The organism is Streptomyces sp. NPDC048106, assembly GCF_040706415.1.
Taxonomy (GTDB): Bacteria; Actinomycetota; Actinomycetes; order Streptomycetales; family Streptomycetaceae; genus Streptomyces.
On sequence record NZ_JBEZND010000021.1, the window covers coordinates 1 to 112,690 of the forward strand.

Below are 112,690 nucleotides of genomic sequence, written 5' to 3' on the forward strand. Positions count from 1 at the left end.
GTGCTGCCCGCGCGCCCCCCCCCCGGGGGGGGGGCCCCCCCCCCCGGGGGCGCCGCCCCCCCCCCACCGGGATCCTGAGGGCGGTCTCCCGCCCGTCCTCACACGGCCACGGGGCCGGTGCCGCCGAGCAGCGCGGCCGCGGTGTGGAGGAGAGAGGGCCCACCCGCGCCCTCGGGCGCGCCCTCGGGGCGGTCGTGGCAGGTGAAGCCGAGGCGTGTCATGGCCCGCACGACCTCGCCGGCGGTGAAGTCACGGGGGTCCTGGCGCGTGATGACCTGGCCCACCTGCTTGACGGGGTAGCGGCGGCGGCCGATGGTCACGGACGCCCCCGTGACGAGCTCGGGCCTGATGCCCTTCATCGAGGCCAGAACCCCGGTCCTGGTCAGGTCGAACGGGTACCGGGCGATGACACAGCGCATGATGCCTCACAGGGGAGAAGACGCGGGGAGAAATCGCGGGAGAAGGAGAACGGGCCGCCCGGGACGAGACGGATCAGGACGCGAGGGCGGGTATGCCCGGAATCCGGCCGTACTCACCGGCGCCGCCCGAGCGGCCGCCGGGTGAGGGCAGTGGCGCGTCGAGGATGTCCCGCAGACGGATCCGGTCCGTGTACGCGGAACTGTCGCGGAGAACCGCGAGCCGGAGCCGGGTGACCAAGCCTGTGCTCTCGTCGTCCCCGTCGCACACGGTCAGGTACTCGACCCGGGCACTCGCCATGACGGCCAGAGCCACCTCGACGGTCATGTCGTCACATACCCGAGGTCCGTGCCCTTCGCTGTAGTTGATCACGGACACGGGGGCGGGGTCCGGCCTGCGGTACTGCGTCCGCGCTGGCGTCAAAGGTGTCTCCTTCGGTGAGGGCTGGTCGGCTTGGCGGCCTTCGGCCCCGGGAGACCACGGCGGCCTCCGGGAGACCACGGCGGCCTCCGGGAGGCCGACGGGGCTCCGGGAGGTCGACGGGGCTCCGGGGACTGCGCCGGCCTAAGCGGCCGAGTCGTTGCCGGGCCGCCGCTGTGCCCTGCGACGCACCCCCGCGCCGGCGGGTCGGCCCTGGCCGGTGCGGCCCCGGCGGTTCCCGGACGGCGAAGACGCGCGGCGGGTGCGTTCCACGACAGGCGGGGTGATGACCACAGGGACCCCGGAGGGCGCCTGGGCACCCGTGATGCGGCTCAGCTCCGCCTCGCCCGAGCGGACCGGGGTGATGCGCGGGGTGATGCCGGCCGAAGCCATCAGCCGGGTCATGCCGCGGCGCTGGCCGGGGGTCACCAGGGTGACGACGCTGCCGGACTCCCCGGCGCGGGCCGTACGGCCGCCACGGTGCAGGTAGTCCTTGTGGTCGGTGGGCGGATCCACGTTGACGACCAGGTCGAGGCTGTCGACGTGGATGCCGCGGGCCGCGACGTTGGTGGCCACCAGGACGGTGACGTGACCGTCCTTGAACTGCGCCAGGGTCCGGGTGCGCTGCGGCTGGGACCGGCCACCGTGCAGGGCCGCGGCGCGCACACCGCTGTCCAGCAGGTGCTTGGTCAGCCGGTCCACGGCGTGCTTGGTGTCCAGGAACATGATGACCCGGCCGTCCCGGGCCGCGATCTCGGTGGTCGTGCGGTGCTTGTCCGCGTCGTGCACGTGGAGTACGTGGTGCTCCATCGTGGTGACGGCACCGGCCGACGGGTCGACGGAGTGGACCACCGGGTCGGTCAGGTAGCCGCGGACCAGCCGGTCGACGTTGCGGTCCAGGGTGGCCGAGAACAGCATCCGCTGGCCCTCGGGGCGCACCTGGTCGAGCAGGGCGGTGACCTGGGGCATGAAGCCCATGTCGGTCATCTGGTCGGCCTCGTCGAGCACCGTGATGCCGACGTCGGCGAGCCGGCAGTCGCCCCGGTCGATGAGGTCCTTGAGCCGACCGGGCGTCGCGACGACCACCTCCGCGCCGGCACGCAGCGCACCGGCCTGCCTGCCGATGGACATTCCGCCGACGACGGTGGCGAGCCGCAGCCGCACGGAGCGGGCGTAGGGAGCGAGCGCGTCGGTGACCTGCTGGGCCAGCTCACGCGTCGGGACGAGAATCAGGGCCAGCGGCCGACCCGGCTCGGCACGTCGGCCCGCCGTACGGGCCAGTACCGCGAGGCCGAAGGCGAGGGTCTTGCCCGAGCCGGTGCGGCCGCGGCCGAGTACGTCGCGGCCGGCCAGGGAGTTCGGCAGGGTCGCCGCCTGGATCGGGAACGGTACGGTCACGCCTTCACGGCCGAGCGTGGCCAGCAACGGTGCCGGCATGGCGAGACCTGCGAACGACTCGACAGCGGGCAACGCGGGCCTGACCGTCTTCGGCAGCGCGAAATCGCCCCCCGCGGGCTGTCGGTTTCCGTGACCACTGGAGCGGTGCGCAACGCCGGAGCGGCCTGCGGCGGCGCTTCCTCCGAAGCGGTCGTATGTGCGATTGGTGCGTGTGCGAGTGGTGCGTGTGCGGTTCATGCGGAACCTTCCTCGATGTGGGCACGTATCAAGGAATTTCCGCAGCAGAATGAGCGGCGCAGAATCGCGAGAACGAGCCGAAAAGACAGGGCCGAATCGCCCTGGGAATAAAGCGAGCTGGGGCCCGCACCCCAAGGTGCGGGCCCCAGCTGCGAAGTATGCGTCAGAGCCGGTGTGTCAGGCGGTGACGATGTTCTCGGCCGTCGGGCCCTTCTGGCCCTGCGCGATGTCGAACGAGACCTTCTGGCCCTCCAGCAGCTCGCGGAAACCCTGAGCGGCGATGTTCGAGTAGTGGGCGAAGACGTCGGGGCCGCCGCCGTCCTGCTCGATGAAGCCGAAGCCCTTTTCCGCGTTGAACCACTTCACAGTGCCAGTAGCCATGTTGTTTCTCCTTCGGAGGCGGTGTACAGGAATACACACTGTGCGCATTCCGTGTCGCCGTGATGATCAGCCGTCGGAAAAACCTTCTGGCAACCACACCTGCAACTGAGTTCGACAGTAGCACGGTGCGGTCGGCCTTGCCTGGTTGATAATTCCGCTCCGCCGGGCGGTCGAAAAATACTCGCCGTACCTCGCACCTATTTCTCATTTCGTGGGCACAGATATTACTCTCCGTGGACGCGGCTTTCCTGTCGTGCGCTTCCGTCCACAGCCCTGTGACCTCCCTCGACGGCAGATGTGCCGCTGCCACCGTCGTCAGCGGATGGCACGACGGCGAACACGCCTGAGACTCCTGTACTGCAACAAAGGTCACATCCCCTTGGGCGACGTCCAGACGACGGTGATTCGTCGGTCAGGTGGATCCCGGAGACTCGCCCTCCTCCGGCGGCGTGCAACCGGCAGGCACGGGAGCGGCAGGGGCAACGGAGTCCTGTGCGAGCCGCGTCCTCGCGGTCCCCGTCTCGGTCGGCGCCCGCCTGCCGGCTGCCGCGATTCCGCTCGGCCGGGTCCTGCCGGCGCCCCCTCGACCGTCAAATGTTTCGGTGACTCGGCTACGGGCTAGGGTGCCGGTCATGCCTAGCGAGCACCAGAGCGTTTCCGGTGATGAGCTCTCTTCGATACCCGAGACGCCGACCACCCCGGACGCCCCCTCCCCTCCCGCTGACGTTCCGTCCGCCGACCGGGCGGCACGACGTGCCGTCGTCCTCTTCCCCCTTCTGGTGGTCGCGGCCGGTGTGATCGGGCTGCTCTGGCCGGCGCACTTCACGGGCTGGGCGCCCGCCGTGCCGTGGATGCTGGGCGTGGTGATGTTCCTCATGGGCCTGACCCTGACGCCGCCGGACTTCACCGCGATCGCCAGACGCCCCTGGCCTGTGGGGCTGGGCCTGGTCGCCCACTACGTCATCATGCCCGGCCTGGGCTGGCTGGTCGCGACGCTGCTGGATCTGCCCCCTCAGCTGGCGGCCGGTGTCATCCTCGTCGGTTGCGCCCCGAGCGGTACGGCGTCGAACGTGATCACCTACCTGGCCCGGGGAGACGTCGCGCTGTCCGTCTCGGTAGCGACCGTCTCCACGGTGGTCGCACCGCTGGTGACGCCGCCCCTCACGCTACTGCTCGCCGGGAAGTTCCTCTCGGTCGACGCTGGTTCCATGGTGGTGGACATCCTCAAGACGGTGCTGGTCCCGGTCCTCGCCGGCTTGGCCGTACGGCTGGCCGTCGGCCGTTACGTGGACCGGGTCCTGCGGCTGCTTCCCTGGCTCTCCGCGGCCGCCGTTGCCGTCATCGTGCTCGTCGTCATCTCGGGCAGCGCCGCTCGCATCAAGGACGCGGCCGCCCTGGTGTTCCTCGCAGTGGTGCTGCACAACGGCCTCGGCCTGCTGCTCGGTTACGCCGCCGGGAAGCTGGCGCGCCTCAGCCGGCCGGGGAGCCGGGCCATGGCGTTCGAGGTCGGCATGCAGAACTCCGGCCTCGCGGCCTCGCTCGCCACCGCCCACTTCAGTCCGGCGGCGGCTCTGCCCGCAGCCATCTTCTCCGTGTGGCACAACGTCTCGGGCGCGGCGGTCGCGGCCTGGATGTCCCGCGCGGCACGCCGCAGTTGAGCGGACGGGGCCGGGCCGCCGGTCTTCAGTACCTCATCCTCGGTACGGCGCCGAGGAGCTGCTTCGTGTACGGGTGCCGTGGTGCCTCCCACACCGACTCCACCGTGCCGCTCTCGACCAGCCTGCCGTCCCGCAGCACCAGCACCGTGTCGCACAGATAGCGGATGACACCGAGGTCGTGCGAGATGACACACAGTGCCATTTCTCGCTCGGTCGTGGCCGTGCGCAGCAAGTCGAGGACTTCGGCGCGTACCGAGACGTCCAGCGCGCTGACGGGTTCGTCGGCGAGCAGGACGGCGGGCTCCGGAGCCAGTGCCCGCGCGATGGCGATGCGCTGGCGCTGGCCGCCGGAGAGCTGATGCGGATAGCGCTCGCCGGCCTCTTCGGGAAGTCCGACGGCCATCAGCAGTTCGGACACCCGCTCCCGCGCGGCCGCGGAGCGGCGGGCGGGCAGGGGCTCGGCGATGATTTCCCGCACTCGAAGCCGGGGATCGAGCGAGCCCATGGGGTCCTGGAAGACCACCTGCAGTCTGGAACCGGCCCCGCCGCTGGGCCCGTCGGCGCGCCCGAAGTAGCGCACGCCGCCGTTGCTCGGGCGGTCCAGACCGGCCAGCAGCCGCAGCAGAGTCGACTTTCCGGCCCCCGACTCACCGACCACCCCGACCCGCTGCCCCGCGCGCAGGTCGAGATCGATCGGTTCGAGGGCGCTGAAGGTCGGGCGCTTGCCGAAGAGGCCCGTACGGCGCCCCTGGTAGCGCCGGGTGAGGCCTTGCGTGGAGAGCAGCAGTTCGCTGTCCGCGGCCTTCCCGCAGTGGGCCGGCTCCGTACGGTCCCGGTCCGGGGACTCGGCGGCGGACGGCCAGGAGGGCAGTGCGTCGTGGTGCCAGCAGGCGACCGTGTCGTCCGGTTTCTCGCCGGTCGGCTCAGGCGGAGCGGCACACTGCTCATCAGCGTACGCGCAGCGGTTGCTGAAACCGCAGCCGGCCGGCAGGTCCTTCGGTGCGGGGACGACGCCCGGGATGGCGCGGGCGCGGGAACCGGGCGTCAGATCACAGGCGGCGAGCAGGGCCCGGGTGTAGGGGTGCTTCGGTGCCGACAGCACCCGGTCGGCAGGCCCGCTCTCCACGATCCGGCCGCCGTACATGACCAGGACGCGGTGGCACACGGACGACACGAGTGCGAGGTCGTGGCTGATGAACAGCACCGCGGTGCCCCGCTCCTCGCAATCGCCGACGATCAGGTCGGTGATCTCCTTCTGCACGGTCACATCGAGGGCGGTGGTCGGCTCGTCGCAGATCAGCAGGTCGGGGTCGTTGGAGAGGGCTATACCGAGGACGCCGCGCTGGCGCTGGCCGCCGGAGAGCTGGTGGGGGAAGGAGCGGGCCACCTGCCGGGGGGCGGGCAGCCGCAGCCGGTCGAGGAGTTCCACGGCCGCTTCGTCGGCGACCCGGCGGGTGGGCCGGGTGCCGTGCAGGCGCATCCCCTCGGTGATCTGTGAGCCGACCTTCTGCACGGGGTTGAGGGCGGTCATCGGCTCCTGGAAGACCATGCCGATGCGCTTGCCGCGGATCGCGGACAGCCGACGGTCGGAGGCGCCCAGCAGGTCGAACTCCACGCCCGCGAGGCGCACGCTCCCGCCCGGCCGCAACCCGTCGTCGAGCAACCCCACGCAGGCCAGTGCGGTGAGGGACTTGCCCGAACCGGATTCGCCGATGACACCGACCCGTTCGCCGCGCGCCACAGTGAAGCCGATACCGCGCACCAACTGCGCCGAACCCGAGTCGACCGTCAGGTTCGTCACTTCGAGCAGGGGCTCGCCGGGGCTCATCGCACTCCTTCGAGAGCAGGGTCCACGCGGTCACGCAGACCGTCGCCGAGGAGGTTGAGCCCCAGCACGGTGGCCGCGACAGCGAGCCCAGGCCACAGGGAGAGCTGGGGCGTGGAGAAGAGCAGAGCCTGTGACTCCTGGAGCATCCGTCCCCAGGAGGGGGTCGGAGGCGTCGTGCCGAGCCCGAGGTAGGACAGGGCCGCCTCGGCCAGGATCGCGGTGGAGAACGACACGGACGCCTGCACGATGACGATGTCCGCGATGTTCGGCAGCACGTGCCGCAGGGCGATCGCCACGCGGCCGCGCTTGGCCAGCCGTGCCGCGTCGATGTACTCCGCGGTCATGACGCGCAGCGTCGCGGCCCTGCTGACCCGGGCGAAACCCGGGGCCGAGGCGATCCCGATCGCCACCATCGCGGTCAGCGTGCCGGAGCCGTAGACGGCCGCCAGCATGATGGCCAGCAGCAGGGCGGGGAAGGCCAGGAGGAAGTCGCTCACGCGCATGATGACGGTGCTGAGCCAGCCGCCTGTCATCCCGGCGACCACGCCCATGGGTACCCCGGCCAGCAGCGCGATGCCCACGGCGACGACACCGGCGAAGACGGTGATGCGGGCACCCACCATCAGGCGGCTGGCCACGTCACGGCCGAACTGGTCCGTCCCCAACAGGTGTTCACCGCCCGCGCCGGCGAGTTGCCGGGCGGCGTCCACGTGGTTGGGATCGTACGGAGTCCACACCATGGAGACGGCGGCCACGGCGAGCACGAGAGCGACGATCAGGCAGCCGGTCACCAGAGTTGCCCGGGATCTCATCAGCGGCTCCGCAGACGGGGGTCGAGCACGCGATAGAGCAGGTCGGTCACCAGATTCACCACAAGCACCGCGACAACGAGAACGACCACCACGCCCTGCACGAGCAGCAGGTCGCGGTCTTGCACACCGCGCAACAGCAGATCGCCGAGGCCGGGGATGACGAAGACATGCTCGACGACGATCGCCCCGACCAAGAGATTCGACAGTTGCAGGCCCAGGACGGTGACCACGGGGATGGCGGCGTTGGGCAGTCCGTGCCGGCACAGCGCGGCCCACCGGCGCACCCCCTTGGCGCGTGCGGTGCGCATGAAGTCCTGACGCTGCACGGACAGCAGGGCGGAGCGTACGTAGCGGGTGAGCACCGCGCCCTGGACCAAGCCGAGCGACAACCAGGGCAGCACCAGATGCCGGGCCCAGTCCTGGGGATCCTCGGCGAGCGGTGTGTACCCTCCGGCCGGCAGGGCGCCGGCGCGTACCGCGAAGGCGTAGACGAGCAGGATGCCCGCGAGGAAGGCGGGGACGGCGATACCGACCTGGCTGAGGCCTGACAGCAGGGACCCGCGTCCGGTGCGGTGCCAGGCGGCCGCGAGCGCACCCGCGGGCAGCGCGAGCAGCAGGGCCACCAGCATGCCGCCCGCTACGAGCCAGGCCGTCACCGCGAAGCGATCCGCGATCCGCGGGCCGATCGCCTCGTGCGTCACGTACGAGGTGCCGAAGTCACCGTGCAGGAGGCCCTGGGCCCAGTCGGCGTACTGCACCAGCAACGGCCGGTCCGTGCCGAACTCCCGGCTCAGCCTGGCCACGGCCGCGGGAGTGGCGTTGGTGCCCAGCGCGACCTCCGCCGCGTTGCCTGGCAGTACGGCGAGGAAGGCGAAGACCACGAAGCTGGCCACCACCACGCTGACGAGCAGGGTCGCGGTCCTGCGCACGACGTGGCTCATACGGCACCGCAACCGTCGGCGCTGCGGACGCGGTGGCTCACTTCCCGGACCACCGCACGCCCGCGAACTCCAGTCCCTCGCCGACCTGGTTGACCGGCAGGCCCCGCAGGCTCTTGTCCGCCACCATCAGGTTCGGCATGAGGTAGAGCCAGTCGGCGGCCGCGTCCTGGGACAGCAGCTTCAGCGCCTGACGGTAGTCCGCGGAAGCCTCCTGCGGCGAGCCGGCGTCGGCCTCCTGGAGCAGCCGGGCGTAGGCGGGGTTGTCGTAGCGGAAGTAGTAGTGCGGGTCGGCGAAGATCCACTGGTCGCGGGGTTCGGCATGGGCGATGATCGACATGTCGTAGTCGGCCTTGTCGAAGACCTCCGACAGCCAGCGGGCCGGGAACTCCAGGGGTTCGATCCGCACCTTGAGACCTACCTGAGCCAGCTGGTCCTGGACGACCTGGGCCGCGCTGACGGCGTAGGGCAGGTTGGGAATCCGCATCCGGATGCTGGTGCCCTCCGCCCCGGCCTCCTTCAGCAGCCGCTTGGCCTTCGCCGGGTCGTACGGGTAGCGGTTGGACGCGCCCGCGTACCAGGGGTCGCTCGGGGACTCCTGGGAGCCGATCAGCGTGCCGCGGCCGGCGCGGGTGGTCTTCAGCAGCGCCTCGTGGTCGATGGCGTACCGCACGGCCTGGCGGACCCGCTTGTCCTGGAAGGGCTTGCGGGAGTTGTTCATCGACAGTACGACTTCCGCGGTCGAGGATCCGTCGATGACCTGGAATCGGCTCTTGTCCTTGAACAGCGACAGCGTCTCGGGGGCCTGCACGGCGCCCAGGACGTTGATGTCCCCGGCGAGCATCGCGTTGTTCAGGGCCCCGGAGTCCTTGAAGTACTTCAGGGTCACCGTGTCCAGCGCGGGCCTGGCGCCCCAGTAACCGGCGTTGCGCTTGAGGACCAGGCTGTCGCCGCGCTGCCAGCTCTTTACCTCGAAGGGCCCGGTACCCACCGGGTGTTCCTTCAGGTCCGACACCCCGTCTCGGCTGTACATCGCGCCGATGCGCGTGGTCATCGAGTACAGCCAGTTGTTGCTGGGGCGCTTCAGCGTGACCTTGACGGTGTCGGCGTCCACCTTCGTCGCGCTGCGCACGTCGTCCATCTGCTGGGCGATCTTCAGCTTCCAGACCGTCCGGACGCGATTGATGGAGAAGACGGCGTCGTCCGCCGTGAAGGCCTTCCCGTTGGTGAACTTCACGTTGTTGCGCAGGTGGAAGGTGTAGGTGCGACCGTCGGCGCTGCGGTCGTAGCTCTTCGCCAGCCCAGGCTGTATCCGGCCCTGCTGATCGATCCGGACCAGGCCCTCGTACACGTTGCCCAGCAGCGCCTGCGGGATCGCCGCGCCATCCGTGGTGGAGAAGTCCAGCGTCGCGGGCTCGGCCACCAGCCCGACGGTGAGAGCGTCGGTGGAGTGCCGGTCGGCACCCGATCCGCAGCCCGCCAGCGTGACCGTGACCAGGGCGGCGCTGAGGGTGAGGGCAGGAATCCGTCGGGGGGGCATGATCACTGTCTCTCCGTGATGGGCCGGTGCCGACCCGCGGCAGGGCCAGGGCGAGTTCACGCATCGCGTCTTCGTGGTGAAACCAAGATTGTGAGACAACGTCGCTACAGCTCGGGAATTGCTGGTCGGGGGGCCGGTCTGTACACGCCTGAGGTAGGACATCGGCACCCTACCCGCTGCCCTGATGGAGCATCAACACCCTTCTGTAGCTTTGACGTTCGGGCCGGTTACCACCATCATCGACCTGCGTTCAAACCGTACGGTCGCGCGGGAAGTTGCGCAGTCGGCGTGAACCGCCGCATTACGAGATCGGAGAGATCTTTTGCCCCCGCATTCCAACCACTTCATACGCACCGAACCGGTCACCGGACCTGGAGTCTGGCAGGCGAGCGACTTTACCGATTCGAGCTCCTGGACGGAGGTCCTCGGTGAGCGGGAAATCGCTGAACTGGAGAGCGCCTTGGGTACCGCGAAGGAGTGCGGAGAGCCGCTCGCGAAACTCTCCGCGGACGACTTTCCACTGCCCACTTTCAGCAGGCGGCTCGAATCGATCGTGGACGAACTGGAGTTCGGCCGCGGATTCAGTGTGGTGCGCGGTCTTCCGGTCGACAAGTGGTCGGTGGAGGATGCCAAGGTGATCTACTGGGGCATCGGGCTTCACCTCGGCGTACCGGTGTCACAGAATGCGGCCGGCGATCTGATGGCCCATGTCAAGGACCACTCGGAGGGCGACCTCGACGACCCGAACACCGTGACCCGCGCCTACCGGACCCGTTCCGCGCTGCCTTTCCACACCGACAGCGCCGACATCGTGGGCCTGCTGTGCCTGCGCAACGCGGGACACGGCGGGGTCAGCACGCTGGCCAGCTCCATGACGATCTACAACTACCTGCTCGCCCACCATCGTGAGCTACTCGGCATCTACTACCGCGGCTTCGTCTACGACCGACGGGCCGAAGAGGCGACCGACGAGGTGCCGTACTACCGCAACGCCGTGTACGGCTACTTCAACGAGCAGCTCAGCTGCCGCTTCTACATGGCGCAGTACATCGAGTCGGCCACCGCGCGGTCCGGGATTCCGCTCAGTGACATCGAGCGGTACGCCCTCCGGCTCTTCCAGGAGATCGGTGCCATGGACGAGCACCAGATCTCGATGAAGCTCCAGCCGGGCGACATCCAGTTGCTGAACAACAACCTTGTGGTGCACGGCCGTACGGCGTTCGAGGACCAGCCGGGCCGCCGCCGTGATCTGCTGCGCCTGTGGCTCAACACCCGCAAGGCGCGCGAGTACCCGGACGACTTCGCGGCATTCCGCTTCGGCATGCCGAAGACGCACTGACGTGAATGAGCCTCCTGATACAGGACGGGGGCCGCCCTGCGCGCCCTCGCCCTGTATCAGACCCCGGCCACGGCGAGGCGGGGCCGTGCGGCATTCCGCGTAAGAAAGCGCCATGCCGGAGAGGATCGGGTCCCCTGGGCCATATCCGAGGGGATCCCGTTCACGGCGGAGAATTCGTCCTGGCCCTCGCCCGTGAAGGCTTGCGAGGCTGCCTCGCCGGAACCGGCGAGAAAATTGACCACGCCCCCGCGGACATCAGCGCCGGCAGGGTGCGATCCGGGCGACTCGCGGGCCCGCGGGGTCGCTGCCGTACAGCTTGGCGTCGGCTCAGGGCACGCGGAGGGCGCGTCGCCCCAAATTGGTCTAGACAACAAACAAACCCCAGGCCGCCGACCTGGGGTTTCTCTTTGGAGCGGGTGACGAGAATCGAACTCGCGCTCTCAGCTTGGGAAGCTGATGTTCTACCATTAAACTACACCCGCGTAAGTACGGACGACGCTCCCCGGAGGGTCCGTGCCCGACGCTCGATCACTGTACCGCATCGCGGACCCCCGGTGTTCACCGCCCGGGGGCCTGAGTGGGTTTCAACGCCGGGATCCGGCTGCGGGGCGCGGGAGTTGGGGCGTACGGTGGGGGTGTGGGAGAGGGGCCGGGTGGGGCCGGAGTGCCGCCTGGAGAGTCGTCTCTTTGATCCCGTAATGTGGCTTTTGTCGTCGGGTTGGTCAGCCCGACGAGGCTCTTGGGGAAGGGACTTAAGGGACTTGATGGAACGCACCGTCGTCCGCTGTGCCGATGGGCACGTCTTCAGCACCGCTTCGTTCCCGATGCAGCAGGCCGAGCGGCTCGGCCCTGGTCGGCTCATGCGGTGCCCTCGATGCGCCCGGCTCCGCAGCGTCGTACCGGTCGCCCTGGAGAAGCAGGGGTAGCGGCCGGAGGAGAAGCAGGGGAACGCGACGCCTGGTAGTCGCGTTGTCGCACTCGGCGCGCGGAGTCGTCACGATTGTCATGGCTCCGCGCGCCTTGCGTATCCTCGCTACGTGCTTCTCTCAGACAAGGACATCCGGGCCGAGATCGACGCCGGGCGGGTACGGATCGATCCCTTTGACGAATCCATGGTGCAGCCCTCGAGCGTCGATGTTCGGCTGGACCGCTACTTCCGGGTGTTCGAGAACCACCGGTACCCGCACATCGACCCCTCCGTCGAGCAGACCGACCTGACGCGGCTCGTGGAGCCGGACGGGGACGAGCCGTTCATCCTGCACCCCGGCGAGTTCGTCCTCGCGTCGACGTACGAGGTCATCTCGCTGCCCGACGACCTCGCCTCGCGGCTCGAAGGCAAGAGCTCGCTCGGCAGGCTCGGCCTGGTCACCCACTCCACCGCCGGGTTCATCGACCCCGGGTTCAGTGGGCATGTCACCCTTGAGCTGTCCAATCTCGCCACCCTGCCCATCAAGCTCTGGCCGGGGATGAAGATCGGCCAGTTGTGCCTGTTCCGGCTGTCCTCGCCGGCGGAGTTCCCGTACGGCAGCGAGCGCTACGGCTCGCGGTACCAGGGCCAGCGTGGGCCGACCGCCTCGCGGTCCTATCTCAATTTCCATCGGACCCAGGTGTGAGGGCATCCAGAACATGAGTGACGTGCGGGAGAACCTGAGCTACGAGGCGTTCGGCGGCGCCGTCCGCGAGCTGGCGCAGACCATCGCGGACGACGGGTACGAGCCGGACATAGTGCTCAGCATCGCCCGGGGCGGCGTGTTCGTCGCCGGCGGTCTCGCCTACGCCCTCGACTGCAAGAACATCCACCTGGTGAACGTGGAGTTCTACACGGGCGTGGGGACGACCCTGGAGATGCCGGTCATGCTCGCGCCCGTCCCCAACGCGATCGACTTCTCCGACAAGAAGGTCCTGATCACCGACGACGTCGCCGACACCGGCAAGACGCTGAAGCTGGTCCGCGACTTCTGCCTCGACACCGTCGCCGAGGTGCGCTCCGCGGTGATCTATGAGAAGTCCCACTCCCTGGTCAAGTGCGAGTACGTCTGGAAGCGCACCGACGACTGGATCAACTTCCCGTGGAGCGTGCTGCCGCCCGTCGTGAAGCGGGACGACCAGGTGCTCGACGCCTGACAGCAACCGTCTGACGACAGCGGACATGCGAAGGGCCCCCGGCGCGATACCGCCGGGGGCCCTTCCCGTTGTCGTACGTCCCGCGTCAGAACGTGCCGAGCTTCACGATCGACAGCAGTGCGATCAGCTGGATCGCCGACGCGCCCAGCGCCCTCGGCCACGGCAGGTCGTGGGAGCGGGACACCATCATGGTGAGCAGGGCGCCCGCGGCGAGCCAGGTGGCCCAGCCGAGTATCTGGACGAAGCCGGCGTCGCCGCCGAAGAACATGGCGAAGACCAGGCGGGGCGCGTCCGTGAGGGCCGTGATCAGCATGGAAAGGCCCACCGTGGGCTGCCAGGCGCCGTCGCCGCCGAGCTGGCGGGCCAGGGTGTGGGTGACGACGCCGAGCACGAACAGGCCGAGCACCATCACGACCGCGGTGATCAGCACGATCGGCACCGCGTTGGCCAGCGTGGCGCCGATGACGTCCTGGCGGGCGTTGTCGAAGCCGAAGACGGCGAGCAGGCCGTAGAGGAAGGTCACGATCAGGGCCGGGGCCCACATCGTGTAGTCCCGCATGCGCAGGAAGGTCTCGCCGGGGGAGAGGACGATCCCCCGCAGCAGCTCCTTCCAGTGCAGCGGCGGGCCCACCGGCGGGGCGGGCGCGGCGGCGGAGCCGGCCTGGTACGTCGCGCCCTGGGTGTAGCCGGTGGCCTCGTCGATGGAGAAGGCCTGGGTGTGACCCGGGTTGTTCGCCGCGTACGGGTCCGGCGCGCCGTGCGCGTGGCCCGCGTAGCCGTCGTCGAAGTACTCCGGGCCGTCGTCCACCGGGCCCTGGTGGCCGTACGGCCGGCCCTGCTGCGGGTAGGGCGGCTGCGGGTACGACTGCTGCGGGTACGGCGGCTGCGGCGTCGACGGGTAGCCGTACGACGGGCGTCCCGCGCCCTGTCCGGGCGCCTGGGGCGCCTGCCGCCCGTACGGCGACGGGCCGCGCCGCCCGCCCGACGGTCCGGGGCGGGCGCCCGACGGCCCCTGCGGTACCTGCTGTCCCTGGGGGGTGCGGTCGTCCCGGCCCCCGTGTCCGATCCTGAATCCAGCCACGTCATCGAACGTACCCGGTCCCGGAGGGCGACGTGCCGGGCCCGGCGCTCCGGACCCGGCATTGCTGCCGACCTGTGACATCCCCTAAGGGCCCGTCAGCCGTTTCACCAGGGGCGCGTCGGGGTTTGAGCCCGCTCAGTCCGCGAAGACCGAGCCGAACTGCGGGATGCCGATCGGGAGCACCCAGACCGACCCGGCCGACACCACGCGGGAGCCGGTCGTGGTGATCCGCGTGCCGTCGGAGGGCAGGTAGGTGACCGCGCCGGCGCCGTTGTTCTCGAACGAGCCCACCATCAGGTCGGCCTTGCCGTCGCCGGTGACGTCGTCCAGCTTGACGTCGGTGCCGAACAGGTCGCTCTTCTCGTCGTCGCCCGGGACGTCCGCGGTGCTCTGGGCGAAGGACTGGATGCCGGAGGCGGTGTTCACGCCGGAGGCGGAGCCGTACAGGACGGTGACCATGCCGGCGTCGGTGACGCCGCCGAGGTCCTCCATCGGGGCGCTGACGACGAGGTCCTGGTAGCCGTCGCCGTTGACGTCGCCGAGGTCCAGCTCCCAGCCGAAGTTGTCGCCCTTCTCGGAGGCACCGGGGACGCTGCCGGTGTCCTGGGTGATGTCGGTGGTGGCGGCGGGCCCGGAGGCGGACCCGTAGGTGACGCTCACCCTGCCGCCGTCGTGCGCGTCCGGGACGGTGGTGCCGTCGCTGTCCTTCGCGTCCCAGTCGGCGCCGCTGACGATGTCGCCGTAGCCGTCGCCGTTGATGTCGCCGATGCCGGTGACGACGCCCGACTTGAGGGCCCTGGCGGCGGAGGCGTCCAGGCCGCTCGGGGTGCCGGGCAGCCAGTAGTTGGTGTTCCAGCCGTAGTCGGTGTTCGTCTCGTAGCCGTCGACCACCAGGTCGGTGCGGCCGTCGCCGTTGACGTCGCCGGCGGTCAGGTGCAGCGGCCCGTAGGCGTAGCCGCCGGTGCCCGACTGGATCGGCGGTTTCACGGTCGTACGGCTGCCGGGGGTGCCGGCGGTGGTGAAGCCGCCCCGGTAGAGGTAGATGGTGCTGCTGCTGTTGCCGACGGCCAGGTCGGCCTTGCCGTCGCCGTCGAAGTCGCCGGCGGCCACGTTCTCGCCCCAGAAGTCGTGGGAGGCGGGGGCCGGGTCGGGGATGTCGACGCCCTTGCCGGTCAGGCCGTTCTTGGAGCCCCACAGGATGGCGAGGGCGCCGCCGTCGACATCGTTGCCGACCTTCTCCTGGGGCGAGCCGACCGCGAGGTCGTCGTAGCCGTCGTGGTTGAAGTCGGCGTACGCCAGGATGCCGCCGAACTCGTCGCCGTCCTCGGCGGTGCCGGGGACGCCGGGGGTGTTCTGGGTGAGCACGGTGCGCTTGGCGGCGGAGACACCGGTCTTCGAGCCGTACAGGACGACGACCGTGCCGGCGTTCTTGTGGCCGCTGACGTAGGCGGTGGCGGCGGAGGTGGCGAGGTCGCCGATGCCGTCGCCGTTGAAGTCGGCGTGGGCGACCCGGGTGGAGTCGGCGGCCGTGGCGGGGGCGGCGGTGAAGGTGAGCAGACCGCCCGTCAGCGCGGCCGCGGTGGCCGTCGCGAGAGCGAGTCTTCGGTGCAGGTGCATGGCTTCTCCTGCGGCACGCGGCGGATGCCGGGGCGGCATCCGCGGTCGAGTCGATGGGTGCGGACCGTCCGGGTCCGTCCGGGGTTCGGTGTGCGTTGCCCCGGGGTTCACCGGGCGGTCGGCGATCAGGAGACGCACGCGGGGGCGCGAGGGTTGTACGGGAGTTCGGTGAATTCCGGTAAGTGTGTGATGTCCCCGGCGAGTTACCGGGGTGCCCCTGCGGCGGGAGCCGGGCGGGTGGCGCAGGATGGAGCCATGAGCGTAGTGAAGATCAATGTGCTGACCGTGCCCGCCGAGCAGCGGGAGGTCCTGGAGAAGCGGTTCGCCTCGCGGGCCCACGCGGTGGAGAACTCCGACGGCTTCGAGTGGTTCGAGCTGCTGCGCCCGGTCGAGGGCACCGACCAGTACCTCGTCTACACCCGCTGGCGTGACGATGCCTCCTTCCAGGCGTGGATGGAGGGCCCGATGAAGTCGGCCCACCAGGGCGGCGGCGCCGAGGGCGAGCGCCCCCGGCCGGCCGCCTCCGGCTCCACCCTGTGGTCCTTCGACGTGGTGCAGCAGGCGGGCCCGAAGGGCGCGTGACGCCGGGCGCCGGGCCGCGGGGGTCCCCCAGGGGCCCGCGAGGTCCGTCGCTGCCCGGGGACGCCGTACGGCCGCCCCCGCGGCGCGGACGCGACGACGCCCCCTGCCTGTGCGAAGCAGGGGGCGTCGTGGGACTCGCGCGGACCGGGGCCGGCGTTACTTGACCGGTTCCGGCTCCGGCTCGCTCTCGGCGGCGGACTCGCCCGCCGGGTCCACCGGGGTCTTCACCGAGTCCAGCAGGAGCTGGGCGACGTCGACGACCTGGATGGACTCCTTGGCCTTGCCGTCGTTCTTCTTGCCGTTGACCGAGTCGGTCAGCATGACGAGGCAGAAGGGGCAGGCGGTGGAGACGATGTCCGGGTTGAGGGAGAGGGCCTCGTCCACGCGCTCGTTGTTGATGCGCTTGCCGATGCGCTCTTCCATCCACATCCGGGCGCCGCCGGCGCCGCAGCAGAAGCCGCGCTCCTTGTGGCGGTGCATCTCCTCGTTGCGCAGGCCCGGGACCTTGCCGATGATCTCGCGCGGGGGCGTGTAGATCTTGTTGTGGCGGCCCAGGTAGCACGGGTCGTGGTAGGTGATGATGCCCTCGACCGGCGTGACCGGGACCAGCTTGCCCTCGTCCACCAGGTGCTGGAGGAGCTGGGTGTGGTGGATGACCTCGTAGTCGCCGCCGAGCTGCGGGTACTCGTTGCCGATCGTGTTGAGGCAGTGCGGGCAGGTGGCGACGATCTTCTTCGCCGACTTCGGCTTCCTCGACTCCGCGGTGACCTTGCCGTCGTCGTCCAGCTCCTCGCCGAACGCCGAGTTCAGGGCCATCACGTTCTCCATGCCGAGCTCCTGGAACAGGGGCTCGTTGCCCAGGCGGCGGGCGGAGTCACCGGTGCACTTCTCGTCGCCGCCCATGATCGCGAACTTGACGCCCGCGATGTGGAGGAGTTCGGCGAAGGCCTTCGTCGTCTTCTTGGCGCGGTCTTCCAGCGCGCCCGCGCAGCCGACCCAGTACAGGTACTCGACCTCGGTGAGGTCCTCGATGTCCTTGCCGACGACCGGGACCTCGAAGTCGACCTCCTTGGTCCACTCCAGGCGCTGCTTCTTGGCCAGGCCCCAGGGGTTGCCCTTCTTCTCCAGGTTCTTGAGCATCGTGCCCGCCTCGGACGGGAAGGCCGACTCGATCATGACCTGGTAGCGGCGCATGTCCACGATGTGGTCGACGTGCTCGATGTCCACCGGGCACTGCTCGACACAGGCGCCGCAGGTGGTGCAGGACCACAGCACGTCCGGGTCGATGACGCCGTTCTCCTCGGCGGTGCCGATCAGCGGGCGCTCGGCCTCGGCCAGCGCGGCGGCCGGCACCCCGGCGAGCTGCTCCTCGGAGGCCTTCTCCTCGCCCTCCATCGTCTTGCCGCCACCGGCCAGCAGATACGGCGCCTTGGCGTGCGCGTTGTCCCGCAGCGACATGATCAGCAGCTTCGGGGACAGCGGCTTGCCGGTGTTCCACGCGGGGCACTGCGACTGGCAGCGGCCGCACTCGGTGCAGGTGGAGAAGTCCAGCAGGCCCTTCCAGGAGAACTGCTCGACCTGGGAGACGCCGAAGACGTCGTCCTCGCCGGGGTCGGTGAAGTCGATCGGCTCGCCGCCGGACGTCATCGGCAGCAGCGCGCCGAGCGAGGTCCCGCCGTCGGCGTTGCGCTTGAACCAGATGTTCGGGAAGGCGAGGAAGCGGTGCCAGGCCACGCCCATGTCGGTCTTCAGGGCGACCGTGATCATCCAGATGAAGGAGGTCGCGATCTTCAGGCCGGCGAAGAAGTAGGTGAGGTTCTGGAGCGTGCCGACGCTGAGGCCCTTCAGCCCGGCGACGACCGGGTACGAGACGAAGAAGGAGGCCTCGTAGCCGTCGACGTGGTGCTGGGCGCCCTCCAGGGCGTGCAGCATGAAGATGCAGACGCCGACGATGAGGATGACGGCCTCGACGAAGTACGCCTGGCCGAAGTTGGAGCCGGCGAAGCGGGACTTGCGACCCGGCTTGTTCGGCTTGCTGAGCTGGCGGATCACGATCAGCACCAGGATGCCGATCGTGGTCATGGTGCCGAGGAACTCGACGAAGACGTTGTACGGCGCCCAGTCGCCGATGACCGGCAGGATCCAGTCCGCCTTGAAGAGCTGTCCGATCGCGTTGACGATCGTCAGCAGCAGGGAGAAGAAGCCCACCGCCACGAACCAGTGCGCCACACCGACGATGCCCCAGCGGTTCATCCGGGTGTGGCCGAGGAACTCCTTGGCCACGGTGACGGTGCGCTGTGCGGGGTCGTTGGTCCTGGTCCCGGCCGGAACGGGCTGGCCGAGGCGCATGAAGTTGTAGATCTGGAGGAGGGCGCGGCCGAACAGTGCCACGCCGACCACGATCAGGACCAGCGACACGATGATCGCGGCGAGTTGCATTGGGGCTCCTGAGGGCGGCCTCGAATTGACCGAGCGACATTACTAAGCGGTAACTTATGCAGTCCTCTGAGACTACCCCTATCTTCCGCCGCGTTGCAGGGGAGCGCGGGGTGATATGGGTCGCTGAGGGGTCGCCCATGGTGGCGTGCTGATCACCTCCAGGGCAATCCGATCGTGTTATTCATCCCGAATTGCTACTTTCACCCCTACCTTAGAGCCGTGCTCTACGGGATCGCCGCGGCCTCCGCCGCCCTGCTGCTCACCGCCGTCCTCGCGGCGGTGCTCCGGCTGCCCGCCCTGCGGGCCGGAGTCGTCGACCGGCGCCGACAGCGTCCCCTTCCGCTGCTCGGCGGTCTGGCCGTCGTCACCGTCACCTCGTTGGTCGCCTGGACGGGTGAATGGACCCGGGTCGCCCCACTCGGGGACGGGGTCGGCGGACTGCTCCTGGCCGCCGTCGGGGTCGCTGTGCTCGGCCTGGTCGCCGACGTCTGGCGGCTGCGCGGCCGCGTGATCGCCACCGGTACGGCGGTGGCGGCGGCCTGTGTGGTGCCGTACGACGAGACGGGCGTGGCCGGGGGCGTGCTCGCCGTGGCCGGCATCGTCGTCGTCTCGCTCGCCTTCAGGGGGCTCGACCACGCGGACGGGCTGGCCGGGACCGTCGGGGTGGTCACCGCCTTCGGTGCCGGCGTCTGTGCCGCCGTCGAGGTGATGGACGGGCTCGCCGTCCTGCTCAGCGTCTTCGCCGCCGCCCTCACCGGCTTCCTGATGCACAACTGGCATCCCGCGCGGGTCGGGCTCGGCGCCTGCGGCTCGCTCTTCACCGGATTCCTGCTGTCCTCCTCGGTCGTCTTCACGCGTGCGGGGTACGCGATCGGACCGAGCGCGGCGGTGCTGTGCTGCCTCGGCGCCGTCGCCCTCGCGGACGCCGCCCTGGTGGTCCTCGTGCGGCTGCTCGGGCGCCGCCCGCTGCTGCGCCGCGGCCCGGACCACCTGGTGCACCGGCTGCGGCGGTTCGGGCTCACCCAGCCGGGGGCCGTGGTGCTGCTCGGGGTGGGCACCTTCGCCGCGGTGCTCGCCGGGGTGCTCGTGCACACCGGGTGGGCGGGGGAGGAAACCGTGCTGTGGGTGGGGGGAGGAGCGGCGGTCGTGGTGCTCATGTTGCTGAGAGCGCCGGTCCGGATCCCGGTGCAACGGCCTCGGCGCCTGGCGTCTTCGCAGGTCAGCGAGCGGTTGCGTGTAAGGAACGGATAAGTCTTGAGTCTGTCTGACTCAGGTCTGTTGACCCCAGCGGCCCAGTCGTGCACACTTGAGTCCGTTCCACTCAAGTCAGCTGGAGGAATCAACCATGGCACGTGCGGTCGGCATCGACCTGGGCACGACTAACTCCGTCGTCAGCGTTCTGGAGGGCGGCGAGCCCACCGTCATCACCAACGCCGAGGGTGCCCGGACCACGCCGTCCGTCGTCGCCTTCGCGAAGAACGGTGAGGTGCTCGTCGGTGAGGTAGCCAAGCGGCAGGCCGTCACCAACGTGGACCGGACCATCCGGTCCGTGAAGCGCCACATGGGCACCGACTGGAAGATCCAGCTGGACGGGAAGGACTTCAACCCCCAGCAGATCTCCGCCTTCATCCTGCAGAAGCTGAAGCGGGACGCCGAGGCCTACCTGGGCGAGAAGGTGACCGACGCGGTCATCACCGTCCCGGCGTACTTCAACGACTCCGAGCGCCAGGCCACCAAGGAGGCCGGCGAGATCGCGGGCCTGAACGTCCTGCGCATCGTCAACGAGCCGACGGCCGCCGCGCTGGCCTACGGCCTCGACAAGGACGACCAGACGATCCTCGTCTTCGACCTCGGTGGCGGCACCTTCGACGTGTCCCTGCTGGAGATCGGCGACGGCGTCGTCGAGGTGAAGGCCACCAACGGTGACAACCACCTCGGTGGCGACGACTGGGACCAGCGCGTCGTCGACTACCTGGTCAAGCAGTTCCAGTCGGGTCACGGCGTGGACCTGTCCAAGGACAAGATGGCCCTCCAGCGCCTCCGCGAGGCCGCCGAGAAGGCCAAGATCGAGCTGTCCTCCTCCACCGAGACCTCGATCAACCTGCCCTACATCACGGCGTCCGCCGAGGGCCCGCTGCACCTGGACGAGAAGCTCACCCGCGCCCAGTTCCAGCAGCTGACGGCCGACCTGCTGGAGCGCTGCAAGACGCCGTTCCACAACGTCATCAAGGACGCCGGCATCTCCATCAACGAGATCGACCACGTCGTCCTCGTCGGTGGCTCCACCCGTATGCCCGCCGTGGCCGAGCTCGTCAAGGGCCTGACCGGCGGCAAGGAGGCCAACAAGGGCGTCAACCCGGACGAGGTCGTCGCCATCGGCGCCTCGCTCCAGGCCGGTGTCCTCAAGGGCGAGGTCAAGGACGTCCTGCTGCTCGACGTCACCCCGCTGTCCCTCGGTATCGAGACCAAGGGCGGCATCATGACCAAGCTGATCGAGCGCAACACCACGATCCCGACCAAGCGCTCCGAGATCTTCACCACGGCCGAGGACAACCAGCCGTCCGTGCAGATCCAGGTCTACCAGGGCGAGCGCGAGATCGCGGCCTACAACAAGAAGCTCGGCATGTTCGAGCTGACCGGTCTGCCCCCGGCGCCCCGCGGCGTCCCGCAGATCGAGGTCTCCTTCGACATCGACGCCAACGGCATCATGCACGTCACGGCGAAGGACCTCGGCACCGGCAAGGAGCAGAAGATGACCGTCACCGGCGGCTCTTCCCTCCCGAAGGACGAGGTCGACCGCATGCGCGAGGAGGCCGAGCGCTACGCGGAGGAGGACCACAAGCGCCGCGAGGCCGCCGAGACCCGCAACCAGGGCGAGCAGCTCGTCTACCAGACCGAGAAGTTCCTCAAGGACAACGAGGACAAGGTCCCGGGCGAGGTCAAGACCGAGGTGGAGTCCGCCATCGCCGAGCTGAAGGAGAAGCTCAAGGGCGAGGACACCGCCGAGATCCGCACCGCCACCGAGAAGGTCGCGGCCGTCTCGCAGAAGCTCGGCCAGGCCATGTACGCCGACGCGCAGGCCGCGGGTGCCGGTGACGCCGGTGCCGGCCAGGCCAAGGCCGACGACGACGTCGTGGACGCCGAGATCGTGGACGACGAGCGCAAGGACGGTGCCGCGTGACGGAGGAGACCCCGGGCTTTGACGAGAAGCCCGACGTCCCCTCCGGCGCCACCCCTGACGACGCCGAGCCGAAGGCCGCCCCCAAGGAGGGGGCGGCCCCGGCCGGGGACGCGAACGCGGACGCCGGTCTGGTCGCCCAGCTGGACCAGGTACGCACGGCGCTGAACGAGCGCACGGCGGACCTCCAGCGGCTCCAGGCCGAGTACCAGAACTACCGCCGCCGGGTCGAGCGGGACCGGGTCACGGTCAAGGAGATCGCCGTCGCGAACCTCCTGACCGAGCTGCTGCCCGTGCTCGACGACATCGGCCGCGCGCGGGAGCACGGCGAACTGGTCGGCGGCTTCAAGTCGGTGGCCGAGTCGACGGAGACCGTCGCGGCCAAGCTGGGCCTCCAGCAGTTCGGCAAGGAGGGCGAGCCCTTCGACCCGACCATCCACGAGGCCCTGATGCACAGCTACGCGCCGGACGTCACCGAGACGACCTGCGTGGCGATCCTGCAGCCCGGGTATCGCATCGGCGAGCGCACCATCCGCCCCGCGCGGGTGGCCGTGGCCGAGCCGCAGCCGGGCGCGCAGGCCGCGAAGGCTGACAAGGCGGGCAAGGCCGAGGGTGCCGAGGAGAAGTCCGAGGCGGCCGACGACAAGGAGAGCGGTGGCCCGGACGAGGGCTGACGTCATCACAGCGGACGGAAAGGAGGGACGTCGGGGATGAGCACCAAGGACTTCATCGAGAAGGACTTCTACAAGGTCCTCGGCGTCCCCAAGGACGCCACCGAGGCCGAGATCAAGAAGGCGTACCGCAAGCTCGCGCGCGAGTTCCACCCGGACGCCAACAAGGGCAACGCCAAGGCCGAGGAGCGCTTCAAGGAGATCTCCGAGGCGAACGACATCCTCGGCGACCCCAAGAAGCGCAAGGAGTACGACGAGGCGCGCGCCCTGTTCGGCAACGGCGGCTTCCGCCCCGGGCCGGGCGCCGGCGGCGGCAACTTCAACTTCGACCTGGGCGACCTCTTCGGAGGCGGCGGCAATGCCCAGGGCGGGGGCTTCGGCGGCGGACTCGGAGACGTCTTCGGCGGTCTGTTCAACCGGGGCGGCGCGGGCGGGGCGACCCGTACCCAGCCGCGCCGGGGCCAGGACGTCGACACCGAGGTCACCCTCAGCTTCACCGAGGCGATCGAGGGGGCCACGGTGCCGCTGCGGATGACCTCCCAGCAGCCCTGCAAGGCATGTTCCGGCACCGGCGACAAGAACGGCACGCCCAGGGTGTGCCCGACCTGCGTCGGCACCGGCCAGATCGCCCGGGGCTCGGGCGGCGGCTTCTCGCTCACCGACCCCTGCCCCGACTGCAAGGGCCGCGGCCTGATCGCGGAGAACCCCTGCCCGGACTGCAAGGGCAGCGGGCGCGCCAAGTCCTCGCGCACCATGCAGGTCCGCATCCCGGCGGGCGTCACCGACGGCCAGCGGATCCGGCTGCGCGGCAAGGGCGCCCCCGGCGAGCGGGGCGGTCCGGCGGGCGATCTGTACGTCACCGTGCACGTGGGCGAGCACCCGGTGTTCGGCCGCAAGGGCGACAACCTCACGGTGACCGTCCCGGTCACCTTCGCCGAGGCCGCTCTCGGCGGCGAGGTGCGGGTGCCGACCCTCGGCGGCCCGCCGGTCACCCTGAAGCTGCCCCCGGGCACTCCGAACGGCAGGACCATGCGGGCCCGCGGCAAGGGCGCGGTCCGCAAGGACGGCACCCGCGGCGACCTTCTGGTCACCGTCGAGGTGAGTGTTCCGGAGGACCTGTCGGGGAAGGCTCGTGACGCACTGGAGGCGTATCGCGAGGCGACCGCGGGCGAGGACCCGCGGGCGGAGCTGTTCGAGGCCGCGAAGGGAGCTTGAGAGTGATGGAAGGCCGCCGGCGCAACCCGTACGAACTGACCGAGGAGACCCCGGTCTACGTCATCTCGGTGGCGGCCCAGCTCTCCGGACTCCACCCGCAGACGCTGCGCCAGTACGACCGCCTTGGCCTGGTCTCCCCGGACCGCACCGCGGGCCGGGGCCGGCGCTACTCGGCCCGGGACATCGAACTGCTCCGCCAGGTGCAGCAGTTGTCGCAGGACGAGGGCATCAACCTGGCCGGCATCAAGCGCATCATCGAACTGGAGAACCAGGTCGCCGCGCTCCAGTCCCGCGTCGCGGAGCTGGAGGCGGCCCTGGACGGCGCCGCGGCCGCCATGCGCCAGCGCGAGGCCGCCGTGCACGCCTCCTACCGGCGGGACCTGGTCCCCTATCAGGAGGTCCAGCAGACCAGCGCGCTGGTCGTCTGGCGGCCCAAGCGCTCTCCGCAGCAGGGCGACTGACCGCCCGTACCACCCCGCGCGGCGAGGGCCCCCGGACGCGTCCCGTCCGGGGGCCCTCCGCCGTGCCCGGCCCGGCGGCGGCCCGGCCGGTTCGCCGCGTCGCGTGAACTCCCCCTGGGTGGACGGCTCGTAAAGGGAGGCCGGAGAGGTTCCCGCACCGCTTTCACAGGTTCGACGGCGCGTAGTGTTGCGCACTCGTTAAGCAAGCGTTCTTGACGTCGGCTGTCCGCTGCGCGTTGGCTTTCAGACACCTGGGTCCTATTAGCAGTGCCCACGTCCGAAACACACGTGAAGTGAGCCCTCGTATGCGTCGTATCGCCCTGTCCGTGGCCGCGTCCGCGGTGACCCTCTCGCTGGCCGGTTGCGGCGTACTCGACGCGACAGGGGACAGCACGAGCGCGAGCCCGGCCAAGGGCAACGACATCACGGTGGGCCTGCTGCTCCCGGAGAACGCCGCCAGCATCGCCCGCTACGACAAGTTCGACTACCCCATCATCAAGAGCAAGGTCGCCGAGCTGACCGCGAAGCAGGGCAAGGTCACCTACGCCAACGCGGACGCGGACGCCGCCAAGCAGTCCCGCCAGATGCAGAAGATGATCGACGACAAGGTCGACGCGATCCTGCTCGACGCCGTCGACTCGCACGCCATCGCGGGCGAGGTGAAGAAGGCCAAGGACGCGGGCATCCCGGTCATCGCCTACGACCGCCTGGCCGAGGGCCCGATCACCGCCTACGTCTCCTTCGACAACGAACTCGTCGGCGAGGTGCAGGCCCGCACGCTGCTGGAGGGGCTGGGCCCGAACGCCGGCTCCACGACGAAGATCGTCATGATCAACGGCTCGCCCACCGACCCGAACGCCAAGCAGTTCAAGGAGGGCGCGCTCTCCGAGCTGACCGGCAAGGTGACCATCGCGGCCAGCTACGACACCACGGACTGGAAGCCGGAGAACGCCCAGGCCAACATGGCGAAGGCGATCAGCCGGGTCGGCGCGGGCAACATAGCGGGCGTCTACTCCGCGAACGACGGCATGGCGGGCGGCATCATCAAGGCCCTGAAGGCCGCGGGCGTCACCAGCCTGCCCCCGGTCACCGGCCAGGACGCCGACCTGGACGCCGTGCAGCGGGTGGTGGCGGGCGACCAGTACATGACCGTCTACAAGCCCTACCCGGACGAGGCCGAGGCCGCGGCACAGATGGCCGTCGCCAGGCTTCAGGGCAAGGACATCCAGTTCGACGCCCTCACCGAGGACAAGGTGGACAGCCCCACCACCAAGAACATCCCGGCCCACCTGGTCCAGGTGACCGCCCTGACCCGCAAGACCATCAAGGACACGGTCATCGTGGACGGCATCTACACCGTCGGCGACATCTGCACCCCCAAGTTCAAGGCGGAGTGCAACGCGATCGGCCTGAAGTAACTCTCCTGATCCGGAAGGAAGGCCCTGCGCGCGGCGGCCGATGCCCCCGACATGTGCCCGGTGCCGCGCCGTCATCTTGCTGCAATGCGAGGGGCGGAGCCTGGGAGATACCGCCGCAAGGCGGTGGTTACCGGCTGCCGGGGCGTGGGGAGCCGTGTTGCGGACCAGGTCGGGGCCACGCATAGTTGCGCTGCGGAAGTGGCAGCACACCGGGGGTGGAATGCGCGATGGCCGGGCGGAGGGCGGAGCAGCATCCTCACGGTGCCGACCGGCTGTGCGAGGCCGGGGACCGCGTGTACTCGCGGGCGGTGCGCGGGGGCCGGGTGCCGCGCACCGACGCCGAGGCGGTGCCCTGTCTGCTGGAACTGGCGCTGCTGCACCCGGACCCGGACGACATGGACTGGCTGGTGCCCACCTCCCCGCAGGAGGTCATGACCCGGCTGCTGCGCGGGGTCCACGACGAGGTCAGTGAGAGCCAGCGCCGGGTGGGCTCGGCGGTGGCCGCCTTCGAGTGGTACGCCGGGCTCGGCCAGTTGCAGGCGCTCGCGGCGCCGGCCGGGGGCAGCGCGGTGCGGGTGCTGGACGGACTGTCCCGGATCCAGGCCGCGATGGACGAGGCGACCGAGGCGTGCACCACCGAGGTGCTCACCGTGCAGCCGGGCGGCATCCGGCGGGAGGCCGAGCTGACCGAGGGCCTGCACCGGGCGCTGGCCCTGCGCGGGCGGGGCGTGCGCATGCGGGACCTGTACACGCATGTGGCCCGGCACGGGCAGGGGCTGCTCAACTACCTGGAGCTGATGGGCGACACGGTGGAGGCCCGCACGCTGGACGAGGTCATCGACCGGCTCATCCTCTTCGACCGCACCGTGGCCTTCATCCCCGCGAACGCGGACCGCACCATGGCCCTTGAGCTGCGCCACCCGGCGCTGGTGGAGTACCTGGTGACCGTCTTCGAGCGGCTGTGGCGGCTCGCCATCCCGCTCACCGCGCCGCTGCCGGACACCGGCATCGAGGGCATCTCGCACCGCGAGCAGTCCATCGCGGCGCTGCTGGCCGAGGGCCACCAGGACGCGGTGATCGCCGAGCGGCTCGGCATCAGCGTGCGCACCTGCCGCGCGCACATCGCCCGCCTCTCGGAGACCCTGGGCGCGGCGAGCCGTACCCAGCTCGGGGTGCGCATCGCCCAGGCGGGCCTGGACGGCAGCGAACGGGGTCTGCCGGCCGCCCGGGACGGCTCGCGGTGACGGGCCCTCAGCGGGCCGCGCAGGGGCCTTCTCGGGGCCGGTGCGGCCGGCTCACTGGTCGCGCTCCAGCATGCCGGACTGGGCGATGAGGTAGCCGAGCTGGGCGCGGCTGCCGCTGCCCAGCGCCTGGGCCAGCTTGGCGATGTGGGCGCGGCAGGTGCGCACGTTCATGCCGAGCCGGCGCGCGATGGCCTCGTCCACGTGCCCCTCCACCAGGAGTTTGGCGATGGAGTGCTGGATCTCGGTGATGCCGTCGGGCGCGGTCTCGTAGGGGGCGCCGGCGGTCAGCGGGACGGCGCGGTTCCACATGAACTCGAACACCTTGATGAGATAGCGGATGAGCCCCGGGTTGCGCAGTTCGAGGGCCACCTGCTGGTCGTCGCGGGTGGGGATGAAGGCGACGGACTCGTCGCAGATGATGAGCCGTTCGACCAGTTCGTCGATGGTGCGGTACTCCACCTTGCCGCTGGCCAGCTGGGCGACGTAGCCGAGTTGCTTGAGGTTGTAGCGGACCGTGTGCTGGTAGAGGGTGCGGATGTGCACGCCCCGGTCCACCAGGGCGGTGTCCCGCTCCAGGCCCTGGCGCACGTTGCGTTCGGTGAAGCGGTTGCTCGGCTGCACGGTGAGCATCGCGGTCTGGCACTGGGCGGTGGCCAGGTCGAGGGCGGCGTTGATGCGGTCGCTGCCCTCCAGGACCGTGATCGAGTGGGTCGCGGACCCGGTCTGGGTACTCATCGCGAGGAACGGCTCGAATACGTCGGAGAGTTGGACCGCCCAGCGCCTGCGGTCGGCTATCTCGTGTTCGATGGGCGACAGCCGCTGGGCCAGCGCCACCGCGGGCGGCACCGGGCGCAGCCAGTCGGGGTCGTCCGGGTCGGGGTGGAGCAGGGCGAACTCCATCAGGCAGGGAGCCGATGCCACGTCAGCGCGGGAGACACGCCCGGTACGCAGGGCGTTGGCGTAAAGTCGGCCCCCTTCCTCGCAGAGTTCGGTGACCGCATGGGGATGTGCCGTGTTGTTCCGATTTGAAGTCAAATCTCCACCCCCCAGGGTCCTGAACATGCAGGAACATGATGCACTGATTGTGTGGTCATGATGTGCCTGAATGAGCCATCGTCTTATCTGACGGGGGAAGAAGGGGACCTTCAAGTGAGGACGAAGTCGACCATGGGCAAGAAGATGATTCGCTCGGTGCTGGTCGCCACCTTCTCCGCCGTTGTGGCCCTTGGAGTGCTGAGTGGCCCCTTCGGTGCGAAGAGTGACACTCAGGCGGACAGCAAGTGGCCGTCGGTGGCCACGCTCGACGTGAAGACCGAGGTGCGCGCGGACAGCAAGTGGCCTTCGGACAGCAAGTGGCCCACGGCGGCCGAGTCCACGGCTGCGACGTCCACGACGGCGGTGGACACGGCAGACGGCTCAGGGAGCTGATGTGACCACGCCACCCGACGACCGCTCCTTCCGCCGTGAGATGGCCACCGCCTACCGCTCCGGCTGGCACTTCATCGACCTGGTGACCGCGATCCCCCACCCGGGAGACTCGCTGATGGTGACCGTCTTCGGTGAGCCGGTCGTCGTCACGCGCGACGACGAGGAGGACGTCCGGGCCTACCGGTGCCTGCGCAAGCCGCGTGGGGCGCCTCAGCCGGTGCGGTGTGCCATACGGTACGGAATGATCTTTGTGAACCTGGACCAGCGGGACCACCGGCTCACCGAGCCGGTGGAGTCCGACCTGAGAACAATCTCGGCCACCCCCCGCAGTGCCTGACGCGATTCCCCCGTCGTAAAAGATCGCCTCAGGTGCTTCCCCCCGCAGCGGCGTCACCGTGACCTGAACACGGTGACGCCGCTGTTGTTCGTGGCGACATATCGGAATATGCGCCATCTCCCGCAGTGGCCGAAACGAATCGAACAAGGCCCTCAGGGAGTCGTTCGCGTTCAGCACTCCCTTCACCCCCGTCCCAGCGCTCTCTCCAGCGAGATCTCGATCACCACGCGGGACGGGTTCGGCGCGGGCTCGCGCGTGTAGCGCTCGGCGTAGCGGCGTTCCGCCTCCCTGATCCGGGCCGGGTCCGTGAAGACGCGCGCCCGGCCCTCCAGGGTGGCCCAGCGGCGGCCGTCCACCTGGCAGACGGCGGTGAGCGCGCCGTCCGGGCCGGCGGCGCGGACATGGGCGGCCTTCGCGCTGGAGCCGTTGCAGATCACCCGGGCGAGGCGCGCCTCGGGGTCGTACGTCACCCCGACCGGCACCACGTGCGGACTGCCGTCCGGACGGATGGTCGTCAGGGTGCACAGATGCCGCTCGCGCCAGAAGCCGAGGTACGCGTCGTCCGGGGAACCCGGATCCACGGAATAGGTCGCCATGCCCGGAAACCTAGCCCGAGGGCGGTGCGCGGGCTGCCTTGAGTGGAATAGACTCAACTTTATGTACGCTGGTTAAGTCAGCCGAGGGATGCGCAGGCACAGCCGTGGACGCACGCCCGGCTGTAGAGGCACGTCGAGGAGGAGAACGCGAAGGTGGACGCCGAGCTGACCAACAAGAGCCGGGACGCGATCAACGCGGCCAGCAACCGGGCCGTGACCGAGGGACACCCGGACCTGACCCCCGCGCACCTGCTGCTCGCGCTGCTCCAGGGTCAGGAGAACGAGAACATCACCGACCTGCTCGCCGCCGTCGACGCGGACCAGGCCGCCGTGCGCGCGGGCACCGAGAAGCTCCTCGCCTCGCTGCCCAGCGTGACCGGATCCACCGTCGCGCCCCCGCAGCCCAACCGCGACCTGCTGGCCGCGATCGCGGACGCGGGCGAGCGCGCGAAGGACCTCGGCGACGAGTACCTGTCGACCGAACACCTGCTCATCGGCATCGCCGCCAAGGGCGGGGCCGCCGCCGAGTTGCTCAGGCGCCAGGGCGCCGAGGCGAAGAAGCTGCTGGAGGCCTTCAAGAAGGCCAGGGGAGGACGCCGCGTGACCACCGCCGATCCGGAGGGCCAGTACAAGGCCCTGGAGAAGTTCGGCACCGACTTCACCGCCGCCGCCCGCGAGGGCCGGCTCGACCCGGTCATCGGGCGGGACCAGGAGATCCGGCGGGTCGTGCAGGTGCTGAGCCGCCGTACGAAGAACAACCCCGTCCTCATCGGCGAGCCGGGCGTCGGCAAGACCGCCGTCGTGGAGGGGCTCGCCCAGCGGATCGTCAAGGGCGACGTGCCCGAGTCGCTGAAGGACAAGCGGCTGGTCGCGCTGGACCTCGGTGCGATGGTCGCCGGCGCCAAGTACCGCGGCGAGTTCGAGGAACGCCTCAAGGCCGTCCTCGCCGAGATCAAGGACTCCGACGGGCAGATCATCACCTTCATCGACGAGCTGCACACGGTCGTCGGCACGGGCGCCGGCGGCGACTCCGCCATGGACGCGGGCAACATGCTCAAGCCCATGCTCGCCCGCGGCGAGCTGCGCATGGTCGGCGCCACCACCCTGGACGAGTACCGGGAGCGGATCGAGAAGGACCCCGCCCTGGAGCGCCGCTTCCAGCAGGTGCTGGTCGCCGAGCCGACCGTCGAGGACACCATCGCGATCCTGCGCGGCCTCAAGGGCCGGTACGAGGCCCACCACAAGGTGCAGATCGCGGACAGCGCCCTCGTCGCCGCGGCCACCCTCTCCGACCGCTACATCACCTCCCGCTTCCTGCCGGACAAGGCCATCGACCTGGTGGACGAGGCGGCCTCCCGGCTGCGCATGGAGATCGACTCCTCGCCCGTGGAGATCGACGAACTCCAGCGCTCCGTCGACCGGCTGAAGATGGAGGAGCTGGCGATCGGCAAGGAGACCGACCCCGCCTCGCTCGCCCGTCTGGAGAAGCTGCGCCGTGATCTCGCCGACCGCGAGGAGGAGTTGCGGGGCCTGACCGCCCGCTGGGAGAAGGAGAAGCAGTCCCTCAACCGGGTCGGCGAGCTGAAGGAACGGCTGGACGACCTGCGCGGGCAGGCCGAACGCGCCCAGCGCGACGGCGACTTCGACAAGGCCGCCAAGCTGCTCTACGGCGAGATCCCGCAGCTTGAGAAGGAGCTGGAGGCCGCCTCCGAGGCCGAGGAGGAGGCCGCCAGGGACACCATGGTCAAGGAGGAGGTCGGCGCCGACGACATCGCCGACGTCGTCGGGGCCTGGACCGGCATCCCGGCCGGCCGGCTGCTGGAGGGCGAGACCCAGAAGCTGCTGCGCATGGAGGAGGAGCTGGGCAAGCGGCTCATCGGCCAGGGCGAGGCCGTGCGCGCGGTCAGCGACGCGGTACGGCGCTCCCGGGCCGGCATCGCCGACCCCGACCGGCCCACCGGTTCGTTCCTCTTCCTCGGCCCGACCGGCGTCGGCAAGACCGAACTCGCCAAGGCGCTCGCCGACTTCCTCTTCGACGACGAGCGGGCCATGGTCCGCATCGACATGTCGGAGTACGGCGAGAAGCACAGCGTGGCCCGGCTGGTCGGCGCGCCCCCCGGATACGTGGGCTACGAGGAGGGCGGCCAGCTGACCGAAGCGGTGCGCAGGCGCCCGTACAGCGTGGTGCTCCTGGACGAGGTGGAGAAGGCCCACCCGGAGGTCTTCGACGTCCTGCTCCAGGTGCTGGACGACGGCCGCCTGACGGACGGCCAGGGCCGCACGGTCGACTTCCGCAACACCATCCTGGTGCTCACCTCCAACCTGGGCAGCCAGTACCTGGTCGACCCGGTCGCGAGCGAGGAGGAGAAGAAGGAGCAGGTGCTGGAGGTCGTACGGGCGTCCTTCAAGCCGGAGTTCCTCAACCGCCTGGACGACCTGGTGGTCTTCTCCGCGCTGACCAAGCCGGAGCTGGAGCGGATCGCGGGCCTGCAGATCGCGCGGCTCGGCAAGCGGCTCGCCGAGCGCCGGCTCAGCCTGGACGTCACCCCCGAGGCGCTGGCCTGGCTCGCGGAGGAGGGCCTGGACCCGGCGTACGGCGCCCGGCCGCTGCGCCGCCTGGTGCAGACCGCGATCGGCGACCGGCTCGCCAAGGAGATCCTCTCCGGCGAGATCAAGGACGGCGACACGGTCCGCGTGGACCGCTTCGGCGAGGGGCTGCTGGTCGGCCCGGCGACCGGAAAGACGCTGTGACGCTCACACGGTGAACGCGTCGAACCGTACGAGGGCCCGGTCCGGGCCCTCGTACGTCACGTCCACCGTCACCGCGTCGGCGCCGCCCCGGGTGGCGGCGGTGCCGCGGCCGAGTCCATGTTCAGGCAGAGGTGGGCGGCCTCGTCGCACAGGTCGGTACCGGGCTGGGGGCCGTACGGATAGGTGTCCGACAGCCACGCGCGCACCCGCGCGCGGGGCATCCGGAACTCGGCGTGGTACGAGGTGTCCAGCCAGGTCTGCACGGTGCACCGGGTGTCGTACGCGCCCTTCGGCAGCTTCCCGCCGCCGAAGTCCAGCGCCTCCGCGCACGGCACCTTCTCCGGCGCCCCGCCCAGCGGGTAGTCCGACGTCGCGAATCCGACGACCGCGACCACCACCCAGACCAGCACCAGCGCGGGGACCACCAGGATCGCCGCCGGCAGTCCCCACCGGGTCCGTCCCCGCCCCGCCACACCGACCCCCCGGTCGTTCACCGGCCCGCCGTCCGGGCACTGGATCATGTCAGCCAAAGACTGACAGGCCCCGTCAGGGGTTGCCACCCCCCTCCCCGCATGGGGGAGGATGGCGGGATCCGTACGAAGGGAAAAACACGGTGAGCATCGACCCGTCCTCGATTCCGAACTTCGGGGGCCAGCCCGAGCCGCAGCCCCAGGGACCGGCCGGCCCCGTCCTCCCGGATCAGGACCTCGTGAAGCAGCTCCTGGAGCAGATGGAGCTGAAGTACGTCATCGACGAGGAGGGCGACCTCGCGGCGCCGTGGGAGCAGTTCCGCACCTACTTCATGTTCCGCGGGGAGGCCGAGCACGCGGTCTTCTCGGTGCGGACCTTCTACGACCGCCCGCACCAGATCGAGGACAAGGCCCAGCTCCTCGAGTCGGTGGACGACTGGAACCGCCGCACCCTGTGGCCCAAGGTCTACACCCACACGCACGACGACGGCACGGTCCGCCTCATCGGCGAGGCCCAGATGCTGATCGGCACCGGCGTCGACATCAACCACTTCGTCTCCTCCACGGTGAGCTGGGTGCGCGCCGCGATCGAGTTCGACAAGTGGCTGGTCGAGCAGCTGGGCCTGGAGCAGGAGGTCGACGGGGCGGAGAAGCCGGAGGACGGCGAGGCCGACTCCGGCTCCGGCTCCGCGGAGTAGTCCCCACCACCGATCGCTACAGCGGCGCGCGCCCCAGCACCAGCAGGTACGCGCCGTAGAGGTACGACAGCCCGGCCAGGGCCGCGACCACCACGGCCGCGTGCCACGGCCGGGCTTTCGCCGTGCGGACCAGCGCGCGGGCCGGCGGCAGCAGCAGCGGGAAGGCCGGCAGCAGGAAGCGCGGCTTGGACTCGAAGATGCCCGACCCGCCGAGCACGACCAGCAGCAGCACCCCGCTGTAGACCAGCAGCGGCAGCGGCGGCCGGTCGAGGACCAGCAGCACGAACAGCAGCACACCCACGGCCACCAGCAGCAACGCGACCGGGAAGACCACCCGGCCGCCGTGCAGCAGCAGGGTGTGCACGAAGCGCAGCGAGCCGCGCCCGAGGTCGAACCGCGAGCCCCAGCGCGCCTGGACGGCGAAGTAGCCGCCCAGCGGATCGCCCCGGCGGTGCCCGGCCCACAGCACGAAGCCGGTCCAGCCCAGCGGGGCGAGCGCCGCGCCCGTCCACAGCCTGTGGGAAACCCGGCCGCGCCGCCGCCACACCTCCCGGGCGGCCGCGGCGAGCACGGCGGCGGCCACCGCGAACCCGTTCGGCCGCGCGAGCCCCGCCAGCGCCGCCAGCGCGCCCGCCCACAGCCAGCGCCCCGTCAGCACCGCGTACAGCGACCAGGCCGCGCACGCGGCGAGCACCGGCTCGGTGTACGCCATCGACAGCACCACGGAGTGCGGCAGCAGCCCCCACAGCAGCACCAGCGCGATCCCGACGGACCGCCCGTACAGCAGCGTCCCCACCGCGTACAGGCCCGCCGCGGCCACCAGCGCGGCCGTCCAGGACACCAGCAGCCCGGCCGCGCCCCCGCCGAGCGCGCCGACCTCGGTCACCGCCCGCACCAGCGCCGGGTACAGCGGGAAGAACGCCAGGTCGCTGTAGCCGTGCGGGCCCAGGGCACGGCCGTACCCGTGCGCCGCGATGCCCAGGTACCAGACCGAGTCCCAGGAGCGGCCCAGCAGGGCCAGGACCGGCCGGCCCGCGGCGCCGGCGAGCAGGGCGAGGACGAGGGCACCGGCGAGCCGCGCGCCGAGGAACAGTCCTACGGCGACGCCGCCCGCCCTCAGCGGGGAGGCGCGGGCGCGCTCCCCGGGCGCGGGTCCGGGTGCGGTGACGGGCGGAGCGAGAACGGTTCCGGCTTGGGTCACACTTCCGCACTGTGCAAGGGTCCGGCCCCGGATGCGAGCAGGGCACGGCCAACCGGCGGTGAACCGTCCCTCACATGGCCCGCAAGCGCTCCGCCGCCTCGCGCAGCACGTCCACGCGCTTGCAGAAGGCGAAGCGCACGAACGGGGCGCCCGCCTCGCGGTCGTCGTAGAAGACCGCGTTGGGGATGGCCACCACGCCGGCGCGTTCGGGCAGGGCGCGGCAGAAGGCGAAGCCGTCCTTCTCGCCGAGGGGGCGGATGTCGGTGGTGATGAAGTAGGTGCCGGCCGGGCGGAAGACCTCGAATCCCGCCTCCGCGAGCCCGGCCGCCAGGATGTCCCGGCGCTCCCGCATGGAGCGGCGGAAGTCGTCGTAGTAGGAGTCCGGCAGCGCGAGCGCCTCGGCCACGGCGTACTGGAAGGGGCCCGAGGAGACGTAGGTGAGGAACTGCTTGGCCGAGCGGACCGCGCTGACCAGGGCGGGCGCGGCGGTCACCCAGCCGACCTTCCAGCCGGTGAAGGAGTAGGTCTTGCCGGCCGAGCCGATGGTCACCGTGCGCTCGCGCATCCCCGGGAAGCCGGCGAGGGGGAGGTGCTCGGCGTCGTCGAACACCAGGTGCTCGTACACCTCGTCGGTCACCACCAGCAGGTCCCGCTCCACCGCGAGGTCGGCGATCGCGGCCAGTTCGGCGCGGGTGAGGACCGTACCGGTCGGGTTGTGCGGGGTGTTGACGAGCAGGAGGCGGGTCCGGTCGGTGACGGCGGCGCGCAGCTCGTCCAGGTCGAGCCGGAAACTCCCCTCGTGCGGGCGCAGGGTCACCGGCACCCGGCGGCCACCGGCCAGCGCGATGCTCGCCGCGTAGGAGTCGTAGTACGGCTCCAGGGCCACCACCTCGTCACCCGGCTCCAGCAGCGCGAGCAGCGCCGCCGCGATGGCCTCGGTGGCGCCCGCGGTCACCAGCACCTCGGTGTCGGGGTCGTACGACAGCCCGTACCGGCGCTGCTGGTGCGCGGCGATCGCGGTGCGCAGCTCGGGGACGCCGGGGCCCGGCGGGTACTGGTTGCCGCGCCCGTCGCGCAGCGCCCGCACGGCCGCCTCCCTGACCTCCTCGGGACCGTCGGTGTCGGGGAAGCCCTGGCCCAGGTTGATCGCCCCGGTGGCCAGGGCGAGAGCGGACATCTCCGCGAAGATCGTCGTACCGAACTCGGCGAGCCTGCGGTTGAGGAGGGGACGCGCGGTGGAGGTCATGGCGGCCATCCTGCGCCCAAGGTCCGGAGTTCCTCAACCGGCCCGGTCATCTATGGGGCGGGGATCTCCCTGACGAGGCGCGAGGACCAGTCGCACCAGACCAGGCCGGGAAGGAAGGCGCCGCCCGCTTCGTCGAGGTGGTCCTCGACGTACGGGATGCTCGCGTCGCAGACCTCGATGGCGAAGTCGAAGAACTGGGTGGTGTCCGGGTTGGCGTGGAAGCTCCAGCGCGGGTTGTAGCCGGCCGTCCGCTTGACGATCCGCGTGAGCACGTGGGGCCGGTCGGTGGTCTCGCCGCTGACGAGCTCCCGGGCGTGCTCGATGTCCTCGGGCTTCGTGAGCTTGACGACGAACTCCTCCCGCGTGATGTCGGTCATCACGAAGTACGCGGGGGTCTCGGCGGCGGCGCGGAGCCGCTGGTGGGCGGGGGTGCTGGCCTGGGAGGGCTGCGCCGTGGCCAAGGCCAGCACGCCGACGGCGGCCATGCCGGCCGCCTTGGTGAACATGCGTCGCATGGGGTTCTCTCCTCGTTTCGGGGCGGCGGTCGTGCGTTTCCGACCGCCTACCGCACGCATTGAAGCAGTTACGAAGAGTAGTCACGCTGAGGTTGTGCGCGCGTCGCTGTCCAGGTCCCTCAGAAGTTCCTCAACTCCGCTTTCGCGGTCGTCCCGGGTGGGCATTCCAGGGGCACCGCGCGTGGCGCGGGATGGGACGAGGCGTCCGACGGGGGATCGCTTCGGGGGACCGGGAGGGGTGACGTCATGTTCTTCGTCGTGCTGGCGGGTGTGGTCGTTCTGCTGGTGGTCGTCAGGGCGGTGACCGGCAGGAGCGGGAGCAGGAAGAGGACGGGGGGCAGGGGGAGGCGCGGGGCGGCCGGGGCTGCCGGTGGGAGCTGGTGGGCCGGGGACTCCGGGTCGTCGTCCTCGTCGTCCTCGTCGTCGGACGGTGGGCACCACGGGAGCCATGGCGGGCACGGCGGGCACTCCTGTGGGGGCGGCCACTCGTGCGGGGGGAGCTCCTCGTGCGGTGGGGGTTCGTCGTGTGGCGGGGGTTCGTCGTGCGGGGGCGGCGGGGGGTGCGGGAGCAGCTGAGGGAGGGGTGAGCGGGGGCGGCCGAGGGGGTCGCCGGGGTGAGGGGAGGGGGCTGGGGAGGGCGTCGGGGCGAGGGTTGCGGGCCTCCGTGGCCGCGCCCGGCGTGCGCCGTGGTGGAACAGTTGAGCTGTGAGCCCCCCCAGGGATGGAATGCCCCCGAAGTTGGGTAAAAACGCTGTGGCGGCGCCTGTGTTCATGATTCCCTCTAAAACGCCAACGCAGCCAACGCAGCCCCCAGGACGTCTCGCAGACGCCTCGTACCGGCCGGGCCGGCCGGGCTGACACGGCCATCTCCCCTCATTTGCGTGTTAGCGGAGCCGATCCATGCTCACGACCCTGAACACCAGTTACAGCGATACGCGCGCTGCCGACCTCGCCTGGGCCCTCGGGCGCGAACCGCTTCCCGCCCTGGCCACCCTCGACCTCGAACTCACCGGCACGAAACTCCAGTTGAGACTGCTCGGCGCTTCCCACCAGGTCCTCCTGGAGGAGGAGCGCGGCCTGTGCTCCGAGACGGTGGCCTGTATCCCCGGCTCCAGCACCCCACTGCCGCTCGGCGTCGCCAAGCGCGTCGGGGACTGGGAGTACGAGTTCGCGGCGCGCGTCGAGATGCTCACCCCCGGCTCCTTCGCGGGCCGCGCCCAGGAACTGCTCGCCCTCGTATCGGAGCACCCGCACGGCCTCGCCGGCGTCTTCCCCGGCAGCCCGCACGCGTTCACCGCGATGCTGGCCCAGCGGCACGACGACCATGTGCACTGGCGCACCTGGCACGCCTACCCCCAGGACCGCCAACTCGTCGCCACCCGCACCCGCGTGGGCGCACGAGCGTGCGGCGGGCGGCACGCCCAGGACGCCCACGCCGCATAGCCCAGACAGGCCCGACAGCCCCGGAAGGCATCCACCGGCATAAACCCGAACGAGGTCAACCGCTCGCGAAACCACTCGTGCGGGTGACGAAGCGTGCCCGCGATGTGACGTAACGTCGCCATATGATCGAAACGCAGACCCTCGCACCCCCGGGCGCCCCGCCCTCCCGGACCGGCCCCGCACGGCCGCCCGTCCGGCCCCGCACGGGGCGGTTACCGGTCCTCGTGTGCGGCTTCGTCTGCGCGGCCTGCGGACTCGTGTACGAGCTCGAACTCGTCGCGTTCGCCTCGTACTTGATCGGCGACACCGTCACCCAGGCCTCCGTCGTACTGTCCGTGATGGTGTTCGCGATGGGCATCGGCTCCCTCGGCGCCAAGCGGCTGCACCGGCACACGGCCGTCGGCTTCGGCGCGGTCGAGACTCTGCTCGCCCTGGTCGGCGGGTGCAGCGCGATGGCCCTGTACGCCGTGTACGCCTGGACCGGCGACCGGGGCGGCCTGTGGGCCGAGGGCCCGCGCTGTCTCCTGGTCGCCTTCTCGCTCGCCATCGGCCTGCTCATCGGCGCCGAGGTCCCGCTGCTGATGGAGCTGATACAGCGCATCCGCCGACAGGACGCGCCCGCCGCCGTGGCCGACCTGTTCGCCGCGGACTACGTCGGCGCCCTCGTCGGCGGCCTCGCCTTCCCCTTCGTACTCCTGCCGTTCTTCGGCCAGTTGACCGGCGCGCTGCTCACCGGAACGGTCAACCTCGTGGCGGGCGGCGCCCTCGTCCTCGGCCTCTTCCGGCGCGACCTGACCCGCCGCGCCCGCTGGACCCTGCTCCTCGCCGGCCTCACCGTCCTCGGCGTCCTCGCCTCGGCCGCGGCGCTCTCCGCCGAATTCGAACGCGCCGCGCGCCGGGCGGTGTACGGCACGGACGTCCGGGTCGCCGAGCGCACCGGGGTGCAGGAGATCGTCCTCGCGGGCGGCACCGACGGCCGCCCCCTCGACCTCTACCTCGACGGCCGGCTGGGCGTCGGCGGCCGGGACGCCCGCCGCTACCACGAGGCCCTGGTGCGCCCCGCCCTCGCCGGAACGCACGCACGCGTCCTGATCCTCGGCGGCGGCGACGGCCTCGCCGCCCGCGAGGTGCTGCGCCACCCCGGAGTGCGCCGCGTCGACATCGTCGAACTGGACCCCGCGCTCGCCGAGTTGGCTCGCCACGACCCCGGCCTGACCGCCGCCAACGGCCACGCCTACGCCGACCCTCGCGTCCACCTCGTCACCGCCGACGCCCTCGGCTGGCTGCGCACCGCGCCCGCCGCGTCGTACGACACCGTGATCGCCGACCTCCCCGACCCCGGCATCACCGCCGGCACCAAGCTGTACTCCGAGGAGTTCTACGGCCTCACCCGCCGCGTGCTCGCCCCCGGCGGGCGTCTCGTCGTCCACGCGGGCCCCGTCGCCGCCCGCCCCCGCGTCTTCTGGACGGTCGCCGCGACCCTGCGCTCGGCCGGTCTCGCCGCCACCCCCTACCGGGTCCCGGGCCACGACCCCGGCGTCCCGGCGGGCCCCGACCACGCGGCGGCCGCGCCCACGGCCCCGCACGACTGGGGCTTCCTGCTCGCCGCCCCCGGCCGCACCGCCCCGCCGCTGCGCCTGGACCCGGCGGCCCCAGCCGGCACCCTCACCCCGGCCGCCCTCGCGGCGGACCGGCGGGCGGCCGAGCGGACCCGGATCAGGGGGCTGCCCCCCTCCACGCTGATCCATCCGCGCTACTGACCGGGCGCCCTCACACGTGCCCGTTCCGGGGAGGGTACGACCCGGCCATGGCTGGGTAGGCTGAGCCGACATGGAGCACCAGGTCTTCGTCCCGGTCCCGGCCGGGCGTCTCGCCACGGCACTCGCCGACCCCGCGCGCGTCGCCCGGGCCGTCCCCGGGCTCCAGCAGGACGCCGGCGCCCCACCCGTCGCCGGACGCCTCAAGCTGCGCGTCGGCGGACACTCCGTCACCTACCGGGGCACGGCCCGGGTACTCCCCCAGGGCGACGGCAGCTACACCGTCGAGGGGGACGCCACCGAGGCGCGTGGCTCCGGCGTGGTCAAGCTCGCCCTCACCCTGCGCCTCGCGGACGCCGAGGGCGGTACGGCGGTCACGGCCGAGGGCGGCGCGGAGGCGTCCGGCCGTATCGCGGAGCTTCCCGCCGACGCGGTCTCCTCGGCGGCGGCCCGGCTGCTGACCCGGTTCCTGGAGGGACTCGGGGAGGACGTGGGGGAGCGGGAGGAAGCGGCGGAGGTGGCCGAAACGGCGCCGGAGGACGGGCACACGTCCGTTTTCGACACCGAGATTCCGCCATCCTCGCTCGGCCCCGACGCGGACGACGCGGACGACGCGGAGGAGTCCGGCGAGGGCGCGGAGGGCCCCGCGGACGACTTCACCGACACCGGCGTCCCGCCCGCCGAGGCCGCCCACGCGCGCCGCACGATGATCGGCCGCAGCGCGGAGGAGGTCGACCACGCCCCGCCGCGCGGTCGCTATGCCCCGGTACCGGCCCCCCAGACCGTTTCGGCCAACCAGGCGCTGAAGTGGGCGGCCCCGGCGGCCGCGTTGGCGGTGGCTTCGGCGATCGTGGTCGGGCGGGCCCTGCGCCGACGGCGCTGAACACGGCGCCTCCCGGGGGCGCGACCGGCCATCCACGGCCCGAAGCGGTACGCCCGGCGCGGCCACCCCAAGTACTGTCGTGTCGTGAGTAACGAAGACATCACGCTGACCGCGGGCGACGCGGAGGTGATCGTGCGGCCCGGGAACGGCGGCCGCATCGGCGGACTGAGTATCGGCGGCACGCAACTGCTGCGCCAGGGCGAGCGCTTCGGCTGCTTCCCGATGGTGCCCTGGGCCGGCCGCATCCGTGACGGCCGTTTCCTCGACGGCGGCATCGTCCGGCAGATGCCCCTCAACTCCCCGCCGCACGCCATCCACGGCACCGCACGCGACGGCGCCTGGCGCACCGCGCGCGTCACGGAGCACGAGGCGGTGATCACGCACGAGCTGACCGACCCCTGGCCGCACTCCGGCCGCGTCACCCAGATCGTCACGCTCGCCGAGGACAGCCTGACGCTGACGATGGCCGTGGAGACGTACGACGACTCGTTCCCGGCGCAGATCGGCTGGCACCCCTGGTTCTGCCGGACCCTCGACGGCGTGGACGTGGACCTGGACTTCAAGCCCGCCTGGCAGGAGGAACGCGGCGCCGACCACCTGCCCACCGGCCACCGCGTCGACCCGAAGCCGGGCCCGTGGGACGACTGCTTCGGCATGCCCGGGGGCGTCGACGTCACGCTCACCTGGCCGGGGCGGCTGGAGCTGAAGGTGGCCAGCCGCGAGGAGTGGGTGGTGGTCTACGACGAGCAGGCCGAGGCGGTCTGCGTGGAGCCGCAGACCGGTCCGCCCAACGGGCTGAACACCCAGCCGCGCCTGGTCACACCCCTGGAGCCGCTGGAGGCGACCACGACCTGGAGCTGGCGGCGCCTTTAGGGCCTCCACGCAGGCCCTAAGCTGGCCGCATGACGGACGTACGTGCTGAGCTGCTTCAGCAGATCAAGGACAAGGCCGTGGTGCACGGCAAGGTGACCCTTTCCTCGGGCAAGGAAGCCGACTACTACATCGACCTTCGCCGGATCACGCTGGACGGCACGGCCGCGCCGCTGGTCGGTCAGGTCATGCTCGACCTGACCGCCGACCTGGACTTCGAGGCGGTCGGCGGCCTCACCCTGGGCGCCGACCCGGTGGCCACCGCGATGCTGCACGCCTCCGCCGCGCGCGGGAAGGTCCTGGACGCCTTCGTGGTGCGCAAGGCGGGCAAGGCGCACGGCCTCCAGCGTCGTATCGAGGGCGCCGAGGTCAAGGGCCGCCGCGTCCTGGCCGTCGAGGACACCTCCACCACCGGCGGCTCCGTGCTGACCGCGGTGGAGGCGCTGCGCGAGGCCGGCGCGGAGGTCGTCGCCGTCGCCACGATCGTGGACCGGGCCACGGGCGCCGCCGAGGCCATCGCCGAGCAGGCGGACGTGCCGTACCTCTTCGCCTTCTCGAAGGATGAACTGGGTCTGGACTGACACGCCCCTTTGACCTGGACTTGGGGGCGCCGTCCGTTGCCCCCTGTCTGGAAGGCTGTCTGGAAAGATGGGGGCCGACGATGACGTCACCCACCAAGGTCTAGGTCAGGGCCGTACGCAGAACCCGAACCACAAGGAGCGGACAGATGCCCATCGCAACCCCCGAGGTCTACACCGAGATGCTCGACCGGGCGAAGGCAGGCAAGTTCGCCTACCCGGCCATCAACGTGACCTCAAGCCAGACCCTCCACGCGGCGCTGCGCGGCTTCGCCGAGGCGGAGAGCGACGGCATCGTCCAGATCTCGACCGGTGGCGCCGAGTTCCTCGGCGGCCAGTACAGCAAGGACATGGTGACCGGCGCGGTCGCGCTCGCCGAGTTCGCGCACATCGTCGCCGAGAAGTACCCGGTCAACATCGCGCTGCACACCGACCACTGCCCGAAGGACAAGCTCGACGGGTACGTGCGTCCGCTGATCGCGGTCTCCGAGGAGCGCGTGAAGGCGGGCCGCAACCCGCTGTTCCAGTCGCACATGTGGGACGGCTCCGCCGAGACCCTCGCGGACAACCTCGCCATCGCCCAGGAGCTGCTGGAGCGCACCCGCGCCGCCAAGATCATCCTGGAGGTGGAGATCACCCCGACCGGCGGTGAGGAGGACGGCGTCTCGCACGAGATCAACGACTCGCTGTACACCACGGTCGACGACGCGATCCGTACGGCGGAGGCGCTGGGCCTCGGCGAGAAGGGCCGCTACCTGCTGGCCGCCTCGTTCGGCAACGTGCACGGCGTGTACAAGCCGGGCAACGTCGTGCTCCGTCCCGAGCTGCTCAAGGAGCTCAGCGAGGGTGTCGCCGCGCGGTTCGGCAAGGAGTCCCCGTTCGACTTCGTCTTCCACGGCGGCTCCGGCTCCACCGAGCAGGAGATCCAGACCGCGCTGGAGAACGGCGTGGTGAAGATGAACCTGGACACCGACACCCAGTACGCGTTCACGCGCCCGGTCGCCGGTCACATGTTCGCGAACTACGACGGCGTCCTGAAGGTCGACGGCGAGGTCGGCGACAAGAAGGCCTACGACCCGCGCACCTGGGGCAAGCTGGCCGAGGCGAGCATGGCCGCGCGCGTCCTGGAGGCCACGCAGCACCTGCGCTCGGCGGGCAACAAGATCAAGTAATCGGTCGTACGCCGATCACGGCGGGCCCGGCGGTCGTGACGACGCCGGGCCCGCCGTGTCGCCGTACCCGGGCGCGCTCCTGCCGCGAGCGGGTTATATGTGGGGCATGCCCGAAGTCCGGCTCGGCTCGTCCCGGGGTACGTGGATCCTGCTCACCACGGTGCTCGGCTCCAGCATGGCCATGCTGGACTCGACCGTCGTCAACGTGGCGCTGCCCCGCATCGGCCGCGACCTGAACGCGAGCCTCGGCGCGCTCCAGTGGACCGTCAACGCGTACATGGTCACGCTGGCCGGGCTGATCCTGCTCGGCGGCTCGCTCGGCGACCGCTACGGCCGCCGGAAGATCTTCGTCCTCGGGGTGGTCTGGTTCGCCACCGCCTCCCTGCTGTGCGGCCTCGCGCCGACCGCCGGGCTGCTGATCGCGGCGCGCGCTCTCCAGGGGGTCGGCGGGGCGCTGCTCACCCCCGGCTCGCTCGCCCTGATCCAGGCCTCCTTCCACCCCGACGACCGCAGCCGGGCCGTCGGCCTGTGGTCCGGCTTCGGCGGGATCGGCGCGGCCGTCGGCCCCTTCCTGGGCGGCTGGCTGGTCTCCGGGCCCGGCTGGCGCTGGGTCTTCCTGCTGAACGTGCCGCTCGCCCTGCTGTGCGTGCCGGTGGCCCTGCGGCATGTGCCGGAGTCGGCCGACGAGGGCGCCCACGGCCGTTTCGACGTCCTCGGCGCACTGCTGGGCGCGCTGTCGCTCGCGCTGCTGACGTACGCGCTCATCGAGGCGCAGGGGGGCACGGCGGCGGTGGTGGTGAGCGCGGTGCTCGGCCTCGCCGCGGCGGTCGCGTTCTGGTACGTCGAACGGCACCGGCCCAACCCGATGCTGCCGCCCGACGTCTTCGCCTCCCGGCAGTTCACGGCGGTCAACCTGGTCACGCTGTGCGTGTACGCGGCCTTCGGCGGCTTCTTCTTCCTCACCGCGCTCCAGTTGCAGGTGGCGGTCGGCTGGTCGCCGCTGGCCGCGGGTACGGCGCTGCTGCCGACCACCATCCTGATGCTGCTGTTCTCCTCCGCGTCGGGCGCGCTGTCCGACCGGACGGGGCCGCGGTTGCCGCTCACGGTCGGGCCGCTGCTGTGCGCGGCCGCGATGCTGCTGATGCTGCGCGTCGGACCGGGAGCGAGCTATCTGACCGATGTGCTGCCCGCGCTGCTGGTGATGGGCGCCGGCATGGTCACCCTCGTCGCCCCGCTCACCGCGACGGTCCTCGCCTCCGTCGACACCGCCCGCGCGGGCGTCGCCAGCGGCATCAACAACGCGGCGGCACGGGCGGCGGGGCTGGTGGCGGTGGCGGCGCTGCCGCTGCTGACGGGGATGGGGGCGGACGCGTACCGCTCCGCGCCGGCCTTCGACGCCGCGTTCGACCGGGCGATGCCGATCTGCGCGGGGGTGCTGGTGCTGGCGGCGGCTCTGGCGTTCTTCCTGGTCAAGGGGCGTCCGACAGCGGAGTGCCGGCACCCGGAACGGCATACGCACTGCTCGCTCACGACGCCGCCGCTGGAGGGGGAGCGGAGCGGTCCGTAGCGGCGGGCGGCTCGGGCGTGGGGGCCGGGGGCGGCCGGGGTGTGGGGCCGGGGGCGGCCTGGGCGTGGGCGGGCCGGGGCGTGGGCGGCGGCACCGTGGCCGCATACGCGAGACTGAACCCATGACCATTCACGAGAACCTGCTCGGCGGGCCGCCCCCGACCCACCTTCCCGATGACCCGGAACCCCGTGAGCAGCTGGCCGAGGGCACCGCGCCGGCGGACGTCGCCGCGCAGCACCCCACCTCCTCCCTCGCGTGGGCGCAGCTCGCCGACGACGCCTTCGAGCGCGGCGCCGTCGTGGAGTCGTACGCCTACGCCCGTACCGGCTACCACCGCGGTCTCGACGCCCTGCGCCGCAGCGGCTGGAAGGGCCACGGTCCCGTGCCCTGGGAGCACGAGCCCAACCGCGGCTTCCTGCGCGCGCTGCACGCCCTCGCCCGCGCCGCCCAGGCCATCGGGGAGCAGGAGGAGTACGAGCGCTGCGCCCAGTTCCTGAAGGACTCCTCGCCGACCGCGGCGGCGACCCTCGGCTGACACACGGTGCGTCACCTGTGTGGCCCGTCTGGCAACAGGCGGGCCTTGCCGTACCTGGCGTGATTGCGGAGGATGCGAGGTGGGGACCGGGGCCCCCGTGCCGGCATCGGCAGGGGCGGACCGCTACCCGGAGTAACAACAGGAGACAGCGATGTCCCAACAGGCTCACCCCCACGAGGCCGCTGAGCCCGAGACCCCGCATCTCGACTTCGCGGGTACGACGCCGTACGAGGACTACGTACGGGCGGACCTGCTCACCCACCTCCAGCAGACCCTCTCGGACGACCCCGGCGAGATGGTCTTCCTGGTCACCACCCAGGTGATGGAGCTGTGGTTCACGGTGCTCGTGCACGAGTGGGAGACCGCCGCGCAGGCGCTGCGCTCGGACGACGTGCCCACGGCGATCGCCGCGCTGAAGCGTTCCGTGCGCGAACTGGAGGCCCTGAACGCCTCCTGGACCCCGCTCGCCGGACTCACCCCCGCCCAGTTCAACTCCTACCGCTCCGCGCTCGGCGAGGGCTCCGGCTTCCAGTCGGCGATGTACCGGCGCCTGGAGTTCCTGCTCGGCGAGAAGTCCGCGTCCATGCTCGTACCGCACCGCGGCGCCCCCCGTGCCTACGCGGAACTGGAGAAGGCGCTGCACGAACCCAGCCTCTACGACGAGGCGCTGCGGCTGCTGGCCCGCCGGGGCCACGCGATCCCGGACGAGGTCCTGCACCGCGACGTCTCCCAGCGCCACGAGCCCGTGGCGGCCGTCGAACAGGTCTGGGCCACGATCTACTCCGGCGACCAGGACGGCGAACTCGTCCGGCTCGGCGAGGCGTTGACCGACGTGGCCGAGCTGGTGTGGCGCTGGCGCAACGACCATCTCGTCGCCACCCGCCGCGCGATGGGTGCCAAGGCCGGCACCGGCGGCTCCGCCGGGGTGGCCTGGCTGGAGAAGCGGGCCCGCAAGAACGTGTTCCCCGAGCTGTGGACGGCGAGGTCTCATGTCTGAACCCATCCTGAGGGCCAAGGAGTTGGACGCGGCGGACGAACTGGCGCCGCTGCGTTCCCGGTTCGTCCTCGACGACGTGGTCTATCTCGACGGAAACTCCCTCGGCGCGCTGCCCGCGCACGTCCCCGACCGGCTCGCGGACGTCGTGCGCCGGGAGTGGGGCGAGCTGCGCATCCGCTCCTGGGAGGAGAGCGGCTGGTGGACCGCGCCGGAGCGGATCGGCGACCGGATCGCTCCGCTGGTCGGGGCGGCGCCGGGTCAGGTCGTGGTCGGCGACTCCACAAGTGTCAACGTGTTCAAGGCCGTCGTGGCCGCGGCGCGGATGGCCGGGGAGGACCGCACCGAGATCCTGGTGGACGCGACCACGTTCCCCACCGACGGCTACATCGCCGAGTCGGCGGCGCGGCTGACCGGCCGTACCCTGCGCCCGGTGACGCCCGCGCAGGTGCCGGACGCGCTCGGGCCCCGTACGGCGGCGGTGCTGCTCAACCATGTCGACTACCGCACCGGCCGGCTGCACGACCTGCCCTCGCTCACGGCGGCGGTCCACGCCGCGGGCGCCCTCGCGGTGTGGGACCTGTGCCACAGCGCGGGCGCGCTGCCGGTGGGGCTGGACGAGCACGGGGTCGACCTCGCCGTCGGCTGCACGTACAAGTACCTGAACGGCGGCCCCGGTTCACCGGCGTTCCTCTACGTCCGCCGTGAACTCCAGCCCCGCTTCGACTCCCCGCTGCCCGGCTGGAACTCCCACGCCGAGCCCTTCGGCATGAGCCCGTCCTACGCCCCGGCCCCGGGTGCGGTGCGCGGCCGGGTCGGTACGCCGGACATCCTCTCCATGCTGTCGCTGGAGGCCGCGCTGGAGGTCTGGGAGGGCGTGGGCATCGACGCGGTCCGCGCGAAGTCGCTCGCGCTGACGGACTTCTTCGTGTCGTGCGTGACGGAGTACGCCGGGGACCGCGTGGAGTGCGTGACGCCCTCGGCGCACGATGAGCGCGGCAGCCAGGTCTCGCTGCGCTGCTCCCCCACTCTCGGCTCCGTTCGAGCGGGAGGTGCCCCCACCGCGGGTGAGGTCATGAAGAACCTCATCGCGGCGGGCGTCGTGGGCGACTTCCGCCCGCCGGACATCCTCCGCTTCGGTTTCACGCCGCTGTACACGAGCTTCGCGGAGGCGGAGCGGGCGGCCCGGACCCTGGGTTCGCTGCTGAGGTAGCCCCGGTCCCGCCGGGGGCGCGGTTTCTCCGTGCCCCCGGTGGGTCGCGGCGCGACCCTGGTGAGTCGCGGCGCCGTCGTCCACCGCACCGCACCCGCACCCGCCGCCCCGCCCCACGTCGGCGCACGTCACCGGCCTGATACCGTTCCCCGCCAACGGCCGACGAAGACCCCCACCTGGTCCGCCGCCCCAAACCCGTTCCGTCGTTGAGAGGTTGGAGCATGCCGGACGACGCCGCCGCAGCCCGCGCCGCCGCCGAAGAGGAGTCGGCCTTCTCGCACGACCCGGTCGACCCCGATGCCACCGCCTCCTACGGCACCCACCCCGACCAGGTGATCGACTTCTACGCCCCCCGCACGGAACAGGACGCCCCGGCCCCCCTGGTGGTCGTCCTGCACGGCGGCGCCTGGCGGGCCCGCTACGACCGCCGGCACATCACCCCCTTCGCCGGCTTCCTGGCCCGCAGGGGTTTCGCCGTGGCCAACGTCGAGTACCGGCGCGGCGGCGACACCGAGCCCGAGGGCGCCACCCCGCCCGCCGGGCGCTGGCCCGACACCTTCGACGACGTCGCCGCCGCCCTGGACGCCCTCCCCGGTCTGGCCCGCGAGGCGCTTCCGCAGGCCGACCTCCGCCGTACCGTCCTCACCGGCCACTCCGCCGGCGGCCACCTCGCCCTGTGGGCCGCGGCCCGGCACGTCCTGCCCGCGGACTCCCCCTGGCGCCTCCCCGAGGCCGCCCCCTTGCGCGGCGTCGTCGCCCTCGCCCCGATCGCCGACTTCGCGGTGGCGGAGAAGCTGGCCGTGTGCGAGCACGCCTCCCTCCAACTCCTCGGCGGCGACGACCACTTCACGGAAAGACGGCCGTACGCCGACCCCGCCCTCCTCCTCCCGACGGGCATCGCCACCACCCTCGTCCAGGGCCGCGCGGACCTCGTCGTACCCCAGGCCGTGGCCGAGTCGTACGCGGACGCGTCGGCAAAGGCGGGCGAGACGGCGGGCCTGACCCTCCTGGCGGGCGTGGGTCACTTCCCCCTGATCGACCCGGCGGCGGACGCGTGCGCGGTCGTGGTGGAGGAGATAGCCCAACTGGCTTGGTGACAGGGGGTTTTAGCGTCGCTCGTGGCCGTGGCCGCGGCGATCTCGAACCACACGAGCTTGCCGCGGTATCCGTCCCTGGCCAGCGGCTGCCAGCCCCACTGATCGGCGCAGGCCCGGACGATCGCGAGACCGCGGCCGCCCTCCAGATCAAGGGCCGTTGGCGGGCCGGTCGGCTCGGGCGGCCGCGGGTCCGTGTCCCACGCACCGACCCGCAGCATTCCGGCCGACCAGAGAATACGCAGCGCGGCGGGACCCTCGGTGTGCCGTACGGCGTTGCCCACCAACTCCGTTCCGAGAAGCTCGGCCACCTCCACGAGGTGGACCAGGTCGTACGCGGTGAGTACCAGGCGCAGGGTGCGACGGCTGATGGGGACGGCGCGCAGATCGTTGGGGATGGTGAGGGAGTACTCCCAGGGTTCGGTGGCACAGCTTGCGGTTTCGGGCATGTGCTATCTCCGCTTTGACGAGGGGGAGTTGATGCGACTGGCGTCTCGGTGGCGGTGCCGCAGCCGCCGTGGCAGGACGGAGCGGTGCACTTCCGCAGCGTGGTCGTCGCGTCACTGACGGTATGGCATGAATTCGTGCCAGTGCAACCGGCTGTCGTACCCTGACACCCGAACGTGTTGCGTGTGCAAGGCCGTTGGGAGCGTGAGGTCCATGCCGCCGAGGAGTAATCCCACTGCGCGACAGATGCGCCTGGGGACCGAATTGCGCAGGCTGCGTGAGGCCGCGGGGCTGAAGGCCAAGGAGGCGGCGGCGTTCCTGAGCTCGACGTCAGGCCAGATGAGCCATGTGGAACTGGGTATCGCGGCCGTCAGTGAGGAGCGCGTCCGGCGTCTCTGTGCGTACTACGCGTGCAGGGACGAGGCGTTGATCGATGCTCTGGTCGTCATGGCGGCCGACCGTACCCGCGGCTGGTGGGAGGAGTACCGGGGCGTGCTTCCACCGGTGTTCTTGGACACCGCCGAAGTCGAACACCACGCGAAATTTCTGCGCGAGATCGTGATCACGCACGTTCCCGGGCTGTTGCAGACCGCGGACTACGCGCGTGCGGTGTTCGCGTACATGGTTCCCGGTCTGCCGGAGAGTGACCTGCGGGCCCGGGTGGAACACCGGATGCGGCGCCGCATCCTCATCGAGGGCGACAATCCGACACCGTACGAGACGATCATCCACGAGTTCGCCCTGCGTGTCCGTGTCGCGGACCGGCGCGTCCACCACGCTCAACTGCGGCAGATTCTGGAGCGGATCGAGCAGGACAACGTGACCGTGCGGGTCATCCCCGTCGACCAGGACGGTTTTGCCGGTGCGGAGTCTTCCATGATGTATGCGGGCGGCCCGGTGCCGCAGTTGGATACCGGGCTGCGTGACTCTCCTACCGGCACCGCCTTCATCGATGCGGCGGCCCAGCTCGACCAGCTCCGCGCGCTGCTTCGTAAGGTGGAGAGTGCGTCGCTGGACACGGCGGCATCGCGGGACTTCATCCACCGTATGACCAAGGAACTGTGAGGCGATCGTGACGGATGCCCTGCGCTGGCGAAAGTCCACGTACTCGGGCGGAGGCGACGGCAACACCTGCGTCGAGATAGCCCCCCTCCCGACCCGCGTCGCCGTCCGCGACTCCAAGGCGCCCACTCGGGCGGTCCTCACGTTCCCCGCCTCCTCCTTCACGGCGTTCATCGCCAGCGTCAGGTGCCCCGGCGCCGTCCGCTGACCTCGCTGCACGTGCGGCCTTCATCCATAGCTTGACCAAGGAACTGTGAGGCGAGCGTGACCGCTGACCTGTGCTGGCGGAAGTCCACGTATTCGGGCGGAGGCGACGGCGACACCTGCGTCGAGATAGCCCCCCTCCCGACCCGCGTCGCCGTCCGCGACTCCAAGGCGCCCACTCGCGCGGTCCTCACCTTCCCCGCCTCCGCTTTCACGGCATTCATCGCCGGCGTCAGGGGCCCCGGCCCCGGCCGCTCCAGTACTCGCTGAGCGAATGCGGCTGAGGAGGACGAGGAGTCAGGGCGGCCACCGTCACTCGGGCGGCAGCGCTCGGGCTACCAGGGCATCGAGGCGGGCCGCCAGCGCCTGACTGCCGTCCGGTGCGATGGTGTCCAGGGCGACCATGGCGGTCACGATGCCGTCCGCGGGCTCCTTCTGCACGTCCGACCAGGTGTGGGAGCGGCGCCCTCACGCGCGGGCCCGAACCAGGAGGGTTCCGGTGCCCTTTCCTTCCGGGGGAGAGATGGTCTCGACTTTGATGTCCGAGAATCCGGAAGAAGTCAGAGAGGCAGACCACTCCTCCTGTGTGTAGTCCCACCTGGTTACCACCCTGTCATCCCTCAGAGTCTCCACCGGCTGAGTGCCGGCCGTCGGGGGCTTGTGGGAGAAAGCCAGTACGCCACCAGGCGACAGCCTCTTACGGATCAGAGGAAGAAGCTGTGCAGGGTCCGTGAACCAGACAGGCCCGAAGATGGACAGCACCACATCGAACGGCCCGACCTTACGGGACAGATAGTCGGTCACCTCTGCCGTGTGGAAGGTGAGGCCGGGGAGGTGGCCCCATCGGGCCCCGGCCTTCTTGATCTGGCTGGGGGCGATATCCACCCCCGAACAGGTGGCACCAAGGGTGGACAGGTGGGCCAGGTTGCATCCCGTGCCGCAGCCAAGTTCCAGGACGGTACGGCCCTGGAGATCCCCGAGGGTTGATTCATCGGGGCCGTGGTCGGGGTACTGCGTCCAGTTCAACCACGTGCGCGCACCGGAAACGTTGGTCTCCCTCCGTGGTGTCCGCCCCTGGGCGTATCGCTCCCAAGCGTCAACGACATCCATACGGAACCCTTCCTCATGAGGTCACCTCCCCTCGGACCAGAGGGGAGGTGGCACTGCATGCGCTGTGTCGCTACTTCCCGCTGTTGGGGCTGTCCGTGCACCCAGCGTGGCACTGGGAGCAGTCGGCCGTGTTCTTCGTGGTCCACAACTCCGCGTCGATCTCGAAGCCGGAAGCCCGGATGGCCTTGACGGTGCCCCGCAGAGCGGGCGGCTCCTGCATGCCCTCCCCGGGCAGGTGCGGAACGTGATGGATGTAGCGCCCCGCGTGCTGGTCGCAGAACGCCATGTAGTTGATCGAGTCGAGCACGAACGAGTGAACGCCCAGGTCCACGGCCTGGGACGGCCCCATGCGGACCTCGGAGCACTCGGCGGAGGTCACCAGGTAGGCGACGGCCTGACCGAAGATGCGCTCTGCCAGGTCACGGCCCGTGGCGTGATCCCGCATGATGAGTCGGACCTCCCGGTCCCACACCTGGGCGGGGACACAGGTTCGGGGGTCTCGGGCCTGTACCGCAGTTGCCATCGGAGGTTCCCTTCGCTTGTCGTGTTCGGGAGTTGGAAACCCGCCCTGGCCAGCTTCGCCACCTTTTCCGGTCCGCTTGCCACGCCGTCGTGCCTCCCGAAGCTAGCTGCGGGAATACGTTGCACTAGTTACGGTGTGGAATGGCTTGATATGCGCGATGTTGGTTAAAGATCACCGGCGGCAGTGTTCTGCCCATGCTGCTAGACGCTCTCTGGCCTGCTCACCGAAGACCGCATACTCCGCGTAGGCGGTGAAACGATGGAGCAGGTCATGCACGTCTCGGCTGTCGCGGAATACGACTGCGCCTAGGTCCAGTTCAGCGGTTGCCAGGGTGTCGTCGTAGATCGTAAATGTGTTCAGAGCCCCGGAAGTGAAGCGAACTCCCATGGGGATAATTCCGAGCCGGATGTTCGGCTGGTGCGTGAAGGATGCAAGACGGTCAATCTGCATGGCTAGTGCAGTGGGTGGAATGAGGGGATACCTGACGGCCTGTTCAGTCAGGATGAACGTGAACTGTTTGGATCGATCGAACAGGACCCTTTGCCTTTCCAGTTTCATAGCTATGGCTTTGGCCTGTTGTTCCGGGGGTGCCTGGCTCAGGCTGGCGCGAACGTATTCGGGGGTGGCCAGGAGTCCTGTGATCATGGATAGAAGGAAGTAGCGGAAGGTTGTGGACGATGCCTCAAGTCCGGCTAGCTGCAACTGCTTCTTGTCGATTCCTTTCCTTCGGAGTGTCCTCCCGTCCTGCCATTCCGTCTGTGCGATTCGAGCTACAGCCATCACTTCGGCTGAAACGGCTGGGGATGCGTTGAGCCCCCGAAGGAGTTGTTCGACGTCCAGGAGGGACGGGCGGCCTTTGTTGCTCTCGATGCGGCTGATCTTGGACTGCGACATGTTGCAACGTGCAGCAAGCCGGACTCCTGAGAGTCCGGCTTGCTTGCGGAGATGCTTGAGCATGGCCGCGAGTTCACGCCCCGACTGGTCCAGCTCGTCAGGTTCGATGGCCACCGTTGATGTACTCCCTGAACGGCACGGATTCCGTGAGGGCGATCCGCTGGTATTCGATGTACGGTGCCGGATCGCCTTCGTACAGTTCCCGGCTGACCTGTGTACCGTCTGTCGCATAGTTCATGAGGACGACTTCCGACCGGTCGAAGAGCCAGAAGTCCTGAACTCCCTCAAGCGGGTTGGTTCGGTCGGTCACATCCAGAATGCGGATTTCATCCCCGGCCCGTGAATGCACGTCGTAGTACATGAACTCAAAGCGGAGATAGTCGGTGAGCGGCTGCGTGACGATGTGGACCCGCCCTTTGGACTTCCCCTCCGCCTTGAACCTCCGTAGGCCGTCTGTGTAGCCGGAGGAGTAGTTCTCAGGGTCCAGTCGTTGCCCGGACAGGAATTCCTGGATATCTCCGTCCTCGCTCGGCACCCTGTAGACGGGAAGGGTCTCGAGTCGCCACGCCTCACGCTTGAAGCCCTGGACCTTGGCTGTCCAGGCTTCACCATCCAAGAGCACGGAATGCCTCCCGCAGGGTCTCTTCGGGGATCTCGACGAGTCCTTCGCCATCCGGCGCGGTGAACGCCTTGGACACGTCCCCCTGGACCACGAATGAGCCGGACGAGGTTCGGTAGATGTTCGGACAGTCGTCGTTGTTGCAGCTGCCGTTCCCGTTGCCGGTCAGTCGGGTCAGTTCCTCACGAGTCATATCCGCGACCCCCTGATACAGGCCCCTTGCGGGCCGGTCGCCACGACAGTACGAGCGGGGTGGGTGAACCGTCCATGCAAGAACGCGACTATGCGCGTCATTGCATAAAGAGCAGGCCGCGGCCTCGTCGCCGTACCTCCTCGCGATGCTCCGCAGGGGCGGGCTCAGCCGATGTCGACGGACTCGCCTGGCGGCAGGTGGTGGTGGGGGGCGCCGGTGCCGGGGCCGTTGGGGCCCAGGAGGCCGGCGATCACTGTGGTGCCGGTCTCGTTGAGGGCGCCGTCGTGGATGGCGTAGGACTGTCGCGGAGCCACCGCGCGGACGTAGTCGATGAGCTGGCCGGTCGTGGACCAGGGGCCGTGCACCGGCAGCAGCAGGGTGTCGACGGTGGTGTCCGGGACGGTGAGCGCGTCTCCGGGGTGGAACAGCGCGTCGTCGACGAGGAAGCCGATGTTCCCGATGCGGGGGATGTCGGGGTGGATGGGCGCGTGCCACGTGCCGTGGACCTTCACGTCGAAGCCGGCCGCGGTGAAGGCCGACCCCTCGCCGACGGCGGTGACCCGGGTGCCGAGGCCGTCCAGCCGGCCGGCGACGGAGGTGTTGGTCCAGATCCTCAGGGCCGGGTTGCTCTGGGCGGCTCTGCGGAGTGCCTCCTCGGAGAAGTGGTCGAAGTGCTCGTGGGTGACCAGGACGGCGTCCGCGCCCTCCAGTGCCTGCGGGTCGGTCAGTCCGCCCGGGTCGACGACCAGGCGGCGGCCGTCCTTCTCGACGCGGACGCAGGCGTGGCCGAACTTCGTGAGACGCATGGTGGTGTGCTTGGCCTCTCCGGTGGATGCAGATGTACAACCAGGTTGTACATCTAGGTTACATAGTTTGGGTAGGGTGGGGCCATGGACGACGACGCGCTGGCCGAAGAGCTGCGGCAGGTGATCGGGGAGCTGGTCCGTGCCGTACGGGGTGCGGACACCATGCCCTCGGGGGAGGCCGCCATCCTCGGCCATCTCGACCGCGGTGGCCCGCGGACCACGGCCGACCTCGCGCACCTGCGCCGCGTGACCCACCAGGCGACCGCCAAGTCCGTGAAGGAACTCCTCGGCGACGGCCTGGTCCGCGCCGAGCCCCACCCCAGCGACGGCCGCAAGCTCCTGCTGCACATCACCGACACCGGTCGCGCGCGCCTCCGGCGGGAGCGCGCGCAGCGTGCCGACTGGCTCAACGCCGCCATCCGCGACACGCTCGGCCCCGACGAGCAGCGGCAACTCCGGGAGTGTGTCCCCCTGCTGGCCCGCCTGACCGCCCAGATCACCGGGCAGTGAGCCGCTTCGGTGAGGCGACCGCCGAGCAACCCGGAAGGGAGGCCGCGGTCATACCCGTAGTACCTGAGAGCTACCTCGCGGGACAGCTCCCCGGCGGGACGCCGACGACCACGCTCGCTTCCTAACTTCCTTTGCAGCCAAGCCCGATGGCCGGGCCGGCTGGAAGGAAGCCGTCATGGGGCGCCCATCGCACCGCACCCGCCGTACCCTCGTCGCCGCGCTCCTCGCCGCGGCCCTCACCGTCCCCCTCTCCGCGGCCGCCCGCCCCCGCGTCCCGGCGCCCGCCCCCGCGGCCCTTCCCGCGCTCACCCCGGCCACCCTCGCCACCGTCTACGCCGCGAACCGTGCCGACGCCGCCCGTGCCGCCCGCATGGCCGCCGCCCACGGTGACTCCCGCCGCGCCGCCGCCGACCGGGCGCTGGCCTCGACGCGGCGCCGGCTGCTGGCCTTCGACGGGCGGGGCGACGGCCTGGCCACCGAGGTGTTCGGGGACCTCGCCCCCGCCGACCGCATCGCGGTCCTGGTCCCGGGCTCGGACACCTCCCTCGACACCTACGCCCGCTTCCACCGCGCGGCCAAGGCCCTGTACACGGCCGCCGGCCGCGCCCGGGGCCCCCGTACCGCCGTCGTCGCCTGGCTCGGCTACGCCACCCCCGCCACCGTCAGCACGACGGTCGCCACCACCGGCCGCGCCGACGAGGCGGCGCCCCGACTCCGCGCGCTCGTACGGCAGTTGCGGGACCTCGCCCCCGCCCGCGCGCACCTCTCCCTCGTCTGCCACTCCTACGGCTCCGTCGTCTGCGGCCGGGCCGCGCGCGGTCTCGACGTGGCCGACATCGCCCTGGTCGGCAGCCCCGGCACCGGCGCGGACGACGTGTCCGGCCTGGGCGCCCGCGCCCGCGTCTGGGCGGCCCGCGGCACCGGCGACTGGGTGGCCCACGTGCCGCATGTGCGGGTCGACCTGCTCCTCGCCACCGTCGGCCTGGGCGCCGACCCCGTCTCCCGGTCCTTCGGCGCCCGGGTCTTCGACGCGGGCACGGCCGACCACAGCGGCTACTTCACCCCGGGCTCGGCCTCCCTCGCCAACCTGGCCCGGATCATCCGCGGCGAGACCTCGGAGGTCACCGGTGCCTGACGACGACGGACGTACCGCGCACGGCATCCGGCGGGCGATACGGCACGGCGCGCGCCGCGTCGACGCCGCCACCCCCGCCTCCCGCGACCGCGCCGTGGACGCCCTGCGGGCCTGCGGGATCCTCGGTGTCGTCCTCGGCCACTGGCTGGTCACCGCGCTGGTCGCCCACGACGGCGGCCTGCACACCGCCAGTCCCCTGGGGCGCATGCCGTGGCTGGCCCCGATCTCCTGGGGCTTCCAGACCCTGGCGCTGTTCTTCCTGGTGGGCGGGCACGTGGCCACCACAAGCCTCGCTTCCGCGCGCGCCCGCGGCCTGACGTACGGCCAGTGGCTGCGGGCCCGCCTCGCCCGCCTCGTCCGTCCGGTCCTCGCCCTCCTCGCCCTGTGGGCCGTGGTCACCGCGGGCCTGCTGTGCGCCGGCGCCCCGGCGGACACCGTCCACACCCTCGTCAAACTCGCCCTGTCCCCGCTGTGGTTCCTGCTGGTCTTCGCCGCGCTGACCGCCGCGACCCCCCTCGTCGCCCGGCTGCACCCCCTGTGGCCCCTCGCCGTGGTCCTGCACGTGGACGTGCTGCGCTTCGGCCTGCACCTCGGCCCCTCCTGGCTCGGCTGGGCGAACCTGCCCGCCGGCTGGCTGGTCCCCTACACCCTCGGCGCCGCCTGGACCCGCGGCGAACTGGACACCCGCCGCGCGGGCTGGACCCTGCTGGCCTGCGGTACGGCGGCCACCGCGGCCCTCGTCGGCTGGGCGGGCTACCCGGCCGCCATGGTCGGCGTCCCCGGCGCGGCGATCTCCAACCTGGACCCGCCGACCCTCGCCGCCGTCACCTTCGGCCTCGCCCAGTGCGGCCTGGCGCTGCTGCTGCGCGACCGGCTGCGCCGCGCGATGCGCCGCCCCCTGCCGTGGGCGGCCGTGGCCACGGTCAACCTCTCCGCGATGACGGTCTTCCTGTGGCACCAGACCGCCCTGATGGCCACGACGGCCGCGCTGCTCCCGGCCGGCCGCCTGCCCGGCCTGCACACCGGCCCCGACGGCCCGGCCTGGATCGCCGCCCGGCTCGTCTGGCTCCCGGTGTTCGCGCTGGTCCTGACGGTGTGCTGGGGCGCGTTCCGGTCGTACGAGCAGGGCGGCGGCCGGCGCTCGCGCGGGCGGCGGGGCCGGGTGGTCAGGGTGCACCGGGGCCGGGTGGTGCGGGTGCACCGGGGCGCCGGGGGTGGCGTGGGGGACCAGGAGGCGGGGGCTGTCCCCCGTGTTCCGCGAGGTCCCCGTGTCTAAGGTGGACGGCGTGACGGAAACGGGGGGTCGTCAGGAGTTCGCGCTGCTCGCGGGCCAGGGGCGGCGGTGGCTGCGGATGCTGCGCGACGATCTGTGGACGGCGCGGCGCGATCCGCTGCCCGTCTCCGTCTGGCTGCGCTGGCTGCCGCACGGAGTGGTGTGGCTGGCCGCGCTCGGGGTCGCGCTCGGCGGCGTGGCGCAGCTCGCGAACAACGGGGGGCTGAACCTGGGCGCCTCCTTCGCGATCGGCCTCCCGCAGGCGGGCGCGGCCGTGCTCGCGCTGCGGCGGCCGATCACGGCCTGGTGGCTGTCCATGGCGGCGACCCTGGCCTGCGCCGTCGCGGTCCACGGCCACCTGGGCCGGATACCCGGCGTGGTGTTCTCCTGGCCCTGGACCGCCGCCGGGATCATCGCCCACCTGCTGGTCATGCTGCTGCTCGCGCTGCGCGTGCGCGCCCGGGTGGCGGTCGAGGCGCTGGTCCTGACCGCGCTGCTCACCTGGGCCCTGGAGTCCGGCTGGGGCGGGGCCGGCTACCAGCCGACCGGGGCCGCCGCGGTGATCCTGTCCGCGGTGGTCGCGGTGGTCGGCATCGCCCTGCGCGGCCGACAGCAGGCGCGCGCCGAACTCGTGGAGCAGACCACCCTCACCGCCGAGGAGCGGGCCCGCCGCACCCTCCTGGAGGAGCGCAGCCGGATCGCCCGGGAGCTGCACGACGTGGTGGCTCACCACATGTCGGTCATCTCCATCCAGGCCCAGGTCGCCCCCCACCTCGTGGAGCGGCCGTCGCCCGAACTGGTCGAGAACCTCGCGGGCATCCGGCAGAACGCGCTGGAGGCCCTGACCGAACTGCGCCGGGTCCTCGGGGTGCTGCGCGCCGAGCACCCCGAGGATCCCGAGGGCCCCTACGGGCTCGGCGCGCCCGGCACCGGAGCCGCCCCCGACGCCCCCCAGCCCACCCTGGCCCGGCTCGACACCCTCATCGAGAACACGCGCGCCGCGGGTCTCGACGTGAGCGCCGAGGTGCGGGGCGCGGTGCGGTCGTACACCCCGGGCGTGGAGCTGTCGGCGTACCGGATCGTGCAGGAGGCGCTGAGCAACGCGCTGCGGCACGCGCCGGGATCCCGGGTGCGCGTCGAGGTCGTCCACCGCCCGGACGGCGTCCACCTGGAGGTCGCCAACTCCCGTCCCCGGCAGGCGGTCCCGCCCTCGCCGGGGGCCGGGCACGGGCTGCTCGGCATGCGCGAGCGCGCGGCGATGCTCGGCGGCCGGGTCACCGCGGCCCCGACCGAGCGGGGCGGCTTCACGGTCACGGCCTTCCTCCCCGGCGACAGCGCGCGGCCCGACGGCACCCCGCCCGACGGCCCGTCGCCGGCCCCCTCGCCCACGACAGGAGAACAGACCCCATGACCAGCGGCGCCGGCACCATCCGCGTACTCATCGCCGACGACCAGGAGATGGTCCGGCAGGGCTTCACCGTGCTGCTCAACGCTCAGCCCGGCATCGAGGTGGCCGGCCAGGCGGTGGACGGCCGGGAGGCGATCACGAAGTCCGCCGAACTGGAGCCGGACGTCGTCCTGATGGACATCCGCATGCCCGGACTCGGCGGCATCCAGGCCACGGAACACATCACGGTCGCCCAACCGGCGGTGAAGGTCCTGGTGTTGACCACCTTCGACCTGGACGAGTACGTGTACGACGCGCTGCGTGCCGGCGCCTCCGGGTTCCTGCTCAAGGACGCCTCCGCCGACAAACTCGCCGAGGCGGTACGGGTGGTGGCCGGCGGCGATGCCCTGCTCGCCCCCGGTGTCACCCGCCGCCTCATCGCCGAGTTCTCCCGCCTGGACGGCGGCCGCCGCTCCCCGCTGCGCCGGCGCGTGGGCGAACTCACCGAACGGGAGACGGAGGTGCTCGCGCTGATCGCGCAGGGGCTGAGCAACGCGGAGATAGCGGTCCGGCTGGTGGTGGCCGAGCAGACGGTGAAGACGCATGTGGGCCGGATCCTGGTGAAGCTGGGGCTGCGGGACCGTACGCAGGCGGCGATCTTCGCGTACGAGTCGGGGCTGATCCGGCCGGGGACGCGGTGAGTCCCGTAGGGGTCGGGCGGGGGAGTAGTACTTGAGAGGGACCTCGCGGAACCCCTCTCCGAGCTGACGACGCGCGGCCGTCCGCCGCCTACCGTTCGTTTCGTGACCGAGACGACGCACACGCCCGCGAGTCCGCCGGCCGGGGCCGGCCGGCCGCACAGCCCGGAGTTCCGGCTGGCCGCCGACGCCCTCGGCGGGCTGCGGCAGGACCTGTTCCACGGGGCCTTCGCCTACCGCCCGCTGCCCCGCCTCGGCCCCGGCAGCCCGCTCGTGCGCGGCCAGTCGGGGCGGATGCGGGAGTACGCCGCCAGGACCCCGCACGCCGTGGTCGTCTTCCTCGGCCTGGTGGCGATGTGGCTGGGCATGAGCGGCGACGGCGCCTCCGAGCTGCCCGCCCTGATCTGCGGACTGCTGGCCCTGACACCGGTCCTGCTGACCCTGGTACGGCCGGTCGGCGCGTTCTGGGCGTCCCTCGCCGCGTCCCTGGTCAGCGGGGTCCTCAGCGGCGGGTACTGGGGCGGGACATGGGTGCCGGGCGGATTCGTCTCACACCTGGTGGTGCTCACCGTCGTGTCGATCCGCACCCGCCCGCGCACGGCGGCCTGGATGTGGGTGCTGACCGGGGTGTACGGCTTCGTCGCCGGGGGCCTGCTGGGCCGGACGGACGACCATGGCGACGTGGCCCGGATGCTGCTCCTGTCCGCGCTGATCCTGCTGGTGGTCGCCGTGTGGCACGTCCGCCGCGAGGCCGCGCTGGAGGTGACCGCGCAGCAGACGGTCACCGAGCACGAGCGCTCGCGGCGCACCCTGCTGGAGGAGCGCACCACCATCGCGCGCGAGCTGCACGACGTGGTCGCCCACCACATGTCGGTGGTCGCCATCCAGGCGGAGGCGGCGCCGTACCGGGTGGAGAACCCGCCGCCGGAGCTGGAGAAGGCGTTCGTCACCATCCGGGAGAACGCGGTGGCGGCCCTGACCGAACTGCGCCGGGTCCTCGGGGTCGTCCGCGCCGAGGAGCACGCGGTGCCCGACGCGCCGCAGCCCACGCTGGCCGACCTCGACGGGCTGCTCGCCAACGTGCGCGAGGCCGGGCTCACGGTGGACAAGGCGGTGACCGGCGCGGTGCGCGCGCTGCCGCAGGGGGTGGAGCTGTCCGCCTACCGGATCGTCCAGGAGGCGCTGAGCAACGCCCTGCGGCACGCGCCGGGGGCGAGCGCCCGTGTGGAGGTCGCCTACGTCCTCGGCGGTCTCGGCCTGCGCGTGGTCAACGGGCCGCCGCCCGCGCCGGGTCCGGCGAAGCCGTCGCCGGGCGCGGGGCACGGCATCACGGGCATGCGGGAGCGTGTCACCATGCTGGACGGCGAGATGACGGCGGCCCGCACGACCGAGGGAGGCTACGAGGTGACGGTCTTCCTCCCCGTGCCCGCCCCGGCGGCCGGACCCGAGGGCGACGCATGACGATCCGCGTCCTGATAGCCGACGACCAGATGATGGTCCGCGAGGGCTTCTCCGTCCTGCTGAACGCGATGCCGGACATCGAGGTCGCCGGCGAGGCGGTCAACGGGCGCGAGGCGGTGGAGCGGGTGCGTGAACTCGCCCCGGACGTCGTCCTGATGGACATCCGCATGCCCGAGCTGAACGGCATCGAGGCGACCCGCGAGATCGTCGCGGCCGACGCCACGGCGAAGGTCCTGGTGCTGACCACCTTCGACCTGGACGAGTACGTCTACCAGGCCCTGCGCGCGGGCGCCTCCGGCTTCCTCCTCAAGGACGCCTCGGCCCGCGAACTGGCCGACGGGGTACGGGTGGTGGCGGCCGGTGAGGCCCTGCTGGCGCCCTCTGTCACCAAGCGCCTGATCTCCGAGTTCTCCCGCCTCCCGGAGGCCCGCCGCCCGCCGCGCACCGCCCAGGCGGCCTACGGCGACCTCACCGACCGCGAGACCGAGGTCCTCGTCCTCATCGCCCAGGGCCTGTCCAACGCGGAGATCGCCGAACGCCTGGTGGTGGCCGAGTCCACCACGAAGACCCACGTCAGCCGCATCCTGGTGAAGCTGGGCCTGCGCGACCGGACGCAGGCGGCGGTGTTCGCGTACGAGGCGCGCCTGGTGACCCCGGGCTGACGCCGTGGCCTGGTGGGAATCCGGCCGCGCGCGTTAGCGTCGGCACATGTCAGGGCCTGCAGACCTCGCTTTCGACCCCTGGGACCCGGCGTTCCTGGCCGACCCGTACCCGGCCTACGCCGAGCTGCGCGCACGCGGCCGGGTGATCCGGTACGAGCCCACGGACCAGTGGCTGGTGCCGCACCACGCGGACGTCTCGGCGCTGCTGCGGGACCGGCGGCTGGGGCGGACGTATCAGCACCGGTTCACGCACGAGGAGTTCGGCAGGACCGCGCCGCCGCCCGCGCACGAGCCGTTCCACACGCTCAACGACCACGGGATGCTGGACCTGGAACCGCCGGACCACACCCGGATCCGGCGGCTGGTGTCGAAGGCGTTCACGCCGCGCACGGTGGAGCGGCTGAGGCCGTATGTGCACGGCTTGGCGGACGAGTTGGTGGCGGGCCTGGTCCGGGACGGCGGCGGGGACCTGCTGACGGACGTCGCCGAACCGCTGCCGGTGGCGGTGATCGCGGAGCTGCTGGGGATCCCGCCGGCGGACCGGGGGCCGCTGCGGCCCTGGTCGGCGGCGATCTGCGGGATGTACGAGCTGAACCCGTCCGAGGAGACGGCCGCGCGGGCGGTGCGGGCGTCGCAGGAGTTCTCCGGGTATCTGCGGGAGCTGATCGCCGAGCGGCGCGGACGGCCGGGGGACGACCTGATCTCCGGGCTGATCGCCGCGCACGATGAGGACGGTGGGCGGCTGACCGAGCAGGAGATGATCTCCACCGCCGTCCTGCTGCTCAACGCCGGGCACGAGGCCACCGTCAACGCCACCGTGAACGGCTGGTGGGCCCTCTTCCGTAACCCCGGCCAGCTGGCCGCCCTGCGCGCCGACCACGGCCTGGTCCCGACCGCGATCGAGGAGCTGATGCGCTACGACACCCCGCTCCAGCTCTTCGAACGCTGGGTCCTGGACGACATCGAGATCGACGGCATCACCATCCCGCGCGGCGCGGAGATCGCCATGCTCTTCGGCTCCGCCAACCACGACCCGGCCGTCTTTTCCGCCCCCGCCCGCCTGGACCTCGCCCGCGCCGACAACCCCCACATCTCCTTCAGCGCCGGCATCCACTACTGCATCGGCGCCCCCCTGGCCCGCCTCGAACTGACCGCCTCCATGACCGCCCTGCTCCGCCGCGCCCCCACCCTCGCCCTCACCACCGAACCGACCCGCAAACCGAACTTCGTGATCCGCGGCCTGGAGGGACTGGACGTGGAGGTGCGCTGATCACCCGTTCGGCTGATCGCGCGACCGTTCCGGCATATGCGCCCCGCCCGCCCGGCACGCTGGTGCCTGCCTGAGGAGGAGGGCACCAAGACGGTTATGGCACAGCGTGACGTGCGGTCGGCCCAGATGTCGGTGGAGGAGTTCGAGAGGATCGCCGAGTTCGCGGCCAGGGAGACCGACGACGCCGTCAGGTTCGAGTTGATCAACGGACGGATCGGGATCAAGAAAGCGGCTGACGGCGACCGCAACAGCATCGTGCTGTGGCTGATGAAGCAGTGCATGCAGGCACGGCCTGAGCTGGATCTGTATCAGGGGCAAGGGTTGAAGGTGGAGGAGTACCGCGCGGGGCGGGTGCGGCCGGACGGGGTTCTCGTGCCCAGGCGCCACTTCGCCGGACACGGCGAGTGGGCCGATCCGACCGGTGCGCTCCTGGTTCTCGAGGTCACCTCCTACGACTCCGACACCGACCGGCGTGACCGCCAGGAGAAGCCCGCCGCCTACGGCGCGGCCGGAATCCCCTTCTACCTGCTGGTCGACCGCGACGATCACACGGTCACCCTGTTCAGTAACCCGAACCCGGGCGTCGGCTATCGCGACACCCACAAGGAGGCCTTCGGCGCCAAGGTGCCGATCCCCCAGCCTCTCGGTATCGAACTCGACACCGAGAGGCTGAAGCGGTACGTCGACTGACCCCCCTCACCCCGCCACATCCCTCCTCCGCAGTCCCGCCAGTCCCGCCGCCACCAGTGCTGCCGCGATTCCCGTCAGGAGCAGGACCGGTGGCCAGTGCACCGTTCCGCCCGGCAGCTTCGGGAGGTGGGTGAAGGGGGAGAGGTCCAGCAGGGGCTGGGGGGCCTTCAGGGCGGGGCCGATCCAGCCGAGGAGGAGGACGGCGCCCGCGACGCCCCACGCGGCGCCGGCGCCGCGCGGCAGGACGCCGTAGAGCAGCACGGCGATGCCGCCGATGACCCAGATGGCGGGGAGCTGGAGGAGGCAGGCGGCCACGAGGGGGCCGGTGTCCCCGCCGTAACCGGCGGCGAAGCCCAGGCCGGTGAGCAGCATCAGCAGGGCCGCGCCGCCGAAGGCGATCACCAGGTGCCCGGCGGCCCAGCGCAGCCTGCCGACCGCGCCCGCGAGGACCGGTTCGGCGCGGCCGGTGGACTCCTCGCCGTTCAGGCGCAGCACCGACTGCACGATGTACAGCGCGGCCACCAGCCCCAGCATCCCGATCAGCGCCGCCAGCAGCGCGTTCGTGAGCCCCGATCGGCCGCCCATCCGCTCGAAGATCTCCCGCGCCTGGTCGCTGCCGCGCACCAGGTCCGCCGCGCCGGTCGCGACCCCGCCGTACACCACCCCGGCGACGAAGAACCCCAGTCCCCAGCCCAGCACGCCGCCCCGCTGCAACCGCCAGGCCAGCGCGCCCGCCGTACCGAGCCGCCCCGCCGCCGGTCCCGGACGCGTGGGCAGGAAGCTCATCCCGAGGTCCCGGCGCCCGGCCAGCCCGTAGGCGACCGCGCCCTGCGCCAGCGCCGCCCCCGCGAACAGCGCGAGCACCCACCAGCGTTCGCCCGCGAACGGGCGCAGGTCCTCCAGCCAGCCGAGCGGCGACAGCCAGGTGAGCACCGAGGAACCGTCGGAGGACGCCGAGTCGCCCGCCGCGCGCAGCACGAACGCCGCGCCCAGCACCGCCGACGTCAGCCCCCGGGCCAGCCGCGCGCTCTCCGTCAGCTGGGCGACGATCGCCGCCATGGTCGCGAACACCAGCCCGACCCCGCCGACCCCGAGCGCGAACGCCACCGCCCCCGCGCCGCCCCACGCGGCCAGGCCCGCCGCGATCAGCACCACGAGGACCGCGTTCGCGCCCGCCGCCGTCACCAGCGCGGCCGTCAGCGGGGCCCGCCGCCCGACCATCCCGGACGACACCATCTCCTGCCGCCCGCTCTCCTCCTCGTCCCGGGTGTGCCGCACGACGACCAGCAGGCTCATCACGGCGGCGAGCGCGCCGGCGTACACCCCGACGCGCCAGGCCGTGAGCGCGCCCAGCGAGTCGGCGAAGACCGGCCCGACCATGGCGCGCAGCGAGGTGTTCGCCGCCATCTGGTGCATGAGCTGGGCGCGGGCGGCCGGGGTGCCGTAGAGCGACTGGAGGCTGCCCGGCATGGACAGCACGACCAGCGCGATCACCGCGATCCACACCGGGACCATCACCCGGTCCCGGCGCAGCGCGAGGCGCACCAGGATGCCGGTGCCCGCGAACGGCCGCGCGCCACCGGCCCGTACGGAGCCGCTCACCACCGCGCTCACACCGCCACCCCGTCCGGGTCCGCCTGCGGGTCGGTGTCGTCGGCGCCGTCCGCGTAATGCCGTAGGAACAGCTCCTCCAGCGTCGGCGGCGTCGACGTCAGCGTCCGCACCCCGGACTCGCCGAGCGCGCGCAACAGCCCGTCGAGCTGGTCGGTGTCCACCTGGAGCCGCACCCGCCGGCCCTGGACGTCGAGGTCGTGCACGCCCGGCAGCCCGGCAAGTCCCCGGGGCGGGCCCGCGAGTTCGGCGGTCACGCTGGTCCGGGTCAGATGCCGCAGCTCGGCCAGCGAACCGCTCTCCACCGTCCGCCCCTTGCGGATGATGCTGACCCGGTCGCACAGCTGCTCCACCTCGCTGAGGATGTGGGAGGAGAGCAGGACCGTACGACCGCGCGCCCGCTCCTCCTCCACACAGCGCCGGAAGACCTCCTCCATCAGGGGGTCGAGGCCCGAGGTCGGCTCGTCCAGGATCAGCAGGTCCACGTCCGAGGCGAAGGCGGCGACCAGGGCGACCTTCTGCCGGTTGCCCTTGGAGTAGGTGCGGCCCTTCTTCGTCGGGTCCAGCTCGAAGCGCTCGACCAGTTCGGCGCGCCGCCGGGGATCGAGGCCTCCGCGCAGCCGCCCGAGCAGGTCGATGACCTCGCCGCCGGACAGGTTGCGCCACAGGGTCACATCGCCGGGCACATAGGCGATCCGCCGGTGCGCCTCCACCGCGTCCCGCCACGGATCGCGGCCCAGCACCCGCACCGCGCCCGCGTCGGCGCGCAGCAGCCCGAGCAGCACCCGGATGGCGGTCGACTTGCCCGCGCCGTTCGGCCCGAGGAAGCCGTGCACCTCGCCGGTCTCGACGTCGAGGTCGAGACCGTCCAGCGCGTGGGTACGGCCGAAGGACTTGTGGAGTCCGGCGACCGTGATTGCCTTCGTCATGGCCAGAACGTACGCTTCTTTCAGAAATTTGTGAAGTTACCGAAGGTCCCTAAAGTTCGGGTACGGTGAGGCCATGACGGAAGCGACGGGGGAGGAATCGGCGGGGCGGGACCCCGAGGCGGTCTCGACGTTCGTGGAGCGCTTCGCGGCCCAGATGGTCGAGGCCGGGATGACCCGCATGCCCTCCCGTGTCTTCGCCGCGCTGCTCGCCTCCGACACCGGCACCCTGACCTCGGCCCAGCTCGGCGAACAGCTCAGGATCAGCCCCGCCGCCGTCTCCGGCGCGGTGCGCTACCTCGCCCAGGTCCACATGGTCTCCCGCGAACGCGAACCCGGCTCCCGGCGCGAGCGCTACCGCGTCCGCAGCGACCAGTGGTACGAGGCCCTCACCAGGCGCGACGCCATCATCAAGCGCTGGGAGGACGCCCTGCGCGAGGGGGTCGCCAGCCTCGGCGCCGACACCCCCGCGGGCCGCCGCCTGTCCGAGACGCTGGACTTCTTCGAGTTCATCGAGCGGGACGTGGCGGAGATGATGGAACGGTGGCGGGTCTACCGGGACGAGAAGTACGCCCGCTGAGGCCGGCTGTCACCGAGAGTCACGTACGGGCGGGCAGCACCAGCGTCCACGCCTCCTCCAGCACCCGCCACGTCCGGCGCCGCACCGGTCCCCGCACCCCCGTGTCGGCGCGGTAGTGGAAGTCGGGGCCGGTCACCGTGACGGTGCGGCCCGAGGCCCTGAGGGGGGTCGCCTCCGCGCCCACGGAGAGGGGGCGGATCTCCAGCGCGGCCAGGCCGCCGGTGGCCGGGGCCAGGCGGACCGACTCCACCGGCTGGTCGAGGTCCACCAGCGCCTCGCCGTCGACCTCCACCCGCAGCCGGGTGGGGCCGGGGGCGGGTATCGCGGTCAGCCGGGTCGGACGCGGGGTCAGGGTGCGCACCAGGGACCGGTACCAGGGCCGGGCGGCGGCCGCCATCGGCGCGGGGACGGGCGCCCGCACCGGGGCCGCGGGGATGGCGAGCCCGCCGAGGACCAGCCCGTCGCTGTCGTCGGCCAGCAGATCGAGCCGGCGCTCCTCGCCGTCCAGCACCGCCCGCGCCGCCGCCACCGCGCCGGCCGGCACCCCCAGGGACCGCGCCAGGGTGACCGCCTCGCCCACCGGCACCACCGAGAGCGCGCATCCGTCCAGTTCCCGCCCCCGGTGGAGCAGGGTCACCGCCCGCAGCAGGGCGGCGTCGTCGCCCACCACCACCGGACGGCGAGCACCCCTACGGCCCAGTGCCCGCGCGAATTCCGCCGGCCCTTCCGGGAGACACACCTTGGCCGCCGCACCCGCGCTGAGCACGTCTTTCGCGATCCGTACGGACTCCCCGTCCGTCTGCCGTGCCCCCGGATCGATGATCACCAGCAGCTGATCGGACGTCGCGAAAGTCGCCACCTCGGTCCTGCCTCGCTTCCTCGGGTAGCATCTTTGTGCAAGAGCCCCTTGCGCTATTGCGCCAGGGGCTTCGTCTATTCCGGGGCATCCGGTCCGACGGTTGTGCGGCCAACGACGGTCGCGGTGGCACGCGGCGGTGAACCTTACGCCCACGCCCCTGACCTTGGACATGCCCCGCCCGGAAGGGGTGTACGCGCGTGCCCGCACTTGTGCTGCTCGGTGCTCAGTGGGGTGACGAGGGCAAGGGGAAGGCCACCGACCTGCTCGGTGGATCGGTGGATTATGTGGTGCGATACCAGGGCGGCAACAACGCCGGCCACACGGTCGTCGTCGGCGACCAGAAGTACGCCCTCCACCTCCTGCCCTCCGGCATCCTCTCTCCCGGATGCACGCCGGTCATCGGCAATGGTGTCGTCGTCGACCCCTCGGTCCTGCTCTCCGAGCTGAGCGGTCTGAACGAGCGTGGCGTCGACACCTCCAAGCTCCTCATCAGCGGCAACGCACACGTCATCACGCCGTACAACGTCACCGTCGACAAGGTGACGGAACGCTTCCTCGGCAAGCGGAAGATCGGCACGACCGGACGTGGCATCGGCCCCACCTACGCGGACAAGATCAACCGCGTGGGCATCCGGGTCCAGGACCTGTACGACGAGTCGATCCTCCACCAGAAGGTGGAGGCGGCGCTCGACGTCAAGAACCAGATCCTCACCAAGCTCTACAACCGCCGCGCCATCGCCGCCGAGCAGGTGGTCGAGGAACTGCTGGGCTACGCCGAGCAGATCAGGCCGTACGTCGCCGACACCGTGCTGATCCTCAACCAGGCCCTGGAGGAGGACAAGGTCGTGCTGTTCGAGGGCGGCCAGGGCACGCTGCTCGACATCGACCACGGCACGTACCCCTTCGTCACCTCCTCCAACCCGACCGCCGGCGGCGCCTGCACCGGCGCGGGCGTGGGTCCGACGAAGATCAGCCGGGTCATCGGCATCCTCAAGGCGTACACCACCCGGGTCGGCGCGGGGCCGTTCCCGACCGAGCTGTTCGACGAGGACGGCGAGGCGCTGCGCCGGATCGGCGGCGAGCGCGGTGTGACCACCGGCCGGGACCGCCGCTGCGGCTGGTTCGACGCGGTGATCGCGCGGTACGCGACCCGGGTGAACGGCCTCACCGACTTCTTCCTCACCAAGCTCGACGTCCTCACCGGCTGGGAGCAGATCCCGGTCTGCGTGGCGTACGAGATCGACGGCAAGCGCGTCGAGGAACTGCCCTACTCGCAGAGCGACTTCCACCACGCGAAGCCGGTCTACGAGAACCTGCCGGGCTGGTCCGAGGACATCACCAGGGCCAAGTCCTTCTCCGATCTGCCGAAGAACGCGCAGAACTACGTCAAGGCGCTGGAGGAGATGTCCGGCGCCCCGATCTCCGCGATCGGCGTGGGCCCGGGCCGGGACGAGACCATCGAGGTCAACTCCTTCCTGTAAGCCGGAGTTCGGCTCCGCTTCACCGTGCGGCAGCGCCCGCCGGACACGCCTTCGGGCGTCACCGGCGGGCGCTTTCGCGTTTCGGCCACCATGACTCATCCTTGACCCGGACATGGGCATTTCCTGGTTTTGCGGCGCTGCGGGGCGCGAGCACGATCTACGCGGGTAGCCTCCGCATGGAACGACCCTCAGCACGCGCCAACTCCAGTCTCAGGAGCCTTGAATGACCCACAGTCCCATGAACCGCCGGGAGTTCGTGAAGAAGTCGGCCGCCACCGGCGCCGCCGTGGCCGCGGCCGGCGCGGTGGGCACCGGCACCGCCGAGGCGGCCGAGAACGGTCCCTCCGCGAAGGCGCCGCGCACCTGGTCGTTCTCCATCCTGGGCACCACCGACCTGCACGGCCACGTCTTCGACTGGGACTACTACGCGGACGCGCCCTACACCGACAAGACGGGCAACTCGGTCGGCGTGGCCCGCGTGGCCACCCTCATCAAGCAGCAGCGCGAGGCCAAGGGCGAGCACCGCGTGCTGCTCGTCGACGCCGGCGACATCATCCAGGGCACCTCCCTCGCCTACTACTTCGCCCGGGTCGACCCGATCACCGGCACCGGCGGCCCCAAGCACCCCATGGCCACCGCCATGAACCAGATGCGCTACGACGCCGCCGCCCTCGGCAACCACGAGTTCAACTACGGCATCGACACCCTGCGCAAGTTCGAGGACCAGTGCGACTTCCCGCTGCTGGGCGCGAACGCCCTGCACGCGGACTCGCTGCGGCCCGCCTTCCAGCCGTACACCGTCAAGCACATCAAGGTGCCCGGCGCCCCCGACATCAAGGTCGGCATCCTCGGCCTGACCAACCCCGGCATCGCGATCTGGGACAAGGACAACGTCGGCGGCAAGCTGGTCTTCCCGGGCCTGGTCGAGCAGGCGAAGAAGTACGTGCCGCGGCTGCGCGCCCTCGGCTGTGACGTCGTCTTCCTGACCGACCACTCCGGCCTGGACGGCTCCTCCTCGTGGGGCGACTCGCTCCCCTACGTCGAGAACGCGTCCAACCTGGTCGCCGAGCAGGTCCCGGGCATCGACGCGATCCTCGTGGGCCACACCCACGTCGAGGTGCCGTCGTACACCGTCAAGAACGAGGAGACCGGCGAGGACGTCCTGCTGTCCGAGCCGTACTGCTGGGGCTACCGGCTCAGCGTCTTCGACTTCGAGCTCGAACTCCACCGCGGCCAGTGGAAGGTGACGGGCAAGAAGGCGCAGACCCTCAACCCCAACGGGGTGGACGAGGACCCGGAGATCAAGAAGCTCCTGGAGGCCGACCACGAGCTGGTGGTGAAGTACGTCAACACCCCGGTCGGCACCTGCACGGCGGACCTCTCGGGCGCGGAGGCCTGCTGGAAGGACGTGCCGATCATGGACTTCATCCACAAGGTCCAGATCGAGACGGTCAGGCCGGGCCTGTCGGCGGCGGACGCCGCCCTCCCGCTGATCTCGGTCGCGGCGCCCTTCAGCCGCACGGCCGACATCCCGCAGGGCAACGTCACCATCAAGGACATCGCCGGCCTCTACATCTACGACAACACCCTCTACGCCAAGAAGCTCACGGGCGCCCAGCTCAAGGACTACCTGGAGTACGCGGCCAAGTACTACCACCAGGTGCCGGCGGGCACGAAGGTCGACACCGCGACCCTGACCAACGCCAACAGCTTCTGGGACTACATGTACGACACGGCGGCCGGCGTCGACTACGAGATCGACATCGCCCAGCCCGAGGGCTCCCGCATCAAGAACCTCAGCTACGACGGCGCCCCCGTCGCCGACGACCAGGTCTTCGTGGTCGCCGTCAACAACTACCGCTCCAACGGCGGTTCGGGTTACCCGCACATCGCCACGGCGGAGACCGCGTACAGCTCGCCCAACGAGATCCGCGACATGATGATCGACTACGTCACCGCGACGAAGTCCCTCGACCCAGCGGACTTCGCCGTCACCAACTGGAAGCTGACCCAGGACGGGACGCCGGTGTTCTGAGCCCTGCCGGACACGGCGGCGCCCGCGCCCCGGTGGGGGGCGCGGGCGGCCGTTCGGTCGTCGCCGTGTCGCCGGTGACGGCGGCGGTGCCGGAGAGGCGGAGGGTCCCCGGGCGGCCGCGCCGACCAGACGGTGGTTGCGGAGAGGACGTGTCCAGGGCCGCCCTCAGCTGAAGACGATCATCGAGCCCTGGGCCAGGGAACGGGTCGCGGCGGCGTGCAGCCCCAGCCAGACGTGGCGCTCGCGGGCGAAGGGGTTGGGGTCGTAGGGGGTGGGGGCGGCCGGTTCCTCCAGCTCGGTGGGGGCCGCCGGGGGAGCGGGGGGCGCCGGGGGGTTGGCCGGGTCGATGCCGATGGCCGGGGCGACGTGCTGGAGCTCGCGGAGCAGCGCCTGGGAGGAGCCCAACGGGCCGCCCCCGGCGAGGAGTTGCTCGTCCGACAGCGGATGCGGGAAGTCCACCGGGACGTACGCACCCGCGTGGTCGTAGTGCCAGACCAGGTGTGACTGCTGGGCCGTGGACTCGAACATCTCCAGCAACTGCTCGTAGTCGCCGCCGAGTTCGTCCACCGGGGTCACCGGCAGCCCGCAGACCTGGAGAAGGTAGGCGCGGCGCAGGAAGTGCAGGGCGTCGTAGTCGAAGCCGGCGACCGGTGCGACCTCGCCGGACAGGCCCGGCATGTACTGGTACACCGGCACCGGCGGCAGCCCCGCCGCGGCCAGCGCGTGGTTGTAGTGCGCGAGTTCCTCGGCGAACGGGTTGTCCGGCGTGTGGCACAACACGTCGACGAGCGGTACCAGCCACAGGTCACAGGCCAAAGAGGGCTCCTCACACGGAGATGTGGTCCAGGAAGCGTAATCGGTGCACGTGCGCTCCCATACCCCCACGTCCGCTCAGCTATCGGACAGATCCTCCACCAGTGCCAGCGAGTGCGCGTTGGCCGCGGCGACCAGGGCGCGGGACGCCTCGGTGTCGCGGCGGGCCAGGGCCTCGACCAGCTCCGTGTGCCCGGCCCACAGGCGGCCACGCAGATCGGGGAGGCGGCGCAGGTGCTGGACCGCGCAGACCCAGGACTGCACGCGCAGCCGGTGCAGGAAGTCGCCGAGATAGGGGTTGCCGAACAGGACGCTCAACTCGCGCCAGAAGCGCAGGTCGTAGCCGATCAGGATGGTGAGGTCGCCCGCGGTGGCGGCGCGCTGGGCCTCCTCGCCGCGGCGGCGGACCGTCGCCAGGAGGGCGCGGGTGCGCGGGTCCTCGGGCGCGGTGGAGAAGGCGGGGTGACCGGCGGCGAGGGTCTGGAACATGCCGTCCGTGACCAGGCTGCGGGCCTCGATCATGTGCCGGTAGTCGGCGAGCGAGTACTCCGGGACGCGGAAGCCGCGGTGCTGGTCGGCCTCCAGGATGCCCTGCGCGGACAGGTCGACCAGTGCCTCGCGCACCGGGGTGGCGGAGACGCCGTACTGGTCGGCGATCTCCTTCACGGTGAACGCCCGGCCCGGCCGCAGCCGCCCCGCCAGCACCTCGTCACGGAGCGCGTCCGCGATCTGCTGGCGCAGGGTGCTGCGGGTGACGGTGCCATTGCCGGACATGGCCGGTCTCTCCTCACGCGTATGGGTGACGTGCTCGCACGTATGCCCAACTCTTCGGGGCTTACGAGCACGTCACCTTACGCGTTCGGCCTCGGCCGACGGCAGCGCCGAACCGTTACGCCGTGTACTCGTCGGCGACGGTCAGCGCGGCGTCGAGGGCGGCCAGGCCGTCCTTCAGCTCGGCCTCGCTCGTGTTGCACGGCGGCACCACATGGGTGCGGTTCATGTTCACGAACGGCCACAGGCCGTGCTTCTTGGCCGCCGCGGCGAAGGCGGCCATCGGCGCGTTCGCCTCGCCGGCCGCGTTGTACGGCACCAGGGGCTCGCGCGTCTCCTGGTTCTTGACCAGCTCCAGCGCCCAGAACATGCCCACGCCGCGGACCTCGCCCACGCTCGGGTGCCGCGCGGCCAGCTCCGCGAGCGCCGGCGCGAGCACCGTCTCGCCGAGCCGCCTGGCGTTCTCCACCACGCCCTCCTCGGCCATCGCGTTGATCGTGGCGACGGCCGCGGCGCAGGCCAGCGGGTGTCCGGAGTAGGTGAGGCCGCCCGGGTAGGGGCGCTTGCCGAAGGTCTCGGCGATCTCCCCGCAGATGGCGACGCCGCCGAGCGGGACGTAGCCGGAGTTCACGCCCTTCGCGAAGGTCATCAGGTCCGGGACGACACCGAACAGATCGGCCGCGAACCACTCGCCGGTACGGCCGAACCCGGCCATGACCTCGTCCAGGATGAAGACGATCCCGTACTTGTCGCACAGCTCGCGCACCCCGGCGAGGTAGCCCGGCGGCGGCACCATGATCCCGGCCGTGCCGGGGATGGTCTCCAGGATGATCGCGGCGATCGTGCCGGGACCCTCGAAGGCGATCGTCGTCTCCAGGTGCTCCAGCGCCCGCGCGGTCTCCTGTTCCTCCGCCTCCGCGTAGAAGCGGGAGCGGTAGAGGAAGGGCGCCCAGAAGTGCACGACACCGCTGGTGCCGCTGTCGGAGGGCCAGCGGCGCGGGTCACCGGTGAGGTTCACGGCCTGCTGGGTACCGCCGTGGTAAGAGCGGTACGCCGAGAGCACCTTCGCGCGGCCCGTGTGCACGCGGGCCATGCGCACCGCGTGCTCCACGGCGTCGGCGCCGCCGTTGGTGAAGAAGATCTTGTCCAGGTCGCCGGGCGTCCGCTCGGCGATCAGCCGGGCCGCCTCCGAGCGCGCCTCTATGGCGAACGCCGGGGCGAACGTGGTCATCTTCGCCGCCTGCTCCTGGATGGCCGCGACGACCTTGGGGTGCTGGTAGCCGATGTTGGTGTAGACGAGCCCGCTGGTGAAGTCCAGGTAGCGCGTGCCGTCGTAGTCCCAGAAGTACGACCCCTCGGCGCCGGCGACGGCGAGCGGGTCGATGAGGTCCTGGGCGGACCAGGAGTGGAAGACGTGCGCACGGTCCGCGGCCTTCACGGCGGCGCCGGCTCCGGGATTGGGCTGAGGGGTCATGCCGGTGAGCGTAAATGTCCGCGATGCGGAAGGGGTATCGGCGTCCTGTTCCGTGAGCGGGCCGAATCCGCGACAGGTTGTCGACACTAAGTCGGGCACAGGCGTGAAGCCTGTTACGGAACCGTGGACCGCTGGGCCTCCGGCACTCGGTACGACCGGATTATTCTCGGGCCATTGTGACGGCTGACGGGGCGGGAAGGGCGGGCGGTCATGGAGGAACTCGGGCCTGGAGACCCGCAGGAGATCGGGGGGTACCGGCTGCTGGCCCGGCTGGGCGCGGGCGGCATGGGCCGGGTGTACCTGGCCCGCTCGGACCGCGGTCGTACGGTCGCCGTCAAGCTGGTGCGCGGGGAACTGGCCGCGCGGGAGGAGTTCCGGGCGCGGTTCCGGCGCGAGGTGGGCGCCGCGCGGCGGGTCGGCGGGTACTGGACCGCGCCGGTGCTGGACGCGGACACCGAGGCGGCGGTGCCGTGGGTGGCCACGGGGTACGTGGCCGGGCCCAGCCTGCAGAGGATCGTCGGGCACGATCACGGCGCGCTGCCCGAGCGGTCGGTACGGATCCTCGCGGCGGGGCTCGCGCACGCGCTGAAGGACATCCATGCGGCCGGGATCGTGCACCGGGACCTGAAGCCGTCCAACGTGCTGGTGACCATCGACGGGCCGCGCGTGATCGACTTCGGCATCGCCCGCGCCCTGGAGACGGCCGCGGCGGGCGGCGAGGGGCTCACCGTGGAGGGGCTCACCGTGACCGGGTCGCTGGTCGGCTCGCCGGGGTTCATGGCGCCGGAACAGGTGCGCGGCGACCGGGTCACGCCGGCGTGCGACGTCTTCTCGCTCGGGTCGGTGCTGGTGTACGCGTCGACCGGGCGGATGCCGTTCGGGAACGCCGGCAGCGGGGTGCACGCGCTGATGTTCCGGATCGCCCAGGAGGAACCGGATCTGGCGGGGGTGCCGGAAGGGATCGCCGACCTGGTACGGGCGTGCCTGCGCAAGGACCCGGCGGCACGCCCCGCGCTGGACGTGCTGCTGGAGCGCACGGGGGCCGAGGACACCGTGTCCGACGGCCGCTCCCGCGACCCGTGGCTGCCGGGCGCGCTGGTGGCCCAACTGGGGCGGCACGCGGTGGGGTTGCTGGAGGTCGAGGAGCCGCGGGGTGAGGACCGGACGGCGGACCCGGGCCCGGCGGAACCGGGGCCGGCCGCGGGCCGGGGCGCCGGGAACGCCGTTGCCCAGGGCGGCGGTTCGCCCGAGCACGCCGCCGTCCGCGACGGCGCGGCGGCGGATCCGGCGGCCGGTGCCGAGGCCGGGACCGAGCGGCTGCCTCCGTCGGCGGCGGGGCTGCCCGCGACGGTTCCCGGGGCGTACGGGCAGCCACCGCGGCAGGCCCCGCAGTACCCCCCGCAGTACCCCCCGCAGTACCCCCAGCAGCACCCCCAACAGGGCGTCCAGCCGCCGCACTTCGTGCAGGACGCCGCCGCCGCGCCGCCTCCGGACGCCTTCGGGTACGGGCACCCCCGGCAGCCGGACCCGCCGTACCAACCGCACCAGCCGTACCCGCCGTACGGCGCGGAACCCGAGCCCGAGCGGCGCAGCGGGCGGTCCACGGCCCTGCTCGTGGTGATCGCGGTGGTCGTCGCCCTGGGGGCGGGCGGCTCGGTGTACGCGCTGCTCAACAGCGGGGCCCACGGGAAGGGGAGCGACGCGGCCGGGCCCGCGTCGGCCTCGGAGTCCGCGTCGCCCACCGGCGCGGGGGAGCGCGGTCCTGATCCCGCCTCGTCCTCGCCCTCGGCGTCGCCCTCCTCCCCGGCCGCCGGTGCCGTGCCGGACGCCTACCTCGGGACCTGGACGGCGACCATCGACAACGCGAGCGGCACCAACACCCGTCAACTGACGATCCGCCAGGGCGCGGTGGGGGACGGCGTGCTGACGCTGGTCGCGCAGGGGCCGGCGGACGGCGGCGGGTCGTACCGCTGCGTCTTCGAGGCCAGTCTCAGCCAAGCGCCGGGAGCCCAGGGGCCGTTGGAGATCGGGCCGTCCACCGTCACCAGCGGTGAACCCGCCTCCGCCTGCACGCCGGGCAAGCCGACGGAGGTCAGCCTGCTGCCGGACGGGCGGTTGCGGCGGGCGCAGCCGGGGGGCGGGGAGAACCTGACGTACACCAGGCAGTGACAGGGTGACGGCGGCCGGCTCCCGCCGCGCGCGGGAGCGTCAGCGCGGCTCCGGTGGGCGCTGCCGGGGCATGTTCGGGCGGCTCCCGCCCGCCGGCGGGAGCAGGAACCTGCCGCCCCCCTGCCCCACCGCCTCCTGCCGTGGCACGTACGCCACCGCCTGCATCCCCATCGGCACCGCGCCCGCCCGGAACGCCACCATCCAGTCCGCCGTCTCCGCCCGGACCAGTTCCGTCACATCCTCCGAGAAGCGGCGCAGCAGGACCACGCACCGCTCCGCCGCCTCGCTCGCCGTCCCCTCGGTGGGGCCCAGCACCTCCCGCACCCCCTCCACCGCCCAGTCGAACTGGAGCGCCTGCAAGCGGCGCTGCACCGCCTGCGCCGTGGCCACGTCCCGCATCCAGCCGGACGTCACCCCGAAGTACCGGTCCGCACCGGCGAACGCGGCCGCGAGGAGAAGGGCCAGGCAGCCCCACGAGGCCACGCCCCTCACCACCCCCGTCAGGTCCAGCAGCGGCAGCGCCGCCCCGGTCGCCGCCCCCACCGCCGCCCCCGCCCGCAGCACCCGCGCCCCGCGCCGCTTCCACACCCGGTCCCGCAGGTACCAGTCCGCCGTCCGCAGCGCGCCGTGCTCCACCCACCGGTACAGCTCGTCCAGCCGCTCGCCGGGCTCGCCCCAGTCGCCGGGCGGCAGCGCCCGCCCGGTCAGATCACCCGGCCGGGGTCCGGCCGAGCCCTCGCCCCGCCCGTCCTGGGGCGGCCCCTCGGGCTGCATCTCCGGCTGACCCACCCGGCACTCCCTAACTGATCGCGACCGGTCACGTAGCGTGACACCACCTGCCGATGTGCGCCACCCTTCCTACCGCCCAATGGGTGGCCCGGTCGTGACTTTCCCCGCTATTCCGCCCGGAAGAGGGTCTTGATCAGCTACCGGTCCGGCAACTCCCTCACTCGAAAGAGTGGCGGTGTGATGGCCGCCTGGACCACGTAGGCTCGTGCCAAGGAGAAAGACGTAGAGGAGCTGATCGTGATCCCCGGTGGTGGCCAGCCCAACATGCAGCAGTTGCTCCAGCAGGCCCAGAAGATGCAGCAGGATCTTCAGCTCGCCCAGGAGGAACTGGCGAACACGGAGGTCGACGGGCAGGCGGGTGGCGGCCTGGTCAGGGCCACTGTGACCGGCTCGGGTGAGCTGCGCGGCCTGAAGATCGACCCGAAGGCGGTGGACCCGGAGGACACCGAGACCCTCGCCGACCTGATCGTGGCCGCCGTGCAGGCGGCCAACGAGAACGCGCAGGCGCTCCAGCGGCAGAAGCTCGGCCCGCTGGCGCAGGGTCTGGGCGGCGGCTCGGGCATCCCCGGTCTGCCGTTCTGACCCGGGTCCAACTAGCGTACGTACCGAAAGGTCTCCAGGAAGGGCAGTCCGTTGTACGAAGGCGTGGTCCAGGACCTCATCGACGAGCTGGGGCGGCTGCCCGGCGTCGGTCCCAAGAGCGCGCAGCGGATCGCCTTCCACGTCCTTCAGGCCGAGCCGACGGACGTGAAGCGGCTCGCGCAGGCGCTCCTGGAGGTCAAGGCGAAGGTCCGCTTCTGCGTGACGTGCGGCAATGTCGCGCAGGAGGAGCTGTGCAACATCTGCCGTGACCCGCGCCGCGACCCCTCGGTGATCTGTGTCGTGGAGGAGCCGAAGGACGTCGTCGCGGTCGAGCGCACCCGCGAGTTCCGCGGCCGCTACCACGTGCTCGGCGGGGCGATCAGCCCCATCGAGGGCGTGGGCCCCGACGACCTGCGGATACGGGAACTCCTCGCGCGGCTCGCCGACGGGACGGTCACGGAGCTGATCCTGGCCACCGATCCGAATCTCGAGGGCGAGGCGACGGCGACGTACCTCGCGCGCATGATCAAGCCCATGGGCCTGAAGGTCACCCGCCTGGCCAGCGGCCTCCCGGTGGGTGGCGACCTGGAATACGCGGACGAGGTCACCCTCGGCCGCGCCTTCGAGGGGAGACGACTCCTAGATGTCTGACGCCACGTTGCACGCCACGTCGCAGAACCCCGACGACTTCGCGGTACAGGTCGCGGACCAGGTCGAGAGCTTCCTGGTGGCCGTCACCGAGGTCGCGCGGGGCGACGAGCCCGGTTCGACCGTCCCCTTCCTCCTCCTGGAGATCTCCCAGCTGCTGCTGGCCGGCGGCCGCCTCGGCGCCCACGAGGACTTCGTCCCGGACGAGCGCTACGAGCCCGATCCGGGCCCGGAGCCGGACGTGGACGGGCTGCGGGAGAACTTCGCCCGGCTGCTGGAGCCCGTCGACGTCTACTCCGAGGTCTTCGACCCCTACGAGCCCCGCAAGGCCCCGGTGCCGGCCCGGATCTCCGACGACCTCGCCGACATCATCACCGACCTGCGCCACGGCATGGCCCACTACCGCGCGGGCCGCACCACCGAGGCCCTGTGGTGGTGGCAGTTCTCCTACTTCTCCAACTGGGGCTCCATGGCCTCCGCCGTGCTGCGCGCCCTCCAGTCGGTCCTCATCCACGTCCGCCTCAACCAGCCCCTGGAAGAGCTCGACGGCCTGGACACCGACCAGACGCCCATGGGCGACGAGACGCTGGAGTTCGAGGCGGGCCGCGTCATGGCCGAGGAGATCGGCGCGCCGCTGGGGATCAGGCCGGGTTCGTGACGGCGTGAACGGGCGCGGCCCCGGGTGTGACCCGGGGCACGTTCCGCGTGGCCCGGCGTCCGGCGGGCAGGAGGCCCTGCGGAAGCGGGCGTCCGAGGCCCTCCGGCCGATGTCTCACCATGCGGGAGCAGGGCGGTGGATTTCGGACGCTCGTTAAACTGAGCCGACACAAACGAACCGAGCGAGGAGCGCACGTGGGCCTTGTCGTGCAGAAGTACGGAGGCTCCTCCGTAGCCGATGCCGAGGGCATCAAGCGCGTCGCCAAGCGGATCGTGGAAGCGAAGAAGAACGGCAACCAGGTTGTCGTCGTCGTTTCCGCGATGGGCGACACGACGGACGAGCTGATCGATCTCGCCGGGCAGGTTTCTCCGATGCCTGCCGGACGTGAATTCGACATGCTGCTGACCGCCGGAGAGCGGATCTCCATGGCGTTGCTGGCCATGGCGATCAAAAACCTGGGCCACGAGGCCCAGTCCTTCACCGGCAGCCAGGCCGGCGTCATCACCGACTCGGTCCACAACAAGGCCCGGATCATCGACGTCACGCCGGGCCGCATCCGGACCGCGCTGGACGAGGGCAACATCGCGATCGTCGCCGGTTTCCAGGGCGTCAGCGCCGACAAGAAGGACATCACCACGCTCGGCCGCGGTGGCTCCGACACCACCGCCGTGGCCCTCGCCGCCGCCCTCGACGCCGAGGTCTGCGAGATCTACACCGACGTGGACGGCGTGTTCACCGCCGACCCGCGGGTGGTGAAGAAGGCGAAGAAGATCGACTGGATCTCCTTCGAGGACATGCTGGAGCTCGCGGCCTCCGGCTCCAAGGTGCTCCTCCACCGCTGTGTGGAGTACGCCCGCCGCTACAACATCCCGATCCACGTACGCTCCAGCTTCAGCGGATTGCAGGGCACGTGGGTCAGCAGTGAGCCGATTGGGGTCAAGAAGGTGGAACAGGCCATCATCTCCGGTGTCGCGCACGACACCTCCGAGGCCAAGATCACGGTCGTCGGCGTGCCGGACAAGCCGGGTGAGGCCGCCTCGATCTTCCGGACCATCGCCGACGCGCAGATCAACATCGACATGGTCGTGCAGAACGTGTCCGCCGCCGCCACCGGCCTGACGGACATCTCCTTCACCCTGCCGAAGACCGAGGGCCGCAAGGCCATCGACGCCCTGGAGCGCAACCGCCCCGGCATCGGCTTCGACTCGCTGCGCTACGACGACCAGATCGGCAAGATCTCCCTGGTCGGCGCGGGTATGAAGACCAACCCGGGCGTCACCGCGGCCTTCTTCGAGGCGCTGTCCGACGCGGGCGTGAACATCGAGCTGATCTCGACCTCCGAGATCCGCATCTCGGTCGTCACCCGCAAGGACGACGTGCCGGAGGCCGTGCGCGCCGTGCACACCGCCTTCGGGCTCGACTCCGACACCGACGAGGCCGTCGTGTACGGAGGCACCGGCCGATGACCGCCAAGCCGACGCTCGCGGTCGTGGGAGCGACCGGAGTGGTCGGCCGGGTCATGCTCCAGATCCTGTCCCAGCGCGCGGACGTCTGGGGCGAGATCCGTCTGTTCGCCTCCCCCCGCCCGGCCGGCCGCAAGCTGACCGTGCGCGGGGCGGAGGTCGAGGTGGCGGCCCTGACCGAGGACGCCTTCGACGGGGTCGACATCGCCCTGTTCGACGTGCCGGAGCAGGTCGCCGCCGAGTGGGCGCCGGTCGCCGCCGCGTCCGGCGCGGTGGTCGTGGACAACTCCGGCGCCTTCCGCGCCGACGCGGACGTGCCCCTGGTGGTGCCCGAGGTCAACGCCCACCGGGCGCGCAACCGCCCGCGCGGCATCATCGCCAACCCCGGCGCCACCACCCTCACGATGATCGTCGCCCTCGGCGCGCTGCACGCCGAGTACGGGCTGCGCGAGCTGGTGGTCTCCTCGTACCAGGCGGTGAGCGGGGCGGGCCGGGCCGGGGTGGACACGCTGCGGGCCCAGCTTTCCCAGGTCGCCGGCACCGAGCTGGGCACCGCGCCGGGAGACGTACGGCGGGTCGTGGGCGACGCCACCGGCCCGTTCCCGGAGCCGGTCGCGCTGAACGTCGTACCGTGGGCCGGCACCGCGGCCGAGGACGGCTGGTCCTCGGAGGAGCTGCGGGTGCGCGACGAGGCCCGGCGGATCCTCTCGCTGCCCGGCCTGCCGGTCGCCGTCACCTGTGTCCGGGTGCCGGTGGTCACCACCCACTCCCTCACGGTCCACGCCCGCTTCCAGGGGGTGGCCGGAGTGGACGGCGCCCGCGAGATCCTCGCCACCGCGCCCGGCGTGGTGCTGTGCGACGACCCGGCGGCCGGCGAGTTCCCGACCCCGGCCGACGTGGTGGGCACCGACCCCACCTGGGTGGGCCGGGTGCGGCAGGCGCTGGACGACCCGACCGCGCTCGAACTCTTCGTCTGCGGCGACAATCTGCGCAAAGGCGCCGCATTGAACCTCGTCCAGATCGCCGAGCTGGTCGCCCAGGAGTCCGCCCGCTGACCGGTGTTGCCGCTTTGTAGGATCTGTGTGAGAAGTGTGTCCGGTGGCATGGTCCAAACCACTTGAGCCGTTCCTCTCGGCGACAGAAGATGTGCCTCCCCGCTCTCCGCAACCGCGCGGAGGGCGGGGAGCGTCTTTGCGGTCACTCTTCGGGGCGTGGGGGCGCCGTGAGCGGACCGGGCGCGGGGACGCCCGTCCACATCGGACATAGGGGAAGAGCGGGACGCATGACGGCACTTGAGGCACCGCCGGCTGTCGCACATGTGACGCCCGGCGCGTACAACCCTGGCGGGGGCAGACGTGTCCAACTGGCGTGGCAGAGGTACTGGAACTCACCGGGGCGCGCGGCACCGCGGCCCTACGGCCGCCGCGCGCGGCGCGGCGCCCCCGCACGTCCGGCGGCATGCCGGTGATCGCGCCCATGCCAGCCGCGCGGCCCGCCCGCATACCCGGTCAGCGTGACGGCGCCGACGAGACCGCGGCCACGGATGCCGTCACCGGCACCACCGTGGACCATCTCACCGAGACCTACCGGGCGCACTACCGCTCGCTGCTGGGCCTCGCGGCACTCCTCCTCGACGACACCGCCTCCTGCGAGGACGTCGTCCAGGAGGCATTCATCCGGGTCCACTCGGCGCGCAAACGCGTCCGCGACCCGCAGAAGACCCTCGCCTACCTCAGGCAGACGGTCGTCAACCTCTCCCGCTCCACGCTGCGCCGCCGCATCCTCGGCCTCAAGCTGCTGTCCAAGCCGATGCCGGACATGGCGAGCGCGGAGGAGGGCGCGTACGACCAGTTGGAGCGCCGCGACCTCATCAAGGCGATGAAGGGTCTCCAGCGCCGCCAGCGGGAGGTCCTGGTCCTGCGCTACTTCGCGGACATGACCGAGGCCCAGGTCGCCGAGACCCTCGGTGTCTCGCTGGGCTCGGTGAAGGCGTACGGTTCGCGCGGCATCGCCGCGCTGCGGGTGGCCATGGAGGCACCGTCATGACCGGACACCCGCACCGCACCGCCACGACCACACCTCACCGCACGCTGGGAACGAAACTGTGAACCACGGCCCCGACGACAGGAGCACCGGGGGGCTCGGACCCGAACGAGACCGGGACGGGGCCGGTTTCCTCGGCTCCGGCGGCTCCCTCGACGAAGGGGGGTCCGGCTCGGAGGGCCTGGACCAGGGCTCCGGGAGGCCCGGTCCGGGAGCCGACGGGGAGTGGCTCGCCCCGGCGCTCGGCGGGCTCGGCTCGGACGAGGCGGCGGTGCGGCGGATGCTGCACTCCGCGGTCGACGGCATCGAGCCGGGCGCGGGCACGCTGGAGCACCTGCGGCGAGCGGTACCCGCGCGGCGGGCCCGCAAGCGGCAGGCGGCCGTGGGCATGGCCGCCGCGGCCCTCTTCTTCGGCATGGCCATCCCGGCCCTCGTGCATGTCTCCGGCTCCGGCGGCTCCGACCCGGACACCGCGATGGCCGGCCAGTCCTCGCAGGCGCACTCCGGCGCGGGGCACGGCAAGGACAAGGGCGGCCGGGCGAGCGGCGGGACCGGCGCCGCCGGTGGCGCGGCCCAGCCCGGCACGGGGCCCGGAAAGCTCGGGGACAAGGACAGGAACAGCGCGGGAGCCACCGGCGCCGCCGGTGGCGCGGACCCCTCGGCCACCGCGACCGCGGGCGTCCCGGTGTGTACGCCGGCCCAGCTGGGCTCCGTCACGGGCAGCGCGACCGCGCCGGACTCGGCGGGGGTCGTGTACGGCACGTTCCGCGTCACCAACGTCTCCTCCGGCCCCTGCACGGTGAGCGGCGCGGGCACGGTGGGCGCGAGTGCGCAGGGCGCGGCGGATCCCGCGAAGATCGCCGTCGCGCGGCACGCGGCGGGCGACGCGGCGACGGGCCTGCCCGACCCCTCCCAGGAGGTCGCCGGCCTGGTGCTCCAGCCCGGCGCCGCCTACCAGGAGCAGTTCGCCTTCGTCCCCTCCGAGACCTGCCCCGCCACCGGCGGCGGCCCGTCCGGCGGCACGGACGGCGGCGCCACCCCCGATCCGAGCCCCACGCCGAGCGACGGCGGGGCCGACCTCGGCAGCTCCACGGGCACCACCCCCCAGCTGGGCACGGGCGCCCAGGCCGACGGCAGCGTCCTGGTCACCCACACGCCCGCGGCCGGCGGCCCCACGGCGTCCGCGAAGGTGCCGGGGGAGTGCGCGGGGACGGTGTATTACACGGGGGTGCTGGCGGCCTCGTAGCGCCGGGACGCGACCGCCCCCGGCCCGCGTCGGTGGGCGCGACCGCCTCTGGCCCGTGCCGGTGAGCGCGACCGCCGCTGGCCGATGCCGGTGAGCGTGACCGCTTCCGGCCGGCCGGTGCCGGCTCAGCCGTTGGACACGGTGACCGGCGCCGGTTCCTCCGGGACCAGGCCCAGGGCGGCGTCCCGCGCCGCCTCGATCTCCCGGCGCAGCAGCCGGAACCACATGAAGACCGTGAACCCGGCGAAGACGAACCACTCTCCGGTGTACCCGAGGTTCTGGAACGCCTTCAGATCCAGCCCCGTACCGTCCGGCGCCGACGCCGGCACCGCCTTCATCCCGGGGTCCGCCCGGTCCAGCGTCACCCAGGCGTCGTACAGCCGGTCCGGCACCAGGTTGACGAGCGCCGCCGAACTGATCGCCGCCGTCTGCCCCGCGGGCAGCCCGCCCTGGGCGCTGACTCCGTTGTCGCCCGGCGTCTCGGACGCCTGCAAGGCACCGACGACGGTCACCTCGCCGCGCGGCGCCGCGGGCGCCTTGTCCGCGGACGCCTTGCCGGGCAGCCAGCCGCGCACCACGGGGAGCGACTTCCCGGAGTCGGTCCGCAGCAGCGTCAGGACGTAGAACCCGCTCTTGTCGTCCAGTTCCCGGCCGGGCACCAGGAGCTGGGTCCCGTACCGGCCGTGCGCCGACACCCGGCGCCCCGACGTCGCCTTGTCCACCGGCAGCATCGACTCCAGCGGCCGCGCCGCCTCGGAGCCGTCGGACGCGGCCTGCCGGTTCGCGGCGTGTTCCTCGTGCACCCGCCCCTCGAACCGGCTCAGCTGCCAGGACCCCATGAAGATGCAGAAGGGGATGGCGAGCAGCACGAAGATGTTGATGCCCCACCAGCGCGGAGTCAGCAGAAAGCGGTACACGCCCTCCACGGTACGGCGCCCGCCGCGCCACCCCGCCCGCGGGTCAGCCCTTGCGGGCCTTCAGCGAGTAGATCAGGGGGATCCGCGGATGATCCGCCGGGAAGCGGTGGTAGCCGCCGCGCACCTCGAAGTTCTCGAACCGCGGGAAGAGCGAGACATCGTGCTCATGCAGGAACTCCAGGCGGAGCCCCGCCGCGGCGAGCGCGGAGACGACGTCGCCGAGCGTGTGCTGCCACTCCACGCTGCGGTTGTGCGCGGTGACGGCCTCCCGGTCGGCGTACGTACCGGGCTCGTCGTACACCTGTGCGCCCCGCGCGAAGTAGTCGCGTACGACCCTGCTGCCGGTCGCGTCGTCGAGGGCCTCGGTGATCGGATGGAACTCGGCGAGATAGAGGAAGCCGCCCGGCGCCACGAGCGCCGCCGCGGTCTCGGCCCAGCGCCGGATGTCCGGCAGCCAGCACAGCGCGCCGAGCCCGGTGTACACGATGTCGTACGACTGTTCGGGTACGGCCCCGGCCGCGTCGTAGACGTCGCTTGTGACATGGGACTGGAGGTGCAGCAGTGCCTTCCCGGTGACGTCGCTCACCTTTCGCATGGACGGGCACCCCCGCGCTCGGCTTCGCTCGCGCAGGAGGACCGCCAGTCCCGGTGGGCCGGTTGGCGGGAAAGTTATCCACAGGCTGCGCCCGCTCGCCACACAATTGTCGCCACGGCCAGGCAATATGGGCGCATGACTGGGGCCAAGACTGAGAGCACGACGCCGAGCGCACCGCAGGCGCCGCACAGCGCGGACACGCCGGACTGGGAGAAGCGGTTCCGGGCGCCGCGCGTGTCCCTGCCCGACTGGGCCGAGGACGCACCGGACCACTCGCTGTTCGTGTCCAACGCGACGGGCACGTACGAGCTGTACGCGTGGAACCGCGCGACGGGCGAGCAGCGCCAGGCCACCGACCGGCCGAACGGCACGACGGACGGCACGCTCTCCCCGGACGGCGCCTGGATCTGGTGGTTCGACGACAAGGACGGCGACGAGTTCGGCGTCTGGCGCCGCCAGCCCTTCACCGGCGGCGCGGACGAGCCGGCCGTCCCGGGCCTCGCCCCCTCCTACCCGGCCGGCCTCGCCCTGGCCCGCGACGGACGCACCGCGGTCGTCGGCCGCTCCACGGACGAGGACGGCACGACGATCCACCTGGCCCGCGCGGGCGCGGACCCGGTGGAGATCTACCGGCACCGCGAGTCCGCGGGCGTCGGCGACCTCTCCCACGACGGCACCCTGATCGCCATCGAGCACACCGAGCACGGCGACGCCATGCACGCGGCCCTGCGCGTGCTGCGCCCGGACGGCTCGGTGGTCGCCGAGCTGGACGACACCAAGGGCGGCACCGAGGAGCTGGGCCTGGAGGTGCTGGGCTTCGCCCCGGTCGACGGCGACACCCGGCTGCTCATCGGGCACCAGCGCCGCGGCCGCTGGGAGCCGCTGGTGTGGGACGTGGCCTCGGGCGAGGAGACGGACCTCGCCCTGGACCTGCCCGGCGACGTCAGCGCCGAGTGGTACCCGGACGGCTCGGGCCTGCTGATCGCGCACGGCTTCGAGGCCCGCAGTGAACTTTTCCGGTACGACCTGGCGAGCCGCGAGCTGACCCGCGTCCCCACCCCGCCCGGCACCGTCTCCGGGGCGACGGCGCGTCCCGACGGCAGCGTGGAGTACCTGTGGTCCTCCGCCGCCGAGCCGTCGGCGGTGCGGTCCACCTCCGGCGGTGTGGTGCTGGACCCGCCCGGCATGAAGTGCCCGCCCTCGGTGCCCGTGGAGGACGTGTGGGTGGAGGGCCCCGGCGGCCGTATCCACGCCCTGATCCAGAAGCCCGCGGGCGCCAGCGGCCCCCTGCCCACCGTCTTCGACCTGCACGGCGGCCCGACCTGGCACGACAGCGACTCCTTCGCCTCGGGCCCGGCCGCCTGGGTCGACCACGGGTACGCGGTGGTCCGCGTCAACTACCGCGGCTCCACCGGGTACGGCCGCGCGTGGACCGACGCCCTCAAGCACCGGGTCGGCCTGATCGAGCTGGAGGACGTGGCGGCGGTCCGCGACTGGGCCGTCTCCTCGGGCCTCGCCGACCCCGACCGCCTGGTCCTCACCGGCGGCTCCTGGGGCGGCTACCTCACCCTCCTCGGCCTCGGCACCCAGCCGGACGCGTGGACGGTGGGCATCGCGGTCGTCCCGGTCGCGGACTACGTCACGGCGTACCACGACGAGATGGAGGCGCTGAAGGCCATGGACCGCACGCTCCTCGGCGGCACCCCCGAGGAGGTCCCGGAGCGCTTCGAGGCCTCCTCCCCCCTCACCTACGTCGACCGCGTCAAGGCCCCCGTCTACATCTCCGCGGGCGTCAACGACCCCCGCTGTCCCATCCGGCAGATCGACAACTACATCCACCGCCTCCAGGCCCGCGGCTCCGTCCACGAGGTCTACCGCTACGACGCAGGCCACGGCTCCCTGGTCGTCGACGAACGCATCAAGCAGGTGGCCCTGGAGCTGGAATTCGCCCGCAGGCACCTGCCGGCGTAGCCGCACCGCCTCCCGACCCCCTCCGGTGCCTCGCCGGAGGGGGTCAGCGCAGGGCGGCCAGGCCCCTGCGGGTGGCGGCGACCACCACCCGATCCCCCTTCGCCAGCACGTGGTCGGCAGGCGTGTCGGTGCGGCCCGCGAGCGCCAGGACCCGCCAGGAACCGGGGCGGAACGCCTGGTTCACCGTCCGGCCCTCCAGCATCGGATGCCCGTCCACGTCGACCGCCGCGAACAGCAGCACCTTCCGCTCGACCGACACCGCACCGAGCACCTGCCGGCCGAGCATCGCCCCGGCGAACGCGGGCGCCGCCAGATGCGTTACGCTCCGGCTCCGGGTCAGCGCCCGCGGATACGCGGCGCGCAGGGTCCGGTACACCGCCGTGGCGAAGTCGTCGTCGTACAGCCGCAGCACCACCCGCAGGTCCGGCCGCACCGACCGGGCGTACAGCGCCGCCTCCAGATTCGTGGTGTCCGCGCTGGTCACCGCGAGCAGGGCCTGCGCCCGGTGGATCTTCGCGGACTCCAGGACCCCCTCCTGGGTGACGTCCCCGAGCACCACCGGCACCCGCAGCCGCCGGGCCGTCGCGAGTCCCCGCGCCTCGGGGTCGGACTCGACGCACACCACGGGCACGTTCAGCTCCCGCAGCCGCGTCAGCACCCGGGTGCCGATCTTGCCGAGCCCCAGCAGCACCACATGCCCGCCGAGCCCGCGCGGCGGCTTGCGCAGCGAGGTGGCGGTACGGAACGTGCCCAGCGCCTCCAGCACCGCGGCCAGCAGCACCGGCAGCAGCAGCAACCCCACCAGCGCGGACAGGAGCTGGAGCAGCTGACGGCCGAGCCCCGCCCCGAGCGCCGGGTCGTCGATGGCGAACATGTCGAGCAGGGTCAGGTAGAAGGCCCGTACCGGATGGATCCGGGTCACCGCCCACAGCGCGATCGCCAGCGCGAGCACACACCCCACCAGACCGGCCAGCGACCACCGCAGCCGCCGCGAGAACAGCGAGGCGAGCGACGGCACGACCCCCGCCCCGCGCCCCGGCGCCGCCGACTCCGGACCGCCCGCCGTCGACACCTGCTCCAGCACGACGGCGGTCCGCCCGGCGGCCCCCCGCACCTCCTCGTCGGCCGGCAGCAGCCGTGGCTCCTGGTCCCCGCCGGCCACGCCGGCGGGGTCGTTGACCGACAGCAGGGCCAGGGTGTGCAGCCCCGAGTCGGCGGGCAGCGGCCGTTCCACCGCCCGCAGGAGCAGCCCCTCGGTCTGGACGACCTTGCTGGTGCCCGCGAGCGCGGTCGCGGCCAGCGCCGGCGCGGCGGTGTCGGCGTCGGACAGCACGGTGGTCGACGCCTCCATGTTCGCGTCACCCTCACCGGCGTACGCCAACGCGGCCGCCTGGTCGAGGAGTTCCTCGATGTGCTGGCCCAACCGCCGGTTGTACAGCCGCAGTACGAGCCGCAGCCGGGGGTTGAGCCGGCGGGCGGTCAGCGCGGCCCGGATGTTGGTCTCGTCGTCGTCGTGCACGAGCGCGAGCGCGGTGGCCCGCCGCACCCCGGCCTCGTCGAGCACCGCCTCGGTCAACTCGACGGCCTCCAGGACCTGTTCGCCGACCGCCCCGGTAACCCCGGTGGCCGCGCCCGCCGGGCCGGGCGGCCACGCCACCGCGGGCCGCCCGCCGACCGCCGCGTTGACCACCCGGTCGAGCAGCGCCGCCGACGCGGCCCGCGCCCGGCCCACCACCGGGGGCCTCGCCGTGCGCTCGGCCGGCGGCACCACGAGGGTGACCTGCTCGCCGTACACCCCGCGCAACTCGGCCGCCAGCCGGTGCGCCAGCCCGTCGTCCCCGCACACCACCATGTGGGGTGCGCCGGGTCCCCCTTGAAACGGAACACTCGCCACGAAGGGAAAGACTGCCTCAGGAAGAGGCCCGGTTCCATGGTGTCCGGGGAAGCCGGCCGGTGGTCAGCGCCCCTGAGCCGCGGCCTCGAAGTCGAAGCGCGCCAGATCCGCGAGCCACACCCGCGCGTTGCCGTCCGACGGTGCCCGCCAGTCCCCGCGCGGGGAGAGGGAGCCGCCGGCCGAGACCTTGGGCCCGTTCGGCATGGCCGAGCGCTTGAACTGGGCGAACGCGAAGAAGCGGCGGCAGAAGACGTCCAGCCAGCGCACGATCTCCGTGAGGTCGTACGCCGTCCGCTTCGCCTCGGGGAAGCCCGGCGGCCAGGCGCCCGACTCCGTGTCGTGCCAGGCGTGCCAGGCCAGGAAGGCGGTCTTCGAGGGGCGGAAGCCGTAGCGCAGCACGTGGAAGAGGGTGAAGTCGTGCAGCGCGTAAGGGCCGATCTTGGACTCGGTGGACTGCATCTCCTCGCCCGGCACCAGCTCCGGGCTGATCTCGGTGTCCAGGATCGCGGCCAGGATCGAGCCGGTCTCCTCGTCGAACTGCTCGCTGCTGATCACCCAGCGGATCAGGTGCTGGATCAGCGTCTTGGGCACGCCGGAGTTGACGTTGTAGTGGCTCATCTGGTCGCCGACGCCGTACGTCGACCAGCCGAGCGCCAGCTCCGACAGGTCGCCGGTGCCGAGCACGATGCCGCCGCGCTGGTTGGCCAGCCGGAACAGGTAGTCGGTGCGCAGGCCCGCCTGGACGTTCTCGAACGTGACGTCGTACACCGGCTCGCCGGCGGCGAAGGGGTGGTCCATCTCCTTCAGCATCAGCCGCGCGGTCGGCGTGATGTCCAGCTCGGCCGCGGTGACGCCGAGCGCCCGCATCAGCCGGTGGGCGTTGTCCTTGGTGTGGTCGCTGGTGGCGAAGCCGGGCAGGGTGAAGCCCAGGATGTCGCTGCGCGGCCGGCCGGCCCGGTCCATCGCGCGGGCGGCGACGATCAGCGCGTGCGTGGAGTCCAGTCCGCCGGAGACGCCGATGACCACCTTGGGCCCGCCGATCGCCCCGAGCCGCTGCTGGAGGCCCTCGACCTGGATGTTGTACGCCTCGTAGCAGTCCAGGGCGAGCCGGTCGGGGTCGGCGGGCACGAACGGGAAGCGCTCGACCCGGCGCCACAGCCCCAGGTCGGCGGTGACCGGCGGGTCCAGCCGGAAGGACACCGTCCGGAAGTCGTCGGTGCGCGTGGCGTGGGTACGGCGGTTGTCGTCGAAGCTGCCCATCCGGTGCCGCTCCTGCCGCAGCAGGTCGAGGTCCACGTCGGCCGCCGCGAACTGCTCGCCGAGCGGGAAGCGGTCGGACTCGGCCAGCAGCACCCCGTTCTCGTAGATCAGCGTCTGGCCGTCCCAGGACAGGTCGGTGGTCGACTCGCCGAGACCGGCGGCCGCGTAGACGTACGCGCCGAGGTAGCGGGAGGAGGCCGAGCGGCACATCAGCTTGCGGTCCTCGGCGCGGCCGACGGTGATCGGACTGCCGGAGAGGTTCGCGAACACGGTCGCCCCGGCCAGCGCCGCCTCCGCGCTCGGCGGCACCGGCACCCACATGTCCTCGCAGACCTCCGCGTGCAGCACCAGGCCGGGCACGTCGTCCGCCGCGAACAGCAGGTCCACGCCGAACGGCACGTCCGAGCCGCCGACCCGGATGGTGCCGCCGCGCTCGTCGTCGCCCGCGGCGATCTGGCGGCGCTCGTAGAACTCCCGGTAGTTCGGCGGGTACGACTTCGGGGCCACGCCGAGGATCCGGCCGCGGTGCACGACGACCGCGCAGTTGTAGACCCGGTTGCGGTGCCGCAGCGGGGCGCCGACGACCAGCACCGGCAGCAGGTCCGCCGACCCGGCGACCACCTCCTGGAGGGCCGTCTCGACCGCGTCCAGCAGGGGGTCCTGGAGCAGCAGGTCCTCGATCGAGTAGCCGCACAGCCCCATCTCGGGGAAGACGGCGACGGCGACGCCCTCCTCGGCGCACCGGCGCGCCTGGCGCAGGACCGCTTCGGCGTTGGCGCCCGGGTCGGCGATGACGGTGTGGCCGGTGCACGCGGCGACGCGCGCGAAGCCATGCTGATAGATCGACCAGAAGTTCACAGGGGGAAGCCTAGAACTTCCGCTCCGGGGCGGACGCGGGTGCTCGCCTTTGCCCCGAACCCGGACGTACAGTACCCCTAGGGGTATTTCCAGAGGAGTGAGTGTGGAACTGGAGCTTGAGGGCGAGTCCCTGAAGTCCGTGCTGAACCGGCTGCGGCGCGCGCAGGGCCAGATCTCCGGTGTGATCCGGATGATAGAGGAGGGCCGGGACTGCGAGGACGTCGTCACGCAGCTTGCCGCCGCCTCGCGGGCGCTGGACCGCGCCGGTTTCGCGATCATCGCCACCGGACTTCAGCAGTGCGTGGCCGACATCGAGTCGGGCCGCAAGAACGGGCAGGACGCGGAGGCGATGCGGGCGCGGATGGAGCGGCTGTTCCTGTCGCTGGCGTAACAGGGGGCGAGACGGGGGCGAGAGGGGGGTGAGTACGGGGGGCGGTTCGAACACCTGCTCCCGGGCCGTTCGGCCCTTGTCGCTCACGCCTGCCCTGACTTCACTGGTCCGTCGGCCCCCGACCACCAGCGGCAAGGCGGAACACGTCCGATGACCAGTGACACGACCACCGGCGCCACCGCCTCCCGCGCCTATGCCTGGCTGCTGATCGTGACCGGAGCGCTCGGCGTCCTGGCCTCCTTCGTGATCACGGTCGACAAGATCCGGCTGATCCAGAACCCGCACTTCACCCCGTCCTGCAACCTCAGCCCGGTGCTGTCCTGCTCCGAGGTGATGCGCAGCGCCCAGGCCTCCGTCTTCGGCTTCCCCAACCCCCTGCTGGGCCTCGCCGCCTACCCCGTGGTGGTCACCATCGGCAGCGCGCTGCTGGCCGGGGCCCGCTTCCGGCGCTGGTTCTGGCTCGGCCTGAACGCGGGCACGTTGTTCGGCGCGGGCTTCTGCATGTGGCTGATGAGCCAGGCGCTGTACGACATCGGCGCGCTGTGCCTGTGGTGCTGCCTGGCCTGGGCGGCCACCATCGCGATGTTCTGGTACACCACCGCGCACAACCTGACGCACGGCGTCATCCGCGCCCCGCGCGCGGTGGTGGCGGGCGTGCTGGAATTCCACTGGGCGGTGCCGCTCACCTGGTGCCTGGGCATCGTGATGCTCATCACCACGCGCTGGTGGGACTACTGGGTCTCGCTGCTCTGAACCCGGCGGCGCGGTGCCGGGGCCGACCGGCCCTGCCGCCGCTCGCGCCGGCCCGGTCGGCGTCGCGCGATGCAGCGCAAGAACATCCCCGATCCCGGCTTCGCGGGCGACGACGGCTCACCGGAACCCGCCTCGCCGCCGCCCTGGCCGCCTGGTCCGAGGCCCCTCCGTCACGACTGAGACGGCCCTGTTCGCCCTGCTCGCGGACGCCCGCCTGCTGGTGCCGATCGTCGCCGTCCTCGGCGAGACGGAGACCGGTCCGGACGGCCGTGCGGGCGAGAAGACGAGCGACATGGCGGTCGCCACGGTACGACGACGAGCCGGGCGTCGGTGTCGCCGGCGCCCGGCAGCAGGTGGGCGCGGCCCACGGCGGGGTGGCGGGCCAGGATCGTCCGCAGGGCGTCGGCGATCTCGGGGTCGCACGGCGGGGGCAGGTGGGGGCGGCGTTCGGCGACCGCGCGCAGGGCGGCGCCGGAGAGTTCGTAGGCGTCGCCCGCATCGGAGGGCCAACTGCCCTCGGTCGACCGGCACTTGGCGCAGGCCGTCCGCGACCTGGCCGCCGGCCTGGCCGCGGACCCCCTGCTGCGGATCCGCCTGGACCGCGGCCTGGACCTCGCGGTCGTACCCGGTGACAGGGCGGTCTTCGGGACGCCCCTGTACCGCCGCCGCTGTACCGCCGCCGCTGTACCGCCGCCGCTGACCGGGCCCGCTGACCTGGGCGGGGAGCGCCGGGCAAGAGGGGCCACCCGGCCCTGCCGGCGGCCGTACCCGGGCCTGTTGGGCCCTATCGGCGAGGGGTGCCGCCGGGCTGATCATGTGGCGGGCCGGGAAGCGCCGGGTCCACCACCCGCACGCGTGGCGCTTCCCGGCCCGGCTCCGACACGCACAGCTGGGAGGGACGCCGTCCGGTGGACGAGGCACAGACACACAAGGTGATGACCGCGCGGCCGGGCGCCGAGGTCATCGGGGCCGGCGAGCGACCGCCGGCCGTTCGACGCGAGCGGCCCTCCTGGATCCAGTGGCTGACGACCACGGACCACAAGCGGATCGGGACCATGTACCTGGTCTCGTCGTTCGTGTTCTTCCTGGTCGGAGGCGTGCTTGCGCTGCTGATGCGCGCCGAACTGGCCCGGCCCGGACTGCAGATCATGTCCAACGAGCAGTTCAACCAGGCCTTCACCATGCACGGCTCGATCATGCTGCTGCTGTTCGCGATGCCGCTGTTCACCGGCTTCGCGAACTGGATCATGCCGCTCCAGATAGGCGCGCCGGACGTGGCGTTCCCCCGGCTGAACATGCTGGCCTTCTGGCTGTTCCTGTTCGGCTCGCTGATCGCGGCGGGCGGCTTCCTCGCCCCCGACGGCCCGGCCGACTTCGGCTGGTTCCTGTACGCCCCGCTGTCCGACTCCGTGCACTCGCCGGGGATCGGCTCGGACCTGTGGATCATGGGCGTGGCGCTGTCCGGCTTCGGCTCGATCGCGGGCGCGGTCAACTTCATCACCACGATCATCTGCATGCGCGCGCCCGGCATGACCATGTTCCGCATGCCGATCTTCGTGTGGAACGTGCTGCTGACCGCGCTCCTGGTCCTGATCGTCTTCCCGGTGCTGGCCGCGGCCCTGTTCGCGCTGGAGTGCGACCGCAAGTTCGGCAGCCACATCTTCGACGCGGCCAACGGCGGCGCCCTGCTGTGGCAGCACCTCTTCTGGTTCTTCGGCCATCCGGAGGTCTACATCCTGGCGTTGCCCTTCTTCGGCATCGTCTCCGAGGTCATCCCGGTCTTCTCCCGCAAGCCGATGTTCGGCTACATGGGCCTGATCGGCGCGACGATCGCCATCGCCGGCCTGTCGGTCACCGTCTGGGCGCACCACATGTACGTCACCGGCGGCGTGCTGCTCCCCTTCTTCTCCTTCATGACCTTCCTGATCGCGGTGCCGACGGGGGTGAAGTTCTTCAACTGGATCGGCACGATGTGGAAGGGCTCCCTGAGCTTCGAGACCCCGATGCTCTGGACCACCGGCTTCCTCGTCACCTTCGTCTTCGGCGGCCTGACGGGCGTGATCCTGGCCTCCCCGCCGATGGACTTCCACGTGTCCGACTCGTACTTCGTCGTCGCCCACTTCCACTACACGATCTTCGGCACGGTCGTGTACGCGATGTTCGCCGGATTCCACTTCTGGTGGCCGAAGTTCACGGGCAGGATGCTGGACGAGCGGCTCGGCAAGATCACCTTCTGGACGCTGACGGTGGGCTTCCACCTCACCTTCCTCGTGCAGCACTGGCTGGGCGCCGAGGGCATGCCGCGCCGTTACGCCGACTACCTGGCCACCGACGGCTTCACCGCCCTCAACACCCTGTCCACGATCGGCTCGTTCCTCCTCGGCCTGTCCCTCCTCCCGTTCTTCTACAACGTCTGGAAGACCGCGAAGTACGCCGAGCCGGTGGGCGTGGACGACCCCTGGGGCTACGGCCGTTCACTGGAGTGGGCGACCTCCTGCCCGCCGCCCCGGCACAACTTCGCCACCCTGCCCCGCATCCGCAGCGAGTCCCCGGCCTTCGACCTGCACCACCCGGAGATCGCGGCCCTCGATGCAGAGGCGGTGAGCTGACGGTGCCGCATCCCGTACCGGCCCTGGCGACCGCCGCGGTGACCGCCGCCGGCTGCGTCTGGTACCTCCCGGCCCTCGCCGACCTCCGGGCCGGCGCCGACCGCCCGCTGTCCCGCCGCGTGCGGGCCGCGGCCTGCGTCACGGCGTGGGCGACGGCGGCGGTGGTCGCCGGGCTCCTCCTCGCGACGGACGCCTGGCGGTGGCCGGTGGCGGCGGCCGCGACCGGCACGTTGCCGGCCGTGTTCCTGCGCGTCTGGTCGGCCGTCCGCCACCACCGGGAGACCCGCGAAGCGGCCGCCCACTGGACGGAGTTGACCTCGGACCAGTCCCCGCCGCCCCCCGACCGCACCCGCCACGTGGTCGCCGTCCTCCTGACCACCGGCCTCGCCGCCGCCGCGGTCACCGGCACCCTCCGGCTGGCCGAGGGCCCCGGCACACCGGCGGCCTGGCTGGCCACGATCACCGCGCCCGCCGCGATCCTGGTCCTCTTCATCGCCCTGGCCGCCACCCACACCCGGGTCGCCCACACCCGCCTCACCCACACCCGCCTCACCCACACCCGCCTCAGCCCCACCCGGGCCACCCGCCGCCGCCCCCACTGACCACCGCTCCCGTCCCCGACCCGGGCGGGGCGCACGCCCTCAGCCGGTACGTGCGCCCCGCCCGGCCCTCTCGCCGGGTTCCAGCGGCTCGGCGTGTCAGAGCAGACTGGCGATGTCGTGCTGGATGGCCGCCACGTCGGCCGCGATCGCCGCCGTGGCCTGGACCCCGGGTGCGATGAATCCCAGCCAGCGCAGCAGGGCGTTGCGGCGGGGTGCCTCCTGGGCGAGTTCCGCCTCGACGTGCTCGGCGGCGTCGACGAGGTCCGCGCCGTCCTCGTAGCCGTCCTGCCCCTGACGGAGCTGGTCGAGCAGCAGGCGGGCGGCGGCACGCAGGTCGGCCAGGGCGGCCTCGCGGTCGGTGTCGGTCGCCAGGCCGTTGGTGAGGGAGGCGGTCGAACCGCCGAGGGCGACGGCGCTGCCGTCGATGCGGATGTCACCGCCCGCCCGGATCCCGCTGTTGCCGTCGTTTCCGGTGTCTGGCATGACGTCTACCTTCCGTTGGCCCTCGCGGGGGCGGGCGGAGCACCGGCGGGCCCGTTGCCGGCCGGGCCGCCGGGAGCGGCCGGGCCGCGCCGGAACATCGCGGCGACGCCTCGGCCGATGCCGACGGCCGAGTTGCTGACGGTCACGTTGCCGCCGGCGTACAGGCCGGTGTTGTTGATGGTCGTCTGACGTTGCACCAGGTCACTGGTGTCGATGTTGTGGTCCTCCATGAACTCCACGAGGGCGTCCAGCACACGGTGTTCGACCGTCTTGGAGTACAACTCGCGGTCCAGCTCCTGGAAGTAGCGGTAGAAGAGCTGGTCGCTGGCCGCGTCGCGGAGGCTGAAGGACGCGCCGTAGTTGAAGGACCGGTTGCGGATCTCGCGTGCCTGGCGGGCCTGTTTGCGGTGCTCGGCGAGGGGCCCGGACAGGGCCGCCAGCACGGAGACCGGGGAGTTGATCAGCAGGCCCGGCGCGCGGACGCCCGCCGTGACGACCAGGTCCCGCAACTGGCCGAGCGTGGGGGACCCGAGGAGCCGGTCCGCGATGCGGTACCGCTCGCGCACGGGGGCGAGGAGGGAACTGCTGCCCTCGATGAAGAGCATCTTGCGGTCGGAGAGCAGGGCACAGCGCAGGAAGAGGGTGGTGGCCAGTTCGCCGCTCCAGCCGGTGACCCGGATGGCCAGGTAGGGGCGGGCGCGGCCCTTGCCGTCCTCACGGAGTTCGTGCAGGAGGCTGGGGTCGACCCGCTCCCTGGGCGGGCCTGCGGTATCGGGCAGCACCGCGGCGCGGGTCCGGTCGTCGATCTCGTACAGCAGGTCGGCGCCGTTGACGAACAGCAGGTTCTCGACGTGGACGCCGGGCAGTTTCAGGTCTCCGACGCGGGCCGCGAGGTGGTCGTTCAGCTCGTGGACGGTGAAGGGGATGACCGTCTTGCCCTCTTCGGGATGCGCGGTGTCGACGGCGAACGACCAGGTGGCGAGGGACTGGCCGTATCCGACGAAGGGGGCGTAGCGGGAGAACACGACGACGTTGCCGCGGTCGAGTTTCTCGATGGCGGCGATGCGGCGCCGGTTGTCGGCGCTCAGCGGCTGCGGGGCCTGGTCGGGCGCGAAGTTCTGGCGGCTGAGCCGGGCTGCGACCACGCCGTAGTGCACGCTGAACGATTCGACGGCGACCACGACCCAGGCGGCGAGATAGCCGAGGACCAGGGTGGAGAAGATGCCGCGCTGGGTGAGCAGCACGAGCGTGAGCACGAACACCAGGGTGAGCACGGCGTCGCGTCGCGCCTGCCGGCGGCGGGCGGCGAGCGCGTGGCGCAGGACGCAGCCGAGGTCGACGCCGGGCGAGGAGGCGACGGCGCGGCGGGGCTCCTCGATGATCCGCTCGACGGCGTTGCGGGCGAATCTGCTGTCGGTGTAGACGGCGGTGCACAGGTAGCGGGTGATGTCCCGGGCGAACCGGGGGGCCGCTGCCGCCGCCGGGAGCCCGGTGGGCTTCGGCGGTGCCGGTACGGTGCCGGCCGGTCCGGGGGTGTGCGGGGTGCCGTGGGGTTGCACGGGAGCGGCGACGGGCGGGGCCGGCTGGGTCGTCTTCGTACCGGCCATCGGATCGAAGACGCGTACGGCGCCGCAGTTGGCGCAGGCGGTGTAGTTGCGGTCGTTGACGGCCGCGCACTGGGGACATTGGAGGGTCATGGCTGTCTGCCTCCGCTCGGGACGCGGGACGGCGTGCGGTGCTGGGGCGGGGTGCGGTGCTGGGGTGGGGTCAGCCCCAGGAGGGTGTCCGGTGACCGGGCGGCGACGAAGCCGGGGACTGCTGCCCGGTGCCGGACGTCTGGAACCCGGACGGTGAGCGCGGTGCGCCCGGCGTCCGCTGGTCCGGCGGGAGGGTGGGTGGCGTGCTGGATGTCGGCTGACGCGTGGGTGACATGCCGGGTGTCGGCTGGTGCGTGGGGCTGCTGGGCAGGGGGGAGTGCGTCCGGGGAGGCGTGGAGCCGGTCGGCGACGAGGAGTGCGCGGGACGGTGCGTGGAGTGGGTGATCGGCGAGGTGGGTTTCGCGTCGGCGCCGCCGTCCGGGGACATCAGGCGCAGCAGTACGGCCGCCGCCACCAGGCCCGTGACGGTGAGCAGCAGCCGGTCGTGCTGCCGGAGGGTGGGGCGGGCGGACACGGTCGCTCCTTGTGGTCCGGGCGGTAGGGGGTGCCGGGCGCCGCGGGGCCGGCATCTGGCGTGGCGTGCGGGCCACGGAGGTCAGTCCATGTACTCGGTGGGGACGGTCAGGTACTCCGGGCTGACCGGCTGCGCGACGAAGCCGGGGGCGGAGCGGGGGATTTGCATCTCGCCCGCGCGGGAGGAGGCGACCAGCGAGTTGAGCAGGCTGCCCAGCGCCTCCAGCAGCGCCTGGTCCTGGTCGGTACCGGCGTCCGCGAGGAAGGCCGCCTTGGTCGCCACCTTGCTGAGCACGTCGGGGTTGGCGGCGCCGAAGCCGTAGCTGATGACGTGCGGGTGGCGCGGCCAGGACCGGTCGACGAGCTGCCGGAACGCGTCGTGCCAGCGCGCGTCGGTCGGGGCGCCGTCGGTGAGGAGGAACACCACCGGGCGCAGTACGGCCATGCCCATGCCGCGCAGGTCGTCGACGTCCGTTTCGATGCGGCTGCGGACGAGATCGAAGGCGGCGGAATAGTTCGTGCGCCCGTTGCACACGATCTCCGGCATGGCCTGAATGCGGTCGAGGTCGGTCATCTCGATGATCAGATGCGCGTCGCTGGAGAAGGCGATGAGCGACATGTGCGCGAATTCCGAGACGCGCGGACTTTCGGAAATGGTGGCGTGCAGCTGGGTGAGGGTCCGGTTGAGCGTGTGCTGGTGGGGCTGCATCGAAGCCGAGGCGTCGATCACGAGATAGGTCGGCAGGCATTTCTGCCGTAAGTGGTAGGCGCCGGTGCCGTGGCCGGGCACGGCGTCCTCGTGGTCGTTCATGTGGTTCCTCTTCCGCTGTTCGAATGTGCGGCGGCGAGGCCGCCTCGGTTCGTGTCCGGTCGGAACGGGCTTCAGTGGCGGGCGCTCGCCAGAATGAGCAGGACCAGGATGAAGGCGACGAATACCGCCACGGCGGCCCAGCCCATGTCCGAGGACGGCTTTTTGGGATCGGGCGCGGGACCACCCGCCTTCGCCTTGCTCGCGGGACGGCCGGGGACCGCGTTGCTCACGGGGGTGCTGTGCGCCTGCGGCGTGGGGTCCTGCCGGGTGGCGGGCCGCTTCGGCAGCTCGGAGCGGACGACGGGGAACCGGACCGCCGGACCGTCGTTCAGCACGGCGAGCAGCACCGAACTGGGGGGCCGGGCCAGCGGGTCCTCCCAGCCGGGCTGGCAGATGTCGGCGCCCGAGCCCTCGGCGCAGCCGTCCATGTCGATCAGGTAGATGGAGTAGTCGGCCGGGTTCCAGAAGGCGTTGGCGTAGTTCCAGTCGGAGTAGACGAACCTGCGCTGCTCCAGGGCGGCGGCGATGCCGACGAGACAGCGGCAGGCGGTGATCCGCTGCTCGGGGGTCGGCGGGGTGCCGTTGCGTTTGAACCGCTCGTCGGAGCGGGCCAGCGTGTCGATCTCACGGAATCCGCCGACGGGCGTACGGAAGCCGTCCGGCGCCATCGGGATCAGGCAGCCGACGGTCGCGGAGGAGTCGTCCTCGACGCGCGCGACTGGCCAGGAGGTGTGGCGCAGCAGGACCTCGCGGGCCGGACGCCCGGCGGCGGCCTCGGAACGGCCGAACGCCACGAGCCGGTCCAGCCGTCGGGCGTCGGCGTCGGCGAGTGGCTTCTTGTAGCGCTTGAACAGCAGGTCGGGTCCGGTGCCGTGGCCGGTCACGCGGGTCACGGCGGAACTCTGGCCGTTGTTCGTCGCGATCTGTTCGCCGAGGGCGCCCAGCGCGGTCAACGAGGTGACCGGGGGCAGGGGCCGCTGCGCCGGACCGGCGGTCACGACGGCTCCCCGCCGGTGTGGCCGGCGTGCGGGGCGGCCGGCAAGGCGCGAGCGTCGGGCGCGACCCAGACGGTCACCGACGTACGGTCGTCCAGGAAGCGTTCGGTGTCGTAGCCGATGTCGTCGAGGTATGAGGTGACGGGCATCGGCTGCTGCCAGCGGTCCGCCAGGCAGGCGTTGAGTTCGTCGAGGGCGGCGAGTCCGTCGCCGACCCCGTCGGACACCACCGACACGACATCGCCGGGCCGCAGTGCGAGCCGGCTCTCCTGGGCCATGTGCGGGTCCGCGGGGAGGGTGTGGGCGACGGCGTTGGAGTCGTAGCCGCCCTCGGCGCTCTTGCGGTCGCCGAGGGTGTGGCGCCAGCGCCGCTCGTCGAGCCGCCACAGGGAGCAGTCCCCGAGCCAGGCGGCCCACAGGGTGCGTTCACCCGTCGCGACCGTCGGGCGGGCGGGGATCACGGCGACGAACAGGACGGCGCAGACGTCGGTGGGGGCGATTTCGCGGCGTGCCGCCTCGTGCCGCATCGCGACGGCGGCCTCCTCGAAGAGTTCGGCCGCCGACAACCGCGCCCCGGGGCCGTCGAGTCGGCGTCTGAGGTAGCTGATGGCCGTGCTCGCCGCGACGGCGGCTCCGAGTTCGGCGTGGCTGCTGCTGGAGACGCCGTCGGCGACGGCCAGCAGGAGATGGTCGCCGCTCGCGTCCCTGGCCAGGCGGTACGCGTCCTGGCGGGCGGTGGCCGGCTCCTGGCAGCGGTGTCCCGGGCCGACGAGCGAGGCGGCGCGTACGGCGAGGTCGCCGAGCCGTGCCTCGTCGGCGGCGACACCGGAGGAGGCGGGGCGCCGGGGCAGCAACCACGGGAAGCGCTGCGCCTTCGACCCGGCCCCGAAGCGCGGCACGGAGGTGGGGACCGGGACCCGGGGAGCGGGCGGGGACGCGCTGACGGGGTTCGGCTGCCGCACCACGAGGAGCCCGTCCGCCCCAGCCGCAGCCGTTGTGCCACCACCCTCGGCCGGCTCGGCAACCCCGGCCGATTCGGGCCCCAATGGCCCCGGGGACCCGTATACCACCGTGCGTATCGCCAGGAACAACGTCCCCGCGGCCGCCAGCACGAATAAGTCGATCACCGAGCGAAAGAAATGATCGTCCGCAGGGAAATAGATCAAGAGGAACATGCCCCCGAAAAGACCTAACGCCCAGACCAGACGCCCCCGTTGCAGCGACATGCTCGGGATTGTATCAGCGCGTCCTGAGTCGAGGGAGAGGAAAGTGATTTATTGATCGTTTCTCCCCGACCGGAAGAGAGAATTGGAATTCCGGTAATCAAGGTCATGGAAACTGGAGATCACGAAAAGGGGAGCGTTCGCGTGCCGGTGTTCCGTGACCGCGTCCTCGTGCGCCGCTTCCAGGCCGCCACCCCGCCGTGCCCGCCCCGCGCCCCGCTCGGTCGACCGCTCTTGGATGCCGGCGGCGCCGGTCCGGACGGCCCCGCCACCCCGAACGCACGCTCGGCTCTGCCGTGCACGACGGCGCGCGGCCTCGCTCACCGGAGCCCCCCGAGGCAGGCCTTCGTCAGTGTGACGGACGCCACTCCGAACTGCATCTCTTTCCAGGAAATATCTTGCGAGCAAGATTAATTGATACGGGCGTCCCCACCGGACGGACCACCGCCCGGGACGACATCCCGAAGGAGGCCGCCATGTCGGCACCCAAGAGTCGCTTCCAGCGGCTTATCGAACGTATGTTCGGCCGACCGACGGCCGCCCCCCTGGTTGCAACTGAAGACAAGAAGGAACCCGTCATGTTCAACATCGCCAACGTCAAGGCCGCGCCCAGCCCGGACCTCCTGACCCCGGACAACTCGGTGATGCTGTTCGTCGACCACCAGCCGCAGATGTTCTTCGGGACCGGCAGCGGCGACCGCACCGCGATCATCAACGCGACCGTGGGCCTGGCCAAGGCGGCCAAGGCGTTCAACGTCCCGGTGGTCCTGACCACCGTGGCCGCCGAATCCTTCTCCGGCCCGATCCTGCCGCAGCTGGCCGAGGTCTTCCCGGGCCAGGAGATCATCGACCGCACCACGATGAACGCCTGGGAGGACAACGCTCTCGTCGAGGCGATCAAGGCCACCGGCCGCAGGAAGATCGTCATCTCGGGTCTGTGGACCGAGGTGTGCCTCGTGCTTCCGGTGCTGTCCGCCCTCGGACAGGGCTACGAGGTCTACGTGGTCGCCGACGCGTCCGGCGGTGTCACCCCGCAGGCCCATGAACACGCCCTCCAGCGCATGATCAGCGCCGGCGCCGTGCCGGTGACCTGGATCCAGGTCCTGCTCGAACTGCAGCGCGACTGGGCCCGCGGTGAGACCTACGGCGCCGTCATGGACATCGTCAAGGAGCACGGCGGCGCCTACGGCCTGGGAGTCGTCTACGCCCAGTCCGTCATCGGCGCCCACGCCGCAGGCTGACCCACCGACCTGGTGCCGGCCCGAGACCAACGCGTCCGGGCCGGCCCCAGCCAACCGCCGGCCTCCCGCCCACGGCGTCCGGTGACGCCGGCGGCGCGGAGGCAGATCTCGCAATACCACCCATCACGGTCCGTCACCTCACCGCGGCCAACCCAGGGTTGACCCGGTGGCGGACCGCGCTCAAGACCGAGCAGGCGGCCGCATACGGGTCGCGAGCATGGAAACGACCGTGAACCTCAACCATCCGCCGGCCCCTCGCGAGCCGCTCCTGGCGGCCCTCATGACCGCGACAGCGGTGAGCGGCCTCATCGACGCGATCAGCTACCTGGGCCTGGGGCATGTCTTCACCGCGAACATGACCGGCAACGTCGTCATCATCGGCTTCGCCGCCGCCGGCGCCCCCGGCTTCTCGGTGCTCGGCTCGCTGGTGTCGCTGGCCGCCTTCCTGGCCGGAGCGGTGATCGCCGGCCGGCTGGGAACCGTCATGCGCACCCGGACTCCGGGCAGTCGGCTGCGCTCGATCCTGGCCCTTGAAACGGTGCTGCTGGCCACGTCCGCAGTCGTCGCCTTCACCACGAGCCATGCGGTCTACACGCTCATCGCCCTGATCGCACTGGCCATGGGCCTGCGCAACGGGACGGTGCGCAAACTCGCCGTACCGGATGTGACCACGACGGTGCTGACGCTCACGCTGACCGGACTGGCATCCGACTCGACTCCGGCCGGCGGAACCAATCCGCGTGTGGGCCGCCGGCTGGCCTCCGTGCTGGCGATGCTGGCAGGTGCGCTCGGCGGAGCTCTGCTCGTGCGGCACACGGGACTGGGCTGGCCCCTGCTGGCCGGCGCGCTGGGCACCGCGGTCGCCGCCCTGGCCGTGCCGCGCGGCTCGTCCTCCGACTGAGCCGACCGCGCGGACGTCCCTCCCCGCCGCGTGCCCACCGGCCGCCCCACCCCTCACCCCCTCTCTCCACATTCCCTGCCGGAATTCCCTACCGGAGATGATTCCCATGGCCACCATGCCTGTGGCAGGCCTTCCCCCCGTCAACGCCGACCACGTCGCCGACGTCGTGGTCCGCAACGCCAAGATCTACACCGGTGACCCGGCGAACCCGCAGGCCAGTGCCGTCGCCATCAAAGACGGCAAGGTCACCGTGGTCGGTGACGACGCGGACGTCGCCCCACTGATCAGCACCCGGACCCGAGTGGTCGACGCGTTGGGCCGCCGGGTCATCCCCGGCCTCAACGACTCCCATGTGCACGTGATCCGCGGCGGCTTGAACTACGTCCTGGAGCTGCGCTGGGACGGTGTTCCCACGCTGCGTCAGGCGTTGGCGATGCTGCGCGAGCAGGCCGCCCGCACCCCCAAGGGCCAATGGGTCAGGGTGGTCGGCGGATGGTCGGCGGACCAGTTCGCCGAGAAGCGGCTGCCCACCGTGGCCGAGCTGAATGCCGCCGCGCCGGACACCCCGGTCTTCGTGCTGCACCTGTACCAGTCCGCGCTGATGAACCGAGCGGCACTGAAGGCGGCCGGCTACACCAAGAACACCCCCGACCCCCAGGGCGGTCAGCTGGTGCGAGGCCGAGACGGGGAACCGACCGGCATGCTGCTGGCCGCGCCCAGCGCCCTGATCCTCTACTCCACCCTCGCCGCGGCACCGACCCTGCACGGTGAGGAACTGAAGACCTCCACCCGCCACTTCTTCCGCGAGCTGAACCGGTTCGGCCTCACCTCGGCCATCGACGCCGCCGGGGGGTTCCAGAACTTCCCCGACAACTACAGCACCGTCATCGACCTCGCCAAGGACAGCCAGCTGTCGCTGCGTATCGCCTACCACCTCTTCCCGCAGACCGCGGGACAGGAGATCGACGACCTGCGACGCTGGATCGACATGGTCCGCCCCGAAGACGGCGACGAATGGCTCCGCCTCAACGGCGCCGGAGAGAACCTGACGTGGGCGGCGGCCGACTTCGAGAACTTCACCGAGCCCCGGCCCGAACTGGCCGCGGACTACGAGGCAAGCTTCGAGAAGGCCGTGCGGCTCCTGATGGAGAACGGCTGGGGCTTCCGCCTCCACGCCACCTACGACGAGACGATCCGCCGCGACCTCGCCGTCTTCGAGAAACTCGCCGCCGAGGGCCTGTTCCCCGCCGGCAACCGCTGGCTGTTCGACCACGCGGAGACCGTCTCCCGCGACAGCCTCGACCGCATCGCCGCGCTCGGCGGCGCCATGTCGGTCCAGAACCGCATGTCCTTCCAGGGCGAGGCATTCGTACGCCGCTACGGCGCCGGAGCCGCCGCGGAGGCTCCGCCGGTGCGCGCCATGCTGGACCGCGGCCTGATCGTCGGCGCCGGCACGGACGCCACCCGGGTGTCCTCCTACAACCCGTGGGTCGCACTGCACTGGCTGGTCACCGGCCGGACCGTCGGCGACCTGACGATCTATCCGCCGGAAAACCGCGTCAGCCGGGAGACCGCCCTGGCCATGTACACCCAGGCCGGCGCCAAGCTGACCGGAGAGCAGGACGTCAAGGGCATCCTCAAGCCCGGTTTCTATGGCGACCTCGCCATCCTCTCCGACGACTTCTTCACCGTCCCGGAGCAGGACATCCCGCACATCGAGTCCCTCCTCACCGTCACCGGCGGCCGCATCGTCTACGCCGCGGCCGAATACGAGGGCCTGGACGAGGCGATGCCGGCGATCACCCCGGCATGGAGCCCGGTCGCCCACTACGGGGGCTACCAGGCCACCGTGAAGCCCAGCATCTCGGGCGCACGGCAGGCCGAACTGCTCGGCCAGGCCGTCGCCGAGTCCGAACAGCACCGGCAGTGGCGCGCGCAACGGGGCTTCACCCCCGAAGCCCCGACCGAGATCTTCGACACCTGCTTCGTGTTGTGAGGCGCGGAACTCACCGCCGCTCCCCCGGTCCATTGACGAGGAGAACATGATGGACACCGGACTGCTCGTCCTGCGACTGGTCATCGGCCTGCTGTTCGCCGGACACGGCATCCAGAAGGTCAGCCACCGCCTCGGGGGAGACGGGATCGAGGGCGGAGCGGCGGAGTTCCGGGCAGACGGGTTCCGCGGCGGCCGGGTCACCGCCGCCGCCGCGGGCCTCGGGCAGATCGCCGCGGGTCTGCTGCTGGGCGCGGGCGCGTTCACCCCCCTGGCGGCCATCATCGCCGCGGGGGTCATGACCGTCGCGATCACCGTGAAGTGGCGGAACGGGCTCTGGGTGCAGAACAACGGCTACGAGTACCCGCTCGTCCTGGTGATCGTGCCGGCCGCGCTGACGCTCACCGGACCCGGCCGTTGGTCGGCCGACCAAACCCTCGGGCTGCTTCCCTGGGCACCATGGTGGACAGCCGCAGCCGTCGCCCTGGGCGTGTCAAGCGGGCTGATGACCCGCGTCCTCCTCGGACGACCACCCGCACGCTGAGCCCCGGGGGAACATCCGCGCCGCCAGGACGTTGACACATCCCATGGAGAACAAAGCGACGGGCCCGCAGAGCGCGGCACCGCCGTCCCCGGTCGAGGATGGCCACGGCCGGGACAACGGCCGCAGCGTCGATCAGGACCTGCTCGACGGGTGGAGGGACGTGGTGGAGGGTTTCCACGCCACCAACGAGGCGCTCGTCAGCGAGCTGGCCGAGCGCTTCAACGTCGGCCGAGGACCCGCCGGCGTCCTGCTCCGTCTGCTCACCGCCCCCGGCCACCGGATGCCGATGACCCGTCTGGCGCACGAGGCCGGCATGTCCAGCGGCGGATTCACCAAACTCGCCGACCGCCTGTGTGCCGACGCCCTGGCCCGGCGCGTGGCATGCGAGGACGACCGACGCGTCACCTATCTCGAACTGACCGACGAGGGGCAGCACACCGCCCAGGCGATCTCCCAGGCAGCGACGGAGATCCTGAGCACCCGAGTGCTCGCCCCCCTCGGACCCGACGGATTCCGCAAGCTCACCGAGACGATGCGCGCACTGCGCGACGCCAACAGCGATCCGCGGAAGTAGGAAACAACGCAAGACCCTGGTGACCTACCCGGGGAAGGCGGCCGAGGACATCCACTCACCGAGCCACCCTCGCCGAGGAACTGGCCGCACAGATTGTCTCCACGCTGCGAGGGGATTGCTAGGCGCTCGCAAGCTCCGCGACCTGAGCGCGGAAGATGTAGATCGCTGGCTTGCTGCCAGGGCGAAGACGCTCAGCACGCGCACCCTCCGGTCCATCCACTCGTGCCTGAATCGCTCGGTCAAGCGGGCTATGGCTCGGGACAAGGTGAAGCGGAACGTCGTCGAGTTGTGCTCGGTCCCCCAGGGCCAAGCGGGGCGTCCCTCGAACCTCGATGTACGCGTACAGCTGAAGGGGGAGCCGGACGCCGACCCGCCACAGCCTCCGCACATCGCGGTGTGGCGCTCGGTCCGGCGCGACGGGGACACCAAGACCCGGAAGTCCTGGCGCACCCTCGCTTTGCCGGCGCGCTGCGTCGAAGCTCTCTGGCAGCATTTCGAGGATCAGGGCTGGGATCGCTCGCCGCTGAGGACAAGTGGGAGGAACACGGCCTCGCAACGCGGACGAGTGGACGCCGAGGGAGCTGCGGCACAGCTGCGTGCCCCTGCTGTCCGACCGGGGCGTCCCGCTGGAGGAGATCTCCCGGCTTGTCGGGCACTCCGGGACGGCCGTGACCGAGGAGGTCTACCGGAAGCAGATCCGGCCCGTGATCCAGACCGGCGCGGTGGTCATGGACGGCATCTTCGGCACGCAAGAGCGGCGGTCGTAGACCCGCGGGAAGCGTTAGTCACGCAGATAGACACGCACGCAGAAACAGGTCAGGCAGGTACTGAATCCAGTACCTGCCTGACCTGCTGTTTTGGCTGTCGGGGTGGCGGGATTTGAACCCACGACCTCTTCGTCCCGAATGAGGTTCGGGCAAGATCGACACCTGCGTGTGTGGGTAAACGTGCAGGTCGGAGCCTTGGTCTGGGTTGGTGTGGAGTGGGCTCGCGTGGGCTCTGGGGGAAGATCATCTCCCAGATTTCTCCCAATGAGGTGGTGTGGCGGCAATCCTGCCGTGTCCGCATGACGCGTTGCGTCGGCGAATTTGTGCTTGGCTAGTCGGGCAGTGCCGCCGCCTCGGTGGTGTTCCGCCCGCAAGTCCCATCACGGATACAGATCGCCCCGCCCATGGATGGAAGCGTGGTGCGCGGGTGCCTTGTGGAGAGCCGGGCAATCTCCTGGCAACAGCAGATCGTGTACTGCGGCTCAACGAGCCCTACCGACCTGATCGCGGCGTCCCAGTACTATGTTGCGCCATCGTTCCCGGGTCTGTCGTTCCCCGTCGATCCACCGTGCTCGTTCGGTGTTCGGGGGGAGTGGGAGGTCGCCCATGAAGTGCGCGATTTCGACGTAGTAGGCGTAGTAGCCGTTTTGTGTGAGCCCGCGCAAGCGGTCGATGTTAGCCGCGAGGCTGTCCTGGGCGTCAAGGACCGCGTGGTGGAAGCACAGGGCCAGTTGCAGTTTGGCTGCGGCGTAGGAGATGCCGGAGACGCCGATTTCTGCGAGTTGGATGGCCGCCCGGTCGGGCAGGTCTACGGCGAATCCTGCATCGCGCACGAGCATGGCGATGTGAGCGGTCATCTCGTTGGAGCGCAGACTCAAGGGCGACAGCAGACGGTCCGCGAGATCGAGTTCGTCATCGGCCCGAAGCGGGTCGACGAAGGACACGGCGAAGGCGAGATGTGCCTGGGCCACGGCGGTCTCGCCGACCACACCGTGTTCTTCGGCCTCACTCCGGGCCGCCAGATACGCGGCTGCCGCCCGCTCCATGTCTCCCTGCACCCACCAGACGTCCCCCAGCACCCGATGGTGCCGCCCAGCCCAGCCCAGCCTCCCGGCGGCCTCCACCGCTGCTGGGAAATCTCCGGACACTCGGCTCAGGTGCGCCAGACCCCGTCGAGCGGCGGAAGCGAGCCGACCGCCGGCGGACGCGACACGCTGCATGCCGCGGCGGGAATCGTCGGTCAACCCGAGGTCCCGCTGGGCCTTCGCCTGGTAATACGTGGCCAGTTCGACCAGTTCATCAGGGAGCAACCCCGATGCGAGGACGGCGGAGAGCCGACTGACTGTGCGTTCACGGTGTTCGTGCTGGCGCCGGGCGATGGCACTGAGCGTTTCCACCAAGGCATCCGCAGCAGTCCGCACGCCCCCCGACGACGTGGCGTCGGCGGCGGGGAGCACCAGCGGTTCCCAGATCGAGTCCCCTACGTACTGGAATGCCGCATCGCCGAGCCAGCCGAGATCGAGATGGAAGTCCCGTGCGAGGAGCAGCCCTTGCTGGAGGCATCCCACCAGGACGGCGCGGTCGCGTCGCAGGTCCTGGCGCCACTGCGATTCCAGCGCTTGGAAAGCGCGTTGGGCCGCGCGCTGCCAGTCGTGCTCCGACCAGCGGTCGTCACTGGCGTCGTCCGTATTGCGAATGGCAGCGCGGATGAGGTCGTGGACATGGAAGGGCCACACACCGGAGGGGGACTTCCGGATGAAGGGGCGCTCGGTCAACCGTAGGGCAGGGGCATCGTGCTGCATACCGGCGGCCTGGGTGGCCAGGGGCACGGAGAACGCGCTGAGCAGGCTGACCGAGCGGAGTACGTGGCGTTCCTCGGCGGTCAGGTCTCTGAGAGTACGGGCGATCAGGGCGGGAAAGTCGTGGTCGAAATCCGCGACCTGCGGCTGTCTGCCGCTGCGCCGAAGCTCCAGGTACCGCATGACCGACAGGTCCAGATACAGAGGAAGCCCGTGGGAGCGCTCGGCGATGATCCGGCGGACCGGTTCGTCGATCAGCGGCTGCCCGTTGCGGCTGAGCCTGCGGGACAGGTAGTCCTCGCAGTCTTCCGGGGAGAAGTCGCCGATCAGGATGTGGCCGCCGGATACCCCTGACCGGGTATGGGGCGTGTCGGAGGCGAGCCCGGGCCACGCATTCGGACCAGTCCAGTCGAGTTGCCCTTCCAAGCTGCTCTCTGCCCACTGGAGGCGGTTGCGTCCGGTGACGACGAAGAACGCGTTGGGCATCAGCCACACGATGCGCTGGAGAAGACGCTCGAAGTCACGGTGGGTTCGGTCGCCGGTGTCCTCGAAGGTGTCCATCAGGACCACAAGTAGTGCGCCCTTGTCGGCTGGGAGTTGGGCCAGGTCCCAGGCGAGCAGGTGTGGGTAGAAGCTGAGGGTTTCCAGGTCGGGTTCGGCTTCCAGCAGGTCGGCCAGGCGGGAGCAGCCGGCGAGCGCGCGTACGGACTGGCGCCGCTCGCGTAACGCTTTGATGAGTGCCCCGCCCCCGTGTCCGAGCGCGCTGCCGACGGTGCCGGGCAGGAGCAGTGCCTGGGCGACGTCGCCGAGGGCGGACTGCATCTGCTGCGGCAGAGCGGCAGCGGCGCTGAAGCGGCTCAGCAGCCCGCCCCTGCGCAGATAATCCTCGATCGGTTCACCTGGGTGGTTGTGCTCCCAGTAGCGGCGCAGGGCGAGGTCGAAGGCGGGCATCGGTCGACCGAGCGTGGCGACTGCAAGGCGGATGGTGAGGATGACCCGTTCGAAGTCCATGCCCGCGGCCTGCGCAAGGTCGATGCGGACCGGCAGGATCCTTTCCTCGTGGAATGACGCTTCCCACTGCACTGGGCGGTGCTCACTGTGGGCGAGCGACGCCTCGATCTTGCGGGAGAGCGTTGACTTGCCGATCCCGCCCACACCGTGGAACACGATGATGTTGGTGCGGGGGCTTTCCAAGTCCTCCACGTCGAAGTCAGAACTGGTCAGACGCCGTATGTGATCAGCGAGGCCGGCTGTCACCGCCTGCCACTGCGCCTGCCGGTTCGTGAACGCCTCACTGGCGGCGATACTCCGGTCGTTTGAGCTGAACAGCGTTCGAAGATCCCGCCCTGCCATGGCTCCCCCTGACGATCAACTCGGATCAATCTACGTTCCTTTGGGGGCAGCCTGACAAGCGCGCATTCAGGCAGGGTCCGCGGGTTGCATACAGCAGGCGCGATGGCCCGATTCCGGCCCGGCTGTCACGTCATGCGCGTACCGGATCCGACCGGACGAGCAGCGGTCAAGGCTTGGGGTGAGTTCTACGCAAGGAGCGGAATTCGGACAATCGATGTGTTCTACAGGCAGATTGCGCGGATTGTCGCGTTTGCGGTCTGGTGGTTTTCCAAGTTCACCGTGAAGATGCCCGCCGGATCGACGAACGGGGGCGCATGGCTTTGGGGTGGGGGCTGCGGGCTCAGGGCCGGGTGGCTAGTGGTGAGGCCGAGGGGCCGGAGGTGCCGATTCAGGTTGCCCCCGAGACCTCCGGTGCAGGCCGCCACGGCGAGGTGGAACCGACCTCATCGGAAGTGACCAGGCTGCTGTGTCAGGCCGTTTACGCGCGTCCTGACCGAGTGGGGGAGGTCAAGGCGTGGTGGCGGAAGTTCCGAGGCAAGGGCAAGAAGTCGAACAAGCCACGACGCAGCACCCGTAGACGCATCTACCTGGAGGGGAGTGACGACTGCCCGCCGCTGGGCGAGCCCCTGGCGCAGTGGGCCGTGGACCACGTATTGCACGGGCCGCCGGTGCCTGTTCCGTCGTACGGATTCGACCTCGTACCCGTGGTGGCGCACAGCCTGCGTGCGCGTCGACGTCGGTGGGCTCGACGCTTGGCGGTGCTGTTCCTGGCTGCCCTCGTGATGTGCGCGGCACCGCGGGCGGCCGTCGTGTGGGGAGTGGTCGTCCTGGTGGCTCTCTTGATGCGCTGGGCCGCGCACCGGGCGTTACGCAAAGGGAGGAAGTCTCGGCTGGCCAGGTCGCCCCGGGTGGCTTATCTCGTGCTGTGCATCCCATGGGTGCTCGCGATCGTTCCGTACAAACCGGTTGGTGACGAGGTCGTCGCCCTGCGGGTCGGGCTTCTCCTCTTGCCGTTCGCGCTGGTGATTGGAGCCGCGCTGGTGTGTGTTGGCGACCGGCTCGCGGCGCGGGTGGCGCTGGCCCGGCTCGTCCGTGAGGGCGTGTCGCCCGAGCGGCTGCCGTGGGTTGCCGCGAAGGGCGGCCATCGGATGACGCGCATAGCCAACGAACAGGGGAGGCGGGAGCTGCCGTACGACGAGCCCGAGTACTTCGTGGGAGCCGGGCGCGATGTGTGGGGATCCGCCGACATCGCCATCCCGTTGAAGCCGAAGGATCCGGAGGAGTCGGTCAAGTCGTTCGGGGAGGCGGAACTGTTGCGGCGGATGGGCGGGGCGCTGCGCGAGCTGGGGCGCGGAGCCCGGGAGATCACTGATCCACTGCCCGGCTTCTCCGTCACCGAGGTGAAGGGCCTGCCGTCGGCGCTGTGGCTCCGGCGCACCCGGGCGGCGAAGCTGGAGCTGCCGGACCTGCGCGGCCGGGGGCGCCGGTCGCCGTCCAGCGTGCCGGACCGATTGTATCTGCGGGCGCAGTGTGTCAGCTGGGACGGCCAGGTCGTGGTCACTGTGTTCGTGCACGCCGCGCTGGAGGCTGGCGAGCTACGGCTGACCGTGCGTCCGCACGTGATGACACCCCTATACAACGAACTGCGGATGACCGACGCGCCAGTCGCCATGTGTGGGACACGGATGCTCGGCTGGGTCGTCACGCAGTCGCTCTTGGACGCCGCTGCGGGCCCCATCTGGCTGTGGCGCTTCGTGGCGCGACTTGGGCTCGGCGAACAGGCGGAGGACGGCCGCGCCGAAGAGAAGGACCCGGTCAGCCTGCGCGATCGATACTCCACCGAAGAAGTTACGGACATGCACCAGAGCGACGACGCCAAGAGGCATGTCGTGTTGATGCAGACCTGCATCTTTCGGACCGTCGCCGAGTACCTCGACGAACTGGGCGTGGACACTGCCCCGTACGAGCGCCAGGTGGCTGCGGTCATCACCAACATCCAGGTGTACGGCGACAACAACGCGCCCATCCAGAACGTCGCGGGCAGCAACATCCGCGGGGTGGGCCAGAGCAACGGCAATCAGGGAGGCAAGTGATGAGGATGGGACGGCGTCGCCCCGAGCCGGAGCAGGGACACGGCTCGGGTATCAGCATCGGCGGCAACAACAACGCTCCGAATCAGAACGTCGTGGGCCAGAACATCTCCCACGTCTACCAGTCCGCGTCAGCCCAGGGCGCAGTCGACATCGAGGCCGTACGAGACCTCCTCACCTCGTTCCGTGCTGATGTGGAGCGCAATGAGGCGGGCTTGGCCAACGCGACGGTGCTGCGTGCCATGGCGGACACCGTCGACACCTCGTTGGCTGCGCCCGACGCGCAGGCCGGCGTACTTCGGGGGATCGCCCAGGCACTGCCCGCCCTGGTGGCGGGAACCGTGGTCCAGCAGGGTGGCCAAGCTCTCGCCAACGCTATTGCTGCATGGCTGAGTTGATGCGTTAGAGGCTGCATAAGGGGCAGCGCGGATACGGGATGAAGGGTTCGGCTGCCTTC

At 71.2% G+C, this 112,690-nt stretch carries 104 protein-coding genes, 1 tRNA gene and 3 pseudogenes; 64 read left to right on the forward strand and 44 right to left on the reverse strand.

Features of this window, described 5'->3' with window-relative positions; all coding sequences use genetic code 11:
• Positions 1–98: 98 nt before the first annotated feature.
• The 4 genes from AB0927_RS21520 to AB0927_RS21535 all read right to left on the reverse strand — a co-directional run bounded on the left by AB0927_RS21520 (position 99) and on the right by AB0927_RS21535 (position 2,853).
• On the reverse strand, positions 99–419 hold the full coding sequence (locus tag AB0927_RS21520; protein WP_366669273.1) for an SCO5918 family protein: 321 nt from the start codon (positions 417–419) through the stop codon (positions 99–101).
• A gap of 73 nt (positions 420–492) precedes the next feature.
• The gene (locus tag AB0927_RS21525; RefSeq protein WP_366669274.1) at positions 493–744 is read right to left on the reverse strand and encodes a CBS domain-containing protein; all 252 of its coding nucleotides are present in this window, start codon (positions 742–744) and stop codon (positions 493–495) included.
• A gap of 237 nt (positions 745–981) precedes the next feature.
• Positions 982–2,472, reverse strand: a complete 1,491-nt coding sequence (locus AB0927_RS21530) for a DEAD/DEAH box helicase (RefSeq protein WP_366669275.1) — start codon at positions 2,470–2,472, stop codon at positions 982–984.
• Positions 2,473–2,649: 177 nt separating this feature from the next.
• On the reverse strand, positions 2,650–2,853 hold the full coding sequence (locus tag AB0927_RS21535) for a cold-shock protein (RefSeq protein WP_366669276.1): 204 nt from the start codon (positions 2,851–2,853) through the stop codon (positions 2,650–2,652).
• 632 nt (positions 2,854–3,485) lie between these two features.
• Between AB0927_RS21535 and AB0927_RS21540 the strand changes: the two genes are divergently transcribed.
• On the forward strand, positions 3,486–4,511 hold the full coding sequence (locus AB0927_RS21540) for a bile acid:sodium symporter family protein (RefSeq protein WP_366669277.1): 1,026 nt from the start codon (positions 3,486–3,488) through the stop codon (positions 4,509–4,511).
• 25 nt (positions 4,512–4,536) lie between these two features.
• On the opposite strand, the gene AB0927_RS21545 is transcribed toward AB0927_RS21540, so the two are convergent.
• From AB0927_RS21545 to AB0927_RS21560, 4 genes are read right to left on the reverse strand one after another with little or no spacing between them, the layout of a single operon-like run.
• Positions 4,537–6,339 carry an ABC transporter ATP-binding protein gene (locus AB0927_RS21545; protein ID WP_366669278.1) on the reverse strand — a complete coding sequence of 601 codons (1,803 nt, stop codon included), beginning with the start codon at positions 6,337–6,339 and terminating at the stop codon, positions 4,537–4,539.
• Positions 6,336–7,151: an ABC transporter permease gene (locus AB0927_RS21550; RefSeq protein WP_366669279.1), complete on the reverse strand. Its 816-nt coding sequence runs from the start codon at positions 7,149–7,151 to the stop codon at positions 6,336–6,338. Before AB0927_RS21550 ends, AB0927_RS21545 begins: the two co-directional genes overlap by 4 nt.
• The gene (locus AB0927_RS21555) at positions 7,151–8,092 is read right to left on the reverse strand and encodes an ABC transporter permease (RefSeq protein WP_366669280.1); all 942 of its coding nucleotides are present in this window, start codon (positions 8,090–8,092) and stop codon (positions 7,151–7,153) included. Before AB0927_RS21555 ends, AB0927_RS21550 begins: the two co-directional genes overlap by 1 nt.
• A gap of 37 nt (positions 8,093–8,129) precedes the next feature.
• Complete coding sequence (locus AB0927_RS21560) at positions 8,130–9,629, reverse strand: ABC transporter substrate-binding protein (RefSeq protein WP_366669281.1); 1,500 nt, start codon at positions 9,627–9,629, stop codon at positions 8,130–8,132.
• Positions 9,630–10,089: 460 nt separating this feature from the next.
• Here AB0927_RS21560 and AB0927_RS21565 point away from each other — a divergent pair, with 460 nt between their 5' ends.
• Positions 10,090–10,968, forward strand: coding sequence for a TauD/TfdA family dioxygenase (locus AB0927_RS21565; RefSeq protein WP_366669282.1), 879 nt, complete (start codon positions 10,090–10,092; stop codon positions 10,966–10,968).
• 408 nt (positions 10,969–11,376) lie between these two features.
• On the opposite strand, the gene AB0927_RS21570 is transcribed toward AB0927_RS21565, so the two are convergent.
• Positions 11,377–11,450 (reverse strand) — tRNA-Gly (locus AB0927_RS21570).
• Between the two features lie 555 nt (positions 11,451–12,005).
• Here AB0927_RS21570 and dcd point away from each other — a divergent pair.
• Both dcd and AB0927_RS21580 read left to right on the forward strand, forming a co-directional pair.
• Positions 12,006–12,581, forward strand: coding sequence for a dCTP deaminase (gene dcd, locus AB0927_RS21575; protein WP_366669283.1), 576 nt, complete (start codon positions 12,006–12,008; stop codon positions 12,579–12,581).
• 13 nt (positions 12,582–12,594) lie between these two features.
• Entirely contained in the window at positions 12,595–13,092 is a 498-nt protein-coding gene (locus AB0927_RS21580; RefSeq protein ID WP_366669284.1) for a phosphoribosyltransferase, read from the forward strand.
• Between the two features lie 85 nt (positions 13,093–13,177).
• Here the strand turns inward: AB0927_RS21580 and AB0927_RS21585 are convergent, their stop codons facing one another.
• Together AB0927_RS21585 and AB0927_RS21590 are read right to left on the reverse strand one after the other, a co-directional pair.
• Entirely contained in the window at positions 13,178–14,254 is a 1,077-nt protein-coding gene (locus AB0927_RS21585; protein ID WP_366669285.1) for a YIP1 family protein, read from the reverse strand.
• A 54-nt stretch (positions 14,255–14,308) separates the two neighbouring features.
• Positions 14,309–15,790 carry an FG-GAP and VCBS repeat-containing protein gene (locus AB0927_RS21590; RefSeq protein ID WP_366669286.1) on the reverse strand — a complete coding sequence of 494 codons (1,482 nt, stop codon included), beginning with the start codon at positions 15,788–15,790 and terminating at the stop codon, positions 14,309–14,311.
• A gap of 255 nt (positions 15,791–16,045) precedes the next feature.
• Between AB0927_RS21590 and AB0927_RS21595 the strand changes: the two genes are divergently transcribed.
• Complete coding sequence (locus AB0927_RS21595; protein ID WP_366669287.1) at positions 16,046–16,372, forward strand: antibiotic biosynthesis monooxygenase; 327 nt, start codon at positions 16,046–16,048, stop codon at positions 16,370–16,372.
• Between the two features lie 156 nt (positions 16,373–16,528).
• On the opposite strand, the gene AB0927_RS21600 is transcribed toward AB0927_RS21595, so the two are convergent.
• Positions 16,529–18,811, reverse strand: a complete 2,283-nt coding sequence (locus tag AB0927_RS21600; protein ID WP_366669288.1) for a (Fe-S)-binding protein — start codon at positions 18,809–18,811, stop codon at positions 16,529–16,531.
• Positions 18,812–19,030: 219 nt separating this feature from the next.
• On the opposite strand from AB0927_RS21600, the gene AB0927_RS21605 reads away from it, so the two are divergent.
• The 7 genes from AB0927_RS21605 (at position 19,031) to AB0927_RS21635 (ending at position 26,998) form a co-directional block, all read left to right on the forward strand.
• Positions 19,031–20,062, forward strand: coding sequence for an MraY family glycosyltransferase (locus AB0927_RS21605; protein WP_366669289.1), 1,032 nt, complete (start codon positions 19,031–19,033; stop codon positions 20,060–20,062).
• A gap of 94 nt (positions 20,063–20,156) precedes the next feature.
• Positions 20,157–21,992 (forward strand): molecular chaperone DnaK, encoded by a 1,836-nt coding sequence (dnaK, locus tag AB0927_RS21610; protein ID WP_366669290.1) that lies wholly within the window; start codon positions 20,157–20,159, stop codon positions 21,990–21,992.
• The gene (gene grpE / locus AB0927_RS21615; protein ID WP_366669291.1) at positions 21,989–22,663 is read left to right on the forward strand and encodes a nucleotide exchange factor GrpE; all 675 of its coding nucleotides are present in this window, start codon (positions 21,989–21,991) and stop codon (positions 22,661–22,663) included. Before dnaK ends, grpE begins: the two co-directional genes overlap by 4 nt.
• A 36-nt stretch (positions 22,664–22,699) precedes the next feature.
• Positions 22,700–23,875: a molecular chaperone DnaJ gene (gene dnaJ, locus AB0927_RS21620; RefSeq protein WP_366669292.1), complete on the forward strand. Its 1,176-nt coding sequence runs from the start codon at positions 22,700–22,702 to the stop codon at positions 23,873–23,875.
• A gap of 5 nt (positions 23,876–23,880) precedes the next feature.
• The gene (locus AB0927_RS21625) at positions 23,881–24,336 is read left to right on the forward strand and encodes a helix-turn-helix domain-containing protein (protein WP_366669293.1); all 456 of its coding nucleotides are present in this window, start codon (positions 23,881–23,883) and stop codon (positions 24,334–24,336) included.
• 305 nt (positions 24,337–24,641) lie between these two features.
• Positions 24,642–25,754 (forward strand): substrate-binding domain-containing protein, encoded by a 1,113-nt coding sequence (locus tag AB0927_RS21630; protein WP_366669294.1) that lies wholly within the window; start codon positions 24,642–24,644, stop codon positions 25,752–25,754.
• A 227-nt stretch (positions 25,755–25,981) separates the two neighbouring features.
• Positions 25,982–26,998 (forward strand): LuxR C-terminal-related transcriptional regulator, encoded by a 1,017-nt coding sequence (locus tag AB0927_RS21635; protein WP_366669295.1) that lies wholly within the window; start codon positions 25,982–25,984, stop codon positions 26,996–26,998.
• 51 nt (positions 26,999–27,049) lie between these two features.
• On the opposite strand, the gene AB0927_RS21640 is transcribed toward AB0927_RS21635, so the two are convergent.
• Positions 27,050–28,060 (reverse strand): helix-turn-helix transcriptional regulator, encoded by a 1,011-nt coding sequence (locus AB0927_RS21640; RefSeq protein ID WP_366669296.1) that lies wholly within the window; start codon positions 28,058–28,060, stop codon positions 27,050–27,052.
• A 105-nt stretch (positions 28,061–28,165) separates the two neighbouring features.
• On the opposite strand from AB0927_RS21640, the gene AB0927_RS21645 reads away from it, so the two are divergent.
• Both AB0927_RS21645 and AB0927_RS21650 read left to right on the forward strand, forming a co-directional pair.
• Positions 28,166–28,426 carry a hypothetical protein gene (locus AB0927_RS21645; RefSeq protein WP_366669297.1) on the forward strand — a complete coding sequence of 87 codons (261 nt, stop codon included), beginning with the start codon at positions 28,166–28,168 and terminating at the stop codon, positions 28,424–28,426.
• Position 28,427: 1 nt separating this feature from the next.
• A complete protein-coding gene (locus AB0927_RS21650) occupies positions 28,428–28,763 on the forward strand; it encodes a hypothetical protein (protein ID WP_085565785.1) in 336 nt (111 codons plus the stop codon).
• 182 nt (positions 28,764–28,945) lie between these two features.
• On the opposite strand, the gene AB0927_RS21655 is transcribed toward AB0927_RS21650, so the two are convergent.
• A complete protein-coding gene (locus tag AB0927_RS21655) occupies positions 28,946–29,359 on the reverse strand; it encodes a TIGR03618 family F420-dependent PPOX class oxidoreductase (RefSeq protein WP_366669298.1) in 414 nt (137 codons plus the stop codon).
• A gap of 153 nt (positions 29,360–29,512) precedes the next feature.
• Between AB0927_RS21655 and clpB the strand changes: the two genes are divergently transcribed.
• Positions 29,513–32,110, forward strand: coding sequence for an ATP-dependent chaperone ClpB (clpB, locus tag AB0927_RS21660; protein WP_366669299.1), 2,598 nt, complete (start codon positions 29,513–29,515; stop codon positions 32,108–32,110).
• Positions 32,111–32,178: 68 nt separating this feature from the next.
• Here the strand turns inward: clpB and AB0927_RS21665 are convergent, their stop codons facing one another.
• Positions 32,179–32,631: a hypothetical protein gene (locus tag AB0927_RS21665; RefSeq protein WP_366669301.1), complete on the reverse strand. Its 453-nt coding sequence runs from the start codon at positions 32,629–32,631 to the stop codon at positions 32,179–32,181.
• Between the two features lie 92 nt (positions 32,632–32,723).
• On the opposite strand from AB0927_RS21665, the gene AB0927_RS21670 reads away from it, so the two are divergent.
• The gene (locus AB0927_RS21670; protein WP_366669302.1) at positions 32,724–33,278 is read left to right on the forward strand and encodes a YbjN domain-containing protein; all 555 of its coding nucleotides are present in this window, start codon (positions 32,724–32,726) and stop codon (positions 33,276–33,278) included.
• Between the two features lie 16 nt (positions 33,279–33,294).
• On the opposite strand, the gene AB0927_RS21675 is transcribed toward AB0927_RS21670, so the two are convergent.
• The 3 genes from AB0927_RS21675 to AB0927_RS21685 all read right to left on the reverse strand — a co-directional run bounded on the left by AB0927_RS21675 (position 33,295) and on the right by AB0927_RS21685 (position 36,240).
• A complete protein-coding gene (locus tag AB0927_RS21675; protein WP_366669397.1) occupies positions 33,295–34,398 on the reverse strand; it encodes a hypothetical protein in 1,104 nt (367 codons plus the stop codon).
• Between the two features lie 151 nt (positions 34,399–34,549).
• A complete protein-coding gene (locus AB0927_RS21680; RefSeq protein ID WP_366669303.1) occupies positions 34,550–35,734 on the reverse strand; it encodes a pyridoxal phosphate-dependent aminotransferase in 1,185 nt (394 codons plus the stop codon).
• A 41-nt stretch (positions 35,735–35,775) separates the two neighbouring features.
• Positions 35,776–36,240, reverse strand: a complete 465-nt coding sequence (locus tag AB0927_RS21685) for a calmodulin-binding protein (RefSeq protein WP_366669304.1) — start codon at positions 36,238–36,240, stop codon at positions 35,776–35,778.
• Between the two features lie 900 nt (positions 36,241–37,140).
• On the opposite strand from AB0927_RS21685, the gene AB0927_RS21690 reads away from it, so the two are divergent.
• The 11 genes from AB0927_RS21690 to AB0927_RS21740 all read left to right on the forward strand — a co-directional run bounded on the left by AB0927_RS21690 (position 37,141) and on the right by AB0927_RS21740 (position 48,349).
• Positions 37,141–37,683 (forward strand): DUF2617 family protein, encoded by a 543-nt coding sequence (locus AB0927_RS21690; RefSeq protein ID WP_366669305.1) that lies wholly within the window; start codon positions 37,141–37,143, stop codon positions 37,681–37,683.
• Positions 37,684–37,805: 122 nt separating this feature from the next.
• On the forward strand, positions 37,806–39,443 hold the full coding sequence (locus tag AB0927_RS21695) for a polyamine aminopropyltransferase (protein ID WP_366669306.1): 1,638 nt from the start codon (positions 37,806–37,808) through the stop codon (positions 39,441–39,443).
• A gap of 70 nt (positions 39,444–39,513) precedes the next feature.
• Entirely contained in the window at positions 39,514–40,323 is an 810-nt protein-coding gene (locus AB0927_RS21700; RefSeq protein ID WP_366669307.1) for an SRPBCC domain-containing protein, read from the forward strand.
• 84 nt (positions 40,324–40,407) lie between these two features.
• Complete coding sequence (locus tag AB0927_RS21705; RefSeq protein ID WP_366669308.1) at positions 40,408–41,196, forward strand: aldose 1-epimerase; 789 nt, start codon at positions 40,408–40,410, stop codon at positions 41,194–41,196.
• Positions 41,197–41,225: 29 nt separating this feature from the next.
• Positions 41,226–41,774 (forward strand): orotate phosphoribosyltransferase, encoded by a 549-nt coding sequence (pyrE, locus tag AB0927_RS21710; RefSeq protein ID WP_366669309.1) that lies wholly within the window; start codon positions 41,226–41,228, stop codon positions 41,772–41,774.
• Between the two features lie 146 nt (positions 41,775–41,920).
• The gene (fbaA, locus tag AB0927_RS21715; RefSeq protein WP_366669310.1) at positions 41,921–42,943 is read left to right on the forward strand and encodes a class II fructose-bisphosphate aldolase; all 1,023 of its coding nucleotides are present in this window, start codon (positions 41,921–41,923) and stop codon (positions 42,941–42,943) included.
• 106 nt (positions 42,944–43,049) lie between these two features.
• Entirely contained in the window at positions 43,050–44,510 is a 1,461-nt protein-coding gene (locus AB0927_RS21720; RefSeq protein WP_366669311.1) for an MFS transporter, read from the forward strand.
• Positions 44,511–44,631: 121 nt separating this feature from the next.
• On the forward strand, positions 44,632–45,045 hold the full coding sequence (locus AB0927_RS21725; protein ID WP_366669312.1) for a DUF3151 domain-containing protein: 414 nt from the start codon (positions 44,632–44,634) through the stop codon (positions 45,043–45,045).
• A 151-nt stretch (positions 45,046–45,196) separates the two neighbouring features.
• Positions 45,197–46,042, forward strand: a complete 846-nt coding sequence (locus tag AB0927_RS21730) for a tryptophan 2,3-dioxygenase family protein (protein ID WP_366669313.1) — start codon at positions 45,197–45,199, stop codon at positions 46,040–46,042.
• Entirely contained in the window at positions 46,035–47,252 is a 1,218-nt protein-coding gene (gene kynU, locus AB0927_RS21735) for a kynureninase (RefSeq protein WP_366669314.1), read from the forward strand. The genes AB0927_RS21730 and kynU overlap by 8 nt, the downstream gene beginning before the upstream one ends.
• A gap of 221 nt (positions 47,253–47,473) precedes the next feature.
• Entirely contained in the window at positions 47,474–48,349 is an 876-nt protein-coding gene (locus AB0927_RS21740; protein WP_366669315.1) for an alpha/beta hydrolase, read from the forward strand.
• A gap of 29 nt (positions 48,350–48,378) precedes the next feature.
• On the opposite strand, the pseudogene AB0927_RS21745 reads toward AB0927_RS21740, so the two are convergent.
• Positions 48,379–48,795, reverse strand: a pseudogene (locus tag AB0927_RS21745) (ATP-binding protein); the annotation flags it as partial.
• Positions 48,796–49,006: 211 nt separating this feature from the next.
• On the opposite strand from AB0927_RS21745, the gene AB0927_RS21750 reads away from it, so the two are divergent.
• Genes AB0927_RS21750 through AB0927_RS21760 form a run of 3 tightly spaced genes read left to right on the forward strand, consistent with a single transcriptional unit; the run spans position 49,007 to position 50,329 of the window.
• Positions 49,007–49,858, forward strand: coding sequence for a helix-turn-helix transcriptional regulator (locus AB0927_RS21750; protein ID WP_366669316.1), 852 nt, complete (start codon positions 49,007–49,009; stop codon positions 49,856–49,858).
• Positions 49,859–49,865: 7 nt separating this feature from the next.
• Positions 49,866–50,063: a DUF397 domain-containing protein gene (locus AB0927_RS21755; protein WP_366669317.1), complete on the forward strand. Its 198-nt coding sequence runs from the start codon at positions 49,866–49,868 to the stop codon at positions 50,061–50,063.
• A gap of 56 nt (positions 50,064–50,119) precedes the next feature.
• The gene (locus tag AB0927_RS21760) at positions 50,120–50,329 is read left to right on the forward strand and encodes a DUF397 domain-containing protein (protein WP_366669318.1); all 210 of its coding nucleotides are present in this window, start codon (positions 50,120–50,122) and stop codon (positions 50,327–50,329) included.
• A 42-nt stretch (positions 50,330–50,371) separates the two neighbouring features.
• Here the strand turns inward: AB0927_RS21760 and AB0927_RS21765 are convergent, their stop codons facing one another.
• The 7 genes from AB0927_RS21765 to AB0927_RS21795 form a co-directional block, all read right to left on the reverse strand.
• Complete coding sequence (locus AB0927_RS21765) at positions 50,372–50,500, reverse strand: hypothetical protein (RefSeq protein WP_366669319.1); 129 nt, start codon at positions 50,498–50,500, stop codon at positions 50,372–50,374.
• A gap of 27 nt (positions 50,501–50,527) precedes the next feature.
• Positions 50,528–51,169, reverse strand: coding sequence for a class I SAM-dependent methyltransferase (locus AB0927_RS21770; RefSeq protein WP_366669320.1), 642 nt, complete (start codon positions 51,167–51,169; stop codon positions 50,528–50,530).
• Positions 51,170–51,239: 70 nt separating this feature from the next.
• Positions 51,240–51,692, reverse strand: coding sequence for a hypothetical protein (locus AB0927_RS21775; protein ID WP_366669321.1), 453 nt, complete (start codon positions 51,690–51,692; stop codon positions 51,240–51,242).
• Positions 51,693–51,863: 171 nt separating this feature from the next.
• On the reverse strand, positions 51,864–52,700 hold the full coding sequence (locus AB0927_RS21780; RefSeq protein WP_366669322.1) for a Scr1 family TA system antitoxin-like transcriptional regulator: 837 nt from the start codon (positions 52,698–52,700) through the stop codon (positions 51,864–51,866).
• On the reverse strand, positions 52,684–53,208 hold the full coding sequence (locus AB0927_RS21785) for a DUF6879 family protein (protein WP_366669323.1): 525 nt from the start codon (positions 53,206–53,208) through the stop codon (positions 52,684–52,686). Before AB0927_RS21785 ends, AB0927_RS21780 begins: the two co-directional genes overlap by 17 nt.
• Positions 53,192–53,398, reverse strand: coding sequence for a hypothetical protein (locus tag AB0927_RS21790; protein ID WP_366669324.1), 207 nt, complete (start codon positions 53,396–53,398; stop codon positions 53,192–53,194). The genes AB0927_RS21785 and AB0927_RS21790 overlap by 17 nt, the downstream gene beginning before the upstream one ends.
• 164 nt (positions 53,399–53,562) lie before the next feature.
• Positions 53,563–54,204 (reverse strand): MBL fold metallo-hydrolase, encoded by a 642-nt coding sequence (locus AB0927_RS21795; protein WP_366669325.1) that lies wholly within the window; start codon positions 54,202–54,204, stop codon positions 53,563–53,565.
• 84 nt (positions 54,205–54,288) lie between these two features.
• On the opposite strand from AB0927_RS21795, the gene AB0927_RS21800 reads away from it, so the two are divergent.
• From AB0927_RS21800 to AB0927_RS21840, 9 genes are all read left to right on the forward strand, one after another.
• On the forward strand, positions 54,289–54,714 hold the full coding sequence (locus AB0927_RS21800; protein ID WP_366669326.1) for a MarR family winged helix-turn-helix transcriptional regulator: 426 nt from the start codon (positions 54,289–54,291) through the stop codon (positions 54,712–54,714).
• Between the two features lie 175 nt (positions 54,715–54,889).
• A complete protein-coding gene (locus AB0927_RS21805; protein ID WP_366669327.1) occupies positions 54,890–55,849 on the forward strand; it encodes an alpha/beta hydrolase in 960 nt (319 codons plus the stop codon).
• Positions 55,842–57,125 (forward strand): acyltransferase, encoded by a 1,284-nt coding sequence (locus AB0927_RS21810; RefSeq protein ID WP_366669328.1) that lies wholly within the window; start codon positions 55,842–55,844, stop codon positions 57,123–57,125. Before AB0927_RS21805 ends, AB0927_RS21810 begins: the two co-directional genes overlap by 8 nt.
• On the forward strand, positions 57,118–58,533 hold the full coding sequence (locus AB0927_RS21815) for a sensor histidine kinase (protein WP_366669329.1): 1,416 nt from the start codon (positions 57,118–57,120) through the stop codon (positions 58,531–58,533). The genes AB0927_RS21810 and AB0927_RS21815 overlap by 8 nt, the downstream gene beginning before the upstream one ends.
• The gene (locus AB0927_RS21820; protein WP_366669330.1) at positions 58,530–59,210 is read left to right on the forward strand and encodes a response regulator transcription factor; all 681 of its coding nucleotides are present in this window, start codon (positions 58,530–58,532) and stop codon (positions 59,208–59,210) included. The genes AB0927_RS21815 and AB0927_RS21820 overlap by 4 nt, the downstream gene beginning before the upstream one ends.
• A 102-nt stretch (positions 59,211–59,312) precedes the next feature.
• The gene (locus AB0927_RS21825; protein WP_366669331.1) at positions 59,313–60,668 is read left to right on the forward strand and encodes a histidine kinase; all 1,356 of its coding nucleotides are present in this window, start codon (positions 59,313–59,315) and stop codon (positions 60,666–60,668) included.
• Positions 60,665–61,330, forward strand: coding sequence for a response regulator transcription factor (locus AB0927_RS21830; protein ID WP_366669332.1), 666 nt, complete (start codon positions 60,665–60,667; stop codon positions 61,328–61,330). Before AB0927_RS21825 ends, AB0927_RS21830 begins: the two co-directional genes overlap by 4 nt.
• A gap of 46 nt (positions 61,331–61,376) precedes the next feature.
• A complete protein-coding gene (locus AB0927_RS21835) occupies positions 61,377–62,600 on the forward strand; it encodes a cytochrome P450 (protein ID WP_366669333.1) in 1,224 nt (407 codons plus the stop codon).
• A gap of 126 nt (positions 62,601–62,726) precedes the next feature.
• Positions 62,727–63,290 (forward strand): Uma2 family endonuclease, encoded by a 564-nt coding sequence (locus AB0927_RS21840; protein ID WP_366669398.1) that lies wholly within the window; start codon positions 62,727–62,729, stop codon positions 63,288–63,290.
• Positions 63,291–63,296: 6 nt separating this feature from the next.
• Here AB0927_RS21840 and AB0927_RS21845 read toward each other — a convergent pair whose 3' ends face one another.
• Together AB0927_RS21845 and AB0927_RS21850 are read right to left on the reverse strand one after the other, a co-directional pair.
• Entirely contained in the window at positions 63,297–64,895 is a 1,599-nt protein-coding gene (locus AB0927_RS21845) for an ABC transporter permease (protein ID WP_366669399.1), read from the reverse strand.
• 5 nt (positions 64,896–64,900) lie between these two features.
• The gene (locus AB0927_RS21850) at positions 64,901–65,830 is read right to left on the reverse strand and encodes an ABC transporter ATP-binding protein (protein ID WP_366669334.1); all 930 of its coding nucleotides are present in this window, start codon (positions 65,828–65,830) and stop codon (positions 64,901–64,903) included.
• Between the two features lie 73 nt (positions 65,831–65,903).
• On the opposite strand from AB0927_RS21850, the gene AB0927_RS21855 reads away from it, so the two are divergent.
• A complete protein-coding gene (locus tag AB0927_RS21855) occupies positions 65,904–66,407 on the forward strand; it encodes a MarR family transcriptional regulator (RefSeq protein WP_366669335.1) in 504 nt (167 codons plus the stop codon).
• Between the two features lie 19 nt (positions 66,408–66,426).
• On the opposite strand, the gene AB0927_RS21860 is transcribed toward AB0927_RS21855, so the two are convergent.
• Complete coding sequence (locus AB0927_RS21860) at positions 66,427–67,266, reverse strand: diacylglycerol kinase family protein (protein WP_366669336.1); 840 nt, start codon at positions 67,264–67,266, stop codon at positions 66,427–66,429.
• Between the two features lie 197 nt (positions 67,267–67,463).
• Between AB0927_RS21860 and AB0927_RS21865 the strand changes: the two genes are divergently transcribed.
• Both AB0927_RS21865 and AB0927_RS21870 read left to right on the forward strand, forming a co-directional pair.
• Complete coding sequence (locus AB0927_RS21865; RefSeq protein WP_366669337.1) at positions 67,464–68,747, forward strand: adenylosuccinate synthase; 1,284 nt, start codon at positions 67,464–67,466, stop codon at positions 68,745–68,747.
• Between the two features lie 223 nt (positions 68,748–68,970).
• Positions 68,971–70,782 (forward strand): 5'-nucleotidase C-terminal domain-containing protein, encoded by a 1,812-nt coding sequence (locus AB0927_RS21870; protein ID WP_366669338.1) that lies wholly within the window; start codon positions 68,971–68,973, stop codon positions 70,780–70,782.
• 165 nt (positions 70,783–70,947) lie between these two features.
• Here the strand turns inward: AB0927_RS21870 and AB0927_RS21875 are convergent, their stop codons facing one another.
• From AB0927_RS21875 to AB0927_RS21885, 3 genes are all read right to left on the reverse strand, one after another.
• Positions 70,948–71,598: a hypothetical protein gene (locus tag AB0927_RS21875; protein ID WP_366669339.1), complete on the reverse strand. Its 651-nt coding sequence runs from the start codon at positions 71,596–71,598 to the stop codon at positions 70,948–70,950.
• A 75-nt stretch (positions 71,599–71,673) separates the two neighbouring features.
• On the reverse strand, positions 71,674–72,369 hold the full coding sequence (locus AB0927_RS21880) for a GntR family transcriptional regulator (RefSeq protein ID WP_366669340.1): 696 nt from the start codon (positions 72,367–72,369) through the stop codon (positions 71,674–71,676).
• 115 nt (positions 72,370–72,484) lie between these two features.
• Positions 72,485–73,840: an aspartate aminotransferase family protein gene (locus AB0927_RS21885; protein ID WP_366669341.1), complete on the reverse strand. Its 1,356-nt coding sequence runs from the start codon at positions 73,838–73,840 to the stop codon at positions 72,485–72,487.
• Between the two features lie 210 nt (positions 73,841–74,050).
• Between AB0927_RS21885 and AB0927_RS21890 the strand changes: the two genes are divergently transcribed.
• Entirely contained in the window at positions 74,051–76,009 is a 1,959-nt protein-coding gene (locus tag AB0927_RS21890) for a serine/threonine-protein kinase (RefSeq protein ID WP_366669342.1), read from the forward strand.
• Positions 76,010–76,048: 39 nt separating this feature from the next.
• Here the strand turns inward: AB0927_RS21890 and AB0927_RS21895 are convergent, their stop codons facing one another.
• Positions 76,049–76,798 (reverse strand): SLATT domain-containing protein, encoded by a 750-nt coding sequence (locus AB0927_RS21895; protein ID WP_366669343.1) that lies wholly within the window; start codon positions 76,796–76,798, stop codon positions 76,049–76,051.
• A 237-nt stretch (positions 76,799–77,035) separates the two neighbouring features.
• Here AB0927_RS21895 and AB0927_RS21900 point away from each other — a divergent pair, with 237 nt between their 5' ends.
• The 7 genes from AB0927_RS21900 (at position 77,036) to AB0927_RS21930 (ending at position 83,438) form a co-directional block, all read left to right on the forward strand.
• A complete protein-coding gene (locus tag AB0927_RS21900) occupies positions 77,036–77,380 on the forward strand; it encodes a YbaB/EbfC family nucleoid-associated protein (protein ID WP_366669344.1) in 345 nt (114 codons plus the stop codon).
• Positions 77,381–77,431: 51 nt separating this feature from the next.
• Positions 77,432–78,031 carry a recombination mediator RecR gene (recR, locus tag AB0927_RS21905; RefSeq protein ID WP_366669345.1) on the forward strand — a complete coding sequence of 200 codons (600 nt, stop codon included), beginning with the start codon at positions 77,432–77,434 and terminating at the stop codon, positions 78,029–78,031.
• The gene (locus tag AB0927_RS21910) at positions 78,024–78,686 is read left to right on the forward strand and encodes a DUF5063 domain-containing protein (RefSeq protein ID WP_366669346.1); all 663 of its coding nucleotides are present in this window, start codon (positions 78,024–78,026) and stop codon (positions 78,684–78,686) included. Before recR ends, AB0927_RS21910 begins: the two co-directional genes overlap by 8 nt.
• Positions 78,687–78,880: 194 nt before the next feature.
• A complete protein-coding gene (locus AB0927_RS21915; RefSeq protein ID WP_366669347.1) occupies positions 78,881–80,152 on the forward strand; it encodes an aspartate kinase in 1,272 nt (423 codons plus the stop codon).
• A complete protein-coding gene (locus AB0927_RS21920) occupies positions 80,149–81,204 on the forward strand; it encodes an aspartate-semialdehyde dehydrogenase (RefSeq protein ID WP_366669348.1) in 1,056 nt (351 codons plus the stop codon). The genes AB0927_RS21915 and AB0927_RS21920 overlap by 4 nt, the downstream gene beginning before the upstream one ends.
• Before the next feature lie 313 nt (positions 81,205–81,517).
• On the forward strand, positions 81,518–82,195 hold the full coding sequence (locus AB0927_RS21925; protein ID WP_366669349.1) for a SigE family RNA polymerase sigma factor: 678 nt from the start codon (positions 81,518–81,520) through the stop codon (positions 82,193–82,195).
• A gap of 58 nt (positions 82,196–82,253) precedes the next feature.
• Entirely contained in the window at positions 82,254–83,438 is a 1,185-nt protein-coding gene (locus AB0927_RS21930; RefSeq protein WP_366669350.1) for a hypothetical protein, read from the forward strand.
• 125 nt (positions 83,439–83,563) lie between these two features.
• Here AB0927_RS21930 and AB0927_RS21935 read toward each other — a convergent pair whose 3' ends face one another.
• Entirely contained in the window at positions 83,564–84,355 is a 792-nt protein-coding gene (locus tag AB0927_RS21935; RefSeq protein WP_366669351.1) for an SURF1 family protein, read from the reverse strand.
• Positions 84,356–84,398: 43 nt separating this feature from the next.
• Complete coding sequence (locus AB0927_RS21940; protein WP_366669352.1) at positions 84,399–84,950, reverse strand: SAM-dependent methyltransferase; 552 nt, start codon at positions 84,948–84,950, stop codon at positions 84,399–84,401.
• A gap of 135 nt (positions 84,951–85,085) precedes the next feature.
• Here AB0927_RS21940 and AB0927_RS21945 point away from each other — a divergent pair, with 135 nt between their 5' ends.
• The gene (locus AB0927_RS21945; RefSeq protein ID WP_366669353.1) at positions 85,086–86,921 is read left to right on the forward strand and encodes a prolyl oligopeptidase family serine peptidase; all 1,836 of its coding nucleotides are present in this window, start codon (positions 85,086–85,088) and stop codon (positions 86,919–86,921) included.
• Between the two features lie 43 nt (positions 86,922–86,964).
• On the opposite strand, the gene AB0927_RS21950 is transcribed toward AB0927_RS21945, so the two are convergent.
• A complete protein-coding gene (locus AB0927_RS21950) occupies positions 86,965–88,773 on the reverse strand; it encodes an NAD-binding protein (protein WP_366669354.1) in 1,809 nt (602 codons plus the stop codon).
• Positions 88,774–88,878: 105 nt separating this feature from the next.
• A complete protein-coding gene (locus AB0927_RS21955; RefSeq protein WP_366669355.1) occupies positions 88,879–90,933 on the reverse strand; it encodes an NAD(+) synthase in 2,055 nt (684 codons plus the stop codon).
• Positions 90,934–91,036: 103 nt separating this feature from the next.
• Between AB0927_RS21955 and AB0927_RS21960 the strand changes: the two genes are divergently transcribed.
• The 5 genes and pseudogenes from AB0927_RS21960 (at position 91,037) to AB0927_RS21980 (ending at position 95,288) form a co-directional block, all read left to right on the forward strand.
• Complete coding sequence (locus tag AB0927_RS21960) at positions 91,037–91,324, forward strand: metal-sensitive transcriptional regulator (RefSeq protein WP_366669356.1); 288 nt, start codon at positions 91,037–91,039, stop codon at positions 91,322–91,324.
• A 150-nt stretch (positions 91,325–91,474) separates the two neighbouring features.
• The gene (locus AB0927_RS21965) at positions 91,475–92,077 is read left to right on the forward strand and encodes a vitamin K epoxide reductase family protein (protein ID WP_366669357.1); all 603 of its coding nucleotides are present in this window, start codon (positions 91,475–91,477) and stop codon (positions 92,075–92,077) included.
• A 69-nt stretch (positions 92,078–92,146) separates the two neighbouring features.
• A pseudogene (locus AB0927_RS21970) lies at positions 92,147–92,387 on the forward strand (SseB family protein); the annotation flags it as partial.
• A gap of 625 nt (positions 92,388–93,012) precedes the next feature.
• On the forward strand, positions 93,013–94,686 hold the full coding sequence (ctaD, locus tag AB0927_RS21975; RefSeq protein ID WP_366669400.1) for a cytochrome c oxidase subunit I: 1,674 nt from the start codon (positions 93,013–93,015) through the stop codon (positions 94,684–94,686).
• 2 nt (positions 94,687–94,688) lie between these two features.
• Complete coding sequence (locus tag AB0927_RS21980) at positions 94,689–95,288, forward strand: hypothetical protein (RefSeq protein ID WP_366669358.1); 600 nt, start codon at positions 94,689–94,691, stop codon at positions 95,286–95,288.
• Between the two features lie 96 nt (positions 95,289–95,384).
• Here AB0927_RS21980 and AB0927_RS21985 read toward each other — a convergent pair whose 3' ends face one another.
• The 6 genes from AB0927_RS21985 to AB0927_RS22010 form a co-directional block, all read right to left on the reverse strand.
• The gene (locus AB0927_RS21985) at positions 95,385–95,771 is read right to left on the reverse strand and encodes a hypothetical protein (protein ID WP_366669359.1); all 387 of its coding nucleotides are present in this window, start codon (positions 95,769–95,771) and stop codon (positions 95,385–95,387) included.
• Positions 95,772–95,776: 5 nt separating this feature from the next.
• On the reverse strand, positions 95,777–97,468 hold the full coding sequence (locus tag AB0927_RS21990; protein ID WP_366669360.1) for a hypothetical protein: 1,692 nt from the start codon (positions 97,466–97,468) through the stop codon (positions 95,777–95,779).
• Between the two features lie 70 nt (positions 97,469–97,538).
• Positions 97,539–97,943: a hypothetical protein gene (locus AB0927_RS21995; protein WP_366669361.1), complete on the reverse strand. Its 405-nt coding sequence runs from the start codon at positions 97,941–97,943 to the stop codon at positions 97,539–97,541.
• A gap of 81 nt (positions 97,944–98,024) precedes the next feature.
• Positions 98,025–98,753: a VWA domain-containing protein gene (locus tag AB0927_RS22000; protein ID WP_366669362.1), complete on the reverse strand. Its 729-nt coding sequence runs from the start codon at positions 98,751–98,753 to the stop codon at positions 98,025–98,027.
• A 71-nt stretch (positions 98,754–98,824) separates the two neighbouring features.
• Positions 98,825–99,751, reverse strand: coding sequence for a hypothetical protein (locus AB0927_RS22005; RefSeq protein ID WP_366669363.1), 927 nt, complete (start codon positions 99,749–99,751; stop codon positions 98,825–98,827).
• Entirely contained in the window at positions 99,748–100,713 is a 966-nt protein-coding gene (locus AB0927_RS22010; protein WP_366669364.1) for a protein phosphatase 2C domain-containing protein, read from the reverse strand. The genes AB0927_RS22005 and AB0927_RS22010 overlap by 4 nt, the downstream gene beginning before the upstream one ends.
• A gap of 836 nt (positions 100,714–101,549) precedes the next feature.
• On the opposite strand from AB0927_RS22010, the gene AB0927_RS22015 reads away from it, so the two are divergent.
• From AB0927_RS22015 to AB0927_RS22040, 6 genes and pseudogenes are all read left to right on the forward strand, one after another.
• Positions 101,550–102,212: a hydrolase gene (locus AB0927_RS22015; protein ID WP_366669365.1), complete on the forward strand. Its 663-nt coding sequence runs from the start codon at positions 101,550–101,552 to the stop codon at positions 102,210–102,212.
• 217 nt (positions 102,213–102,429) lie between these two features.
• The gene (locus AB0927_RS22020; RefSeq protein WP_366669366.1) at positions 102,430–103,113 is read left to right on the forward strand and encodes a YoaK family protein; all 684 of its coding nucleotides are present in this window, start codon (positions 102,430–102,432) and stop codon (positions 103,111–103,113) included.
• A 106-nt stretch (positions 103,114–103,219) separates the two neighbouring features.
• The gene (locus AB0927_RS22025) at positions 103,220–105,109 is read left to right on the forward strand and encodes an amidohydrolase (RefSeq protein ID WP_366669367.1); all 1,890 of its coding nucleotides are present in this window, start codon (positions 103,220–103,222) and stop codon (positions 105,107–105,109) included.
• Between the two features lie 49 nt (positions 105,110–105,158).
• Positions 105,159–105,650 carry a DoxX family protein gene (locus AB0927_RS22030; protein WP_366669401.1) on the forward strand — a complete coding sequence of 164 codons (492 nt, stop codon included), beginning with the start codon at positions 105,159–105,161 and terminating at the stop codon, positions 105,648–105,650.
• 43 nt (positions 105,651–105,693) lie between these two features.
• Complete coding sequence (locus AB0927_RS22035; protein ID WP_366669368.1) at positions 105,694–106,224, forward strand: MarR family transcriptional regulator; 531 nt, start codon at positions 105,694–105,696, stop codon at positions 106,222–106,224.
• A gap of 118 nt (positions 106,225–106,342) precedes the next feature.
• Positions 106,343–106,991, forward strand: a pseudogene (locus AB0927_RS22040) (site-specific integrase); the annotation flags it as partial.
• Between the two features lie 482 nt (positions 106,992–107,473).
• Here AB0927_RS22040 and AB0927_RS22045 read toward each other — a convergent pair.
• Positions 107,474–110,143: an ATP/GTP-binding protein gene (locus AB0927_RS22045; RefSeq protein ID WP_366669369.1), complete on the reverse strand. Its 2,670-nt coding sequence runs from the start codon at positions 110,141–110,143 to the stop codon at positions 107,474–107,476.
• A gap of 380 nt (positions 110,144–110,523) precedes the next feature.
• Between AB0927_RS22045 and AB0927_RS22050 the strand changes: the two genes are divergently transcribed.
• Both AB0927_RS22050 and AB0927_RS22055 read left to right on the forward strand, forming a co-directional pair.
• Complete coding sequence (locus AB0927_RS22050; protein ID WP_366669370.1) at positions 110,524–112,236, forward strand: hypothetical protein; 1,713 nt, start codon at positions 110,524–110,526, stop codon at positions 112,234–112,236.
• Entirely contained in the window at positions 112,236–112,631 is a 396-nt protein-coding gene (locus AB0927_RS22055) for a hypothetical protein (RefSeq protein WP_366669372.1), read from the forward strand. Before AB0927_RS22050 ends, AB0927_RS22055 begins: the two co-directional genes overlap by 1 nt.
• The last annotated feature ends 59 nt before the right edge of the window (positions 112,632–112,690 follow it).

Bases quoted from the DNA above. Each gene is read 5' to 3' on its own strand.
- AB0927_RS21965 (WP_366669357.1), top strand. From the start codon at position 91,475: ATGACCAGTGACACGACCACCGGCGCCACCGCCTCCCGCGCCTATGCC.
- dnaJ (WP_366669292.1), top strand. From the start codon at position 22,700: ATGAGCACCAAGGACTTCATCGAGAAGGACTTCTACAAGGTCCTCGGC.
- AB0927_RS21585 (WP_366669285.1), bottom strand. From the start codon at position 14,254: ATGTCACAGGTCGGCAGCAATGCCGGGTCCGGAGCGCCGGGCCCGGCA.
- AB0927_RS21985 (WP_366669359.1), bottom strand. From the start codon at position 95,771: ATGCCAGACACCGGAAACGACGGCAACAGCGGGATCCGGGCGGGCGGT.
- AB0927_RS21595 (WP_366669287.1), top strand. From the start codon at position 16,046: ATGAGCGTAGTGAAGATCAATGTGCTGACCGTGCCCGCCGAGCAGCGG.
- AB0927_RS21800 (WP_366669326.1), top strand. From the start codon at position 54,289: ATGGACGACGACGCGCTGGCCGAAGAGCTGCGGCAGGTGATCGGGGAG.
- AB0927_RS21690 (WP_366669305.1), top strand. From the start codon at position 37,141: ATGCTCACGACCCTGAACACCAGTTACAGCGATACGCGCGCTGCCGAC.
- AB0927_RS21775 (WP_366669321.1), bottom strand. From the start codon at position 51,692: ATGGCAACTGCGGTACAGGCCCGAGACCCCCGAACCTGTGTCCCCGCC.
- AB0927_RS21555 (WP_366669280.1), bottom strand. From the start codon at position 8,092: ATGAGCCACGTCGTGCGCAGGACCGCGACCCTGCTCGTCAGCGTGGTG.
- fbaA (WP_366669310.1), top strand. From the start codon at position 41,921: ATGCCCATCGCAACCCCCGAGGTCTACACCGAGATGCTCGACCGGGCG.
- AB0927_RS21520 (WP_366669273.1), bottom strand. From the start codon at position 419: ATGCGCTGTGTCATCGCCCGGTACCCGTTCGACCTGACCAGGACCGGG.
- AB0927_RS21870 (WP_366669338.1), top strand. From the start codon at position 68,971: ATGACCCACAGTCCCATGAACCGCCGGGAGTTCGTGAAGAAGTCGGCC.
- AB0927_RS21545 (WP_366669278.1), bottom strand. From the start codon at position 6,339: ATGAGCCCCGGCGAGCCCCTGCTCGAAGTGACGAACCTGACGGTCGAC.
- AB0927_RS22045 (WP_366669369.1), bottom strand. From the start codon at position 110,143: ATGGCAGGGCGGGATCTTCGAACGCTGTTCAGCTCAAACGACCGGAGT.
- AB0927_RS21635 (WP_366669295.1), top strand. From the start codon at position 25,982: ATGGCCGGGCGGAGGGCGGAGCAGCATCCTCACGGTGCCGACCGGCTG.
- dnaK (WP_366669290.1), top strand. From the start codon at position 20,157: ATGGCACGTGCGGTCGGCATCGACCTGGGCACGACTAACTCCGTCGTC.
- AB0927_RS21600 (WP_366669288.1), bottom strand. From the start codon at position 18,811: ATGCAACTCGCCGCGATCATCGTGTCGCTGGTCCTGATCGTGGTCGGC.
- AB0927_RS21700 (WP_366669307.1), top strand. From the start codon at position 39,514: ATGGAGCACCAGGTCTTCGTCCCGGTCCCGGCCGGGCGTCTCGCCACG.
- AB0927_RS21730 (WP_366669313.1), top strand. From the start codon at position 45,197: ATGTCCCAACAGGCTCACCCCCACGAGGCCGCTGAGCCCGAGACCCCG.
- AB0927_RS21890 (WP_366669342.1), top strand. From the start codon at position 74,051: ATGGAGGAACTCGGGCCTGGAGACCCGCAGGAGATCGGGGGGTACCGG.
- AB0927_RS21910 (WP_366669346.1), top strand. From the start codon at position 78,024: ATGTCTGACGCCACGTTGCACGCCACGTCGCAGAACCCCGACGACTTC.
- AB0927_RS21645 (WP_366669297.1), top strand. From the start codon at position 28,166: ATGGGCAAGAAGATGATTCGCTCGGTGCTGGTCGCCACCTTCTCCGCC.
- AB0927_RS21550 (WP_366669279.1), bottom strand. From the start codon at position 7,151: ATGAGATCCCGGGCAACTCTGGTGACCGGCTGCCTGATCGTCGCTCTC.
- AB0927_RS21880 (WP_366669340.1), bottom strand. From the start codon at position 72,369: ATGTCCGGCAATGGCACCGTCACCCGCAGCACCCTGCGCCAGCAGATC.
- AB0927_RS21805 (WP_366669327.1), top strand. From the start codon at position 54,890: ATGGGGCGCCCATCGCACCGCACCCGCCGTACCCTCGTCGCCGCGCTC.
- AB0927_RS21535 (WP_366669276.1), bottom strand. From the start codon at position 2,853: ATGGCTACTGGCACTGTGAAGTGGTTCAACGCGGAAAAGGGCTTCGGC.
- AB0927_RS21945 (WP_366669353.1), top strand. From the start codon at position 85,086: ATGACTGGGGCCAAGACTGAGAGCACGACGCCGAGCGCACCGCAGGCG.
- AB0927_RS22035 (WP_366669368.1), top strand. From the start codon at position 105,694: ATGGAGAACAAAGCGACGGGCCCGCAGAGCGCGGCACCGCCGTCCCCG.
- AB0927_RS21835 (WP_366669333.1), top strand. From the start codon at position 61,377: ATGTCAGGGCCTGCAGACCTCGCTTTCGACCCCTGGGACCCGGCGTTC.
- AB0927_RS21540 (WP_366669277.1), top strand. From the start codon at position 3,486: ATGCCTAGCGAGCACCAGAGCGTTTCCGGTGATGAGCTCTCTTCGATA.
- ctaD (WP_366669400.1), top strand. From the start codon at position 93,013: ATGACCGCGCGGCCGGGCGCCGAGGTCATCGGGGCCGGCGAGCGACCG.
- AB0927_RS21685 (WP_366669304.1), bottom strand. From the start codon at position 36,240: ATGCGACGCATGTTCACCAAGGCGGCCGGCATGGCCGCCGTCGGCGTG.
- AB0927_RS21560 (WP_366669281.1), bottom strand. From the start codon at position 9,629: ATGCCCCCCCGACGGATTCCTGCCCTCACCCTCAGCGCCGCCCTGGTC.
- kynU (WP_366669314.1), top strand. From the start codon at position 46,035: ATGTCTGAACCCATCCTGAGGGCCAAGGAGTTGGACGCGGCGGACGAA.
- AB0927_RS21655 (WP_366669298.1), bottom strand. From the start codon at position 29,359: ATGGCGACCTATTCCGTGGATCCGGGTTCCCCGGACGACGCGTACCTC.
- AB0927_RS21790 (WP_366669324.1), bottom strand. From the start codon at position 53,398: ATGACTCGTGAGGAACTGACCCGACTGACCGGCAACGGGAACGGCAGC.
- AB0927_RS21640 (WP_366669296.1), bottom strand. From the start codon at position 28,060: ATGTTCAGGACCCTGGGGGGTGGAGATTTGACTTCAAATCGGAACAAC.
- AB0927_RS22015 (WP_366669365.1), top strand. From the start codon at position 101,550: ATGTTCAACATCGCCAACGTCAAGGCCGCGCCCAGCCCGGACCTCCTG.
- pyrE (WP_366669309.1), top strand. From the start codon at position 41,226: ATGACGGACGTACGTGCTGAGCTGCTTCAGCAGATCAAGGACAAGGCC.
- AB0927_RS21695 (WP_366669306.1), top strand. From the start codon at position 37,806: ATGATCGAAACGCAGACCCTCGCACCCCCGGGCGCCCCGCCCTCCCGG.
- AB0927_RS21885 (WP_366669341.1), bottom strand. From the start codon at position 73,840: ATGACCCCTCAGCCCAATCCCGGAGCCGGCGCCGCCGTGAAGGCCGCG.
- AB0927_RS22020 (WP_366669366.1), top strand. From the start codon at position 102,430: ATGGAAACGACCGTGAACCTCAACCATCCGCCGGCCCCTCGCGAGCCG.
- AB0927_RS21840 (WP_366669398.1), top strand. From the start codon at position 62,727: ATGTCGGTGGAGGAGTTCGAGAGGATCGCCGAGTTCGCGGCCAGGGAG.
- AB0927_RS21740 (WP_366669315.1), top strand. From the start codon at position 47,474: ATGCCGGACGACGCCGCCGCAGCCCGCGCCGCCGCCGAAGAGGAGTCG.
- AB0927_RS21580 (WP_366669284.1), top strand. From the start codon at position 12,595: ATGAGTGACGTGCGGGAGAACCTGAGCTACGAGGCGTTCGGCGGCGCC.
- AB0927_RS22025 (WP_366669367.1), top strand. From the start codon at position 103,220: ATGGCCACCATGCCTGTGGCAGGCCTTCCCCCCGTCAACGCCGACCAC.
- AB0927_RS21630 (WP_366669294.1), top strand. From the start codon at position 24,642: ATGCGTCGTATCGCCCTGTCCGTGGCCGCGTCCGCGGTGACCCTCTCG.
- AB0927_RS22030 (WP_366669401.1), top strand. From the start codon at position 105,159: ATGGACACCGGACTGCTCGTCCTGCGACTGGTCATCGGCCTGCTGTTC.
- AB0927_RS21830 (WP_366669332.1), top strand. From the start codon at position 60,665: ATGACGATCCGCGTCCTGATAGCCGACGACCAGATGATGGTCCGCGAG.
- AB0927_RS21850 (WP_366669334.1), bottom strand. From the start codon at position 65,830: ATGACGAAGGCAATCACGGTCGCCGGACTCCACAAGTCCTTCGGCCGT.
- AB0927_RS21940 (WP_366669352.1), bottom strand. From the start codon at position 84,950: ATGCGAAAGGTGAGCGACGTCACCGGGAAGGCACTGCTGCACCTCCAG.
- AB0927_RS21950 (WP_366669354.1), bottom strand. From the start codon at position 88,773: ATGGTGGTGTGCGGGGACGACGGGCTGGCGCACCGGCTGGCGGCCGAG.
- AB0927_RS21770 (WP_366669320.1), bottom strand. From the start codon at position 51,169: ATGGATGTCGTTGACGCTTGGGAGCGATACGCCCAGGGGCGGACACCA.
- AB0927_RS21750 (WP_366669316.1), top strand. From the start codon at position 49,007: ATGCCGCCGAGGAGTAATCCCACTGCGCGACAGATGCGCCTGGGGACC.
- AB0927_RS21725 (WP_366669312.1), top strand. From the start codon at position 44,632: ATGACCATTCACGAGAACCTGCTCGGCGGGCCGCCCCCGACCCACCTT.
- AB0927_RS22055 (WP_366669372.1), top strand. From the start codon at position 112,236: ATGAGGATGGGACGGCGTCGCCCCGAGCCGGAGCAGGGACACGGCTCG.
- AB0927_RS21590 (WP_366669286.1), bottom strand. From the start codon at position 15,790: ATGCACCTGCACCGAAGACTCGCTCTCGCGACGGCCACCGCGGCCGCG.
- AB0927_RS21680 (WP_366669303.1), bottom strand. From the start codon at position 35,734: ATGGCCGCCATGACCTCCACCGCGCGTCCCCTCCTCAACCGCAGGCTC.
- AB0927_RS21990 (WP_366669360.1), bottom strand. From the start codon at position 97,468: ATGACCCTCCAATGTCCCCAGTGCGCGGCCGTCAACGACCGCAACTAC.
- AB0927_RS21720 (WP_366669311.1), top strand. From the start codon at position 43,050: ATGCCCGAAGTCCGGCTCGGCTCGTCCCGGGGTACGTGGATCCTGCTC.
- AB0927_RS21530 (WP_366669275.1), bottom strand. From the start codon at position 2,472: ATGAACCGCACACGCACCACTCGCACACGCACCAATCGCACATACGAC.
- AB0927_RS22000 (WP_366669362.1), bottom strand. From the start codon at position 98,753: ATGAACGACCACGAGGACGCCGTGCCCGGCCACGGCACCGGCGCCTAC.
- AB0927_RS21665 (WP_366669301.1), bottom strand. From the start codon at position 32,631: ATGATCCAGTGCCCGGACGGCGGGCCGGTGAACGACCGGGGGGTCGGT.
- AB0927_RS21525 (WP_366669274.1), bottom strand. From the start codon at position 744: ATGACCGTCGAGGTGGCTCTGGCCGTCATGGCGAGTGCCCGGGTCGAG.
- AB0927_RS21855 (WP_366669335.1), top strand. From the start codon at position 65,904: ATGACGGAAGCGACGGGGGAGGAATCGGCGGGGCGGGACCCCGAGGCG.
- AB0927_RS21820 (WP_366669330.1), top strand. From the start codon at position 58,530: ATGACCAGCGGCGCCGGCACCATCCGCGTACTCATCGCCGACGACCAG.
- AB0927_RS21625 (WP_366669293.1), top strand. From the start codon at position 23,881: ATGGAAGGCCGCCGGCGCAACCCGTACGAACTGACCGAGGAGACCCCG.
- AB0927_RS21920 (WP_366669348.1), top strand. From the start codon at position 80,149: ATGACCGCCAAGCCGACGCTCGCGGTCGTGGGAGCGACCGGAGTGGTC.
- AB0927_RS21795 (WP_366669325.1), bottom strand. From the start codon at position 54,204: ATGCGTCTCACGAAGTTCGGCCACGCCTGCGTCCGCGTCGAGAAGGAC.